General features: G+C 73.4%; 90 protein-coding genes, 2 tRNA genes and 3 pseudogenes (2 of these 95 cut by a window edge). 52 read left to right on the plus strand and 43 right to left on the minus strand.

What is annotated here, in order from left to right:
• The 3 genes in view from IF83_RS0106950 to IF83_RS0106960 are tightly spaced (at most 15 nt apart) and all read left to right on the plus strand, a layout consistent with a single transcriptional unit that may run on beyond the window.
• Positions 1-701: the 3' portion of an ABC transporter substrate-binding protein gene (locus tag IF83_RS0106950; protein ID WP_078843236.1), read on the plus strand. The gene continues 676 nt to the left of window position 1, outside the view; 701 of the gene's 1,377 nt are visible here — the last part of the coding sequence; its start codon lies off the left edge, out of view; its stop codon occupies positions 699-701.
• 15 nt (positions 702-716) lie between these two features.
• Positions 717-2,111, plus strand: a complete 1,395-nt coding sequence (locus tag IF83_RS0106955) for an ABC transporter permease (RefSeq protein WP_078843237.1) — start codon at positions 717-719, stop codon at positions 2,109-2,111.
• Positions 2,108-3,088, plus strand: coding sequence for a carbohydrate ABC transporter permease (locus IF83_RS0106960; RefSeq protein ID WP_078843238.1), 981 nt, complete (start codon positions 2,108-2,110; stop codon positions 3,086-3,088). The genes IF83_RS0106955 and IF83_RS0106960 overlap by 4 nt, the downstream gene beginning before the upstream one ends.
• Before the next feature lie 96 nt (positions 3,089-3,184).
• Here IF83_RS0106960 and IF83_RS0106965 read toward each other — a convergent pair whose 3' ends face one another.
• From IF83_RS0106965 to IF83_RS0106980, 4 genes are all read right to left on the minus strand, one after another.
• Positions 3,185-5,524, minus strand: a complete 2,340-nt coding sequence (locus IF83_RS0106965) for an N-6 DNA methylase (RefSeq protein WP_030543169.1) — start codon at positions 5,522-5,524, stop codon at positions 3,185-3,187.
• Between the two features lie 566 nt (positions 5,525-6,090).
• On the minus strand, positions 6,091-7,404 hold the full coding sequence (locus IF83_RS0106970; RefSeq protein WP_244176917.1) for a glycoside hydrolase family 6 protein: 1,314 nt from the start codon (positions 7,402-7,404) through the stop codon (positions 6,091-6,093).
• A 661-nt stretch (positions 7,405-8,065) separates the two neighbouring features.
• Entirely contained in the window at positions 8,066-8,563 is a 498-nt protein-coding gene (locus tag IF83_RS0106975; RefSeq protein WP_051722520.1) for a DoxX family protein, read from the minus strand.
• Positions 8,560-9,606, minus strand: a complete 1,047-nt coding sequence (locus IF83_RS0106980; RefSeq protein ID WP_030543172.1) for a glycoside hydrolase family 6 protein — start codon at positions 9,604-9,606, stop codon at positions 8,560-8,562. The genes IF83_RS0106975 and IF83_RS0106980 overlap by 4 nt, the downstream gene beginning before the upstream one ends.
• Positions 9,607-11,209: 1,603 nt before the next feature.
• Here IF83_RS0106980 and IF83_RS0106985 point away from each other — a divergent pair.
• The 5 genes from IF83_RS0106985 to IF83_RS0107005 all read left to right on the plus strand — a co-directional run bounded on the left by IF83_RS0106985 (position 11,210) and on the right by IF83_RS0107005 (position 17,198).
• Entirely contained in the window at positions 11,210-13,822 is a 2,613-nt protein-coding gene (locus tag IF83_RS0106985; RefSeq protein ID WP_244176892.1) for a glycoside hydrolase family 48 protein, read from the plus strand.
• Positions 13,823-14,098: 276 nt separating this feature from the next.
• The gene (locus IF83_RS0106990; protein ID WP_244176893.1) at positions 14,099-14,986 is read left to right on the plus strand and encodes a hydrolase; all 888 of its coding nucleotides are present in this window, start codon (positions 14,099-14,101) and stop codon (positions 14,984-14,986) included.
• Positions 14,987-15,427: 441 nt separating this feature from the next.
• A complete protein-coding gene (locus tag IF83_RS0106995; protein WP_244176895.1) occupies positions 15,428-16,471 on the plus strand; it encodes a LacI family DNA-binding transcriptional regulator in 1,044 nt (347 codons plus the stop codon).
• 285 nt (positions 16,472-16,756) lie between these two features.
• Positions 16,757-17,026 (plus strand): WhiB family transcriptional regulator, encoded by a 270-nt coding sequence (locus IF83_RS0107000; RefSeq protein ID WP_107046719.1) that lies wholly within the window; start codon positions 16,757-16,759, stop codon positions 17,024-17,026.
• A 98-nt stretch (positions 17,027-17,124) separates the two neighbouring features.
• Positions 17,125-17,198, plus strand: a tRNA-Met gene (locus tag IF83_RS0107005).
• Between the two features lie 198 nt (positions 17,199-17,396).
• On the opposite strand, the gene IF83_RS0107010 is transcribed toward IF83_RS0107005, so the two are convergent.
• Both IF83_RS0107010 and IF83_RS34575 read right to left on the minus strand, forming a co-directional pair.
• On the minus strand, positions 17,397-18,368 hold the full coding sequence (locus IF83_RS0107010) for an acyl-ACP desaturase (protein WP_030543177.1): 972 nt from the start codon (positions 18,366-18,368) through the stop codon (positions 17,397-17,399).
• Between the two features lie 207 nt (positions 18,369-18,575).
• Positions 18,576-20,309 carry a transcriptional regulator gene (locus IF83_RS34575; protein WP_051722522.1) on the minus strand — a complete coding sequence of 578 codons (1,734 nt, stop codon included), beginning with the start codon at positions 20,307-20,309 and terminating at the stop codon, positions 18,576-18,578.
• A 284-nt stretch (positions 20,310-20,593) separates the two neighbouring features.
• Between IF83_RS34575 and IF83_RS0107020 the strand changes: the two genes are divergently transcribed.
• On the plus strand, positions 20,594-21,289 hold the full coding sequence (locus IF83_RS0107020) for a hypothetical protein (RefSeq protein ID WP_244176897.1): 696 nt from the start codon (positions 20,594-20,596) through the stop codon (positions 21,287-21,289).
• Positions 21,290-21,565: 276 nt separating this feature from the next.
• Here IF83_RS0107020 and IF83_RS0107025 read toward each other — a convergent pair whose 3' ends face one another.
• Positions 21,566-23,182 (minus strand): ABC-F family ATP-binding cassette domain-containing protein, encoded by a 1,617-nt coding sequence (locus tag IF83_RS0107025; protein WP_030543180.1) that lies wholly within the window; start codon positions 23,180-23,182, stop codon positions 21,566-21,568.
• A 424-nt stretch (positions 23,183-23,606) separates the two neighbouring features.
• Here IF83_RS0107025 and IF83_RS34580 point away from each other — a divergent pair, with 424 nt between their 5' ends.
• The gene (locus tag IF83_RS34580; RefSeq protein WP_051722523.1) at positions 23,607-24,368 is read left to right on the plus strand and encodes a GOLPH3/VPS74 family protein; all 762 of its coding nucleotides are present in this window, start codon (positions 23,607-23,609) and stop codon (positions 24,366-24,368) included.
• A gap of 66 nt (positions 24,369-24,434) precedes the next feature.
• On the opposite strand, the gene IF83_RS0107035 is transcribed toward IF83_RS34580, so the two are convergent.
• On the minus strand, positions 24,435-24,878 hold the full coding sequence (locus tag IF83_RS0107035; protein WP_244176899.1) for an SsgA family sporulation/cell division regulator: 444 nt from the start codon (positions 24,876-24,878) through the stop codon (positions 24,435-24,437).
• A gap of 187 nt (positions 24,879-25,065) precedes the next feature.
• Here IF83_RS0107035 and IF83_RS0107040 point away from each other — a divergent pair, with 187 nt between their 5' ends.
• On the plus strand, positions 25,066-26,160 hold the full coding sequence (locus tag IF83_RS0107040; protein ID WP_078843242.1) for an iron-containing redox enzyme family protein: 1,095 nt from the start codon (positions 25,066-25,068) through the stop codon (positions 26,158-26,160).
• A 260-nt stretch (positions 26,161-26,420) separates the two neighbouring features.
• Here the strand turns inward: IF83_RS0107040 and IF83_RS0107045 are convergent, their stop codons facing one another.
• The 3 genes from IF83_RS0107045 to IF83_RS0107055 all read right to left on the minus strand — a co-directional run bounded on the left by IF83_RS0107045 (position 26,421) and on the right by IF83_RS0107055 (position 28,935).
• Positions 26,421-26,630, minus strand: a complete 210-nt coding sequence (locus IF83_RS0107045; protein ID WP_051722544.1) for a CDGSH iron-sulfur domain-containing protein — start codon at positions 26,628-26,630, stop codon at positions 26,421-26,423.
• A 100-nt stretch (positions 26,631-26,730) separates the two neighbouring features.
• The gene (locus IF83_RS0107050; protein WP_078843260.1) at positions 26,731-27,375 is read right to left on the minus strand and encodes a HemK2/MTQ2 family protein methyltransferase; all 645 of its coding nucleotides are present in this window, start codon (positions 27,373-27,375) and stop codon (positions 26,731-26,733) included.
• 36 nt (positions 27,376-27,411) lie between these two features.
• Positions 27,412-28,935 (minus strand): FAD-dependent oxidoreductase, encoded by a 1,524-nt coding sequence (locus tag IF83_RS0107055; RefSeq protein ID WP_030543186.1) that lies wholly within the window; start codon positions 28,933-28,935, stop codon positions 27,412-27,414.
• A 187-nt stretch (positions 28,936-29,122) separates the two neighbouring features.
• On the opposite strand from IF83_RS0107055, the gene IF83_RS0107060 reads away from it, so the two are divergent.
• The 7 genes from IF83_RS0107060 (at position 29,123) to IF83_RS0107090 (ending at position 37,130) form a co-directional block, all read left to right on the plus strand.
• A complete protein-coding gene (locus IF83_RS0107060) occupies positions 29,123-29,320 on the plus strand; it encodes a hypothetical protein (protein WP_030543187.1) in 198 nt (65 codons plus the stop codon).
• 215 nt (positions 29,321-29,535) lie between these two features.
• Positions 29,536-30,243: an endonuclease V gene (locus tag IF83_RS0107065; protein WP_030543188.1), complete on the plus strand. Its 708-nt coding sequence runs from the start codon at positions 29,536-29,538 to the stop codon at positions 30,241-30,243.
• Positions 30,244-30,492: 249 nt separating this feature from the next.
• On the plus strand, positions 30,493-30,792 hold the full coding sequence (locus IF83_RS0107070; protein WP_030543189.1) for a YciI family protein: 300 nt from the start codon (positions 30,493-30,495) through the stop codon (positions 30,790-30,792).
• 267 nt (positions 30,793-31,059) lie between these two features.
• Positions 31,060-32,232 (plus strand): CaiB/BaiF CoA transferase family protein, encoded by a 1,173-nt coding sequence (locus IF83_RS0107075; protein ID WP_078843243.1) that lies wholly within the window; start codon positions 31,060-31,062, stop codon positions 32,230-32,232.
• A 91-nt stretch (positions 32,233-32,323) separates the two neighbouring features.
• Complete coding sequence (locus IF83_RS0107080; protein WP_030543191.1) at positions 32,324-33,466, plus strand: acyl-CoA dehydrogenase family protein; 1,143 nt, start codon at positions 32,324-32,326, stop codon at positions 33,464-33,466.
• A 197-nt stretch (positions 33,467-33,663) separates the two neighbouring features.
• Positions 33,664-34,878 carry an acetyl-CoA C-acetyltransferase gene (locus IF83_RS0107085; protein ID WP_030543192.1) on the plus strand — a complete coding sequence of 405 codons (1,215 nt, stop codon included), beginning with the start codon at positions 33,664-33,666 and terminating at the stop codon, positions 34,876-34,878.
• Positions 34,879-34,949: 71 nt separating this feature from the next.
• On the plus strand, positions 34,950-37,130 hold the full coding sequence (locus tag IF83_RS0107090; RefSeq protein ID WP_030543193.1) for a 3-hydroxyacyl-CoA dehydrogenase NAD-binding domain-containing protein: 2,181 nt from the start codon (positions 34,950-34,952) through the stop codon (positions 37,128-37,130).
• Positions 37,131-37,245: 115 nt separating this feature from the next.
• Here IF83_RS0107090 and IF83_RS0107095 read toward each other — a convergent pair whose 3' ends face one another.
• The 3 genes from IF83_RS0107095 to IF83_RS0107105 form a co-directional block, all read right to left on the minus strand.
• A complete protein-coding gene (locus tag IF83_RS0107095; protein WP_051722525.1) occupies positions 37,246-38,733 on the minus strand; it encodes an ABC transporter substrate-binding protein in 1,488 nt (495 codons plus the stop codon).
• A gap of 124 nt (positions 38,734-38,857) precedes the next feature.
• On the minus strand, positions 38,858-40,867 hold the full coding sequence (locus IF83_RS0107100) for a hypothetical protein (protein ID WP_030543195.1): 2,010 nt from the start codon (positions 40,865-40,867) through the stop codon (positions 38,858-38,860).
• Between the two features lie 198 nt (positions 40,868-41,065).
• Positions 41,066-41,794: a MerR family transcriptional regulator gene (locus IF83_RS0107105; protein WP_030543196.1), complete on the minus strand. Its 729-nt coding sequence runs from the start codon at positions 41,792-41,794 to the stop codon at positions 41,066-41,068.
• 346 nt (positions 41,795-42,140) lie between these two features.
• On the opposite strand from IF83_RS0107105, the gene IF83_RS0107110 reads away from it, so the two are divergent.
• Both IF83_RS0107110 and IF83_RS0107115 read left to right on the plus strand, forming a co-directional pair.
• A complete protein-coding gene (locus IF83_RS0107110; protein ID WP_051722545.1) occupies positions 42,141-43,898 on the plus strand; it encodes a BCCT family transporter in 1,758 nt (585 codons plus the stop codon).
• 173 nt (positions 43,899-44,071) lie between these two features.
• Complete coding sequence (locus IF83_RS0107115) at positions 44,072-45,784, plus strand: ABC-F family ATP-binding cassette domain-containing protein (RefSeq protein ID WP_030543198.1); 1,713 nt, start codon at positions 44,072-44,074, stop codon at positions 45,782-45,784.
• On the opposite strand, the gene IF83_RS0107120 is transcribed toward IF83_RS0107115, so the two are convergent.
• The 5 genes from IF83_RS0107120 to IF83_RS0107140 all read right to left on the minus strand — a co-directional run bounded on the left by IF83_RS0107120 (position 45,771) and on the right by IF83_RS0107140 (position 51,778).
• Positions 45,771-46,742: an EamA family transporter gene (locus IF83_RS0107120; protein ID WP_051722526.1), complete on the minus strand. Its 972-nt coding sequence runs from the start codon at positions 46,740-46,742 to the stop codon at positions 45,771-45,773. The two genes, IF83_RS0107115 and IF83_RS0107120, sit on opposite strands and share 14 nt — an antisense overlap.
• A gap of 408 nt (positions 46,743-47,150) precedes the next feature.
• Positions 47,151-49,562: a Tex family protein gene (locus tag IF83_RS0107125; protein ID WP_030543200.1), complete on the minus strand. Its 2,412-nt coding sequence runs from the start codon at positions 49,560-49,562 to the stop codon at positions 47,151-47,153.
• 111 nt (positions 49,563-49,673) lie between these two features.
• The gene (locus tag IF83_RS35250; protein WP_019710773.1) at positions 49,674-49,799 is read right to left on the minus strand and encodes an LPFR motif small protein; all 126 of its coding nucleotides are present in this window, start codon (positions 49,797-49,799) and stop codon (positions 49,674-49,676) included.
• Between the two features lie 137 nt (positions 49,800-49,936).
• The gene (locus IF83_RS0107135; RefSeq protein WP_030543201.1) at positions 49,937-50,806 is read right to left on the minus strand and encodes an SCO6745 family protein; all 870 of its coding nucleotides are present in this window, start codon (positions 50,804-50,806) and stop codon (positions 49,937-49,939) included.
• 129 nt (positions 50,807-50,935) lie between these two features.
• On the minus strand, positions 50,936-51,778 hold the full coding sequence (locus IF83_RS0107140) for an enoyl-CoA hydratase/isomerase family protein (RefSeq protein WP_078843245.1): 843 nt from the start codon (positions 51,776-51,778) through the stop codon (positions 50,936-50,938).
• A 1,290-nt stretch (positions 51,779-53,068) separates the two neighbouring features.
• Here IF83_RS0107140 and IF83_RS34585 point away from each other — a divergent pair.
• Positions 53,069-53,425, plus strand: a complete 357-nt coding sequence (locus tag IF83_RS34585; protein WP_347877093.1) for an ATP-binding protein — start codon at positions 53,069-53,071, stop codon at positions 53,423-53,425.
• A gap of 74 nt (positions 53,426-53,499) precedes the next feature.
• Here IF83_RS34585 and idi read toward each other — a convergent pair whose 3' ends face one another.
• Positions 53,500-54,126 (minus strand): isopentenyl-diphosphate Delta-isomerase, encoded by a 627-nt coding sequence (idi, locus tag IF83_RS0107150; RefSeq protein WP_030543204.1) that lies wholly within the window; start codon positions 54,124-54,126, stop codon positions 53,500-53,502.
• Positions 54,127-54,495: 369 nt separating this feature from the next.
• Positions 54,496-55,440 carry a cation diffusion facilitator family transporter gene (locus tag IF83_RS0107155; protein ID WP_030543205.1) on the minus strand — a complete coding sequence of 315 codons (945 nt, stop codon included), beginning with the start codon at positions 55,438-55,440 and terminating at the stop codon, positions 54,496-54,498.
• 413 nt (positions 55,441-55,853) lie between these two features.
• On the opposite strand from IF83_RS0107155, the gene IF83_RS0107160 reads away from it, so the two are divergent.
• The 14 genes from IF83_RS0107160 (at position 55,854) to hpnH (ending at position 72,510) form a co-directional block, all read left to right on the plus strand.
• The gene (locus IF83_RS0107160) at positions 55,854-57,746 is read left to right on the plus strand and encodes a DUF5941 domain-containing protein (RefSeq protein ID WP_037678987.1); all 1,893 of its coding nucleotides are present in this window, start codon (positions 55,854-55,856) and stop codon (positions 57,744-57,746) included.
• Positions 57,743-58,495 (plus strand): phosphocholine cytidylyltransferase family protein, encoded by a 753-nt coding sequence (locus IF83_RS0107165; RefSeq protein ID WP_030543207.1) that lies wholly within the window; start codon positions 57,743-57,745, stop codon positions 58,493-58,495. The genes IF83_RS0107160 and IF83_RS0107165 overlap by 4 nt, the downstream gene beginning before the upstream one ends.
• Positions 58,483-59,544, plus strand: a complete 1,062-nt coding sequence (locus IF83_RS0107170) for an iron-containing alcohol dehydrogenase family protein (RefSeq protein ID WP_030543208.1) — start codon at positions 58,483-58,485, stop codon at positions 59,542-59,544. Before IF83_RS0107165 ends, IF83_RS0107170 begins: the two co-directional genes overlap by 13 nt.
• Positions 59,522-60,301 carry a CDP-alcohol phosphatidyltransferase family protein gene (locus tag IF83_RS0107175; RefSeq protein WP_051722547.1) on the plus strand — a complete coding sequence of 260 codons (780 nt, stop codon included), beginning with the start codon at positions 59,522-59,524 and terminating at the stop codon, positions 60,299-60,301. Before IF83_RS0107170 ends, IF83_RS0107175 begins: the two co-directional genes overlap by 23 nt.
• Positions 60,302-60,312: 11 nt before the next feature.
• On the plus strand, positions 60,313-61,194 hold the full coding sequence (locus IF83_RS0107180) for a glycosyltransferase family 2 protein (protein ID WP_030543210.1): 882 nt from the start codon (positions 60,313-60,315) through the stop codon (positions 61,192-61,194).
• A gap of 108 nt (positions 61,195-61,302) precedes the next feature.
• The gene (locus IF83_RS0107185; protein WP_030543211.1) at positions 61,303-62,241 is read left to right on the plus strand and encodes an ABC transporter permease; all 939 of its coding nucleotides are present in this window, start codon (positions 61,303-61,305) and stop codon (positions 62,239-62,241) included.
• Positions 62,234-63,037, plus strand: coding sequence for an ABC transporter ATP-binding protein (locus IF83_RS0107190; protein ID WP_030543212.1), 804 nt, complete (start codon positions 62,234-62,236; stop codon positions 63,035-63,037). Before IF83_RS0107185 ends, IF83_RS0107190 begins: the two co-directional genes overlap by 8 nt.
• A 500-nt stretch (positions 63,038-63,537) precedes the next feature.
• A complete protein-coding gene (hpnC, locus tag IF83_RS0107195) occupies positions 63,538-64,434 on the plus strand; it encodes a squalene synthase HpnC (RefSeq protein WP_030543213.1) in 897 nt (298 codons plus the stop codon).
• Between the two features lie 8 nt (positions 64,435-64,442).
• Entirely contained in the window at positions 64,443-65,432 is a 990-nt protein-coding gene (gene hpnD / locus IF83_RS0107200) for a presqualene diphosphate synthase HpnD (protein WP_030543214.1), read from the plus strand.
• The gene (hpnE, locus tag IF83_RS0107205) at positions 65,432-66,940 is read left to right on the plus strand and encodes a hydroxysqualene dehydroxylase HpnE (RefSeq protein WP_078843246.1); all 1,509 of its coding nucleotides are present in this window, start codon (positions 65,432-65,434) and stop codon (positions 66,938-66,940) included. The genes hpnD and hpnE overlap by 1 nt, the downstream gene beginning before the upstream one ends.
• A gap of 301 nt (positions 66,941-67,241) precedes the next feature.
• Positions 67,242-68,300 carry a polyprenyl synthetase family protein gene (locus IF83_RS0107210; RefSeq protein WP_030543216.1) on the plus strand — a complete coding sequence of 353 codons (1,059 nt, stop codon included), beginning with the start codon at positions 67,242-67,244 and terminating at the stop codon, positions 68,298-68,300.
• 177 nt (positions 68,301-68,477) lie between these two features.
• Complete coding sequence (gene shc, locus IF83_RS0107215; protein ID WP_244176901.1) at positions 68,478-70,826, plus strand: squalene--hopene cyclase; 2,349 nt, start codon at positions 68,478-68,480, stop codon at positions 70,824-70,826.
• Positions 70,826-71,482: a phosphorylase family protein gene (locus IF83_RS0107220; RefSeq protein WP_030543218.1), complete on the plus strand. Its 657-nt coding sequence runs from the start codon at positions 70,826-70,828 to the stop codon at positions 71,480-71,482. Before shc ends, IF83_RS0107220 begins: the two co-directional genes overlap by 1 nt.
• 5 nt (positions 71,483-71,487) lie before the next feature.
• On the plus strand, positions 71,488-72,510 hold the full coding sequence (hpnH, locus tag IF83_RS0107225; RefSeq protein WP_030543219.1) for an adenosyl-hopene transferase HpnH: 1,023 nt from the start codon (positions 71,488-71,490) through the stop codon (positions 72,508-72,510).
• Positions 72,511-72,608: 98 nt separating this feature from the next.
• Here hpnH and IF83_RS0107230 read toward each other — a convergent pair whose 3' ends face one another.
• Both IF83_RS0107230 and IF83_RS0107235 read right to left on the minus strand, forming a co-directional pair.
• Entirely contained in the window at positions 72,609-73,442 is an 834-nt protein-coding gene (locus tag IF83_RS0107230) for a tyrosine-protein phosphatase (protein WP_078843248.1), read from the minus strand.
• A 379-nt stretch (positions 73,443-73,821) separates the two neighbouring features.
• Entirely contained in the window at positions 73,822-74,280 is a 459-nt protein-coding gene (locus tag IF83_RS0107235; RefSeq protein WP_030543221.1) for an ATP-binding protein, read from the minus strand.
• 137 nt (positions 74,281-74,417) lie between these two features.
• Here IF83_RS0107235 and IF83_RS0107240 point away from each other — a divergent pair, with 137 nt between their 5' ends.
• The 7 genes from IF83_RS0107240 (at position 74,418) to IF83_RS35255 (ending at position 85,147) form a co-directional block, all read left to right on the plus strand.
• Positions 74,418-75,284, plus strand: coding sequence for a helix-turn-helix domain-containing protein (locus IF83_RS0107240; protein ID WP_030543222.1), 867 nt, complete (start codon positions 74,418-74,420; stop codon positions 75,282-75,284).
• A 3-nt stretch (positions 75,285-75,287) separates the two neighbouring features.
• Positions 75,288-75,533 (plus strand): DUF397 domain-containing protein, encoded by a 246-nt coding sequence (locus IF83_RS0107245; RefSeq protein WP_030543223.1) that lies wholly within the window; start codon positions 75,288-75,290, stop codon positions 75,531-75,533.
• A gap of 116 nt (positions 75,534-75,649) precedes the next feature.
• Positions 75,650-76,501 (plus strand): SAM-dependent methyltransferase, encoded by an 852-nt coding sequence (locus IF83_RS0107250; RefSeq protein ID WP_030543224.1) that lies wholly within the window; start codon positions 75,650-75,652, stop codon positions 76,499-76,501.
• A 208-nt stretch (positions 76,502-76,709) separates the two neighbouring features.
• The gene (locus tag IF83_RS29945) at positions 76,710-77,957 is read left to right on the plus strand and encodes an MBL fold metallo-hydrolase (protein WP_394297302.1); all 1,248 of its coding nucleotides are present in this window, start codon (positions 76,710-76,712) and stop codon (positions 77,955-77,957) included.
• Between the two features lie 559 nt (positions 77,958-78,516).
• Positions 78,517-79,836, plus strand: coding sequence for a COG1361 family protein (locus IF83_RS0107260; protein WP_244176903.1), 1,320 nt, complete (start codon positions 78,517-78,519; stop codon positions 79,834-79,836).
• 486 nt (positions 79,837-80,322) lie between these two features.
• Entirely contained in the window at positions 80,323-80,634 is a 312-nt protein-coding gene (locus IF83_RS0107265; protein WP_030543226.1) for a trypco2 family protein, read from the plus strand.
• 61 nt (positions 80,635-80,695) lie between these two features.
• The gene (locus IF83_RS35255) at positions 80,696-85,147 is read left to right on the plus strand and encodes a trypsin-like peptidase domain-containing protein (RefSeq protein ID WP_030543227.1); all 4,452 of its coding nucleotides are present in this window, start codon (positions 80,696-80,698) and stop codon (positions 85,145-85,147) included.
• A 58-nt stretch (positions 85,148-85,205) separates the two neighbouring features.
• Here the strand turns inward: IF83_RS35255 and IF83_RS0107275 are convergent, their stop codons facing one another.
• Positions 85,206-85,958: a nucleoside/nucleotide kinase family protein gene (locus IF83_RS0107275; protein ID WP_030543228.1), complete on the minus strand. Its 753-nt coding sequence runs from the start codon at positions 85,956-85,958 to the stop codon at positions 85,206-85,208.
• 530 nt (positions 85,959-86,488) lie between these two features.
• Positions 86,489-87,745 (minus strand): annotated as a pseudogene (locus IF83_RS0107280) (amidohydrolase family protein); the annotation flags it as partial.
• Between the two features lie 977 nt (positions 87,746-88,722).
• Between IF83_RS0107280 and IF83_RS0107285 the strand changes: the two are divergent.
• Entirely contained in the window at positions 88,723-89,088 is a 366-nt protein-coding gene (locus IF83_RS0107285; RefSeq protein WP_030543230.1) for an MmcQ/YjbR family DNA-binding protein, read from the plus strand.
• Positions 89,089-89,487: 399 nt separating this feature from the next.
• Here the strand turns inward: IF83_RS0107285 and IF83_RS0107290 are convergent, their stop codons facing one another.
• Positions 89,488-89,778: a YiaA/YiaB family inner membrane protein gene (locus IF83_RS0107290; protein WP_030543231.1), complete on the minus strand. Its 291-nt coding sequence runs from the start codon at positions 89,776-89,778 to the stop codon at positions 89,488-89,490.
• A gap of 192 nt (positions 89,779-89,970) precedes the next feature.
• Here IF83_RS0107290 and IF83_RS0107295 point away from each other — a divergent pair.
• Positions 89,971-90,044: transfer RNA gene (locus tag IF83_RS0107295), tRNA-Pro, on the plus strand.
• Positions 90,045-90,167: 123 nt separating this feature from the next.
• Here IF83_RS0107295 and IF83_RS0107300 read toward each other — a convergent pair.
• The 11 genes and pseudogenes from IF83_RS0107300 to IF83_RS31760 form a co-directional block, all read right to left on the minus strand.
• The gene (locus tag IF83_RS0107300; RefSeq protein ID WP_051722528.1) at positions 90,168-91,193 is read right to left on the minus strand and encodes a tyrosine-type recombinase/integrase; all 1,026 of its coding nucleotides are present in this window, start codon (positions 91,191-91,193) and stop codon (positions 90,168-90,170) included.
• 3 nt (positions 91,194-91,196) lie between these two features.
• Positions 91,197-91,508: pseudogene (locus IF83_RS35545) on the minus strand (hypothetical protein); the annotation flags it as partial.
• Between the two features lie 472 nt (positions 91,509-91,980).
• Entirely contained in the window at positions 91,981-92,124 is a 144-nt protein-coding gene (locus IF83_RS33640) for a hypothetical protein (protein WP_158711008.1), read from the minus strand.
• A gap of 171 nt (positions 92,125-92,295) precedes the next feature.
• A complete protein-coding gene (locus tag IF83_RS0107310; RefSeq protein WP_030543233.1) occupies positions 92,296-92,826 on the minus strand; it encodes a hypothetical protein in 531 nt (176 codons plus the stop codon).
• Between the two features lie 36 nt (positions 92,827-92,862).
• The gene (locus tag IF83_RS0107315; RefSeq protein ID WP_244176905.1) at positions 92,863-93,399 is read right to left on the minus strand and encodes a hypothetical protein; all 537 of its coding nucleotides are present in this window, start codon (positions 93,397-93,399) and stop codon (positions 92,863-92,865) included.
• 524 nt (positions 93,400-93,923) lie between these two features.
• The gene (locus IF83_RS34600; RefSeq protein WP_244176907.1) at positions 93,924-94,616 is read right to left on the minus strand and encodes a hypothetical protein; all 693 of its coding nucleotides are present in this window, start codon (positions 94,614-94,616) and stop codon (positions 93,924-93,926) included.
• Positions 94,617-95,093: 477 nt separating this feature from the next.
• The gene (locus IF83_RS0107330) at positions 95,094-95,735 is read right to left on the minus strand and encodes a hypothetical protein (protein WP_244176909.1); all 642 of its coding nucleotides are present in this window, start codon (positions 95,733-95,735) and stop codon (positions 95,094-95,096) included.
• 9 nt (positions 95,736-95,744) lie between these two features.
• Positions 95,745-98,084, minus strand: coding sequence for a hypothetical protein (locus tag IF83_RS0107335; RefSeq protein ID WP_030543236.1), 2,340 nt, complete (start codon positions 98,082-98,084; stop codon positions 95,745-95,747).
• Entirely contained in the window at positions 98,081-98,467 is a 387-nt protein-coding gene (locus IF83_RS0107340; RefSeq protein ID WP_030543237.1) for a DUF6507 family protein, read from the minus strand. The genes IF83_RS0107335 and IF83_RS0107340 overlap by 4 nt, the downstream gene beginning before the upstream one ends.
• 76 nt (positions 98,468-98,543) lie before the next feature.
• Positions 98,544-99,968 (minus strand): DUF6177 family protein, encoded by a 1,425-nt coding sequence (locus IF83_RS0107345; RefSeq protein WP_030543238.1) that lies wholly within the window; start codon positions 99,966-99,968, stop codon positions 98,544-98,546.
• Positions 99,969-100,562: 594 nt separating this feature from the next.
• Positions 100,563-101,225 carry a DUF6308 family protein gene (locus tag IF83_RS31760; protein WP_347877094.1) on the minus strand — a complete coding sequence of 221 codons (663 nt, stop codon included), beginning with the start codon at positions 101,223-101,225 and terminating at the stop codon, positions 100,563-100,565.
• Positions 101,226-101,918: 693 nt separating this feature from the next.
• Between IF83_RS31760 and IF83_RS0107360 the strand changes: the two genes are divergently transcribed.
• The 5 genes from IF83_RS0107360 to IF83_RS0107380 all read left to right on the plus strand — a co-directional run bounded on the left by IF83_RS0107360 (position 101,919) and on the right by IF83_RS0107380 (position 104,704).
• The gene (locus IF83_RS0107360; RefSeq protein ID WP_030543241.1) at positions 101,919-102,251 is read left to right on the plus strand and encodes a colicin immunity domain-containing protein; all 333 of its coding nucleotides are present in this window, start codon (positions 101,919-101,921) and stop codon (positions 102,249-102,251) included.
• Positions 102,248-102,610 (plus strand): hypothetical protein, encoded by a 363-nt coding sequence (locus IF83_RS0107365; RefSeq protein ID WP_030543242.1) that lies wholly within the window; start codon positions 102,248-102,250, stop codon positions 102,608-102,610. The genes IF83_RS0107360 and IF83_RS0107365 overlap by 4 nt, the downstream gene beginning before the upstream one ends.
• Positions 102,611-102,730: 120 nt before the next feature.
• Positions 102,731-102,949, plus strand: a complete 219-nt coding sequence (locus IF83_RS0107370; RefSeq protein ID WP_030543243.1) for a hypothetical protein — start codon at positions 102,731-102,733, stop codon at positions 102,947-102,949.
• Positions 102,950-103,295: 346 nt separating this feature from the next.
• Positions 103,296-103,832 carry a hypothetical protein gene (locus IF83_RS29955; protein WP_244176911.1) on the plus strand — a complete coding sequence of 179 codons (537 nt, stop codon included), beginning with the start codon at positions 103,296-103,298 and terminating at the stop codon, positions 103,830-103,832.
• A 401-nt stretch (positions 103,833-104,233) separates the two neighbouring features.
• Positions 104,234-104,704: a hypothetical protein gene (locus tag IF83_RS0107380; protein WP_244176913.1), complete on the plus strand. Its 471-nt coding sequence runs from the start codon at positions 104,234-104,236 to the stop codon at positions 104,702-104,704.
• A gap of 69 nt (positions 104,705-104,773) precedes the next feature.
• On the opposite strand, the pseudogene IF83_RS35710 reads toward IF83_RS0107380, so the two are convergent.
• Both IF83_RS35710 and IF83_RS0107385 read right to left on the minus strand, forming a co-directional pair.
• Positions 104,774-105,022 (minus strand): annotated as a pseudogene (locus IF83_RS35710) (NucA/NucB deoxyribonuclease domain-containing protein); the annotation flags it as partial.
• Between the two features lie 27 nt (positions 105,023-105,049).
• Positions 105,050-105,796, minus strand: a complete 747-nt coding sequence (locus tag IF83_RS0107385) for a FadR/GntR family transcriptional regulator (protein ID WP_030543245.1) — start codon at positions 105,794-105,796, stop codon at positions 105,050-105,052.
• Between the two features lie 168 nt (positions 105,797-105,964).
• Between IF83_RS0107385 and IF83_RS0107390 the strand changes: the two genes are divergently transcribed.
• Positions 105,965-107,701, plus strand: coding sequence for an IlvD/Edd family dehydratase (locus IF83_RS0107390; RefSeq protein WP_030543246.1), 1,737 nt, complete (start codon positions 105,965-105,967; stop codon positions 107,699-107,701).
• 86 nt (positions 107,702-107,787) lie between these two features.
• The gene (locus IF83_RS0107395; protein WP_030543247.1) at positions 107,788-108,975 is read left to right on the plus strand and encodes a fumarylacetoacetate hydrolase family protein; all 1,188 of its coding nucleotides are present in this window, start codon (positions 107,788-107,790) and stop codon (positions 108,973-108,975) included.
• An 89-nt stretch (positions 108,976-109,064) separates the two neighbouring features.
• Here the strand turns inward: IF83_RS0107395 and IF83_RS0107400 are convergent, their stop codons facing one another.
• The 4 genes from IF83_RS0107400 to IF83_RS0107415 all read right to left on the minus strand — a co-directional run bounded on the left by IF83_RS0107400 (position 109,065) and on the right by IF83_RS0107415 (position 114,682).
• A complete protein-coding gene (locus tag IF83_RS0107400) occupies positions 109,065-111,464 on the minus strand; it encodes a beta-xylosidase/alpha-l-arabinosidase (protein WP_030543248.1) in 2,400 nt (799 codons plus the stop codon).
• A gap of 107 nt (positions 111,465-111,571) precedes the next feature.
• Positions 111,572-112,459, minus strand: a complete 888-nt coding sequence (locus IF83_RS0107405) for a carbohydrate ABC transporter permease (RefSeq protein ID WP_394297305.1) — start codon at positions 112,457-112,459, stop codon at positions 111,572-111,574.
• Positions 112,460-112,469: 10 nt separating this feature from the next.
• On the minus strand, positions 112,470-113,372 hold the full coding sequence (locus IF83_RS0107410) for a carbohydrate ABC transporter permease (protein ID WP_030543250.1): 903 nt from the start codon (positions 113,370-113,372) through the stop codon (positions 112,470-112,472).
• On the minus strand, positions 113,369-114,682 hold the full coding sequence (locus IF83_RS0107415) for an extracellular solute-binding protein (protein ID WP_030543251.1): 1,314 nt from the start codon (positions 114,680-114,682) through the stop codon (positions 113,369-113,371). Before IF83_RS0107415 ends, IF83_RS0107410 begins: the two co-directional genes overlap by 4 nt.
• A gap of 576 nt (positions 114,683-115,258) precedes the next feature.
• On the opposite strand from IF83_RS0107415, the gene IF83_RS0107420 reads away from it, so the two are divergent.
• Positions 115,259-115,343 carry the beginning of a LacI family DNA-binding transcriptional regulator gene (locus tag IF83_RS0107420; RefSeq protein ID WP_030543252.1) on the plus strand. Its footprint extends 929 nt past the window's final position, so 85 of the gene's 1,014 nt are visible here — the first part of the coding sequence; the start codon lies at positions 115,259-115,261; its stop codon lies off the right edge, out of view.

The raw sequence follows: 115,343 nt of genomic DNA on the forward strand, positions 1-115,343 counted from the left end.
ACGTCTACCTCTCCCAGGCCGGGCCGGAGAACTACGACAAGCTCGCCGCCCACGAGATCCCCTGGACCCACCCCAGCGTCGTCAAGGCCCTGACCACGCTCGGCGAACTGTTCGCCGACAAGAACCTCGTCGCCGGCGGCAGCGCGGGCGCCCTGCGCACCGACTTTCCCGAGTCCGTCGAGCAGGTCTTCGGCAACGACCCCGAGGCGGCCATGGTCTACGAGGGCGACTTCGTCGGCGGCATCGTCGCCGGCGACCACAAGAAGAAGGTCGGCGAGGACGCGAAGTTCTTCCCCTTCCCCGCCATCGGTGACGGCAAGCCGCCGGTCGTCGGCGGCGGGGACGCGGCCGCCGTGCTCAAGGCCGGCAAGAACCCGGAGGCCGCCCAGCGGCTCGTGGAGTTCCTCGCCACCCCCGAGGCCGCGGAGATCTGGGCGGCGGAGGGCGGCTTCGTCTCCCCCAACGAGTCCCTGAAGCCCGAGAAGTACCGGGACGAGACGACCCGTCAGATCGCCGTCTCCCTCGTCGAGGCCGGTGACGCGGTGCGCTTCGACATGTCCGACCAGGCCCCGGCAGCCTTCGGCGGCACCGCCGGCGTCGGCGAGTGGAAGCTGCTCCAGGACTTCCTGCGCGACCCCTCCGACCCGAAGGCGACGGCGGCGAAGCTCGAAGCCGCCGCGGCCAAGGCCTACAAGGACTGAGGACTGAGACTTCCCATGTCGGTCACCTCCCCGCCGGGCGCCGCGGCGCCCGGCACCACCGAAGGCGCGGCGCCGCCCCGCACGACGGACGGCGCCGTGCCCACCGGGCGCCGGCGCGCCACCCGGCGCAGGCGGCTCACCGCCCTCCTCTTCCTGCTGCCGGCGCTGCTCCTGCTGGGCGCGCTCGTCGCCTACCCGATCCTCTTCACCGTCGGCCGGAGCCTCTTCGACGCCTCCGGCACCCGCTTCGTCGGCGCGGACAACTACGCGGAGATGTTCCGCGACCCGGCCACCCTCACGGCCATCCGCAACAGCACGGTCTGGGTCGTGGTCGCCCCGGCGCTGCTGACGGGCCTCGGCCTCGTCCTTGCCGTGCTGACCGAGAAGATCCGCTGGGCCACCGCCTTCAAGCTGCTGATGTTCATGCCGATGGCGATCTCCTTCCTCGCCGCGGGCATCATCTTCCGCGTCGTCTACGAGCAGGACCCGCAGCGCGGCGTGCTCAACGCGGTGGCCGTCGGCGTGCACGACGTCTTCGACGAGAGCACCGGCTACCCCACCGCCCGGGCCCGCGACGGCGAGGTCCTGAAGAAGCGGCCCGACGGCTCGTACCGCTCCGCGGAGACGGTGTCGCCCGGCGGCGTGCTGAACCTGCCCCTCGTCGGCGTCCCGCCCAAGGACTTCCCGAAGGAGGCGAAGCCGGCCGGGAAGGCCGCCGCGGCCCCGGCGGCCGGGGACGAACTGCGCGGCGTGGTGTGGATCGACTTCACCCCGGGCGGGGGCGGCGAACCGGACCGCGTGGACCCGGCCGAACGCGGACTGCCGGGGATGACGGTCGAGGCCGTCCGGGACGGCGAGGTGGCGGGCACGGCCACCACGGCCGCCGACGGCTCGTACCGCTTCACCGGCCTCGCACCCGGCGGCTACGAACTCCGGCTGCCCGCCGAGAACTTCGCCGAACCGTACGGAGGCGTCGCCTGGCTCGGGCCCGCGCTGATCACCCCGGCGATCATCGGCGCCTATCTGTGGATCTGGACCGGATTCGCCATGGTGCTGATCGCCGCCGGACTGTCCGCGATGCCCCGCGACGTCCTGGAGGCCGCCCGGATGGACGGCGCGGGGGAGTGGCAGATCTTCCGCAGGATCACCGTGCCCCTGCTCGCCCCGGTCCTGGCGGTGGTCTTCGTGACCCTGGTGATCAACGTGATGAAGGTCTTCGACCTCGTCTACGTCATCGCGCCGGGCCCCGTGCAGCAGGAGGCGAGCGTGCTGGCCATGCAGATGTGGCTGGTGTCCTTCGGCGGCGGCAACGACCAGGGGCTCGGCAGCGCGCTGGGCGTGCTGCTGCTGCTCACCGTCACCCCGGCCATGATCTTCAACATCCGACGCTTCCGCAGGAGCCAGCCATGACCGCCCAGGGAACCGTCACCCCCGGCTCCGGAACCGCCCCCCGGGCCGGCGCCCGCTCCGGCGCGCCCTCCGGCCCGCGGCCCGGCACCCGCGCCGCCGGCCCGGCCGGGGCCGCCGGCCCGCCGCGGCCCGGCCTCGCCTCCCGGCTCGCCGGACGGACCCGCGGCGGCCTGGTGCAACTCCTCCTGGCCGTCGTCGGACTGCTGTGGCTGACCCCCGTCGCCGGGCTGCTCGTCGCCTCACTCCGCCCCGAGGAGGACAACACCTCCAGCGGATGGTGGACCGCCTTCGCCGACCCCGGCCGGCTCTCCCTCGACGGCTACACCGCCCTGCTGCGGGACTCGGGCATCGTGGACGCCTTCTGGAACACGGTGCTGATCTCCGTGCCCGCGACCGTCACGGTCATCGTCGTGGCCGCGCTCGCCGGATACGCCTTCGCCTGGCTGGAGTTCCCCGGCCGCGACTGGATCTTCCTGGTCGTCGTGGCCATGCTGGTCGTCCCCGTCCAGGTGGGCCTGCTGCCGGTGGCCAAGATGTTCGGAGCCCTCGGGCTCTTCGGCACCATCCCGGGCGTCATCCTCTTCCACGTCGCCTACGGGCTCCCGTTCGCGGTCTTCCTGCTGCGCAACTACTTCGCGGAGATCCCCCAGGAGATGCTGGAGGCCGCCCGGATGGACGGCGGCGGCGAATGGCGGATCTTCACCCGGCTCGTGCTCCCCCTGGGGCGGCCGGCGATCGCCTCCCTGGGCATCTTCCAGTTCCTGTGGGTGTGGAACGACATGCTGGTGGCGCTGATCTTCGCCGACAGCTCGTCCCAGCCGCTGACGGTGGCCCTGCAGTCACAGATGCGGCAGTTCGGCAGCAACATCGGGGTGCTCGCGCCCGGCGCGTTCCTGTCCCTGATCGTCCCGGTGGCCATCTTCTTCGCCTTCCAACGGCACTTCGTCCAGGGCGTCATGGCCGGCTCGGTGAAGTGACGACGGCCCGCACGGGCCCGGCGGCGCTGCCCTGCCGGGCCCGTACACCGCCCCGCCGCACGCGAGCGCGCCCGGGGCCGCGGGGCCGCGCCCGGATCAGCCCCCGTCGCCCGGGGGCTGCGCTGTGAGGCGGCCCGCGGCGAGGCCGTCGCTCAGGCTGCGGGTCAGTTCCGTGCCCAGGCCGCGGGCCTCGCGGAGCAGGCCCTCGAAGGAGGCGAGGCGACGGAAGATCTCGCCGTAGCGCCGCTGTTCCGCCAGCGGCAGGCGCGGGATCTGCAGGCGGCGCACGTCGATCCGCGAGGTGGCGGAGGCATGGGTGCCCGCCTGCCGGGCGTTGGCCGGGGCGCGCAGGCAGCCCGCGAGGAACCACGGGTCGATGACCGCCGGGTCGGCCCGGAGGGCGTGGATCTGCGGGCCGAGGACCGTGGGCCCCCCGTCGTCCACCCAGGCGTTGAAGACCCGGGAGGAGCCGATGACGACGACGTCGGTCGGCTCGGTGACCGTCAGGGTGCCCGTCTCGCGTCCCTTGGCCGCGTCCGCGTGGGAGACGCGGCCGGTCGGCGCGCCGCCGAGCAGGAGGCTCTGCACGGTCAGATACGGGACGGAGCCGTCGACGGCCGCGGACGCGGCGTCCCGGACCGTCCCGTCCGCCGGTGACTGCCCGGCGTGGACGGTCAGCGCGCCGGCCCGGGCCAGTTCGCCGACCGTGGTCGGCCCCTGGCTGCCCGGTGTGTCGTCCGCCTCCCGGGCGAGGGTGAGCGGGGACAGCCCGGCTGCCGTGGCGCGGAGTTCGTCCAGGAGACCGCCGAAGCGCGACCAGCACTCGCCGAATCCCGGGCCCGCGACCGGGGCCGCGACCGGGACGTGCCGGGCCGGGGTCAGATCCACCTGCTCGTCGAGGAGTTCGATGACCGGGACGACCTTGGTGCCCGGCAGGTTTTCGGCGCCGTCGGCGGGCTCGCGGTCCGCGTCCGGGGTGCAGTGGGCGCGTACGGCCGAGAGCACCGTGTCGCTCAGCACCGTCCAGTCGAGGGCGGCCTTGCCCGCGGGGCCGGCCGTCGTACCCGCCGTCGCTCCGGCGGCCGGGCCGGCGGAGCCGGGACCGGCGGGCACGGGACCGGCGGGGACGGGAGCGGCGGCCGTCCGGCCGGGCTGGGTCTGCGCGGCGTCGACGAAGAGGAGGTCCGTGCCGGCCGCCGCGGGGGCCGCCGGGGAGCGGAGTACCCACAGATGCAGCGCCACGCCGTGCGGAGGCGCCGCCCCGGGCGGCAGAGCGATCACGGCCCGCAGCGCCCCGGCGCGCAGCAGCGCCGCGCGGATGCGGCGGCCCGCCCGGCGGGAGGCGACGGCCGGCGGCAGCAGCAGCACGGCCGTGCCACCCGGCCGCAGGCAGGCCAACGCGTGCTGCACCCAAGCCAGTTCGGGTTCCGTCCGCGGCGGATGGCCGTAGACCCAGCGGGGGTCGGTGGCGAGCTCGGCATGGCCCCAGTCGCGTTCGTTGAACGGCGGGTTGCACAGCACCACGTCCGCGTCGCCGCGGAACGCGGGGCCGTCCTCGCGCAGCGAGTCGGCGAGCCGCAGGTCGGTGGTGCGCGCCTGCTCGGGGGCGGCGGCCCGTTTCCCGCCGCGCCGGGCCCCGGCCGGACGGTCCGGCCGCGGTTCCGGCACGGTGGTGAGGGCCAGCCGGGCGGCGGCCAGATCGACGAGGACGGGGTCGCTGTCCTGTCCGGACAGCCGGAGTTCACCGTCCGCGCCCCACCGGAGGACGGCGGCGGTCAGCAGCCCGCCGACGCCGCAGGCGGGATCCAGCACGGTCCAGGGCCCGCCGCCGCTCCGCTCGCCCTCCGGCCCGCCGCCGACCAGCTCGGCCAGCTCCGTCATCAGCGCGGCCAGCGGCTCGGGGGTGGTGGTGATCTGCCGTACGTGGGTGCCGAGCCAGCGGCCGAGCAGAAAGCCGAACGTCTCGGCCGCGCCGTCCTCTCCGGCCAGTCGCACGGCCTGCTCCACGGCCTGCTCCTGCGCCTCCGACAGCTCGGCCTCCACGGGCAGGTGGACGGGCGCGGGGGGCGCGGCCGGGGCTCCGGGGGCGCTCCGCGGACGACGCTTCGAGGAGGGTCCGGCGGCCTGCTCCGCGCGGCCCGCCCGGGCGCCGACGGCGGCGATCGCCAGACCCATCAGCTCCCGGTCGCCCAGCGCCTCGAAGCGCGGCCAGAGCCGCTCGCGGCCGCCCTCGTCCGCACCGAGCTTGCCCTGGGCGCGCAGCCACTCCTCGACCTGCGAGAGCGAGAACTGGGGGCTGGTGTCGGTGCCGCCGACCGGGCGGGGGAAACTGCTGTGCCGGCGGCGCCAGTTGCTCACCGCGGCGCGGCCGACGCCCGCGATCCTCGCGATCTCCGCCAGGGTCACCGAGACATGGGGTTCCGGGCTGTCGGGCATGGCCTCTCCGGCGGGGTGGAGGATCGGCGGCCCCGGGCGCGGGACCAGGAGTGGGGCATGGCGGGCTGCCACCTGCCGCTCACCGTATACCGAAAGCATAACGCTGTGCTAGCGGCATCCTTGACTCAGTTCACGTTTGCCCCTCTTTATCCTTGGCCAATGGTCTCTGGCGGTAACGGGCGGGGGCCGAGGGGCGCGGGGGCCGCGATGCCTCCGGGCCGTTCCGGGGGAACGAGCCCTCCGCCGGAGGCGGGGGCCCGCGCCGGCGGAGTCCGGTCCGCGGAAGGGTACGCGCGGCGTGCCCCCTTCCACTCACCGGCTCACCGGACCGCGTGCCGGGAGGAACCGGTCGTTCGCTCGGGGCCGCGGCCGGCGGCCGGTTGACGGGGGCGGCGCCCCGGGCCGGCGGCGGAGGGGGCCGCGCGCGAAGAGGGGCCGGTGAACACGAAGAGGGGCCCGGTGCGGCCGTGTCGGCCGTACCGGGCCCCTCGGGGCGTTCGTTCGAACCGGGCGGTCACCGCCGGGCGGTCACCGGGCTCCCGTGCTCAGCTCACGCGCGACCGCGGTCAGTTGACCGGCGGGTAGGCGTTCTCGATGAGCTCCTCGAACTGGGCCTGGAACCAGTGACCGGAGACCGGCGCGTCCGGGAGGGCGCCGGACATGTTGTTCTGGTTGCGCGCGTTCCCCTCGTACGTGGGGTCGCACATCCGGTCGAAGCCCTTGCCCTCGTCGTTGTCGGCCTCCTGGCTGGAGCCGTCCGACTCGCCCGGGGGCTTGATCCACGCGTAGGCGTCGATGCCCTGGGCGGGAGAGGCGGTGGGACGCTCGCCGAGGCCGGCGCCGGCCTGGTTGCACCAGTTGCCGAGGTGGATACGGCGGTCGATGCGGCTGGAGTCGACGTACTCGTCGGCGGTGCCGTTCTTGTCACCGGGGCCGCTGGGCCGGTCGGCGCCGCCCCAGCCGTTGCGGGAGGTGTCGATGATGACACCGACGTCGCTGTTGAAACCGGCGGAGACGGCTTCCTCGCGGAACGCCTGCGCGTAGGACTGCTCGTCCACGTAGCGGTTCCAGTCGACCCACTTGGAGCCCTCGCGGATCGACTTCCCGCCGACGGTGTCGTCGATCGAGAAGTACGGCTCCTCGGTGGCGCCGTAGTTGGCCGTGTTGGCGGCGAAGCCAGCGACGTCGTCGACGGTGGCGCCCTCGGAGGTGGCCGCCTCGTGCAGCAGCTCGGCGGTGGGCCCGAAGTTGTCGTCCCAGCCGATCCAGCCGTGGTGGCCGATGTCGATGTAGTTGTAGACGTTCTCGATGTCGCCGAGGGTGGCCAGGGCGTAGCCGACGCCCTTGACGTAGTTGCCGTTCGCCAGCATCTCGTCACAGTTCTCGGTGGCCGTCTCACGGCTGCCGACGTTGGTGATGAGGTTGGGCAGCGAGTCGATCTCGACGACGTTGATGATCCGGAGGTCGGCGTACTTGGGGTCCGACAGGATCTCCGCGATCGGGTCGATGAACTCGTTCTTGTACTTGTCGATCTCCTCCGGGCCGAGTTCGCCCTGGGAGGCCAGCGCCGCGCAGTCCCGGCCGGGCAGGTTGTACGTGACCATCTGCAGGGCGTCGGCGCCCTGCTCCAGGGCCGCGTCGAGGTGGTCGCGCAGGCCCATGGTGTTCTCACCCGCGGAGCCCGAGTCGATCGCCTTGATGCGGTCCAGCCATACGGCGGTCGGCTCGTCGGCGATGGCCTCGCCGCCGCTCTCCGCCGCCTGCCGGGACCAGTCTTCGTTCACGTACAGCTTGGCGCCCTCGTAGGGGTTGTCCACGCGCGCCGCGGCCGCCGAGGAGGATGCCTCGTCACCGTTCGCCGTGTTCCCCGCGGCGATCATGAAACCGGAGGCGAGCGCCATGGCGCTCACTGCCGTAACGGCGCGACGGAAGCGCGTATTTCGCATTCCGCCTGGGGAATCGGTTGTCATCTGAGCTCCTATTCGGTGTCATCCCGCAGCGCGTTGGACCGACGCGGGACGGTGGGGGAATGGGAAGCGTCCGTGGCTCAGTGGGAGCGCTCCCATGGAGAGGAAGCTACCAGTGCCGGAAGAACCTGAGAAGTCCTTTGACACAAGGAATTTCAATGACGGTCGCACAAACGAAACATCACCCCGCCACCCTGTCGGGAGTGGGGTGAGAACCGGTCGGCCGGTGCCGGGTCCGACGGGCTTTCCGGTATCGCGCACAGTGTCGTGCGGCGGAGCGCGGCCGGCCGGTGGGCACCGAGGGAGCTCCGGGTGGATCGGACGGCATGGCGTCCGATCCACCCGGAGAACCCGGTGAACGCGGCTCGTGCCCCGTATTGGCTGGTGGGCGCCTCAACGTGCGGGCTCAAACCGTTCCCCTGTGTGTCCGCCGCCGGACGGATGGGACGTCAACCCGACGCGTTCGCTCCTTCCGTAATGCGTGACCGCTGGGCGGCGCATTGCGGTGGGGATTGGCAGGCTTTCCGTGCGACGGGAATCATGATGGTCCGCCCCGTGTGACGGTGCGCGGAATTCACACCGCGAGCACGTTCCTTTCGCCGCTCTCCCGCCCCGCGTTGTCCGAGGAACGGAAAAGCGAATCCAGGGCCATCCTTCCGGGGCCGAGCACGGCGATCAGCAGGAAGGCCCAGCAGAACATCGCGGCGGCCTCACCGCCGTTCTGCAGCGGGAACAGCGCCTCGCCCTGGTGGCTGACGAAGTAGGCGTACGCCATGGAGCCGGAGCAGATGGTGGCGGCTGTGCGCGTCCACGCGCCCAGCACGACCAGGCCGCCGCCGACGAGCTGGATGGCCGCGGCCCACCAGCTCGGCCAGGCCCCGAGCTCGGGCACCACGCCGCCGTGCGGGCCGCCGAGCACGTTGAAGAGGGTGGCGGCGCCGTGGCAGGCGAAGAGGAAGCCGACGACGATGCGGAAGAGGCCCAGCACGTGTCCGCTGCTGCGGTCCAGCGCGCCGGCCAGTCCCCCTCCACCCGTCGCCAGGGGCGAGACGCGGACTCGGGATTCACTCATCGTGCACCGTCCTCGGAAGCGGTCCTGGAAGAACTGGGAGAACTGGGAGAAGCGGAAGCAGAAGTGGCGGACGCGGCGGGGGCCGCGTTGGCCATGTCGTAGGCGAGCTGCGGCACGAACTGCCCGGCCGCGGCGGCGCAGCCGTCGGCCTCGCCGGGGAGCTTCACCCACAGATAGGCGTCGATCCGGTCCTGGCCGGTGTCGGCGGTGGTGGGGGTGCCGATCGCGCGGCCGGGCGGGTCGCACCACTCGCCCCGCGCGTCGGGGCCGTTGCCGTTGCGGCTGGTGTCGATCACGGCGGCCAGGCCGTCCGAGCCGATGGAGCTGAGAATCGCCTGGCTGTAGGCGACCTCGTCGGCCGTGTGGTTGTAGTTCGACACATTGCTGGAGATGCCGTCGGCGCTGTTCGCGATGTCCGAGGCGGCCAGCCGGGAGGCCATCTCCTCCGGGGAGTGCCAGCGGGAGTGTCCGGCGTCGAAATAGACCTTGGCCTCGGCGGAGCCGGCCTTGAGCGCCTTGCCCGCGTAGGCCATCGACTCCCGGGTGGCCTGCTGCTGCGAGGCGTTCTGGCAGTTGGACATCAGGGCCAGCACATCGGGCTCGATGATGATCGCGGCTGGGCGCCCGTTCAGGCCGGCCGCGATCTCGTCGACCCACTGCCGGTACGCGGAGTGGTTGTCGGCGCCACCGCCGCTCGCCCCGCCGCAGTCACGGTTGGGCATGTTGTAGACGACCATGATCGGAATCTGTCCGGCGCTCTGGGCGTCGCCGACGAAGGCGTCGACCTCGGCACGGACCTCGCCGGTGTTGGTCTGGGTGAACCAGCGCCCCTGCGCCACGGAGGCGATCCGGTCCCGGATCACTGCGGCCCGCGAGTCGCCCGGGTTCGCGGCGACCCACTTGGCGGACTGGGTCTCGGGGTCCACGTAGTACGTGCTGTCGGCCGCCGGCCCGGCCGGGGCGGCGCCGGCCGGGGCGGGTATCAGGAAAGCGGCGACGGCCAGAGCGACCGCACCGGTCGCCGCACAAGAGGTTTTGCTCATGGGTGAAGCTCCATGGGGGGTGGGGGTGGAAAACGGTCCCGGCCCGGCGTGAGAAGGGTTGGAAGCGCTTCCAGGAGCTGATCCGGGAGTGCTTCCGGGGCGTCACGGGCGGGACGTGGGCTGCGGGAGCCGGCGTGGGTTGAGTCCTCCCGGGGGGTGCGGGGTCCGGAGCGCGGCGGGCCGGCGGGTCCGGCACCTCTCCGGTGGGCGGGGGCGGCGCCGGGCGCCGGACACGGGCCGTAAGCGAGGGAGGCGCCCCGCACCGGAGCGGGGCCGGCCCGTGGAGGGGGCAGGGGTCGGGGCGGTGCCGGAGGCGCCGCCGGGGCGAGGGGGCGCGGGCGGCATCGCCCCGTCGGGCGGTTGCGGCCGTGCGCGTGGCCGCGGGGAGGGGGTGGACGGCGCGGGCGGCGCGGCACCCGCCGGGACGGTGACCGGCGTCCGGCCGCGAAGGGCCGGGGTGCGCGCCGCCCGGCCGCCCGATCCGGCACGGGCCGGGCGGGGGTCGGCCGTGCCGGAGCTCGGGTCGGACGGTTCCCGCCGCACGGGTGTTCCCGGGTGCGGCCGGAGCGGCCGGAACAGCGGTTTCCCGTACCGGCACCGGCCCACCCCGGCCGCCGCGCCGGCGGTCCGGGCCGGCGCGGCAGCAGCCGTCAGCGCGACGCGGGACGAGGGCCGCCGTCTCGGCGGTCCGTCTCCCGTCCGCTGTCGGGTGGGGTTCATCTGCAAGCCTCCGTGCTCGCGGAGCGGGCGGTACGGGTGGGGGTGGCGCTTGCGGGTGGTGCGGCGGTGCGATGGGGATGCGGCGGGGGTGGCGCTTGCGGGTGGTACGGCGGGCGGTGGGGGCGGTGCGGGGGAGGCGCGGTGGCACGGCGGCCGGTGTGCGGAGGGCCGGACGGGTGCCGGGTCAGGGCGTCGCTCCCGTCCGCCCCGGGCCGTCGCGCCGGGGCGGTCACCGGGCTCCGACCGGTGGAGTACCCGGTGGCCGGCCGGTGATCGGCTCCCGTCGGCCTCGGACCTGGGAGCGCTCTTAGAGTGAGCGCGGGTGGTGACCCTGTCAATAGGAGCTGCGCGAACCACTTCGCAACACGCAGGTCAGGCCCGTGAGTTGACGGGTTCGCTGCCCCGGAGGCGATTTATCCGCCGCCGTGTCAACAAAAGCGCTGGTGAAGGGACTGGTGCGGAACACACCCGGTGACTTTGTCCAACTGGACTGGCGAGTAAGGGTTTTCAGCGCCCGGCGCGACCGCTACAGTCCCGGCACTGGAAGCGGTTTCAGTACACCGTGCCGAGAGCTGATCACCCCCACCACCCGAGCGGCTCCCGGGAAGCCGTTGTCGACGGCACGGTACGGAAACCGCGGACCCGAGCCGCGTACCCCCCCACCATCCGGCCCCGCCCGCGCCGTCCTGACCCCACGGCGCCGGGGCCGTTCCGCCCCCACGATCACCGGCCCCGTGAGTGGCCGCACCGCACAGCCCACTCACGGGGCCGGATCCACGTGTGACGGCACGCCCCGACCGGGCGTGCCCGCGCACGCCTCACAGCACCCCTCCATGCCCCACATATGGCCCCACACCATGTGACAGAGAGGAACCAGCAGGCAATGAGATCACACCTACGGCGCAGGCTACGGCCCGGCCCGGTCACGGGAGGACTCGCCCTCGCCGCTCTCGTCGCGGGGGTGGTGCCGGGGACGACCTTCGCCTCCGAGTCCGCCGGATCCGCCGAGGCCAAGGCCATCGGCGTCGCTCTCACCTCCTCCGAGGCGGGCGCGGACAACTACGCGCTGGCCCCCGAGGGCGTGCCGCTGAAGGCGAAGACCACCGGGGACGTCGCCAAGGTCGAGTTCTACGCGGACAGCAAGCTGCTGGCCACCGACACCGAGGCCCCGTTCGAGGGCGAGTGGAAGAACGCCCCCGAGGGCCAGTACTCCATCACCGCCAAGGCGTACGGCAAGGACGGCAAGCCGGCCGGCTCGCACCCGTCCCTGGTGAACGTCCTGGAGAAGCCGGCCGTGATCGCCTCTCCCGTCGCCCGGCAGGTGAAGCAGGGCGGGGAGACGACCGTCGGCCTCAAGCTGTCCGCCAAGCCGTCCTCGGACGTGCGCGTGACACTGGAGCGCGCCTCCGGCGCCAAGGACATCAGCGCGGCGAAGTCGGAGCTGACGTTCACCCCGGAGAACTGGGACCGCGTCCAGCAGGTGCACGTGAACTCCGCGGACACCACCGGTGACCTGGCCAAGGCCGTCTTCAAGGCGACCGCGGCGGGCCACGAGGCCGGCTCCGTGCCGGTCCAGGAGATCTCGCCGCAGGCCTCGGAGTACCAGCAGGACTTCCTGGATCTGTACAACAAGATCAACGACCCGTCGAGCGGCTACTACCGCACCTTCGACGGTCTGAAGGTGCCGTACCACGCCATCGAGACGCTGATCGTCGAGGCACCGGACCACGGCCACGAGACCACCTCCGAGGCGTTCAGCTACTACCTGTGGCTGGAGTCCGAGTACGGCCGGGTCACCGAGGACTGGGGACCGTTCAACGACGCCTGGGCGTCGCTGGAGGAGTTCGCCATCCCGGGCACCGACGACCAGCCGACCAACGGCGCCTACGACGCGAGCAAGCCGGCCACCTACGCGCCCGAGCACCCGAGCCCGACCGAGTACCCGGCGAAGCTCGACTCCGGCGTCTCCGTCGGCAAGGACCCGATCGCGGCCGAGCTCAAGTCGGCCTACGGGTCCGACGAGGTCTACGGCATGCACTGGCTGCTCGACGTGGACAACACCTACGGCTTCGGCTTCTGCGGCGACGGCGAGACGGCGCCCGCGTTCATCAACACCTTCCAGCGCGGCTCGCAGGAGTCCGTCTGGGAGACGGTGACGCAGCCGTCCTGCGACACCTTCGCGCACGGCGGTGAGAACGGGTTCCTCGACCTGTTCACCGACGACGCGGAGTACGCCAAGCAGTGGAAGTACACCAACGCCCCGGACGCCGACGCGCGCGCGGTGCAGGTGGCCTACCAGGCCAAGAAGTACGCCGAGGAGCAGGGCAAGGCCGGCGAGGTCTCCGACGTGGTGGCCAAGGCCGTCAAGATGGGCGACTACCTGCGCTACGCCATGTTCGACAAGTACTTCAAGAAGATCGGCGACTGCACCAGCCCGTCCTGCCCCGCGGGGACCGGCAAGGACAGCGCGCACTACCTGATGTCCTGGTACTACGCCTGGGGCGGTGCCAACTCGGACGCCCAGTACCCGTGGGCCTGGCGCATCGGTGACGGCGCGGCCCACCAGGGCTACCAGAACCCGATGGCCGCCTACGCCCTGGCCGAGGACCCGGACATGAAGCCCAAGTCCTCCTCGGGCCAGGCCGACTGGGCCAAGAGCCTGGACCGGCAGCTGGAGTTCCTGCAGTGGCTGCAGTCCGCCGAGGGCGGCATCGCGGGCGGTGCCACCAACAGCTGGGAAGGCCAGTACGCCAGCCCGCCGTCGGGTATGCCGACCTTCTACGGCATGTACTACGACTACCAGCCCGTCTGGCACGACCCGCCGTCCAACCGGTGGTTCGGCTTCCAGGTCTGGGGTCTGCAGCGGACCGCCGAGCTGTACGCCGAGACCAAGGACGAGCGCGCCGGGAAGATCATGGACAAGTGGGTCGACTGGGCCCTGGAGAACTCCACGATCGACGGCTCCGGCGACTACCAGATCCCGTCCGACCTGGAGTGGACCGGCAAGCCCGACACCTGGGACGCCTCCAACCCGGGTGACAACAGCGGCCTGCACGTCGAGGTCCTGAACCACACCAACGACGTGGGCGTCGCCGCCTCCTTCGCCAAGACCCTGCTCTACTACGCCGCCGGCTCCGGCGACGCGGAGGCCAGGGAGGCCGGCGAGGGCCTGCTCGAGGGCATGCTGACGCACAAGGACGACCTGGGCATCGCGATCCCCGAGGTCCGCAAGGACTACAACCGGTTCGAGGTCACCTCCGGCGAGGACAAGCTCTACATCCCCAACGGCTGGACGGGCACCATGCCCAACGGTGACGAGATCAACTCGGACTCCACCTTCCTGTCGATCCGCTCCTTCTACGAGAGCGACCCCGACTTCCCGAAGGTGCAGCAGTACCTGAACGGCGGCGACGCGCCGGAGTTCACGTACCACCGCTACTGGGCCCAGACGGAGATCGCCACGGCGTTCGCCGCGCACGACGCCCTGTTCGGATGATCCGGACGCGGCGGGCCGGGCCACGGTCCGGCCCGCCGCGGCCACCCGGCCGGGCCCCCCGGGGCCCGGCCCCCCACACCACACGGGCGCGTCGACGCCGGCGGCAATGCGTTCCTCCCGCGCGCCGCGGCGTCCAGCGGATCCGCGCGCGCCCGCCCCGCGGTGGATGAATCACCGCCCGTCGCGGTGGGGGCCTGGGGAGGCCCCCACCGCGACGCTGATCTGTCCGCGATCCGTCCGCCGTCACCTCACCTTCACCGAGGAGGGTCGGGACCCATGTCCTCACCTGCGACCGCACACTCGTCCTCGTCAGCCGGCCTGCCGGCCTCCCCCCTTCCGCCGCCCGCGCCCCTGCCCGCGGGCACCGCCCGCCGCCGGCAGATCCTGGCCGCCTCGGCGGCCGTCCTGGCACTCACCGCCGCCGGCGCCACGGGCAGCGCCTCCGCCGCGGGCCCCTCCGCCGACCACCGGACCGCCGCGGCCTGCGACGCCTCCGGTTTCTGCGAGGACTTCGAGACGCAGACCGGCACGGCGCCGTCCGGCCGCTGGACCGCCGGCGCCGCCAACTGCACCGGCAACGGCACCGCGACGGTGGACTCCGGCACCGCGCACACCGGCGCCAAGTCGCTCCGCATCGACGGCAAGGCCGGCTACTGCAACCACGTCTTCGTCTCGACCCCGCTGGACGAGGTGGCGGGGAGCTCCTCGCTGCACGTCCGCTTCTGGGTGAGGCACACCACCGCGCTGCCCGCCGCCCATGTGACGTTCGCGGCCATGAAGGACGCGAACGACAACGGCAAGGATCTGCGGATGGGCGGCCAGAACGGCGCCCTGCAGTGGAACCGCGAGTCCGACGACGCGACCCTGCCGGAGCAGAGCCCGGTCGGGGTGTCCAAGAGCCTGCCGCTGCCCGTGAACGAATGGACGTGCGTCGAGTTCGGCATCGAGGGCTCCACCCTGGAGACCAAGGTCAACGGCTCGGTCGTCGAGGGCCTCGTCATCGACGGCACGCCCACCCACGACATCGACCGGCAGTGGCTGAACAAGCCGGGCTGGCGGCCCTCCCTCACCGACCTGCGGCTCGGCTGGGAGAGCTACGGCAACGGCGACGACACGCTCTGGTACGACGACATCGCGGTCGGCACAGCGCCGATCGGCTGCTGACCCGTGGCCCGCGGACGGACTCCCGGACGGCACCGTCCGCCGCGCCCCCGGACCACGCGCCCCGCGCGCGGTCCGGGCGGCCGCCGGGCCGGCGGGGGCCTCCCTTCCCCGGAAGTCCCCTCCCTGGCGGTCCTTCGGTTCCGTGGGTAGTCTGAAAGCGCTTCCAGTGCGCTGCCGGCGAGGCGTCGCCCGGCGGTCACCGGAATCGGACGGCGTCAGTGGGGGTGGGGGAGTGTCCAGCACGCAGCAGCGGACCGGCACGGCCGGCTGCGGCCGGCAGCGGGTGCGCGCCGGCTCCGGACGTTCCGCCCCAGCGCCGCGGCGAAGCCGCCGAACCCCGTACGGCGCGGCCCCCGCGGGCCGCGCGGCGGGAGCCGCCCCAGCAGCCGCCCACAGCGCGCGGCGCGGGCGGCGGGAGACACTGCCACACGCGGAGAGCCGGTGACTGAATCAGCGGGGGCGCAGCCTCTGGGACGACCGGGCCCGAGCGCGAGCCCCACACTCGAACAGGTCGCGAGGGCCGCCGGGGTCTCCCGTGCGACGGCCTCACGGGCGATCAACGGCCTGCCCTACGTCAGCGAGAAGGCCCGGGAGCAAGTGGCCCACGCGGTCGAGGTTCTGGGCTACCGCGCCAACCAGGTCGCCCGGTCGCTGGCGACCAGGAGAACGGGCTCCATCGCCCTGGTGATGTCCGAGCCCGGCAACTTCGTGCTCAGCGACCCCTTCTTCGCCCGGGTCCTGCGCGGCATCTACAGCGGCCTCTCCGGCAGCCAGCTCCAGCTGGTGCTGCTGATGACCAACGAGCAGGACGAGGACGGCTTCGCCCGCTACCTCTGCGGCGGCCACGTCGACGGCGCGCTCGTCGTCAGCCTGCACGGCGAGGACCCGCTGCCCAGCCTGCTGGTCGAGGCGGGCCTGCCCGTGGTCCTCGGCGGCCGCCCGCTGGTCCGGGTCGACGCCCCCTACGTCGACGTGGACAACTTCAACGGCGCCTGCCTGGCGGCCCGTCACCTCATCGACACCGGACGGACCAGGGTGGCCACCATCGCCGGCCCGGCCGACATGGCCGTCGGCATGGACCGGCTCAGCGGCTGGCGCCGCGGCATGGCCGGCACGGGCTTCGCCACCGACGCGGTCGCGCACGGTGACTTCACGGTCGAGGGCGGGGCGGCCGCCATGCGGCGGCTCCTGGAGTCCCATCCGGACCTCGACGCGGTCTTCGCGGCCTCCGACCTGATGGCCGTCGGAGCCCTGCAGGCGCTGCAGTCCGCGGGGCGGCGCGTTCCGGAGGACGTCGCGGTCGTCGGCTTCGACAACCTCGACATCGCGGCCACCACCTCACCGCCGCTGACCACCGTCCGGCAGCCGATCGAGGAATTCGGCCGCACCATGACCTGGCGGCTGCTCGCCCAGCTGTCCGGCGAGGCCGGTCTGCCGCCGTCGATCCTGCTGCAGACGGAGCTGGTGCGCCGGGACTCGGCCTGAGCCCCGCACCCGGCCGGGCCCCGGGCCGGCGGGATTCCGGGACCGGCTGGTCCCCGCATCCGGCCGCTCCGTCCCCGCCGGGCCCTGGGGCCCCGCCGGGCACCGGGCGGACGCGCCGCGCCGCGCCGGCGCACCGGCGCGGAACTCCGCGGCCGGAGCGGTAACCTCCCCCGCGGACCCACGAGTTGGGCACTCGGCACGGGCGGCGCGCGGCATACGCCCCGGGCGCGGCGCGTTGACCGCTCGTTCAGCGATCGTTGATGCGCCGGATGCAGCATGACCGTCATGTTGATCGATTTCATCGGGCCGGCGGAGCACGCTTCCGGCTGGCGGGAGCGCGCGCTGTGCGCGCAGACCGGGCCCGACTTCTTCTTTCCGGTCCCCGGCGGCTCCACCCGGGAGGCCAAGCAGGTCTGCCGGGCGTGTGAGGAACGGGTGGAGTGCCTGGAGTACGCCCTGGAGAACGACGAGCGGTTCGGCGTCTGGGGAGGACTCTCCGAGAAGGAACGGCGCCGGTTGCGCAAGTCCCGCAGAAGCGGGGGCGGTACGTCCTGACGACCGTGGTCCGCACCGACGGCGGGAGACCGGGCCGGTGCGGACCGCGTAACCGATTTTGCGCAGGGGCCGGTACCGCGTAGAGTCGGGTTCAACGACGCGGGGTGGAGCAGCTCGGTAGCTCGCTGGGCTCATAACCCAGAGGTCGCAGGTTCAAATCCTGTCCCCGCTACGAAACGCCGGGTCCGGTGCGTCCAGCGCGCCGGGCCCGGTTTGTTGTGCTTGCCGATTGCCGATTGCCGATTGCCGATTGCCGATTGCCGATTGCCGATTGCCGGTTGCCGGTTGCCGGTCGGTGACGGGGGCGGCCGCGGGGCCACCGCTGCCGGACCGCGGGGCCCGGCAGCGGCCGCCGCCGTCAGGAGGCCCGTCAGGAGGCCCGGCGGGCGGCGCGGCGGGCGAGCAGGGCCTCGCGCCGCTCGTCGAACTTCGTGGCCTGCGCGTCGAGACCGCCCATGTACATCCCCAGCTCCTCCTGGGCCTTGAGCCCCTCGGGGCCGAGCCCGGAGATCTCCAGCACCTTCAGGAAGCGCAGCACCGGCTGGAGCACGTCGTCGTGGTGGATGCGGAGGTTGTAGATGCCGCCGATGGCCATCTGCGCGGCGGCCCGCTCGAACCCGGGCATCCCGTGGCCCGGCATCCGGAAGTTGACGACGACGTCGCGAACGGCAGCCATGGTCTGGTCCGGGGCCAGCTCGAACGCCTTGCCGAGCAGGTTGCGGTAGAAGACCATGTGCAGGTTCTCGTCGGTGGCGATCCGGGTGAGCATGCGGTCGCAGACCGGGTCGCCGGAGTGGTGGCCGGTGTTGCGGTGCGAGATCCGGGTGGCGAGCTCCTGGAAGGCGACGTACGCCACGGAGTGCAGCATGCTGTGCCGGTTGTCGGACTCGAACCCCTCCGACATGTGCGCCATGCGGAACTCCTCCAGCTGCACCGGGTCCACGGCCCGGGAGGTCAGCAGGTAGTCGCGCATCACGATGCCGTGCCGGCCCTCCTCGGCGGTCCAGCGGTGCACCCAGGTGCCCCAGGCGCCGTCGCGGCCGAAGAGGGTGGCGATCTCGTGGTGGTAGCTGGGGAGGTTGTCCTCGGTCAGCAGATTGACGACCAGGGCGATCCGGCCGATGTCGCTGACCTTGGACTGCTCCGGGGCCCAGGCCTCGCCGCCCAGCGGGCCGTCGAAGTTGCGGCCGTCGCTCCACGGCACGTACTCGTGCGGCATCCAGTCCTTGGCCACCTTGAGGTGCCGGTTGAGCTCGTCCTCGACGACCTCCTCCAGCGCGTACAGCAGCTTGGCGTCGCTCCACCCCTCGGAACCGGCGAGGGGGGCGGGGGTCTGGGTCACTGCGAACTCCTGGAGACGTGCGGACACCTACGGCTCCGTAGGTTACGAAACCGTAGGTTAAGCACTGGGGGAGCCCGGGGCCAGAGGGGTGGGGCCAATCGCGCGGTACATCCTGGAATGTCTGCCCGGAGCGGACCCTTTTCCGCCGGTCCGGGGCTCCGGCGAGCCCGGCGGCTGCTCCCTCCCCCGGTTCGGCCCGCGCCCGGCTCAGCCGTGATCGGCGAGCCGCCAGCCGCGCGGGTCGAGCCAGTAGCCGTACAGGGGGCGGCCCTCGATGCCACTCGTACGGAACGGGTCGCCGCCGTCATTGATCCGGACCGTGCCCTCGCGGCCCCCGCTCGTCCAGTCGAGTTCCAGATACCACCGGCAGTCGCAGCCCCCCGTGCGGGCGGTGACGCGGAGCACCAGCGGATCCTTCGGTGACACCGTGAACGGCAGCCGCACGGCGGGCAGTTCACGCCCGGAATCGCCGTCGAAGCCGTCGGTGGGGCGGGCCAGGGGCCGTTCGGCGTCCAGGTTCACGGAGAAGGCGGCGGGGGTGAGGGAGCCGCCGCAGCCGTTGTCCATCGCGTAGACCGGCCAGGCGAGCGGTGCGGCCCGGCCCACCACCCGGACCCGCAGGGCCCTGAGCACCACGACGGCGTCCGCGCTCGTGCCCTGCACGGTCGTCTCGACATCGGTGCGGCCCCCGTGCACGGCGCCCAGCCGGCCGGCCCACGCCGCCGCGTCCTGTTCGACCGGCGGCGCGGGCACCCCGGACGGCGGACGGTCGAGGAGATAGCGGTGGTCGCAGCCGTTCGCCCAGACGTGGGAGCGCGTGGCGACGGTCAGGGGAACGGCGCCGCCGCCCGGGCCGTGGCCGGTGTCCCGCCCGCCGTCGGCCCGGCCGCCGTCACGGCCGCTCCCGGGGCCGCCGTCACCGCCGCCGGGCCCGGGGGCGGCGGAGGGGCCCGGGGAGGCGGACCCGCGGCGGCCGGGTTTCCCCCGAGGACCGGTGGACGCGGACGGCACGGCGGTGTCCGGCGGCGCCCCGGTCCGGACGCCCGGCTCCCAGGAGAATCCCGGCGCGACGGCCTCCGCGCTCCTGCCCCCTCCGCGGGCGCCCTCTCCGGCGGTCACCACGAGCGCTGTCACGGCGAGCGCGGTGACGCAGGCGGCGGCCAGGGCGGCCGCGGTACGCCGCCGGACGAGCGCACGGAACGGCGACGGACCCCGCGGCGGCGCGGCGCCGGCGACGCGGCCACTGCCGTGTGACCGGGCTCCGCGGACCGGGCCGGGACCGCTTCCCCCGGCGGGGCGGGGCGAGCGGGCGAGCGGCGTGTCATCGGCCGGCGCTTCGCCGGTGCCGGTGCCGGTGCCGGCACGGGTGCCGGGGCCGGAGGCCGGGCCGGGTTCGGGGGCCGGGCCGGTGTCCGCGTTCGGGCCGGTGCCGGGGGCCCGGTCGCTCCCGCAGGCCGGGCGGGCGCCGGGGACGCCGGCGTCGGAGGCCGGGCCGGTGTCCGTGGCGGCGCCGTCATCGGCGGGGGCATCGCCCGGCCCGGGGGCGCCGCCGGTCGTGCCGGCCGTGGAGCGCCCGTGCGCGGGAGCGGGAGCGGGAGCGGGGGCGCCCCGCCCCGCCGCGGAGACGGGCCGGGCCTCGGAGCGCTCGCGGCCGCCGGACCCGGGAGCCGCACCGGCGGCCCGGGCCGCCGTCCGTTCCGCGTCGGCGCGGAGCCACAGGCGGTGCAGCCGGACCAGCTCTTCCGGGGTCGCCTCGCAGAGCCGGGCGAGACGTTCGGCCGGGGCGTAGTCCGGTGGCACCGCCTCGCCGCTGCAGTAGCGGTGCAGCGACGAGGCGCTGAGGTGCAGCCGGGCCGCCAGCGCGCCGTAGCTGCGCCCCGAACGGTCCTTCAAGCGGCGCAGATACGCCGCGAATTCCTCGGTCCCGCCGGTCCCGGTCATCGCTCTCCCCGTCCCCCGTCCCGGGAGCGGCGCCCCGCCGGCCGCGGGGCGCGTCCCGGGCAACTCCCGTTCCCCCAGGCCAGAGTACGCGCAGCCGTCCCGCTGTCCCGTCCCGCCGGACAACCATTGCGGCCGGTGGTCCGTGGCGCACAGGCTTCTGCCGTACCGCCGGGGCAGGTCCGGTGGCCGGCCGGTGGCCGGCCGCGGGCAGTGGGGGAGCCGAGCGGCCGGACGCCCCGGCGGTATCTCGTCGAACAGCACCACGACTCCGAACGGGGAGCGCCATGCGTCTTCGTATCCACCCGATGAAGCCGAACCCGGCCACGGCGGGGGAGAGGACGGCCCGGGCCGTCGCCGCCACCGCGCTGGCGGCCGCCGCCGGTACCGCCCTGGCCCTCGCGCCGGCCGCGCAGGCGGCACCGCTTCCCGCGACTGCCGCGACGGCGTCCGCCCCGCGGGCCACCGCGCCCGCCTTCCTCGCGGCGGACGAACTCCCGCCGCACCGGTGGTCGGAGTGGACGGCCCATCCGGTGGCCCGGGGGCTGCCCGATCCGGAGCCGTTCTGCGCCGAGGGCGTGCTGCCGGAGGCGGGCGCCGCGCACCGGCTGTTCACCACCGAGTTCGACACCGGCGCCACCCAGGTCGTCGTCCGGACGAGGAGCACGGGTGCCGCCAAGAAGCTCGCCGCGGCCCTGGAGAAGGCCGTCCGGGGCTGTGCCGACCGGGTCGAGCGGGAGCACCCCGAGGCGACGGCGGTGTGGCGGGACTACGGCTCGCTCGACGCCGAAGAGGGCGCACACGTGCTCGGTGTGGGCACGTCGTTCCCCGAGTCCTCGCGGGATGCGCACCTCTTCGGAATCGGCCGTGACGGTCGGACGGTGACGCTGGTGGCCTGGGGCGAGATGGGCACGCTCGACGGAGCCCCGGTGACGGCCTTCCGGGAGACCACGGCGACGGCCGTGCACAAGCTGTACCGCTGAACCACCGCACCGCCGGAGGCGGTTCACGACGGGCGGGTCGGCCGGTGGCCACCGGCCGACCCGCCGGGGGCGCGGCGCACCGGGGCCCGACGGGGGAGCCCCCGGTGCGCCGCCGCGCCGCGGTGCCGGCGGCTCCACCGTGACGGCCTACCGCAGCGCTGCCCTGCCACGGTGCCGCCGTGCCCCGGCCCGCCGGGCCCCGCCGGAACGCCGCCGTGCCCGGACGCCGCCGTGCCGCAGCGCTGCCCCGCCGCCCGCGGGCACCGCGGCCGCCGCTCACACGTCCTCCGGGGCCACCTCCCGCAGTTCGCCGTCCAGCCGGAGCCAGCGGGTGATGCCCAGGCCGCGCAGGAACGGCAGGTCGTGGCCGGCCACGATCAGCGCGCCCTCGTAACTCTCCAGGGCAGCGGTGAGCTGGGCGACTCCGGACAGGTCGAGGTTGTTGGTCGGCTCGTCCAGCATCAGGAGCTGCGGCGCCGGCTCGGCCAGCATCAGCGCGGCCAGCGTCGCGCGGAACCGCTCGCCGCCGGAGAGCGTGCCCGCCGGCTGGTCGGCACGGGCGCCGCGGAAGAGGAAGCGGGCGAGCCGGGCCCGGATCCGGTTGTCCGTGGCCGAGGGGGCGTAACGGGCCACGTTCTCCGCGATGCTCAGCCGGTCGTCGAGCAAATCCAGCCGCTGCGGCAGGAACCTCGACGGCACCTCGGTCCGCACCTCGCCGGCCAGCGGCTCCAGTTCGCCCGCGAGGGTCCGCAGCAGGGTGGACTTGCCCGCGCCGTTCCGTCCCGTCAGGGCGATGCGCTCGGGACCGCGCACGGTGAACTCCGGCACCCGCGCGCCGTACCGCAGCTCCACCTCCCGCAGGGACAGCACGGTGCGGCCCGGCGGGACCGCGGTGTGCGGCAGGTCGACGCGGATCTCGGCGTCGTCCCGCACGGCGTCCGCGGCCTCGTCCAGCCGTTCGCGCGCGTCCTCCAGGCGTGCGGTGTGCATGCCGCGGTGCTTGGCGGCGGAGACCTGCTGCGCGCGCTTGCGGGCGTTCATCACGATCCGGGGCTCGCGCTTGTTCTCGTACATCTTCCGGCCGTAGCGCACCCGGCGGTCCAGCTTCTCCCGGGCCTCGGCCAACTCCCGCTTCTGCCGCCGCACATCGGCCTCCGCGGCGCGCACGGACCGCCGGGCGGCCTCCTGTTCGGTGGCCAGCGCCTCCTGGTAGGCGGAGAAGCCGCCGCCGTACCAGTGGACCCCGCCCTCGCGCAGATCGCCGATCCGGTCGACCAGCTCCAGCAGTTCGCGGTCGTGGCTGACGACGATCAGCACGCCCCGCCAGGAGTCCACCGCCTCGTACAGCCGGCGGCGGGCGCGCAGATCGAGGTTGTTGGTCGGTTCGTCGAGCAGCAGGACGCCGGGCCGGCGCAGCAGCAGCGCGGCCAGCCGCAGCAGCACCGACTCACCGCCGGAGAGTTCGCCGACGGTGCGGTCGAGACCGATGTGGCCGAGGCCGAGCTGGTCCAGGGTGGCCAGGGCCCGCTCCTCGATGTCCCAGTCGTCGCCGACGGCGGTGAAGTGCTCCTCGCTCGGGTCGCCGGCCTCGATGGCGCGCAGCGCGGCCCGGGGGACGGCGATGCCGAGCGCCTCGTCGGCGCGCAGCGCGGTGTCCAGGGTGAGGTTCTGCGGCAGGTAGCCGGTCTCGCCGGCGACCCGCAGCGTGCCGCCGGACGGCGTCAGGTCACCGGCGATCAGGCGGAGCAGGGTGGACTTGCCGGAGCCGTTCAGCCCGACGATGCCGGTGCGGCCCGGTCCCACGGCCAGATCGAGGCCGTCCAGGACGACGGTGCCGTCCGGCCAGGTGAAGGAGAGGTCGGAGCAGCTGACGGAGAGAGCGGACGGTGCCATACGGGGCCTCCTGAGTCGCCGGGGAACACGGGGTACGGGCAGCGGAGGAGACACCGGGAATGCCGCGGCGGAAGAGGGGCACCAGAGAACAACCAGAGAAGAAGCCCCGGTCGGGACGGACGGCTCGGTGCCGAGGTCGCACAACGGCCCACGCCGGACCGGCCTTCCGGCCGGGGCGTGGCACACGGTGTCCCATGACCTCAGACGAGCAACGCCTTCTCCATCCACCGACAACAGGGCCGGGAAACACGGTACGGAGCGGGGCGGGCGGCGGCAACGGAATAACCGCCCGTGCGGCCGGAGCCGGTGCGGCCCGGGTGGGCCGGGCCGCGCGCACCCGCCCGGGAGCCGGCCGTCGCCGGCCGTCCGCGGCGCTCGTCACCGTCACCGGCCGCACCGGCCGCCCGATCCGCAGGAGGCCCTCGTGACCCCGGTGACCCACGGTTCCCGTTCTCCCCGCTCGCTCGCCGCCCGGCTCTGCCTGCTGGCCCACGACCCGGGCACCGGCCGCCCCGGCAGCGGCGGCCCGGAGGACGGCCCGGACGGCGTGGACCGGGCGGACCGGCCGGCGCCGCTGGTGCGGGCCGGGGCCCTGACCGAACTCGCCCGGCGCGGCCTGCTGACCGACGACGGGGGCGTCGTCACACCGGACCTCGACGCCCGGACGGGCGATCCGGCGCTCGACGACCTGCTGGAGCTGATCACCGAGTCGCCGCCGCACGGCTGGCGCGACTGGGTGACCCGGCACGCCGGGACCACCCTTGACGCCGTGCAGGCCGGGCTCGCGGACGAGGGCGCCCTGCGCGTGGTGTCCAGACGGTGGCTGGGTCTGCTGCCTCCCAGGGACTACGCCCTGGTGGACCGGGACGCCGCGCGGGCGCTGCGGGCCCGGGCGCGGCAGGTGCTGCGCGGCCGGGAGCCGGCGGCGCGGGTGGCGCCGGAGGACGCGGCGCTGGCCGTCCTGGCCGCGACGGCCGGCCTGACGGGTGTGGCGCCCGCGCGGGACCGGAGCGCCCCGGAGCGGCGGATCGCCGAACTGACGCGACGCGCGGGCCAGTGCGGTCCGGCCGGAGGGCCGGCTGCGGTGACGCCCGTGCGGGCGGTCGCGGAGGTGCGGGCCGGGCTCGCGGCGGCCGTCGCCGACCTGACGGAGGAAGCGGCGGTGGCGTCCGCCGCCGGCGGCTGACCGGGCGACGGGCCGGCCGCTCCGGTGGCGCGCCGTTCCGCCGGGGCCGCTCCCGGGGCGGCGCGGTCAGGCTTCGCGCAGCAGGGCCGCCAGGTCGCCGTCGAGATCGAGGTGGAGCTCTTCGTGGCCGAACGGCACCAGGGCGTACGTCTGCTCCAGGAAGTGCCGCACGTCCGCGCTGTCCATCCGGACCAGCGCCGTCCCGGCGGCCGCGTGGAACTCCAGCACCGTCACCAGCGGCCCGAACGGCCGTACGTGCACATCGCCGTCCCCGACCGGCTCCAGCAACCCGGCGGCCAGCAGATCCCGGGAGAACACCCAGGTCACGTCCGCACCGCCGAGTGAGGCGCGCGGCGGGAAACAGGCACGGACGGCGAGCGGATCGTCGCGCCGGTAGCGCAGCGCCGCGGGAACGTCCATCACCTGCCCGTCGGACGTGATGAGGCCGGCCTGCACGGCTCGGTCGATGACAGGGGACAACTCCTGCCTCCTGAGAGGTGTTCGGAACATGGCTGACACCCTCTATGACGATCCGGCGGCCCTCTCAGTGTGCGGATCGGCCACGTGACCTCCGTCACTCCGCGGTACCGCACCCTCCGCACAGGCATGACCGGGGCGGCGGAGGGCACCCGAGTGACCCGGATGTGTCCACGGGGCCGGAGTGGCTCGGGGACGAGGAAAGAGGAGGCCCGGAGCCATGGCGACCGGAGCGACGACGACCGCTGCCACCACCGGCGGCCCCGGCGCCGGGAGCGCCGGGGCGGCCGGGAGCGCGGTGGACGGACCGGCGCTGCCCGCGCCGCGCGGCGACCTGTCGGCGGCCGTCATCGCCCTGCTCACGGAGGGCTCCCGGCACCTGCCCGGCGGGCCGGCCGTCAGCGCGGCCGACCCGTACGGCGACGATCTCCAGCTCGCCCTCTACCTGGCCTACGAACTGCACTACCGGGGCTTCGCCGGGGCCGGCGACCAGTGGGAGTGGGACCCCGACCTGCTGCGTTTCCGCCGGGCGCTGGAGGAGCGCTTCCTGACCGCCCTGCGCGCGGACACCCCCCGTCCCGGAAGCGCCGCCGAGGCCCTGGACGCCCTGTTGGTCGAACCCGTGGACGGGGACGGCGTCAGCCACCGCCTCCAGGACTCCGGGGAGCTCTGGCAGCTCCGGGAGTACGCCGCGCAGCGCTCGCTCTACCACCTCAAGGAGGCCGACCCGCACGCCTGGGTCATCCCGCGTCTGGAAGGCCGGGCGAAGGCGGCCATGGTCGCCGTCGAGTTCGACGAGTTCGGCGGAGGGCGCGCCGACCGCGTGCACGCCCGGCTCTTCGCCGAGCTGATGACCGACCTCGGCCTCGACCCGGCCTACGGCCGCTATCTGGACGTCACCCCCGCGCCGATGCTCGCCGTGGTCAACCAGATGTCGCTCTTCGGCCTCCACCGGGCGCTGCGCGGGGCGCTGGTGGGGCACTTCGCCGCCGTCGAGATCACCTCCTCGCCCGGTTCGCGCCGGCTGGCCAAGGCGCTCGAACGGGCGGGCGGGGGACCGGCCGCTGTGCACTTCTACGCGGAGCACGTCGAGGCGGACGCGGTGCACGAGCAGATCGTGCGCCGGGACGTCGTGGGCGGCCTGCTGGAGGCGGAGCCCGGTCTGGACGCGGACGTGGCCTTCGGGGCCGCGTCGACGGAGTTCCTGGAGGACCGGCTCGGCAGCCATCTGCTGGCGGCCTGGGACGAGGGCCGCACCTCCCTGCGCGAGCCGCTCCCGGCGCGGCCCGTGCCTCCCGTGCCTTCGCACGCCTGAGCGTCCGGCCGCGCGGCGTCCGGCCGCGCACCCGGCGCGCGCCCTGGTGCGGCCGGACGGCGAGGGACCTGCTGCGCGCGCGAACTCCCTGCGCGGAGCGCGTCCGTGCGCGAAGAAGCCCCTGTGTGCGTGCTGTGCGGGCCGCCCGTACCGACCGGCGACCGGCGAACGGCCCGGCGCCCCGGGGGAGTCCGGGGCGCCGGGCCGTTCGCTCGCTTGTCGCGCGGGAGGGCTGTCCGGCGGATGTCCGGCAGGAGGCTTCAGCCGCCGCCCGCGCCGGAGCCGCCGTGGTCGTCACCGTGGTTGTCACCATGGTCCTCCGGGGTGCTCCGGACCCGGCGGCGGTGGCTCGTGTCGCACCAGGGGAAGCGGCGGCTGCGGCGGCAGGTGCACAGCGCCACGGTGAACCGGTCCGAGCGCTCCGTGCTGCCGTCCTCCAGCACCACCTCCACCGGGCCCTCGATCAGCATCGGGCCGCCCCGCACCAGGCTCACCCGGCGCGCCTCGCGCGCGGCGGGAACCTCCGCGGCGACGGCTCCGTCCCGCTCGGAAACCCGGTCCGGAACCCGCTCAGAGGGCGGCTTCACCGCGGATCACCACCAGTTCCTCCTTGTTCTCGCCGGGCGGCAGCAGGCCCCGGTCGCGCAGCCAGTCGGCCCGCTCCCGCAGCCGGGGCCCGAACGGGACGTACCGGCGCTCGGCCACCTGGGCGTCGAGACCGGCCCGCACCAGTGCGTCCAGCGTGGGCGTGACGCCGCTGAGCGCCGACTGGACGAGGAGCAGGACGCCGCCGGGGCGCAGCCGCCCCGGTGCCTCCGCGCAGATCCGGTCGAGCAGCGCCCGTCCGTCGAGCCCCGCCTCCCAGGCCCGTGCCGGACCGCGGCTCGGCAGACGCGGATGCGGTGACGGTACGTACGGCGGGTTGCTGAGGATGACGTCGAACCGTTCCCCTCCGACGGCCGACAGCAGGTCGCCCCGGACCGCCCGGACCCGCACGCCCGCCAGCCGGGCGTTGAGGCGGCAGGTGAGCACCGCCCGCACCGAGGTGTCGACGGCGGTCACCCGGGCCCCGCGCCGGGCCGCCGCCACGGCGAGGGCTCCGGTGCCGGTGCACAGGTCGAGCACCCGTGCGCCCGGGGCGAAGGCTTCTTCGCGGAGAGCGGCGGAGAGGAAGGACGTATCGTCCTGCGGCGCGTAAACCCCTGGGGGCTTCAGAAACAACACGGTCCCCGGGTACCCCAGCCGTCACCGCTAAACGTCGCGGGGAGCCAGCGGCCGGGTGGCCGGACCCTGGATGACCTGGCCGTCCACCCCGAACCGGGAGCCGTGGCAGGGGCACTCCCAGGCCCGCTCGCCGGCGTTGAAGGCCACCAGGCAGCCCATGTGGGTGCAGCGGGCGGACACCGCGTGCACGGAGCCCTCCTCGTCCCGGTAGACGGCGCAGCTGCGGCCGCCGCTCCGGACGACGGCGCCCGCGCCGGGCGGGATGTCGTCCACCGCGTCGGTGTGCGCGGTCCTCAGCCGGTCCCCGATGAAGTGCCGGCCCACGGTGGCCTGGTGCCGGAGGAGACCGGCGCCCTCCCGGACGGTGCTCAGCAGCCGCCGCGGGTCGTACAGCCCCGCCCACTCCGGGGTCTCGCCGCGGATGAGCGCCGACAGCAGCCGGCCCGACATCACACCGCTGCTCATGCCCCAGCCGCCGAATCCGGTGGCGACGTAGGTGTGCCGGGCGCCCGGGTGCAGCGGGCCGACCATGGGCACGGTGTCGGTGGGGTCGTTGTCCTGCGCGGCCCAGCGGTATGAGATCTCCGTGCCCGGGAAGTGCCGGGCCGTCCAGTCCGCCAGCCGCCGGAAGCCCTCGTCCGCGTCGGCCGTGCCCGGCAGGAAGCTCTCGCCGGTGACGACGAGCAGCCGCTGTCCGTCCGGTCCGGGCGCGGTCCGCACCGAGCGCTTGTTCTCCTCCTGGGTGATGTACATGCCCGCGGGATCGAGGCCCGCGGGAAGCGGGCCGGCGACCACCAGTTCGCGGTGCGGCGAGAGCTTGGCGAAGCCCAGGGAGCGGTCGAAGACCGGGTAGTGCGTGGCGACCACGACGTCGCGTGCCGTCACGGTCGCGCCGCCCTCCGTCGTCACCCGGCAGGGTGTGCCCTCGTGCAGTCCGGTGACCCGGGACCGCTCGAAGATCCGTCCGCCCCGGGCCCGCAGGTCCTCCGCCAGCGCGAGGAGGTACTTGCGCGGGTGGAACTGCGCCTGGTCCTCGACCCGCACGGCACCGGCGACGGGGAAGGGCAGGCCCGTGCCGGTGACGTAGGAGGCGGGGAGCCCGGCCTCGGCGGCGGCCCGCGCCTCGGCCTCCAGCGCCGCGGCGGACGCGGGGTCCCGGACGTAGGTGTACGCCGGCAGCCGCTCCAGATCGCAGTCGATGCCCAGTCCGGCCGCCGTCGCGGCGACGTGCTCCACCGCGTCCTGTTGCGAACGCGCGTACAGCCGGGCGCCGTCGGCGCCGCGCGTCGTGCGCAGGCGGTCGTAGACCAGGGTGTGCAGGGCGGAGACCTTGGCCGTCGTGTATCCGGTGACACCGGCGGCGATGCGGTCCGCCTCCAGAACGACGACACCGAGGCCCGCGCGGGCCAGTTCCCACGCCGTGCACAGTCCGGCGATGCCGCCGCCGACCACGGCGACGTCGGTCTCCAGGTCCGTGTCCAGGGAGGGATGGGAGGTCCGCGGGGTGGTGTCGATCCAGTACGACTCGTGCGTGCCCGGAAGATCTGTCATGGAGCAGCGGGTGCCCCGGACGGCCGCGTTCTGCACCTGCCGGGAGGCTCCCGGGGGCCCCGGGGGACGCCGTCGCCCGGGGCGCGGGGGCAACGGGCGGATGCCCGCGCGGCAGGTGACGCTGAGTACCGCGGCTGAGTACTCGCACTCATGTGTGGTGTCAGTGGCAGGGGACAGGATGTGAGGCATGGAGAAGATCGCGAACACCCGGGTCCAGCAGTTCCAGCCGCAGTACCGTGCGCAGGGCGGTGACGCCCTGCCGTACGCCGGCGGGCAGGCCGTCGCGGGCGCCATGAAGGCGGCCCTGGCGCTCGGCGGCGCCGCCGCGGTGCTCTGGGTGATCTTCATGGTGTACACCCTCACCTTGTGGACCCTGGGCGGCTGACCGGCCCGACCGGCTGAGCGGTGCGCTCCCAGCCGCACGCCCCCGTTCGTCCCCCCGGCCGTCCCCGCGGCGGCCCCGCGGTGGCAGGATGCGGGACACCGGACGGCGGAACGGCCCCGCGGCGGACGCCGCGGCCCGTGCGGCCGGCCCGGAACCACAGCCGCTGAGCGGAAACCCCCGGCCCCGCGCCGGGGAGCGAGGGGGAGGACGGGCCCATGCGAGCGCGACGGACAGCCGGGAACTGGCCCGCCACGGAAGCCGAGGCGGTGGCCGAGCAGAACCGGCTGCGGGAGCTGGCCGACACGGCCGGCCCGGGTCCGGCGCCGGGCGAGGCCCGGACGATCGCGGGCGTGGACGTCGCCTACGACGAGGCGACCGGCCGGCTCGCGGCGGCGGCCGTCGTCCTGGACGCCGAGACGCTGGAGCCCGTCGCGGAGGCGACCGCCACCGGCCGCGCCGCGTTCCCGTACATCCCCGGCCTGCTGGCCTTCCGTGAACTCCCGCCCGTCCTCGACGCCTTGGCGCGGCTTCCCGAACCGCCCGCCCTGGTCGTCTGCGACGGCTACGGCCTGGCGCATCCCCGGCGGCTGGGTCTCGCCGCACACCTCGGCGTGCTCACCGGCATCCCGTCCTTCGGCGTCGCCAAGACCCCGTTCGGCTTCGCCTTCGAACCGCCCGGCCCCGAGCGCGGAGCCGCTTCGCCGCTGCTCGACGGCGCGGAGGAGGTGGGGCGCGCGCTGCGCACCCGGGAGGGCGTCAAGCCGGTCTTCGTCTCCGTGGGCCACGGCATCAGCCTGGAGCACGCCGTCGCCCACACCCTCCGGCTCACCCCGCGCTACCGGCTGCCGGAGACCACCCGGCGGGCCGACTCCCTCTGCCGCCGCACCCTCACCGCCGCCCTCGCGGACATCACCCGGGCCTGAACGGCCGGCCCCCGCCCTGGCCCCGGCGCCGCATCCCGCGCAGTCTCCGCCGCCCCGCGCTCCGCTGCTCCGGCCCGCGTCTCCGCCGTACCCGCGCAGCCCGGCTTCCCGCACCGGCCGTTGCGTCCCGTCCGCCCGCACCGCCGGACCACCGGACCACCGGTCCGCCGCAGGGCCGCCGTCGGACCCCCGCCGGCCACCTGCCCGGGGCGCGCCGGCCTCCCGCGGCGGCGTGCGTAGGGTGAGCCCATGTTCGTACTCGAATTGACCTACTGTGCGCCCGCCGAGCAGATCGAGGCCCTCCGCGAGGCCCATATGGCCTGGGTGGACGAGCAGTTCCAGGCCGGGGAGTTCATCGCCTCCGGCCCCAAGAAGCCGCGCGACGGCGGGGTGATCCTCGCCGCGGGCGCCGACCGCGACCGGGTGGAGGCCATCGCGGCCAGCGACCCCTTCGCGCAGGAGGGGGTCTGCGAATACCGGATCACCGAGTTCACGGCGAGCCGCACGGTGCCCTCCCTGCGGGAGTACCGCCAGTCCGCGCGGAGCTGACCCGCGCGGCCGGAACTCCGGTGAACCCGGGCACCGGCCCCTGTCCCGGCGACGCGGCGGCCTTCCAGGCCGCCGCGTCTCACGTTTTCGGGTGTCCGGGGTCACGAGGGCTTGTGCGAACAGGAACACGTTCTTAGCATCGGTGGTGTTACAGCGATGGTGTCATGCCGGGCCGCGCGGCGGTCACCGCACCACCACTGGTGGCACACCAGTGCGGCGTCACCGCGGCATCACCGCGGCACACAAGGTTTGGGGTCTGAGGTCTCGATGGCAGTCACCGGGAGCGGTCCGCTGGCGGGAGTGCGCGTGGTGGAGCTGGCGGGCATCGGCCCGGGCCCGTTCGCCGCCATGCTCCTGGCCGACCTCGGCGCCGACGTCGTCCGCGTCGACCGCCCCGGCGGTGCCGGGATCGGCATCGATCCGGCGTGCGACCTCACCAACCGCAACAAGCGCTCGGTCCTGCTCGACCTCAAGACGGCGGCCGGACGGGCGGCCGTGCTCGACCTCGCCGCCCGCGCGGACATCCTGCTGGAGGGCAACCGGCCCGGCGTCACCGAGCGCCTCGGTGTCGGACCGGAGGACTGCCTGGCCCGCAACCCCCGTCTGGTGTACGGCCGGATGACCGGCTGGGGCCAGGAGGGGCCGCTCGCCCCGCGCGCCGGGCACGACATCGGCTACGTCGCCGTCACCGGCGCCCTCGGCATGATCGGCCCGGCCGGCGGGCCGCCCGCCGTGCCCGCCAACCTCCTCGGCGACTACGCGGGCGGCTCCCTCTATCTCGTCGTCGGCGTCCTCGCCGCGCTCCAGCACGCCCGGACCACCGGCACCGGACAGGTCGTCGACGCGGCCATCACCGACGGCACCGCCCACCTCACCACGATGATCCACGCCATGCTGGCCGCCGGCGCCTGGCAGGACCGCCGGGGCGCCAACCTGCTCGACGGCGGCGCCCCCTTCTACGGCGTCTACGAGACCGCCGACGGCGGCTGGATGGCCGTCGGCGCCCTGGAGGAGCGCTTCTACGAGGAGTTCACCCGCCTCCTCGGCCTCGGTGAGGAGACGCCCGGCCGCGCCGACCCGGGCGACTGGCAGGCGCTGCGCGCCGCCGTGGCCGACCGCTTCAGGACCCGCACCCGCGCGGAGTGGACCGCCGTCTTCGCCGGCTCCGACGCCTGCGTCGCCCCCGTACTGTCCCTGCGCGAGGCCGCGGACCACCCGCACCTCGCCGCCCGCGGCACCTTCACCGACCACGGCGGCATCACCCAGCCCGCCCCCGCGCCGCGGTTCTCCGCGACCCCGGGCGCCGTCCGCACCCCGCCCGCGCTGCCCGGCGCCGACACCGCCGAGGTGGCCGCGGACTGGGACGTCCCTGGCCTCACCGCCGCGGCCCCGCCCGCCGACCCCGGGGCCCCGGGCCCCTCCGCCGCCCCCGCCGGCTGATGGCGCCCCGCGCCGCGTCGCCGCCCGTGCCCGTGCCACCGCCCGTGCCACCGCCCGTCCCGCTCCCACCACCCCGCCCAGGAGGCGCGAGTTGCAGCGCACCGTCTTCACCGCCGAGCACGAGGCGTTCCGCGAGACCGTCCGCACCTTCCTGCGCAAGGAGGTGGAACCGCACCACGAGCGCTGGGAGCGGGAGGGCGTCGTGGACCGCTCCGCCTGGCTCGCGGCCGGCCGGCAGGGACTGCTCGGCCTCGCCGTGCCCGAGGGCTACGGGGGCGGGGGGACCGCGGACTTCCGCTACAGCGCCGTCCTCACCGAGGAGTTCGCCCGGGCCGGTGCCTCCGGCCTGGCGATCGGCCTGCACAACGACATCATCGGCCCGTACCTCACCAGCCTCGGCACCGAGGAGCAGAAGCGGCGCTGGCTGCCCGGCTTCTGCGGCGGCGAGATCATCACGGCCATCGCCATGACGGAGCCCGGCGCCGGCTCCGACCTCCAGGGCATCCGCACCACCGCCACCGACGCGGGCGACCACTGGGTGCTGAACGGCTCCAAGACGTTCATCTCCAACGGCATCCTCGCCGACCTCGTGATCGTGGTGGCCCGCACCACGCCCGAGGGCGGCGCCAAGGGCCTCAGCCTGCTCGTCGTCGAACGCGGCATGGAGGGCTTCGAGCGCGGCCGCAACCTCGACAAGATCGGCCAGAAGGCGCAGGACACCGCCGAACTGTTCTTCCGCGACGTCCGCGTCCCCAAGGAGAACCTCCTCGGCGAGGAGAACGGCGCCTTCCTCCATCTGATGACCCATCTCGCCCAGGAGCGGATGAGCATCGCCGTCGCCGCCATCGCCGGCGCCGAGGAACTCCTGGAGATCACCAAGGCCTACGTCACGGAGCGGGAGGCCTTCGGCCGTCCGCTGGCGAAGCTCCAGCACATCCGGTTCGAGATCGCCGAGATGGCCACCGAGTGCGCCGTCACCCGCGCCTTCCTCGACCGCTGCATCGAGGAGCACGCGGCCGGGCAGCTCGACGCCGTGCACGCCTCGATGGCCAAGTGGTGGGCCACCGAACTGCAGAAGCGGGTCACCGACCGCTGCCTCCAGCTCCACGGCGGCTACGGGTACATGACCGAGTACCGGGTCGCCAAGGCCTTCACCGACGGCCGCATCCAGACCATCTACGGCGGCACCACCGAGATCATGAAGGAGATCATCGGCCGGTCGCTCCTCGGCTGAGGGCGGTCCGTGCGGCAGCATCCGCACGGACGCCACCGCCGGACGGGCCCGCACGGCGACGGAACAGCACGCACGGCACAACGCTCCCGCACCACCGGGACGACCCGCACCAACGACACCAGCGGGCGACCCGCACGACCCCCTCCCCGCCCGCCCCGGGCGGCACGGCATCGACCAGCACGGAAAGGCTGCCGACCTTGAGCACCGAAGCGTACGTCTACGAGGCGATCCGCACCCCGCGCGGCCGCGGCAAGGCCAATGGCGCCCTGCACGGCACCAAGCCCATCGACCTGGTCGTGGGCCTCATCCACGAGCTGCGCCACCGGCTCCCCGGGCTGGACCCGGCGGCGATCGACGACATCGTGCTCGGTGTCGTCAGTCCCATCGGCGACCAGGGCTCCGACATCGCCAAGATCGCGGCCATCGCCGCCGGACTCCCGGACACCGTGGCCGGCGTGCAGGAGAACCGCTTCTGCGCCTCCGGTCTGGAGGCCGTCAACCAGGCCGCCGCCCGGGTGCGTTCCGGCTGGGAGGACCTGATCCTGGCCGGCGGCGTCGAGTCGATGTCCCGGGTCCGCATGGGCTCCGACGGCGGCGCCTGGGCCATGGACCCGATGACGGCCTACGAGACCGGCTTCGTCCCGCAGGGCATCGGCGCCGACCTGATCGCCACCGTTGAGGGCTTCACCCGCCACGACGTCGACTCCTACGCCGCCCTCTCCCAGGAGCGCGCCGCCGAGGCCTGGAAGGACGGCCGCTTCCAGCGCTCCGTCGTCCCCGTCCGCGACCGCAGCGGCCTGACCGTCCTCGACCACGACGAGCACATGCGCCCCGGCACCACCGCCGAGTCCCTGGCCTCCCTCAAGCCGTCCTTCGCGGGCATCGGCGAGATGGGCGGCTTCGACGCCGTGGCGCTGCAGAAGTACCACTGGATCGAGAAGATCGACCACGTCCACCACGCGGGCAACTCCTCCGGCATGGTGGACGGCTCGGCGCTCGTCGCCATCGGCAGCGAGGAGGTCGGACGCCGCCACGGCCTCACCCCGCGCGCCCGGATCGTCTCCGCCGCCGTCTCCGGCGCCGACCCGACGATCATGCTGACCGGACCGGCGCCCGCCGCCCGCAAGGCGCTCGCCAAGGCCGGGCTGACCATCGGCGACATCGACCTGGTCGAGATCAACGAGGCCTTCGCGGCGGTCGTCCTCCGCTTCGTCCGGGACATGGACCTGGACATCGAGAAGGTCAACGTCAACGGCGGCGCCATCGCCATGGGCCACCCGCTGGGCGCCACCGGCGCCATGATCCTCGGCACCCTCGTCGACGAACTGGAGCGCCGCGGGCAGCGGTACGGGCTCGCCACCCTCTGCGTCGGCGGCGGCATGGGCATCGCCACCGTCGTCGAACGCCTCTGAGCTCCCCCGGGCGCCCCGGAGCGCCCCGGAACCGGCCCTTCCCGACCCCCTCCACGGAGACTGCGAACACCATGAGCGAGCCCACCACCATCCGCTGGGAACAGGACGGCGACGGTGTCGTCACCCTCGTCCTGGACGACCCCCGGCAGTCCGCCAACACCATGAACGCCGCCTTCCGCGACTCCCTCACGGCCGTCGCCGACCGCCTGGAGGCCGAGCGCGACTCCGTCCGCGGCGTCATCTTCACCTCCGCCAAGAAGACCTTCTTCGCCGGCGGCGACCTCCGCGACCTCAGCCGGATCACCCCCGATCTGGCCCAGCAGGCGTTCGACTCCGGCATGCGCATCAAGCGCGACCTGCGCCGCATCGAGACCCTGGGCAAGCCCGTCGTCGCGGCCCTGAACGGCGCCGCGCTCGGCGGCGGCCTGGAGATCGCCCTCGCCTGCCACCACCGCGTCGCGCTCGACAACCCCAAGGCCAAGTTCGGGCTGCCCGAGGTGACCCTCGGCCTGCTGCCCGGCGGCGGCGGTGTCGTCCGCACCGTGCGGCTGCTCGGCATCACCGACGCCCTGCTGAAGGTGCTGCTGGAGGGCCGCCAGTACAACCCGGCGCGGGCCCTGGAGGCCGGCCTCGTCCACGAGGTGGCCGGCAGCGAGGAGGACATGCTCGCGCGGGCCCGCGCCTTCATCGACGCCCACCCCGAGTCGCAGCAGCCCTGGGACGTCAAGGGCTACCGCATCCCCGGCGGCACCCCGTCCACGCCGAAGTTCGCCGCCAACCTGCCCGCCTTCCCGGCCAATCTGCGCAAGCAGCTGAACGGCGCGCCCTACCCGGCGCCGCGCAACATCATGGCCGCCGCCGTCGAGGGCGCCCAGGTGGACTTCGAGACCGCCCAGGTCATCGAGGCCCGCTACTTCACCGAGCTGGCCACCGGCCAGACCGCGAAGAACATGATCCAGGCGTTCTTCTTCGACCTCCAGGCCGTCAACTCCGGGGCCAGCCGCCCGGACGCCGCCGAGCCGCGCACCGTCCGCCGGGCCGCCGTGCTCGGCGCCGGGATGATGGGCGCCGGCATCGCCTACTCCTGCGCCCGCGCCGGCATCGAGGTCGTCCTCAAGGACGTCTCGCTGGAGGCCGCCGAGCGCGGCAAGGCGTACTCCGCCAAGCTGCTGGAGAAGGCCGTCGCCCGCGGCCGCACCACCGAGGCCGAGAAGGACGCGCTGCTGGCCCGGATCACCCCGGCCGCCGACCCGGCGGCGCTGGCCGGCTGCGACGCCGTCATCGAGGCGGTGTTCGAGAACCCGGAGCTCAAGCACCGGGTCTTCCAGGAGATCCAGGACGTCGTGGAGCCCGACGCGCTGCTCTGCTCCAACACCTCCACCCTCCCCATCTCGCTGCTCGCCGAAGGCGTGAAGCGGCCGGAGGACTTCGTCGGCCTGCACTTCTTCTCGCCCGTCGACAAGATGCCGCTGGTCGAGATCATCAAGGGCGAGCGCACCGGCGACGAGGCCCTGGCCCGCGCCTTCGACCTCGTCCGGCAGATCCGCAAGACCCCGATCGTGGTCAACGACTCCCGCGGCTTCTTCACCTCCCGGGTCATCGGCCACTTCATCAACGAGGGCGTCGCGATGGTCGGCGAGGGCATCGACCCGGCCTCCGTCGAGCAGGCCGCGGGCCAGGCCGGCTACCCGGCCCGGGTGCTCTCCCTGATGGACGAGCTGACCCTCACCCTGCCCCGCAAGATCCGGGAGGAGACCCGGCGGGCCGTGGAGGAGGCGGGCGGCAGCTGGGAAACCCACCCGGCGGACGCCGTGATCGACCGCATGGTCGACGAGTTCGGCCGCACCGGCCGCAGCGGCGGAGCCGGCTTCTATGACTACGAGGACGGCAAGCGGGCGGGCCTCTGGCCGGGCCTGCGCGAGCACTTCACCCGGCCGGACGCGGAGATCCCCTTCGCGGACATGAAGGAGCGGATGCTCTTCTCCGAGGCCCTGGACACCGTCCGCTGCCTGGAGGAGGGCGTGCTCACCTCGGTGGCCGACGCCAACATCGGCTCCATCATGGGCATCGGCTTCCCCGCCTGGACCGGCGGCGTCCTCCAGTACATCAACGGCTACGAGGGCGGGCTCCCCGGCTTCGTCGCCCGCGCGCGGGAGCTGCGGGAGACGTACGGCGAGCGCTTCGCGCCGCCCGCGCTGCTGCTGGATAAGGCGGAGAAGGGCGAGACCTTCACCGACGGCCCGCGCGGCTGAGCCGGCGCGCGGTGGGACCGCGCCGGTCCCGGGCAGGGGAGCGGCGTGCGGACGGGCCCGGTGGATTCCTCCACCGGGCCCGGCCCGTGGGGCGGCGGGCGCGCCGTCCGCGGCCTCAGCGGTCGTCGCCGCGGATCACGTCGTCCAGGGCGAAGTGCCCGTTCGGACCCAGCTTCAGGACGGGGACGGCCCGGTCGATCGGGTCGCCGTTGTTGCGGAAGGAGAGGAAGCCGCTGGCCCCCTCCACCCCCTGGTCCCGTCCGCGCAGCTGCCGGAACCTGCGCGCCACCGCCCTCCCGCTGAGCTCGCTGCCGTCGAGGGAGGTCATCCGGACCGCGGTGATCGCGGTCAGCACCGCGTCATGGGCCATCATCGCCTGGGCGTCGTCGCGCCGTTCGGAGGGGAACAGCCCGCTCATCAAGCCGCCCTCCTGGAAGAACGCGGCGGACGGCCGCGACACCGCGGTCCTGTCCCCCTCCCACATGTCCGGGTGGGCCAGGCCGGTGTAGTACACGACGACGCCCTTCTCGGCGGCCTCACGGAGCTGGTCGGTGGTGAGGTTGGTGGTGTCGTCGCCGGTCATCACCGTGAAGTCCCGCTGCTGGCACTTGCGGTTGGCGAGCTTGTTGATGAACGACATGAGGTGCTTGCCCCGGCCCGCGAAGTAGACGACGTCGGGCTCCTCGCCGCACAGGTTCTGGACGATCCAGCGCAGCTCGCCCTCCCAGCTGTCGGGCTGCGAGGCGTCGTATCCGGAGTTCTCCTCGGGAAGGGTGTGCTTCTTGTCGGGGAACACCTCGCGGAACTCCTCGGCGAGCGTCCGCGCGTAGAGGTTGCCCGCCGCCTCGTCCTGGACGATGACGGCGTCCTCGTACCCCCGCTTCTTCAGGAACGCGGAGGCGGCCCGCGCCTCGTCCCGGTTGGTCGGCGCGACCCGGACGAGACCGGGGATGTCGGTGAGGTTGGTGGCGCTCATGGTGCTGGCCACCATGGCGATGCCTTCCTCGGAGAGCCGCTTCATGGCCTTCTTGTTCTCATCGGTGCTGGGCCCGAGGCCCGTCACCGCCAGCAGCCGTTCCTCGCGCCGCTCCGCCCGGCTCAGGGCGATGAGCCGGTCCACGGTGTACTGCCAGTGCTCCGCGCCGCTGCCGGTGTTGGCCACCAGCAGCCGGATCTCGGGGGAGCCGGAGAGGTCGTCCCGGTTGGCCCGGTACTGGGCCAGATACGCCCCCTGAAGCTGGCGCCGGACGGCGTCCCGGGAGTTGCTGTCGTCCTTCTCGACGGTCAGCGAGGTCATGTAGGCGAGGGTGACGTAGTTCTTCTCCTCCTTCATCACCCGCCGGTTCTCGGCACCGATCTTCCGCTGGATGCCCGTCAGATGCCCCGCGAAGGCGAACTTCGGATCCGTCACCCCGTCGGTCACGCCGACGCACTCCTCGTCCGGGCCGTGTTTCTCCACGCCCTCCGCGCCCTCCAGGCACTGGATCTCCCGCTCCTGCCACCAGCCGTACAGCCGCGGAGCCCCGAGCCCCAGGACCAGCGCCGCCACCAGGATGCCGACGGCCCAGTGCACCACCGGGCGGGTCGGCCGCCACATCTCCATGTCCCCACTCCCCGTCGTCCGCGTCGTCCCCGTCGTCCCCGTCGTTACTGTCGTCCCCGTCGTCCTGCCGCGTCCGTGCCCGGGACCGCCCGGCCGGGGGCGGCCCGCCGCCCGCGGGCGGGTCTCACTCGTCGCGCCACTGCCGATAGCGCTCCGCCTCGTCGTACAGCGGGACGATCCCCGAGCCGCGCAGCGCGGCGAGATGGTCGAAGTTGCCGGCGATCACGGCGTTGAGCCGCCGGCCCGGGTCGCTCAGCGGATCGCTCCATATCCACCGGGCCACCACCAGCCGCCGGACCACCGCCTCCAGCGACATGGCCGGGGCGTGGCCGCCCGTGGTGAGCGAATCCAGCAGCCGCAGCGGCGGGACCGTCTTGTCCAGCCGGTTGGGCGCCGAGGTCACCAGGTCCAGGTCGCGGATGAAGTCCTCGCTGCCGCGCTCCGTGAACCGGCGCGCCAGCAGGGCGGCGACCGGGTCCGTCTCACCCAGCGCCAGCCGGTGGTACATCTCCTCCAGCTCCGGGTCCCCGCCGGGCGCCCGCTCCGCCGGGCGCTCGCGCACGGCCCGGAAGTGCGCGGCCAGCCGCGCGTGGCCGTCCCGCCACATCTCCTCGTCGGCCGCCAGCTCCCACAGCAGCAGCCGGCGCAGCCAGGGATGGAGGACGAGCCGGCCGTCCTCGGCCGCGAGCAGCCAGCGCTCCCGCAGCAGCCCCGGCAGCGGCTCGCCGTGGTCGCCGGCGCCCGTCCCGAACACCTGGGCGCAGACGGAGAGATCGCGGGCGGCGGACCAGCGCACGAGCATGGCGCGGCGGTCGCTCCCCGGCTCGTCCGCCAGATCCTCCAGGAGATAGCCCAGCGACGCCTGGGCGAGGGTGGGTGCCCCCGGGTCCGGGCCGGGCACCGGAGGCGCCGGGGGCAGCCCCGGTACCCGGCGCAGGGAGGCGTAGGGATCGTCCTCGGCGGCGGGATGCTCCCGGGCGGCGCGCAGCAGGGTGTTGACGGTGTGCCGGACGGCCCAGGGCAGCCCGCCGGTGAGCCGCTGCACCCCGGGGACGATGTCGGGCCGGCGGGGCGCGCCGGCGCACAGCACCCGGGTGTCGGCGAGCCGCAGCGGCCGCAGCTCCAGGGGGTACCACCAGAAGTCGTCGGAGCTCTCGCCGCCCCGCCCGGCCTCCCAGTGCGCGAGCGAGGCGAGATCGGAGTCCTGCGGCCGCAGCGCCCACTGGACGCCGGTGGCCGGGCCCCACTCGGGCAGCCAGCGGTGCACGCTGGCGAGGGTGACCAGCGGATCGCAGCCGCGCCGCGCGGCCTTGTCCTCGTGCCGCGCCTCCAGCAGCAGTTCCAGGAACCTCCGCCCGGTCTCCGTATGGCAGTTGTCGAGCAGCAGCAGAAAGGCGCGGTGGTTGAGCCAGCCCCTGGCGTGGTCCCGCAGATCGGCCAGGAAGGCGCGGAAGAGGACCCGTTCGACGTCCTGGGGGCCGTTCTCCCGGCCGTCGGAGCGGTGCTGCCAGGAGTTGAGTTCGACCAGCGCGTCCGCCGGGTCCGCGCAGGGCGGGATGCGCCCGTCGCCGTACCAGCCGATGCCGCGGTTGAGGGCCCGCCACGGGAGCTGGCCGGTGCGCGGGGTGACGGAGGACAGGACGGCGGCCGCGGCGTCGGACACGCCGGGCGGGGCGTCCAGGGCCTCCGCCAGGACCTCCGCGAGCTGGCCGAGGAAGCTGCCGTAACGACCCTCGCGGTTGCGGAGTTCGTCGCGGATCAGCCGGGGCAGCCTGCGCCGCGAGTGGGCGCGGAGCAGATCCTCCATCGGCGTGCCGGTCGTCAGCAGGCCGACGATGAAGCGCGGGAAGCTCGGCTCCTTGTAGTTCGTCAGCTTCCGTTCCAGCTCCCGGGCCAGACCGCCCAGGACGGTCCGGATGTCGAGCCCGGCCGCCGCGTCGAAGTTGAGATACGCGCAGGGGGTGCGCGGCGCGAACCTCTCCTTGACGTAGGCGTGCAGATCCGTCGCGCCTATCCCGGTCGGCCCCAGCAGGACGGTCACCGGCCGGTCCGCGCCGGGAGGCAGGGCCAGGCAGTCGCGGATGAGTTCCCGTACCGGTTCGCGGCCGCGCAGACCGCCCGGCAGTTCAGGCATGGCGTCCCCCGTGTGTCGGCGCGTGTCCCACGGCTCTACCCGCGTCGTGCGGACGCCAGTCTTTCCCGTCCGCCCCAGCCGCCGGCCGGGAAACGGAAAGGTCGTAACGGAACGGATATGAACCGTGCGACTGCGTGATGGCCCCGGACATCCGTACGGGAGCGCGCCTCACCCCCCAGGGGGCCGGCGCCGCGCGCCTCACTCCTCCGGGAAGGAGTCCCGCAGTTCCTCCCGCATGGACCGCTGGAAGGCCGTGACCAGGGCCTGCACCACCAGCGGCTGCATGTGCGCCGACAGCACGCGCACCGTCTCCACCTGCTCCGGGTCCTCCTCCCGCTCGCGGTAGGGCTCCCAGACCTCGTCCCGGAAGAGCCGGCTCAGCTCCCGCGCCGCCTCCCGGGTGTGCTCCAGGACGACGGAGCGGGCCGCGAGGACCGTCTCCAGGCCGATCGGCACGTCGAGCAGCCGGACGCCCAGGTGCAGCATCGGGGGGTCCACCCGGAAGACGTCCGGGTCCTCCGTCCGCACCGCCACGTTCATCGCGGCGAGCCGGTCGATGTCGTCCTCCTCCAGCGGCCGGCCCGCGCGCCGCTCCAGCTGCTCGCGGGTGGCCTCCTCCGCCGGGTCCGGGGCCCAGGACGCGACCAGCGCCCGGTGGATGGCCAGATCCTCGGCGCTGAGGTCGTCCGGGAGCCGGCGCAGATAGCGTTCGATGGCGGCCAGTGTCATGCCCTGGTGCCGGAGCTCCTCGATCAGCGCCAGCCGGGAGAGATGCTCCTGGCCGTAGCGCCCCACCCGGCGCGGGCCGATCTCCGGGGGCGGCAGCAGTCCGCGGGTGCTGTAGAAGCGGATGGTGCGCACGGTCACCCCCGCGCGGGCGGCCAGCTCGTCGACCGTCAGGCCGTGGGCGGTCAGCTCCTGGGGCATCGGCGGCGTCTCGCTCTCTCGTCCTCGGGGACAGGACGTGCAACAGTATTGCTGTCTCACCGCCGGTGTGAAACCTCCCGGAGCGGGTGATCGGCATGGGGCCGCCCGGCCGCTCCGCGCGTGCACCGGGCTCTACACGGAGGGCAGCAAGGAGTCAAGTCACCGCCGGGACGAATGCGACGGATGATGAGCGGGTATCGGACACCGGTGTTCGCTCGGTAGGAAGTCGAAGAAGGGTGCAGAGGTGTCGGAGAGAGAACAGCGGCCGAAGGAGGGCGGCGGGTCCTCCGCCGCCCCCGACCACAACGAGGGCGGCGGGGGAGCCCACACCGCTCCCGTCCACGAGGTGGTGGCCCTGCTTCCGGGCAGCCCTCACCTCAGCCGCCCCCCGCGGACCGACCGCGTCGTCTTCGGCGTCAGCGCCGTGCTCGCGCTCGCGTTCGTCCTCTGGGGCTCGCTCGCGACCGAGACGCTGAAGAGCGTCTCCGGCTCGATGCTCGAGGGGCTGATGCACAACGCCGGCTGGGCGTTCGTCCTGGCGGCCTCCGGCTTCGTCGTCTTCGCCCTGTGGCTGGCCGTCAGCCGCTACGGCCGGATCCCGCTGGGCGCCGAGGACGAGAAGCCCGAGTTCCGCACCGTCTCCTGGGTCGCGATGATGTTCAGCGCGGGCATGGGCATCGGCCTGATGTTCTACGGGGTGAACGAGCCCCTGGCCCACTTCACCGACCCGCCGCCCGGCACCGACCCCGCCGACTCGGCCGCCGCGATGCGCACCGCGATGTCCACCACCCTCTTCCACTGGACGCTCCACCCCTGGGCGATCTACGCCGTCGTCGGCCTGGCCATCGCCTACAGCACCTTCCGGCGCGGCCGCCGGCAGCTGATCAGCTCCGTCTTCAAGCCGCTGATCGGTTCCCGGTACGCGAACGGCTGGGGCGGCCGGGTCATCGACATCCTCGCCATTTTCGCCACCCTCTTCGGATCCGCCACCTCCCTGGGCCTCGGCGCGCTGCAGATCGGCAGCGGCTTCACCGAGCTCGGCTGGATGGGGCAGGTGGGCACCGGCCTGCTCGTCGCGATCATCGCCGTGCTGAGCGTGGCCTTCATCGCCTCCGCCGTGTCGGGCGTGGCCAAGGGCATCCAGTGGCTGTCCAACATCAACATGGTGCTGGCCGTGGTGCTCGCCCTGTTCGTGTTCGTCGGCGGCCCGACCGTTCTGATCCTCGACCTGCTGCCCACCTCTCTCGGCGGCTACCTCCGCGACCTGCCGCAGCTCGCGGGGCGGACGGAGGCCGCCAGTGGTGAGGACGTCGCCGGCTGGCTGTCCTCCTGGACGGTCTTCTACTGGGCCTGGTGGATCTCCTGGACGCCGTTCGTGGGCATGTTCATCGCCCGCATCAGCCGGGGCCGCACCATCCGGCAGTTCATCGGCGGGGTGATCCTCGTCCCCAGCGGCGTCAGCCTGGTCTGGTTCGCCGTCTTCGGCGGCACGGCCATGCGGTTCGAGGAGCTCGGGCGGCTCGGGGACGAGAAGACCCCGGAGGGCCAGCTCTTCGGCGTGCTGCGGGAGTTCCCCCTGGCGACGGCGGCCGCCGTGCTCGTCATGGTGCTGGTCGGCATCTTCTTCGTCTCCGGCGCGGACGCGGCCTCCGTCGTGATGGGCACCCTCTCGCAGGGCGGCTCCATCGAACCGCACCGGACGGTCGTCATCTTCTGGGGAGTGGTCACCGGGGCGGTCGCCGCCGTGATGCTGCTCGTGGGCGGCGGGGGAGGCGACGCGCTCTCCGGCCTCCAGCAGATCACCATCCTCGCCGCCGCACCCTTCACCCTCGTCATGATCGGGCTGTGCGCGGCCCTGCTGCGCGATCTGCGCCGGGACCCGCTGATCGTGCGCGGGGAACGGGCCGAGGCCGCCATCGAGACGGCCGTGATCGCCGGCCACGAGCAGTACGCCGGCGACTTCGCCCTCCACATCGGACCGGGCGACGGGGAGAACGGCTCGGACGACGACGGGGCCGGTACGGCCGGCACGGCGGACACGGCGGGCGGGGGCACCCCGCACCGCCCCGGCGGCTCCCCGGAGAAACCCGCGAACGGGACCTGACGCCGCCGGGCCGGGCGCCCCGGGCCGGGCGCCCGGCCGCGGCCGCGGCCGCGGCCCGGGCCCGGGCGCGCCGAGGCTCGGGAGCCGGGCGGGAGGCCGCCGCACCCGGTCACGAAGCCGCGGGACGGCAGCCGGCGGTCCGGCCCGCGCCGCCCCCTAGAATCGGCCTCCTCATGAACGCCACCCTCGTCGCCAAGAATCTCGCCGCTGGCCACGGCGAACGCTCCCTGTTCTCCGGTCTGGACCTGGTCGTCGCCCCCGGTGACGTGATCGGCCTCGTCGGCGTCAACGGCGCGGGCAAGTCCACCCTGCTCCGGCTGCTCGCCGGGCTCGACACCGCCGAGGACGGGCAGGTGCGGCTCAGCCCGCCCACCGCGACCGTCGGCCATCTCCCGCAGGAGCCCGAGCGCCGGCCCGGCGAGTCGGTGCGGGACTTCCTCGCCCGCCGGACCGGGGTGAGCGCCGCCCAGGCCGCGCTGGACGCCGCCACCGAGGCCCTCGTCGAGGAGAAGCCCGGCGCCGACGACGCCTACGCGACGGCCTTCGACCGCTGGCTCTCCCTCGGCGCGGCCGACCTGGACGAGCGCGCCGGGGAGGTCACGGCCTCCCTCGGTCTCGACACCGGCCTCGACCGGCCCATGACCACCCTCTCCGGGGGCCAGGCCGCCCGTGCCGGTCTCGCCTCCCTGCTCCTCAGCCGGTACGACGTCTTCCTGCTCGACGAGCCCACCAACGATCTCGACCTGGACGGACTGCAGCGGCTGGAGACGTTCGTCCGCGGGCTCCGGGCCGGCACCGTCCTCGTCAGCCACGACCGCGAATTCCTCACCCGCACCGTCACCAAGGTCCTCGAACTCGACCTGGCGCAGCAGCGGGTGAACCTCTTCGGCGGCGGCTACACCGCTTATCTGGAGGAACGGGAGACCGCCCGCCGCCGGGCCCGCGAGGCGTACGAGGAGTACGCCGACACCCGCGCCGGCCTGGAGGCCCGGGCCCGCACCCAGCGTTCCTGGATGGAGAAGGGCGTCAAGAACGCGCGGCGCAAGATGAGCGACAACGACAAGATCGGCCGCAACGCCCGCACCGAGACGACCGAGAAGCAGGCCGCCAAGGCGCGGCAGACCGAACGGCTCATCGAGCGCCTGGAGACGGTGGAGGAGCCGCGCAAGGAGTGGGAGCTGCGGATGGAGATCGCCGCCGCGCCCCGCTCCGGCGCCGTCGTCGCGACCCTGCGCGCCGCCGAGGTGCGGCGCGGTGACTTCCGCTTCGGCCCGGTCGATCTGCAGATCGACTGGGCGGACCGGGTCGCCATCACCGGCGCCAACGGCTCCGGCAAGACCACGCTGCTCGCCGCCCTCCTCGGCCGCCTCCCGCTCGACTCCGGGCAGGCCGCGCTCGGGCCGGGCGTCGTCGTCGGCGAGGTGGACCAGGCGCGAGGACGGCTCTTCGGCACGGATTCCCCGGACGGCGCGGGCGGCGCGAACGGCGCGGGAGCCGTGAACGGCGCGGGAGCCGCGGGCACGGGCGCCGCCCCGCTGCTGGAGACGTTCCGCGCCGCCACCCCCGAACTGGACCCGGCCGAGGCCCGGACGCTGCTCGCCAAGTTCGGCCTCGGCGCCGCCCACGTCCTGCGGCCCGCCGCCACCCTCTCGCCCGGGGAGCGCACCCGCGCGGCCCTCGCCCTCCTCCAGGGCAAGGGCGTCAACCTGCTGGTCCTGGACGAGCCGACGAACCACCTCGACCTGCCCGCCATCGAGCAGCTCGAATCGGCCCTGGCCTCGTACAACGGCACGCTGCTGCTCGTCACCCACGACCGCCGGATGCTCGACGCGGTGCACGTCACCCGGCGGATCGAGGTCGCCGGGGGACGGGTCACGGAGCGCTGACGGGCGGGGTGCGCGGGGCGCCGGCGGGCCGGGTGCGCGGGGCCGGGGGAGTGAGCACCGCGCCGATGCTGGCGGCCACCACCAGCCCGATGGCCAGGCCGGTGACCAGCGACAGGGCCTGATCGAGGACGAGGAACCCGGCCACGGCCGCCACCGCGGGCTCCACGCTCATCAGCACGGCGAACGTCGCGGCGGGCAGCCTCCGCAGCGACGCCAGCTCCAGGCTGTACGGCAGCACGGATGACAGCAGGGCCACGGCCGCGCCCAGCCCCAGCGTCACCGGGTCCAGCAGCGTCCGGCCGGCACTCGCCACGCCCAGCGGCAGACTCAGCGCGGCGGCCACCACCAGGGCCAGCGCCAGCCCGTCGCTGCCGGCGAAGCGGCGGCCGGTGCGGGCGGACAGCAGGATGTAGAGGACCCACAGCGCGCCCGCGCCCAGGGCGTACGCGACGCCGGCGGCGTTCAGCTCGTCGAAGCCGCCGCGCCCCAGCAGCAGGACGCCGCCGAGTGCCAGGACCGCCCAGAGCCAGCTCACCGCGCGCCGGGACGCCACCACGGACAGCACCAGCGGGCCCAGCACCTCCAGGGTCACGGCCGCGCCCAGCGGAATCCGCTCGATCGCCTGGTAGAACAGCGTGTTCATCCCGCCGAGGGCAAGCCCGAACGCGGCCACCAGACCCCAGTCGGCCCGGCTGTGCCCGCGCAGCCGCGGCCGGCACATCACCATCAGCACCACGGCCCCGAACAGCAGCCGCAGCGTCACGACCCCCAGCGCGCCCGCGCGCGGGAACAGCAGGGCCGCCACGGCCGCGCCGAACTGCAGCGACAGGGCGCTGCCCAGGACGAGCCCCGACGCCCGCGCTCTCCCGCCGGGCCGCCGCCCGGACGGGCCACGGCCGGCGCCGGTGGCCGCGGCGGGCCCGGGGGAGGTGTCGTGAACTGCGAGGTCGTCGGGCATGAGCCCCACGCTAAACGGCCGCCGCCGTCTTCCGGAAACCGGATTCCGGGCCGGCACCCCGGTCCACCGGAGCGTTCGCCGTCCGGGACGGGAGGGCCGCCGGGCGAAGGCGGCGCAGGCGTCTCACGGGCGGCGGACCGCTGGGCGCACCGGATGGCCGGCGCGCGGTTCACAGCGCCGCTACCCGCGCCGCACCCCCGCGACCCGGAGGACCCGCGCGTCGAACCGCCCCCGGCCCCGGCTCAGCCGCCCCTGGGCGGCGCGGGCCCGGCGAGCCGGCAGGTGGTCGGTGCGCGGGCCGGGTTACGGCGCGCGGCGCACCGGCCGTTTCCAGGACCCGCACGACGTGCGGCCGACGGACCGCGGCCCCGGCGTAACCGCCACGCCGGGGCCGGCCGCCCCCGGCCGCTACGAGCGGCCGCCGCCCTCGGGTTTCAGCAGGCCCGCCCGGCGCAAGGCGTCGGCCATCGCGCCGTTCGCCGGGGCCGCGTCGCGGCCGCCGCCGGCCCGGTTCCCGCCCCGGCCCGCGCCCCCGCCCCGGCCGCCCTGGCCGCCCTGCCCCGGCCGGCCCTGCCGGGGCTGGGGCGCACGCCCGGTCCGCCGCTCACCGCCGCCCCCGGCCGGGGCCGCCGCACCGGGGGCCGGCACCTCGTCCTCCAGCCGCAGGGTGAGCGAGATCCGCTTCCGCGGGACGTCCACGTCCAGCACCTTCACCCGGACGATGTCGCCCGGCTTCACCACGTCCCGCGGGTCCTTGACGAAGGTCTTCGACATCGCGGAGACGTGCACCAGGCCGTCCTGGTGCACCCCGATGTCCACGAACGCCCCGAACGCGGCGACGTTGGTGACGACGCCCTCCAGCAGCATCCCCGGCCGCAGGTCGCCGATCTTCTCGACGCCCTCCTTGAACGCGGCGGTGCGGAACGCCGGCCGCGGGTCGCGCCCCGGTTTCTCCAGCTCCTTGAGGATGTCCGTGACGGTCGGCAGTCCGAAGGAGTCGTCGACGAACTCCTCCGGCCGGAGCCTGCGCAGCACGGCCGTGTTGCCGATCAGGCCCCGCACGTCGCTGCCCGCCGACCGCACGATCCGGCGCACCACCGGATAGGCCTCCGGGTGCACGCTGGACGCGTCCAGCGGGTCGTTTCCGCCCTGGATCCGCAGGAAGCCCGCGCACTGCTCGTAGGCCTTCGGCCCCAGCCGGGCCACGTCCTTGAGCTCCTTGCGGGTCTTGAAGGGGCCGTGGGCGTCGCGGTGGGCGACGATGTTCTCGGCGAGCCCGGCGCCGATGCCGGAGACCCGGCCGAGCAGCGGCGCGGAGGCGGTGTTGACGTCCACCCCGACGCCGTTGACGCAGTCCTCCACGACCGCGTCGAGCGAGCGGGAGAGCTTCACCTCGGAGAGGTCGTGCTGGTACTGGCCGACGCCGATCGACTTGGGGTCGATCTTCACCAGCTCCGCCAGCGGGTCCTGCAGCCGGCGGGCGATGGACACCGCGCCGCGCAGCGAGACGTCCAGCTCCGGCAGCTCCTGCGAGGCGAAGGCGGAGGCCGAGTACACGGAGGCGCCGGCCTCGGAGACCATCACCTTGGTGAGCTTCAGCTCCGGCTCGCGCGCGATGAGATCGGCCGCCAGCCTGTCCGTCTCCCGGGAGGCCGTGCCGTTGCCGATGGCGATCAGCTCGACGCGGTGCTCGCGGGCCAGCCGGGCCAGGGTGGCGAGGGAGGCGTCCCACTTCTGCTGCGGGACGTGCGGGTAGATCGTCTCCGTGGCGGCAACCTTGCCCGTCGCGTCCACCACGGCCACCTTCACGCCGGTACGGAAACCGGGGTCGAGACCCATCGTGGCGCGGGAGCCGGCCGGGGCCGCCAGCAGGAGATCGCGCAGGTTCGCCGCGAAGACCCGCACGGCCTCGTCCTCCGCCGCCTGCCGCAGCCGCAGCCGCAGGTCGATGCCGAGGTGGACGAGGACGCGGGTGCGCCAGGCCCAGCGCACGGTGTCGGCCAGCCAGCGGTCCGCCGGGCGGCCGCGGTCGGCGATCCCGAACCGCCGGGCGATCGCCGCCTCGTAGGCCGTCGGCGCCCCGGCGGTCTCCGGCTCCTCCGGTTCCAGGGCGATATCGAGGACGTCCTCCTTCTCGCCCCGGAACATGGCGAGGACCCGGTGCGAGGGCAGCTCGGTGAACCCCTGGGAGAAGTCGAAGTAGTCGGCGAACTTGGCGCCCGCCTCCTCCTTGCCCTCCCGGACCTTCGCCGTCAGCCGGCCCCGGGTCCACATCCGTTCGCGCAGCTCGCCGATGAGGTCGGCGTCCTCGCCGAAGCGCTCGGTGAGGATCGACCGGGCGCCGTCCAGCGCCGCCGCGGCGTCCGCGACGCCCTTCTCCGGATCGACGAAGGCCGCCGCCGCGGCCCGCGGCTCGATCGAGGGGTCGGCCAGCAGGCCGTCGGCCAGCGGCTCGAGTCCGGCCTCCCTGGCGATCTGCGCCTTGGTGCGCCGCTTGGGCTTGAAGGGGAGGTAGATGTCCTCCAGCCGGGCCTTGGAGTCCGCGGCCAGAATGCTCGCCTCCAGGGCGGCGTCGAGCTTGCCCTGGCTCCGCACCGACTCCAGGACGGCGGTGCGCCGCTCCTCCAGCTCGCGCAGATAGCGCAGCCGCTCCTCGACGGCGCGCAGCTGCGCGTCGTCGAGCATCTCGGTCGCTTCCTTGCGGTAGCGCGCGATGAACGGCACGGTCGAGCCGCCGTCGAGCAACTCGACGGCCGCTCTGACCTGCCGTTCCCGTACGCCGAGCTCCTCGGCGATCCTGCCCTCAATCGACGTCGTCACGATCCCGTTCCGCCTTGTCGTCGTGCTGGAGCCTGCATTGTGGCAGGCGGCACGGACAGCCGGGCCGGTGACTCGTCGGGCGGGCGCGGACGAGCGGCGCGGCGGGCCGCGTCAGACCCGGCGGGTGGAGCGGGAAGCGCCGCCGAACAGCTTGCTGAGGACGCGGAAGGGCAGGGTGACGACGGTGGCCAGGGCGCCGCCGACGGCCCGGAGTGCGTCTGCGATGGCACGGAACACGTGATCCTCCTCTGGTCGGGCGTGCTCTGACGGCTGCGTCCGCTTCGGGGACGTCTGCCCGGATCATCCGGATCCGTGCTGCCGTACACCGCGTCTGACCGGACCGGACCGGTCCAAACACCCTCCGGGCCGATCGCTCAGCTCTTGCCGAAGAGGTCCGGCGGGTAGGCGCCGGCCATGACCGCCTTGTTCCGCCATTCGGTCGCCAGTGCGGTGAGCCGCTCGACGCCGGCCGCGCCCAGGTGCTCGTACGGGGCCCGGTCCAGCCGGTCCGTCTCGTCCTCCAGGGTCTTGCGCAGCTCGGCGCCGGCGTCGGTCAACTCCCCGGCGGCGTCGAGCAGTTTGCGGTCCCGCAGCCGGTCCTGGGCCGCGGACCAGTCCGCCTCCGTCCAGCCGCGCGTCCGCAGGGCCCAGACGGGCCTCATGCCCCGCCCGCTGGCCGTGTGGCTCACCAGGGCCTCCAGCGGGTCCAGTTCGGCGTCGACGAGCAGCGCGATGTGCCCGTCGCCCCGGTGCTCGCGCAGCAGGGTGGCCGCGTGCCAGAAGGCGAGGTGCGGCTCCTCCGGCACGGGGAGGTCGGCGTGCGCCGCGTACAGCGGGCGCCCGGACCGCCCGCAGGCCTCCGTGGCGCGCAGCGCCAGGTCGGCGCCCTCGGCCATCTCCGGCGAGGCGATGACGTCCTCGCCCAGCAGCCGGCGGAGGGTCACGTCGACGGCGCGCAGCCGGGCGTCGAGCACGGCCGCGGGAGAGGCGGTCTCCCAAACGGCGGGGACGTGCCGGGCGACCAGTTCATGGCTGAAGTTGTAGAAGGTGGCGGTGACGGTGCCCGCCCCCACGGCGCCCATCGGGGCGGAACGGCCCGCGAAGTACGCCCCGCGGGGATGGGTGAGGCCGAGAGCCTCCAGCTCCCGGCCGAGGTCCGGGGAGAAGTAGAGGGCCGAGTGCAGCGGATTGACCGCGTTGTGGCAGTGCCGTCCGGCGCGCGGCGGCAGGGTGGTCGTCGTCATGCCCGGCAGGTTACGCGCCGGTAATGACACCGGGGAAGGGCGGCCGTCCACGCTGCCCGGCCGGTCGGGGCCGCCTGCCCCGACGGTCCTCCGGCCGGACCGGGCCCGGCCGCGCGGCGGCCGCGGCGTTCAGCCCGGCCAGGTGAAGCGCGGCGCGCGGCGCTCCAGGAAGGCGGTGACGCCTTCGGCGGTGTCGCGGCTGCCGCGTGCCTGCTCCGCCCAGTGGGCTACACGGTCCGGGCCGGCCGGACCGTTCGCGAACTCCTTGGCGGCCGCCTGGGTCAGCAGCGACCGGGAGGCGAGGGTCCGGGCGAACTCGGCGACCCGCTCGTCCAGTTGCTCCGGCGGCAGCAGTTCGTCCACGAGACCGGTGCGCAAGGCGCGGTCCGCGTCGATCAGCTCGGCGGAGAACAGCAGGAACTTGGCCGTGGCCGGGCCGACCAGGGCGGCGAGGCGGCGGGTGGCCGTCGCCGGGTAGACGATGCCGAGCTTGGCGGGGGTGACGCCGAAGGAGGACCCCTCGGCGGCGAAGCGCAGATCGCAGGCTGCGGCGAGCTGGCAGCCGCCGCCCACGCAGTAGCCGCGGACGGCGGCCAGGGTGGGCTTGGGGAAGGCGGCCAGCGCCTCCTCGGCGGTCACCGCCAGGCTCTGCGGCCCGCCGCCGGCGGGCTCCCCGCTCTCCTCGCCGGAGCCGCTGCTCAGCTCGGTGATGTCGGCGCCCGCGCAGAAGGTGCCGCCCGAGCCGGTGAGCACCAGGACCCGCACGGAGGTGTCGGCCGCGAGCCGTTCCAGCAGCACGGGCAGCTCACGCCACATGGCGGCGCTCATGGCGTTGCGCTTCGCGGGGTGGTGGATGGTGACGGTCGCGACGCCGCCGCGGACGTCGCACAGCAGGGTGCCGGCGGGGGCCGCGGGGCCGGCGTCCGCGGTGGGGCCGGCGGAGGGGGAACCGGCGGAGGGGGAGAGCGCCATGCGCGGATGCTATCCGGGCTCTCGGGGGCCGGGGGCGGGGAGGTGGCCGGTCAGCGCGCGGGACGGCGCGCGGGACGGCGGAGGCCGCGCGCGACGCTCCCCGTCCCCCGCTCCGCGCCGCCCGGAACCACCGGCGGCCTTCCCGGCCACGGCGGGAGGGCCCCGCCCCGCCGGGGCGCCCGGGACACGGCGCTCGGGGGCGGGGGCGGGCGCACGGGCGCGCAAGTACCGCGCGCCGGTACGGAGGTGCGGAGGCGCGGGCGGGCGGCGGCGCGGGTGCGGAGGCGCGGGGAGCGGGTCCGGTCGCCGGGACCGGTCGCGGCGGACGGGAACGCTCAGAAGCTGTCGATCGGCGCACACTTCCGGGCAGCCGACCGGAGTGGACCGTTCCGTTGCCAGCATGCAGTCCGGGAGCGGAAGCAGCCCCGGCGCGGGTGTGCCCGGCTGCCCCGGCGGGGGAGCGGGGCACGGCGGGGGCGGTGGGGAAGCTCCGCACGAACCGGAGGGGGCGGCCAGATGGAGACCTGGGAGGACGGAGCACCGGACCGGGCACGGGCCGCCGGCGGGCGTCAGGCCGCGGACACGCCGCCTCCCTCGTCACCGCCGGCGCCGCAACAGCCGCCCGAACCGGGCCGGTTGCCCGAGCCGCAGCACCGGCAGGCTCCCGAACCCTCTCCCGTTCAGCGACCCGGAGCACCCTACGAGCCGCCCGCCGGTCATCCGCGGCCCCGGCCCGGGCCGCCGTCCGGAGGGCCGGAGCACCAGCGGGCCCGGGAGGCGCCCGCCGACCCGCGGCCCGTGTCGTCTCCCGTCGGTCCTGCCGGCCCCGCCGCCCGGCTCTCCGGTCCGTGGCGCGAGCCGGGAGGCGGACCGGGGGAGGACTGGACACCGGAGGACGGGCACGCGCCGGACGGCGGGCCCGCCCCCGGCGAGGGCGGAGGCCCGCCGGCTCGGCAACCCGATGCCCCGTCGCCCCAGGCCGGCCCGCCGTCCGCGGACCGGCCCCGCCGGGACCCGTGGGCGGGACAGCCGGGCGGAGAGCCGCCGGACCGGCGGGAACCGCGAGCGCCAGGGGCACCGCGTGAGCCACGGCAGGCACGGCAGGGGCCGCGCGCCTCGGACGAGGGGCGGCAGCTCCCGGTGCCGCCGGAGCCGGGAGCGCCGCGAGACCCCCGGGCGCCGTCGCGGCGGGCTCCGGAGGAGCCCCCGTACGCGGGGGCCTGGCGGTTCACCGCACCGTGCGTCGACTCCGCGGCGCCCCGGGCCCGGCGCGCGGTCCGCGATCTGCTGGTGCGCCGCGCGGTGCCGGTACGCGGTGAACTGATGGACACCGTGCTGCTGATCGTCACCGAGCTGGTGGCCAACGCCGCGCGGCACGCCGCCCTGCTCACCCGGGAGATCGGAATCGAGGTCTCCGCCGGTGCCGGGTGGGTCGGAGTGGCCGTCGAGGACGGTCATCCCTACCGGCCGGCGGCTCTGGAATCCGGACGGCTCGACACCGGCGGGCGCGGGCTGCTGCTCGTCACGTCCCTCACCCGGGAGGCGGGCGGCGCCTGGGACGTCGAGCGGACGGCGAGCGGCGGCAAGACGGTCTGGGTCAGGCTGCCGCTCGGCGGCGGTCCCGGCGGTCCCGGCGGTCCCGCCTGACGCCCCGCCCGCCGTCCGACGGGTCCGGCGGACTGCTGCCTCCCGGGCGGTCCCGGGGGTTCGCGAACCCGGTCCTACCAGCCGGCCGACGGGCCGGTCAGCTCCCGCACGGCCGGGCGCACGGTGTCGAGGACGGTGGGGAACCAGGCCGAGAACGTCCGTTCCCGGTGCAGCCGTTCCAGTTCGGCGGCGGTGACGAAGGCCGTCTCGCCGATCTCCTCCGGGTCGGGACGGAGCTCGTCCCGGACGAGGCCCACGAAGAGGTGGTTGAACTCCTGCTCGACCAGGCCCGAGGCCGGGTCCGGGTGGTTGTAGCGGACCGTGCCCGCCGCGCACAGCAGCGACGGGGAGACCCCCAGTTCCTCAGCCGTGCGCCGGGCGGCGGCGGCGAACGGTGACTCGCCGGGATACGGGTGGCCGCAGCAGGTGTTCGACCACACGCCGGGGGAGTGGTACTTCCCCAGGGCCCGCCGCTGGATGAGCATCCGCCCGGCGGAGTCGAAGAGGAAGACCGAGAAGGCCCGGTGCAGCCGGCCCGGCGGCAGATGCGCGGAGAGCTTCTCCGCGGTCCCGGTGGTCACGCCGTTCTCGTCGACCAGTTCGAGCATGATCGGTTCAGCGGTGCCCCCCGGCACCGGTCCCGCTTCCCCGGCGGGAAGCGGGGAGCGGGTGTCCGCCGTCGTGGCTGGTGTGGTCGGCATGGCCATCCTTCGGTTCGGCTACGACGAACCAGTCTGCCGTACGGACCGGGTGACCCGCTTCGCCGGATATCCGGAGGTACACCCGAATGGTGCCCAAAAGGGTCGCTTGCCGGATGTGGACGGGGGCGTCCTCCCTGTACCGGCGCCCGTCCGGGACCGCTCCCACCCCTCCGGCGCGGCCCGCCGGCACCGGCCGGGGGCGTTCCGCGGACCGGGCCGGTGTGCCCCGAGCGGACGGACCGGGACGGGGCGGGGCGGGCGGAGCCGCGTATCCCCCGGAGCCCACGGTGTTACGCCGGAACCGGCGCCGTCTCCGCGTCACAGGACCGGCCGCGCCGGCCGCCGGGCCGGGACCGGCGGCGGCTGCCCTCAGTGGCACAGGCCCGGTTCGTGCTCCGCGTGCCCGCCCGGCTCCAGCTGGAAGGTGCAGTGCTCCACGTCGAAGTGCCGGTCCAGACACCCCTGCAGCTCGTGCAGCAGCTTCTCGTAGCCCAGCACGTCCAGGACCTCCGGGCTGACCACCACATGCGCCGACAGCACGGGCAGCCCCGAAGTGATCGTCCACACATGCAGGTCGTGCACGTCCTCCACGCCCGGCTGGGACAGTATGTGCTCCCGCACCGAGGCCATGTCCACATGGCGCGGCGCCGCTTCCAGCAGCACGTCCAGGGCCTCCCGCAGCAGTTTCCACGCCCGCGGCACCACCATGAGGCCGATCACGAGCGAGGCCACCGCGTCCGCGCGCTGCCACCCCGTGGCCGTGATCACCAGTGCCGAGACGATCACGGCGACGGAACCCAGCGTGTCCGCGAGCACCTCCAGGTAGGCCCCGCGCACATTGAGGCTCTCCCGCTGGCCGCGCATCAGCACCAGCAGCGCGATGACGTTCGCCACCAGGCCGATCCCGCCGAACACGACGGCGAGCCCGCTCTCCACCTCGGTGGGCCGGAAGAGCCGCCCCACGCCCTCGTACAGCACGAAGCCGCCGACCCCGAACAGCAGCAGGCAGTTGGCGAGCGCGGCGAGGATCTCGGCGCGCGCATAACCGAAGGTGCGCTGCTCGCTCGGCGGGCGGCCCGCGAAGCGGATGGCCAGCAGGGCCATGGCGAGCCCGACGACATCCGTGGCCATGTGCCCGGCGTCGGCCAGCAGGGCCAGGGAGCCGGTGAGCAGCCCGCCCGCCAGCTGGGCGAAGAGCACCGTCAGGGTCAGCCCGAGAGCGATCCGCAGCCGGCCCCGGTGCGCCGCGGCGGCGGTGCCGCCGCGGGCCGGTGAGGCGCCATGGGCGTGCCCGTGGCTGTGTCCTGCCCTCATGGAATCCCCTCCGTCCCCGCGCGGCCGGTCCGCTCCGGCCGCACCGCCAGGCCAGTGAACTACGGGCCGGGGGTATCCGCAAACACGGCACTGAACACCGTTGTCATCCCCTCTGACCTGTGCCTTCGCCCCTCGGTACGCGTCGCCGGGGGATCGTGGGCCACCGGCGTCCCCGGCCCTGCGGAAGAGCCCGGGGCGGGGGCGGAGCGCGGCCGTCCGGCGGCTCCGTATGATCATGATCTCCGGCGCCGCCTGCCCCGCTCCGGCCTTGGGTAAACGGCCGATGAACGGCGGCTTCCGGGGATCGGATAGCCTCTGCCGACGTGCCACCAACGGTGCGCAGCCGGGTGGGTCCTGCCCGCGGCCCCGTGTGCCGCGCCTCGGTCATGCCAGTTGCCAAGGAGTGAGTTCGTCTGTCGACCGCCATCCTCACCGGTTCGCCGGTCGCCGGGGAGCAACTGCGCAGTGACCTCCGCGCGCTGGGCTTCACCGTGGTCGCGGCGGCGGACGACGACGATCCGGCCGCCCACGTCGGCGCCGTCCCCGCCGGGGAGCGCGTCGCCCTGGTGGACACCCGTCTCGTCGCCCACCGGCACGCGCTGCGGCTGGCGCTGACCGACCCGCGCTTCCCCGCCGCCGCGATCCCCGGCGCCGTCACGGCGCAGCCCGCGGCCCGCGCGGCGCTGCTGCGCGCCCTCGCCGCACCGGCCGGACCCGGCGCCCCCGGGGCAGACCCGGCCCTCCGGGCGGACGGAACCCCGCACCCCGGTAGCGCCGGCGCCCCCGGAACCGGGGCCGCCCCCGCGACCCGGACCGCGGCCGGATCCGTCCCGGACGCGGCCGCCGCCGCCCTCCTCGCCGCCGGGGAGCCGGTCCACCGGCCCGAACTCGGCGTGCTGACCGCCACCGTGCCCGCCGGCCCCGCCGACCGCGAGCGGGCCCTCGCCGCCGTCGCGGAGACCGACGACGAGAAGGTGCGGCTGCGCACCGCCGTGAAGGCCCGCGACGGCTTCTTCACCACCTTCTTCGTCAGCCCCTACTCCCGCTACATCGCCCGCTGGTGCGCCCGCCGCGGCCTCACGCCGAACCAGGTCACCACCGCCTCGCTGGTCACGGCGCTGATCGCGGCCGGCTGCGCCGCGACCGGCACCCGCCCCGGCTTCGCCGCCGCGGGCCTGCTGCTCCTCTTCTCCTTCGTCCTCGACTGCACCGACGGCCAGCTCGCCCGCTACTCGCTGCAGTACTCCACGCTCGGCGCCTGGCTGGACGCCACCTTCGACCGGGCCAAGGAGTACGCCTTCTACGCGGGCCTGGCACTCGGCGCCGCCCGCGGTGGGGACGACGTCTGGGCCCTCGCCCTGGCCGCGATGATCCTGCAGACCGTGCGGCACGTCGTCGACTTCTCCTTCAACGAGGCCGACCACGACGCCCCCGGCAACACCAGCCCCGCCGCCACGCTCTCCGGCAGACTCGACAGCGTCGGCTGGACCGTCTGGGCCCGCCGCATGATCGTGCTGCCCATCGGTGAGCGCTGGGCGATGATCGCCGTGTTGACGGCGCTCACCACCCCCCGCACCGTCTTCTACGCCCTGCTGATCGGCTGCGCCCTCGCCGCCTGCTACACCACCGCCGGCCGGCTGCTGCGCTCCCTCGCCCGGCGGGGTCCCCGCACCGACCGCGCCGGGCGGGCGCTGGCCGACCTCGCCGACTCCGGCCCGCTCGCCGAGGCCGCCGCCCGCGCGCTGCGGGCCCCGGCCCGCAAGCTGCCCGCCCTCCTCGGGGCTCCCGCCGCGGCCCTGCTCGCCGTGGCGCTGATCCTGCTCACGGCCGCGCTCGCCCCGTTCGGCGGCCCCTGGCCGGTCGTCGCGGCGCTCGGCTACGCGGCCCTGTCCGGCCTCGCCGTCGCCCGCCCGCTCACCGGCCCGCTCGACTGGCTCGTCCCCCCGCTCTTCCGCGCGGCCGAGTACGGCACCATCCTGGTACTGGCGGCCCGCGCGGAGACGGACGGGGCCCTGCCGGCGGCTTTCGGGCTGGTGGCGGCCGCGGCCTATCATCATTACGACACGGTGTACCGCATCCGCGGCGGCACCGGCGCCCCGCCGGCCTGGCTGGTCCGGGCGGTCGGGGGACAGGAAGGACGGGTCCTCGCGGTCACGGCCGCCGCCCTCCTCCCCGCCACAGGTTTCACCATCGCGCTGACCGCCCTGGCCGCGGTCATCGCGCTCGCGGTGCTCATCGAGAGCGTCCGCTTCTGGGTCTCCTCCGGAGCACCCGCCGTACACGACGAATCAGGAGAACCCGCATGATCGGCCTCGTGCTGGCAGCCGGCGCCGGACGGCGTCTGCGCCCCTACACCGACACCCTGCCCAAGGCTCTGGTGCCGGTGGGCCCCGCGGACAACCCCGAGGCCACCACCGTCCTCGACATCGCCCTGGGCAACTTCGCCGAGGTCGGCCTGACCGAGGTGGCCATCGTCGTCGGCTACCGCAAGGAGGCCGTGTACGAGCGCCGGGAGGCCCTGGAGAAGAAGTACGGCCTGAAGATCACCCTGATCGACAACGACAAGGCCGAGGAGTGGAACAACGCCTACTCCCTCTGGTGCGCCCGTGACGTCCTCACCCGGGGCGTGATCCTCGCCAACGGCGACACCGTGCACCCCGTCTCCGTCGAGAAGACCCTGCTCGCCGCCCGCGGCCAGGGGCAGAAGATCATCCTCGCCCTCGACACGGTGAAGTCCCTCGCCGACGAGGAGATGAAGGTCATCACGGACCCCGGGAAGGGCGTCCAGCGGATCACCAAGCTCATGGAGCCCTCCGAGGCCACCGGCGAGTACATCGGCGTCACCCTGATCGAGGCCGAGGCCGCCGCCGAGCTGGCCGACGCGCTCAAGACCACCTTCGAAAAGGACCCCGACCTCTACTACGAGGACGGCTACCAGGAGCTGGTCAACCGCGGCTTCACCATCGACGTCGCCCCGATCGGCGATGTCCAGTGGGTCGAGATCGACAACCACGACGACCTCGCCCGCGGACGGGAGATCGCGTGCCGGTACTGACCCGTCTCATTCCGTCCCCCGTCGTCGTCGACATCAGCGCCGGCGCCCTGGACGACCTGGCGGGCATCCTCGTCGACCAGCGGATCTCCGCCTCCGGCAAGCTGGCCATCGCGATCAGCGGCGGCTCCGGCGCGGCGCTGCGCGAGCGGTTCGCGCCGGCGCTGCCCGGGGCGGCCTGGTTCGAGGTCGGCGGCGGCACCCTCGACGAGGCGATCAAGCTGGCCGACGCCATGAAGTCCGGCCACTACGACGCGGTCGTCGGCATGGGCGGCGGCAAGATCATCGACTGTGCGAAGTTCGCCGCGGCGCGGATCGGCCTCCCGCTGGTCGCCGTCGCGACGAACCTCTCGCACGACGGTCTCTGCTCGCCGGTCGCCACCCTCGACAACGACGCGGGCCGCGGCTCGTACGGGGTGCCGAACCCCATCGCGATCGTCATCGACCTCGATGTGATCCGCGAGGCGCCGATCCGCTTCGTCCGCTCCGGCGTCGGCGACGTCATCTCCAACATCTCCGCCGTCGCCGACTGGGAGCTGTCCCACCGGGAGACCGGTGAGCAGATCGACGGCCTGGCCGCCGCCATGGCCCGGCAGTCCGGCGAGGCGGTGCTGCGCCACCCCGGCGGCTGCGGGGACGACGACTTCCTCACCGTGCTCGCCGAGGGCCTGGTCATGACCGGCATCTCCATGTCGGTCGCCGGCGACAGCCGCCCGGCCTCCGGCGCCTGCCACGAGATCAACCACGCCCTCGACCTGCTCTACCCCAAGCGCGCCGCCGCCCACGGCGAGCAGTGCGGGCTCGGTGCCGCCTTCGCGATGCATCTGCGCGGCGCCCACGAGCAGGCCGCGCACATGGTCGAGGTGCTGCGGCGGCACGGCCTGCCGGTGCTCCCCGGCGAGATCGGCTTCACCGACGAGGAATTCGCCAAGGCCGTGGAGTTCGCCCCGCAGACCCGCCCCGGGCGCTACACGATCCTGGAGCACCTGAACCTCTCCACCGACCAGATCAGGGACGCTTACGCCGACTATGCCAAAGCCATCAGTAGCTGAACTCCGCCCGGTCGTTCACCCCCCGGGGGTGAAGGACCGGCGGAGCGGCGAGCACTGGGCCGGCCGGCTCTACATGCGCGAACTCTCGCTGCGTGTGGACCGGCACCTGGTGAACACGCGGGTCACGCCCAACCAGCTGACCTACGTGATGACCGTCTTCGGCGTCCTCGCCGCCCCGGCCCTGCTGGTGCCGGGGATCACCGGGGCCGTGCTCGGTGTGCTGGCGGTCCAGCTCTACCTGCTGCTGGACTGTGTCGACGGCGAGGTCGCCCGCTGGAAGAAGCAGTTCTCCCTCGGCGGGGTCTACCTCGACCGGGTCGGCGCCTATCTGTGCGACGCCGCGGTCCTCGTGGGCTTCGGGCTGCGCGCCGCCGACCTGTGGGGGGAGGGGCGCATCGACTGGCTGTGGGCGTTCCTCGGCACCCTCGCGGCCCTCGGCGCCGTCCTGATCAAGGCGGAGACGGACCTCGTCGGCGTCGCCCGCCACCAGGGCGGGCTGCCGCCCGTCAAGGAGGCGGCGTCCGAGCCGCGCTCCTCCGGCATGGCGATGGCCCGCAGGGCGGCCGCGGCGCTGAAGTTCCACCGGCTCGTCCTCGGCGTCGAGGCGTCCCTGCTGATCCTGCTGCTGGCGGTCCTCGACGCGGTCCGGGACGACCTGTTCTTCTCCCGGCTCGGGGTGGCCGTCCTGGCGGGTATCGCGCTGCTGCAGACGCTGCTCCACCTCGTGTCCGTCCTGGCCTCCAGCAGGCTGAAGTGAGCGCCCCCGCGATGAGGCTCGGGGCGGTGGTCCTCACCATGGGCAACCGCCCCGAGGAGCTGCGCGCGCTGCTCGACTCGGTCGCCAAGCAGGACGGCGACCCGATCGAGGTCGTGGTCGTGGGCAATGGCTCACCGCTGCCCGAGCTGATGGTGCCCGACCTGACGGTCAGGACCATCGAGCTGCCGGAGAACGTCGGCATCCCCGCCGGGCGCAACGTCGGCATCGAGGCCTTCGGGCCCGGCGGCCGCGACGTCGACGTCCTGCTCTTCCTCGACGACGACGGCCTGCTGCCGAACACCGACACCGCCGAGCTCTGCCGGGAGGCCTTCGCCGCCGACCCCGAGCTGGGCATCGTCAGCTTCCGCATCGCCGACCCCGACACCGGGGTCACCCAGCGCCGCCACGTCCCCCGGCTGCGCGCCTCCGACCCGATGCGCTCCTCCCGGGTCACCACCTTCCTCGGCGGCGCCAACGCCGTCCGCACCGCCGTCCTCCAGCAGGTCGGCGGACTGCCGGACGACTTCTTCTACGCCCACGAGGAGACCGACCTCGCCTGGCGGGCCCTGGACGCGGGCTGGATGATCGACTACCGCTCCGACCTGGTGCTCTTCCACCCCACCACGGCCCCCAGCCGGCACGCGGTCTACCACCGCATGGTGGCCCGCAACCGGGTCTGGCTGGCCCGCCGCAACCTCCCGCTCCCGCTGGTGCCGCTGTACCTGGGGGTGTGGCTGCTGCTCACGCTGGTGCGCCGCCCGTCCGGCCCCGCCCTGCGCGCCTGGTTCGGGGGCTTCGCCGAGGGCTGGCGCTCGCCCTGCGGACCGCGCCGTCCCATGAAGTGGCGTACGGTATGGCGCCTGACCCGACTGGGCCGGCCTCCCATCATCTGACAAGCTCTACCCCTGAGAGCATCGGACGTGTGTCGGAACGGGCTCAGACCGGCCCGGTTCGGCTGCGTTCCCTATGGCTGCGTTACATGAGGACGAAAGTTTCCACTTGTGAGTGAGACGACATCGCACAAAGGTGCGGTCGCGGTGAGCGCCCCGCCATCCCCCGACGACGGCCTGTCCCCGGCCGAGCTCGCCGCGAAGTACGGACTGACGGTGAGCGGGGCCCGGCCCTCTCTCGTGCAATACGTCCGGCAGCTGTGGGGGCGGCGCCACTTCATCCTCGCCTTCTCGCAGGCCAAGCTGACCGCCCAGTACAGCCAGGCGAAGCTGGGGCAGGCCTGGCAGGTGGCGACACCGCTGCTGAACGCGGCGGTGTACTTCCTGATCTTCGGGCTGCTGCTGGGCGCGCGGGGAGGCATGGAGCACGATGTCTATGTTCCCTTCCTCGTGACCGGGGTCTTCGTCTTCACCTTCACCCAGAGCTCGGTGATGGCCGGGGTACGGTCGATCTCCGGGAACCTGGGACTGGTCCGTGCGCTGCACTTCCCCCGCGCCTCGCTCCCCATCTCTTTCTCGCTCCAGCAGCTCCAGCAACTGCTGTTCTCGATGATCGTCCTGGTGCTGGTGCTGGCCGCCTTCGGGCACTTTCCGCGGATGTCATGGCTGCTGGTGCTCCCGGCCCTGGTGCTGCAGTTCGTCTTCAACTCCGGGCTGGCCATGGTCATGGCCAGGCTGGGCGCCAAGACCCCGGACCTCGCCCAGCTGATGCCCTTCGTCACCCGGACGTGGATGTACGCGTCCGGCGTGATGTTCCCGCTGGACTACATGCTCTCCAAGGCCCACGCCCCGGGCTGGCTCGCCGAGGTCATGCTCGCCAACCCCGCCGCCGTCTACATGGACCTGATGCGGTTCGCCCTGATTGACGGGTACGGCAACGACTACCTGCCCGACCACGTCTGGGCCCTCGCCCTCGGCTGGGCGCTGGTCGCCGGCATCGGCGGGTTCATCTACTTCTGGAAGGCTGAGGAGCGTTACGGCCGTGGCTGAGCAGCAGAGCGAGACCCACGCCGGCGGCGCCCCCGCGGCGCGGGTCCCCACCGTCATCGCCGACGACCTCCACATCGTCTACCGGGTCAACGGCGGCCCGCGCGGCAAGGGCAGCGCCACCGCCGCCCTCAACCGGCTGATCCGCCGCAAGGCGCCGGCCGGGATGCGCGAGGTGCACGCCGTCAAGGGCGTCTCCTTCACCGCCTACCGCGGCGAGGCCATCGGCCTGATCGGCTCCAACGGCTCCGGCAAGTCCACCCTGCTGAAGGCCGTGGCCGGGCTGCTCCCCGCCGAGCGCGGCAAGGTCTACACCGACGGCCAGCCGTCCCTGCTGGGCGTCAACGCGGCCCTGATGAACGACCTCACCGGCGAGCGGAACGTCATACTCGGCGGCCTGGCGATGGGCATGTCCCGCGAGCAGATCCGCGAGTGCTACCAGGACATCGTCGACTTCTCCGGGATCAACGAGAAGGGTGACTTCATCACCCTGCCGATGCGCACCTACTCCTCCGGCATGGCGGCCCGGCTGCGCTTCTCCATCGCGGCGGCCAAGGACCACGACGTCCTCATGATCGACGAGGCCCTGGCCACCGGCGACCGGAAGTTCCAGAAGCGCTCCGAGGCCCGCATCCGCGAGCTGCGCAAGGAGGCCGGCACGGTCTTCCTGGTCAGCCACAACAACAAGTCCATCCGCGACACCTGCGAGCGGGTGCTGTGGCTGGAGAGCGGCAAGCTCCGCATGGACGGGCCGACCGACGAAGTGATCAAGGCGTACGAGAAGGAGTCCGGGAAGTAGCCCGGCCTCCGCGCCCGTACGCGAAAGCGGCCCGGACACGGCACCGGGCCCGCACACCACGGGGCCCCGCCGGACGGTTCACCGTCCGGCGGGGCCCGCTCCCTGTCGGCCCGCCCGCACCCTGCTCCGGCGTACGGGACACGGCCCGGACCCGGCCCCGGCCCCAGGAACGGGCTGCCCCGAGCGGGAAACGGGGAAGACGCCCGGCGCCACCCGCCCCGGAGCACCGGCCGGCAGCACGTACCGCAGAGGCTGGACGGCGCCGATTCAGGGGCAAGTCCTCCAGAACGCCGCCGTGTCGGCGTGCCCCGTGCCCCGTGGCGCCGGGCGCGGGTCCCGCGAACGGCGTGTCCGAAATCGTATGTTCTGGGGGGAGCGTGTAGAACAGGGGATGTGACGGCCATGGCTACGGGAACCCCTCAGCTCCGGGACGCCGCCGTCCCGCGGCGCACCCCGCCCCCGTCCCGCTGCGCCGCACGCCGGTCACCGGGCGGGACCCGGTGACCGCCGGCACGGACCCGCACTCCGGTGCCGTGCTCGACAAGGCCGCGCGCGAGAACTTCCCCGTCGCCCCGTTCTTCCTGCCGCGCCCCTGGCGCGCCGACCTCATGGCCGTCTACGGCTACGCGCGCCTGGTCGACGACATCGGCGACGGCGACCTCGCCCCCGGCGGCACCGACGCCGCCCTGCTCGGCGCCGCACCCGGGGACGCCGGCGACCGGCTCGCCCTGCTCGACGCCGTCGAGACCGATCTCCGCCGCGTCTTCACGCCCGGCGGCAGCCCGCGCCACCCCCTGCTGCGCGCGCTCGCCCCCACCGTGCGGCGCCACCGGCTCGCCCCCGGGCCGTTCCTCGACCTCATCGCGGCCAACCGCCGCGACCAGCACGTTCACCGCTGCGCCCGCTACGAGGACCTGCTCGCCTACTGCGAGCTCTCCGCCAACCCTGTCGGCCGGCTCGTCCTCGCCGTCACCGGCACCACCAGCCCCGAGCGCGTCCGCCGCTCCGACGCCGTCTGCACCGCCCTGCAGATCACCGAGCACCTCCAGGACGTCGCCGAGGACCTCGCCCGCGGCCGCGTCTACCTCCCCGCCGAGGACATGGAGCGCTTCGGCGTGCGGGAGGACGATCTGCGCCGCCCCGCCGCGAACGCCCGGGTGCGCGCCCTCGTCCGCCACGAGGCCGACCGCGCCCGTGCCCTGCTGGACGAGGGCGCCCCGCTCGTGGGCAGCGTCTCCGGGCGGCTCAAGCTGCTGCTCGCCGGCTTCGTCGCGGGCGGCAGGGCGGCGCTGGCCGCCATCGCGGCCGCCGGCCACGACGTGCTGCCCGGACCGCCCAGGCCCACCCGAACCGCCCTCCTGCGCGCGGTGGCCGCCACACTGCGAAGAGAGGGGTGAGCCGGACCATGACCCCGTCCGCGCCCGCGTCCGCGCCCGCGTCCGTCCCGGCGCCGGTGCTCGCCGCGTACCGCTACTGCGAGACCGTCACCGGGCACCAGGCCCGCAACTTCGCCTACGGCATCCGCCTGCTGCCCCCCGGGAAACGGCAGGCCATGTCGGCGCTGTACGCCTTCTCCCGCCGCGTCGACGACATCGGCGACGGCGACCTCCCGCCGGCCGCCAAGCTCGCCCGCCTCGACGCGACCCGCGCCCTTCTCGCGCGGGTGCGCGACGGCGGCGTCCGCACCGACGACACCGACCCGGTGGCCGTCGCCCTCGCCGACGCCGCCGGGCGCTTCCCGATCCCCCTGGCCGCGCTCGACGAACTCATCGACGGCGTCCTGATGGACGTGCGCGGCGAGACCTACGACACCTGGGACGACCTCCGGACGTACTGCCGCCGGGTCGCCGGCACGATCGGCCGGCTGTCCCTCGGCGTATTCGGGGTCACGGACCCCCACGGCAACAGCGCGCGCGAGGCCGAACGCGCCCCCGAGTACGCCGACACCCTCGGCCTCGCCCTCCAACTCACCAACATCCTCCGGGACGTCCGTGAGGACGCCGCGCAGGGCCGCCTCTACCTCCCCGCCGACGACCTCGCCAAGTTCGGCTGCACCGCGGGCTTCCACACCCCCGTGCCCCCGCCCGGCGCCGACTTCACCGGCCTGGTCCACTACCAGGCGCGGCGCGCCCGCGCCCTGTTCGCCGAGGGCTTCCGGCTGCTGCCGCTCCTCGACCGGCGCAGCGGCGCCTGCGTCGCCGCCATGGCCGGCATCTACCGGCGGCTGCTCGACCGCATCGCCCGCGACCCCGAGGCCGTCCTGCACGGCCGGGTCTCCCTGCCCGCCCCCGAGAAGGCGTACGTCGCCGTGCGCGGCCTCTCCGGCCTGGACGCCCGGCACATCACCCGCCGCACCGGCCGCCACCGGGCACACGGCGCCGGAGGGCGCGGCTGATGCGCCCGCCGGTCCCGGAACCCTCCCCGCCCCGGCCCGGCCCGGCCGCGCCCACCGCCGGCCCCGGCCCGTCCGGGGCCGCCGGGCGCACCGCCGTGGTCGTCGGCGGCGGCATCGCCGGCACGGCCGCCGCCCTGGCGCTCGCCGACGCCGGTGTCCGCGTCACCCTCACCGAGGCACGGCCGCGCCTCGGCGGGCTCGCCTTCTCCTTCCACCGCGCCTCCCCGGCCGGGGACCTCACCGCCGACAACGGCCAGCACGTCCACCTGCGCTGCTGCACCGCCTACCGCGCGCTCCTCGACCGCATCGGGGCCGGGGGACTGGCGCCCGTGCAGCACCGCCTCGACGTGCCCGTCCTGGACGCCGCCCGGAACCGCGCCGGACGGCTGCGCCGCTCCGCGCTGCCCGTACCGCTGCACCTCGCGGGCTCCCTCGCCCGCTATCCGCACCTCTCCCTCGCCGAGCGCGCCGCCGCCGCCCGCGCCGCGCTCGCCCTGCGCCGCCTCGACCCGGCCGACCCGGCGCTCGACGGCACCGACTTCGGCGGCTGGCTCCGCCGGCGGGGCCAGTCCCCGCGCGCCGTCGAGGCGCTGTGGGACCTCATCGGCGTCGCCACCCTCAACGCCCCCGCCGACCGGGCGTCCCTGGCACTGGCCGCCATGGTCTTCCGGATCGGGCTGCTCTCCGCCCCTGGCGCGGCGGACATCGGCTGGTCGCGCGTACCGCTCGGAGACCTCCACGACACCCGCACCCGCCGGGCCCTGGCGGACGCCGGAGTCCGCGTCCTGCTCCGCACCCGCGCCCGCGCGCTCCACCGCCCGGACGCCGGGTCCGGCGGCTGGCGGGTCGCCGTCACCGGCGCCCTGGCCGGACCGGAGACCCTGACCGCCGACACCGTCGTCCTCGCCGTGCCGCAGGACGAGGCGCACCGGCTGCTGCCCGACGGCGCCCTCGACGACCCGGGGCGGCTGCTGGAGATCGGGACCGCGCCGATCCTCAATCTCCATGTCGTCTACGATCGCAGGGTGCTGCGCCGCCCCTTCCTCGCCGCGCTGGGCAGCCCCGTCCAATGGGTCTTCGACCGGACGGAGCCCTCCGGGCTCACCGGCGGCGCCCAGTACCTCGCCCTGTCGCAGTCGGCCGCCGGAGACATCATCGACCTGCCCGTCGCGGAGCTCCGCCGCCGCTTCCTGCCCGAGCTGGAGCGGCTGCTGCCCGCTGCCCGGAACGCCCGGGTCGCCGACTTCTTCGTCACCCGCGAACGCGCCGCGACCTTCGACCCCGCCCCCGGCACCGGACGGCTCCGCCCGCCCGCCCGCACCCGCGCCCCCGGGCTCCACCTCGCGGGGGCATGGACGGCCACCGGATGGCCCGCCACGATGGAGGGCGCGGCCCGCAGCGGCGCCACCGCCGCCGCCGCGGCCCTGCGCCACCTCCGCACCGTCCGGACTCACCCGGACCCGCCCCCGGGCCCCGGGCGGCCGGCCCCCCGGCAGGAGGCCGCCTGATGCCGCCACCACGCCACGGTACGGAGCGCCGAGGATGCCCGGCACCCCGTCCCGCGCCCCGGAGCCCGGGACCGTCCGGAGCGGCCGGCACCGCGGCCGGCACCGCCCCAACCGCCCCGTCCCCCGGGAGCATCCCGCGGGGACGTACCCAGGAAGGCAGGGCCGTATGACCAGCACGTCCCAGGCCGCGACCGCCCGGCCCGCGCATCGCGCGCCCGCCCCGGAGCCGCGGTCGCAGGAGACAGCGCAGGCCACCGCGCGGCCCGGCACCCCCGGCCGCGGAAGAACCGAAGGAGAGACAGTGAATACGGCGCAACCCGCCATCGACACCGCGGACGTCGCCGCGCTGCTGCTGCGCGGACGGACGCTCGCCACGCCGGTGCTGCGGGCAGCCGTGGCCCGGCTCGCACCGCCCATGGACACCGTCGCCGCCTACCACTTCGGCTGGATCGACGCCGAGGGCAGACCCGCCGACGGCGACGGCGGCAAGGCGGTGCGCCCGGCGCTCGCGCTGCTGTCCGCCGAGGCCGCGGGGGCCTCCGCGGAGTCCGGCATCCCCGGCGCCGTCGCCGTGGAGCTGGTGCACAACTTCTCCCTGCTCCACGACGACCTCATGGACGGCGACGAGCAGCGCCGCCACCGCGACACCGTCTGGAAGGTGCACGGCCCCGCCCTCGCCGTCCTCGTCGGCGACGCCCTCTTCGCCCTGGCGGGCGAGATCCTGCTGGAGATGGGCACGCCCGAGGCCGCCCGCGCCGCGCGGCGGCTGACCACGGCCACCCGCAAGCTCATCGACGGCCAGGCCCAGGACATCTCCTACGAGCACCGGGAGCGGGTCACCGTCGAGGAGTGCCTGCGCATGGAGGGGAACAAGACGGGCGCCCTGCTCGCCTGCGCCACCTCCATCGGCGCCGTCCTCGGCGGCGCCGACGACCATCTCGCCGACAGCCTGGAGTCCTACGGCTACCACCTCGGCCTCGCCTTCCAGGCGGTCGACGACCTGCTCGGCATCTGGGGCGACCCGGAGTCGACCGGCAAGCAGACCTGGAGCGACCTGCGGCAGCGGAAGAAGTCCCTGCCGGTCGTCGCGGCCCTCGCCGCCGGCGGAGCCGCCTCCGACCGGCTCGCCGCGATCCTCGCCGTCGACGCCAAGAGCGACCGCACCGAGGACTTCGACGAGACCGAGTTCGCCGAGCGCGCCGCGCTCATCGAGGAGGCCGGCGGCCGCACCTGGACCTCTCAGGAGGCCCAGCGGCAGCACGCCGCCGCGATCGGCGCGCTGGACCGGGTCGACCTGGATCCGCGGGTCCGCGAACAGTTCGTCGCTCTCGCGGACTTCGTGGTCGTGCGGCGCAAATGACGGGGCGCGCACCGGGCGGGACGACCGCGGCACCGGCCGGTGCCGCGGCCGCACGCGGAGAGAACCGCCGGCACATACAGGCGTAGCCACCGGCCGCCGCCGCACGCCCTCCCGGGCGGCGCGCGGCGGCCGGTGCACCCCGGCACAGCAGAGCGTCCACTGCACGAAGGGGAAGCCATGACAGCGACGACCGACGGCGGTTCGGGGCCCCGGCCCCCCGCCATCCCGGCCGGCGGACCGCCCGGCCCGCTCCCGGCCCCGCCCGCCGCCCCCGAAGCGGAAACCGCCCGCCCGGGCGCCGCGTCGCCCGTTGCCGCGCCCGCAGGCGCGGCCGGTCCCGGTGCCGCGCCTGCCACCACCGCGCCTGCCACCACCGCGCCTGCCACCACCGCGCCTGCCACCACCGCGCCTGCCACCACCGCGCCCGCCGGCGCCGCGTCGCCCGGCACGGTGCCCGTCAGCAGCGCAGCACCCAACAGCGCAGGACCCAGCAGCGCAGGACCCGGCACCGCGTCGTGCGGCACCGCGCCACCCGGCGCCGTATCCGCCGGATCCCGGCTCCGGGCCGCCGGGCCGGGTCTGCCCGCCCCCGGGCCCCGTGACGACACCCCCGCCGCCGCCGAGCGCGCCGCCGCGCGCGCGGTGCGGAACCTCCTCGGCCGGCAGCACGACGAGGGCTGGTGGAAGGGCGACCTGGAGACCAACGTCACCATGGACGCCGAGGACCTGCTGCTCCGCCAGTTCCTCGGCACCGGCGACCGGCGGACCACCGAGGCCGCCGCCCGCTTCATCCGCTCCTGCCAGCGCCCCGACGGCACCTGGGCCACCTTCCACGGCGGCCCCGGGGACCTCTCCGCCACCGTCGAGGCCTACGTCGCCCTCCGGCTCGCCGGCGACGCCCCCGCGGACGCCCACATGGCCGCCGCCTCCGCATGGGTGCGCGAGCACGGCGGCATCGCCGCCACCCGCGTCTTCACCCGGATCTGGCTCGCCCTCTTCGGCTGGTGGCCCTGGGAACGGCTGCCCGAACTGCCGCCCGAGATGATCTACCTGCCGAAGTGGTTCCCGCTCAACATCTACGACTTCGGCTGCTGGGCCCGGCAGACCATCGTGCCGCTCGCCGTCGTGTCCGCCCTGCGCCCGGTGCGCCCGGCCCCCTTCCCCCTCGGCGAACTCCACCCGGACCCGGACGCGGCCCAGCGGCACGCCGAACCCCGGGCCACCGGCTGGGACCGCGTCTTCCAGCGCCTCGACCGGGCCCTGCATACCTACCGCCGGGTGGCGCCGCCCCCGCTGCGGCGCGCGGCGCTGCGGGCCTGCGCCCGCTGGATCGTCGAACGCCAGGAGAACGACGGCTGCTGGGGCGGCATCCAGCCGCCGGCCGTCTACTCCGTCATCGCCCTCCACCTGCTCGGCTACGACCTCGACCACCCCGTGCTCCGCGCCGGGCTCGACTCGCTCGACCGGTTCGCCGTCTGGCACGACGTGCCCGGCCCCGGCGGCGGACCCAGCCGCATGGTCGAGGCCTGCCAGTCGCCGGTCTGGGACACCTGCCTCGCCACCATCGCCCTCACCGACGCCGGACTGCCGCCGGACCACCCCGCCCTCGTGCAGGCCGCCGACTGGATGCTCGGCGAACAGGTGCTGCGCCCCGGCGACTGGTCGGTCCGCCGTCCCGGACTGGCCCCGGGCGGCTGGGCGTTCGAGTTCCACAACGACAACTACCCGGACACCGACGACACCGCCGAGGTCGTCCTCGCCCTCCGCCGCACCGCCCACCCCGACCCCGAGCGGGTCGACCGGGCCGTCCGCCGGGCCGTCCGCTGGACCCTCGGCATGCAGTCCGCGGGCGGCGCGTGGGGCGCGTTCGACGCCGACAACACCAGCGCCTTCCCCAACCGGCTGCCGTTCTGCGACTTCGGCGAGGTCATCGACCCGCCGTCCGCCGACGTCACGGCGCACGTCGTGGAGATGCTCGCCGCCGAGGGCCTGGCCGGGGACCCGCGCGTCCGGCGCGCCGTGGACTGGCTGCTGGCCGAACAGGAGCCCAGCGGGGCCTGGTTCGGCCGCTGGGGCGTCAACCACCTCTACGGCACCGGCTCCGCCGTCCCCGCCCTCGTCGCCGCCGGCGTCCCCGCGGACCACCCCGCGATCCGCCGCGCCGTCGACTGGCTCCGAAGCGTCCAGAACGAGGACGGCGGCTGGGGCGAGGACCTGCGCTCCTACCCGGACCCCGAGTGGATCGCCCGCGGCGCGTCCACCCCCTCCCAGACCGGCTGGGCCCTGCTCGCCCTGCTCGCCGCCGGGGAGGAGGACGGGAAGGCCGTCGAACGCGGCGTCGGCTGGCTCGCCCGCACCCAGCGCGAGGACGGCTCCTGGGACGAACCCCAGTTCACCGGCACGGGCTTCCCCTGGGACTTCTCCATCAACTACCACCTCTACCGGCAGGTGTTCCCGCTCACCGCCCTCGGCCGCTACCTGACCGCCGTGGGCCGGCCGCCCCGGACCGGCCCGCGGGACGCCTGATGGCCCGGGACGGCGGACCCGGGGCGCTGCTCATCGCCTGCGCGCTCGGCATCGAACGGCTCGCCCTGCGCGGCGGCGACCGGAGCGGAGCGCCCGCCGCCGTGACCGTCCTGCGCACCGGCATGGGACCCCGGTCCGCCGAGCGCGCCGTGCTCCGCGGCCTGGGCCGCGCGGACCCGTACGCGGTCGGCACCGCCGTCCTCGCCACCGGTTTCTGCGGGGCTCTCGCCCCGGGGATGCGCCCCGGCGACCTGGTCGTCGCCGCCGAGACCCGCGACGGGGACGTCCGCGTCCCCTGCACGGGCACGGCCGCGCTGGCCACCGCGCTGGCCCGGCTCGCCCGCGCCCGTCCCGGCACCACCGTCCACACCGGACCCCTGGCCGGCACCGACCACCTCGTACGGGGCGCCGAGCGCGCCCGGCTGCACGCGAGCGGAGCCATCGCCGCCGACATGGAGTCCGCCGCCGTCCTCCGCACCGCCCTGGCCGCGGGAGCGCGCCCCGTTGCCGCCGTACGGGTGGTCGTGGACACCCCGGAGCGCGAACTGGCCCGGGGCGGCACGGTCCTCCGTGGAATATCGGCCTTCCGCGTCCTGCGGACCGTCCTGCCGGCTTTCTACGAATGGCACCGTTCCCTGCCGCTCCCCAGGAGGTGAGCCAGATGGCCATGCCGCTCCGCCAGACCATCCGGGTCGGAACCTATCTCTTCGCCCAGAAGCTCCGCCGCCGGGAGAAGTTCCCGCTGATCGTCGAGCTGGAACCGCTCTTCGCCTGCAACCTCAAGTGCGAGGGCTGCGGGAAGATCCAGCATCCGGCCGGCGTGCTCCGGCAGCGGATGCCCGTCGCCCAGGCCGTCGGCGCGGTCCTGGAGTCCGGCGCGCCCATGGTGTCCATCGCGGGCGGCGAACCGCTGATGCACCCGCAGATCGACGAGATCGTGCGGCAGCTCACCGCGCGCAGGAAGTACGTCTTCCTCTGCACCAACGCCGTGCTGCTGCGCAAGCACCTCGACAAGTTCGAACCCTCGCGCTACTTCGCCTTCGCGGTGCACATCGACGGCCTGCGCGAGCGGCACGACGCCTCCGTCGCGAAGGAGGGCGTGTTCGACGAGGCCGTGGAGGCGATCAAGGAGGCCAAGCGGCGCGGCTTCCGGGTCACCACCAACTCGACCTTCTTCAACACCGACACCCCGCAGACCGTCGTCGAGGTCCTCGACTACCTCAATGACGAGCTGCGGGTGGACGAGATGATGATCTCTCCCGCCTATGCCTACGAGAAGGCGCCCGACCAGGAGCACTTCCTCGGCGTCGCCCAGACCCGCGAGCTGTTCGCCAAGGCCTTCGCGGGCGGCAACCGGCGCCGGTGGCGGCTCAACCACAGCCCGCTCTTCCTCGACTTCCTGGAGGGCCGGGCGGACTTCCGCTGCACGGCCTGGGCCATCCCCAACTACTCCCTGTTCGGCTGGCAGCGGCCCTGCTACCTGATGAGCGACGGCTACGTCCCCACCTACCGGGAGCTGGTCGAGGAGACCGACTGGGAGGCCTACGGGCGGGGCCGCGACCCGCGCTGCGCCAACTGCATGGCGCACTGCGGCTACGAGCCGACCGCCGTCCTGGCCACCCTGGGCTCGCTGCGGCAGTCGCTGCGCGCGCTGCGCGAGACGGCGGGCGGGAACCGGGGCTGAGGACGGGGCGGGGCCGAGGACGGGGCGGCCCGGCGGCCGGGCCCCCAGGGGTGCGGGGGCTGGGCCGCCGGCCCGGCCCGTCCGGCCGTTCCGGCCGGTCAGCCGTCGAGCATCCGGGCGCGCAGCCGTTCGCGCCGCTCCGGCCCGAAGCCCAGTCCCTGGGTGAGGTAGGCGTCGACCGTGCCCCACTCCTCCTCGATCGTCGTGAAGGCGGCGGCCAGGTACTCGCGCCGGGCGTCGAAGAGCGGGCTGAGCAGGTCCTCGACCTCCGGGGTCAGGGCGGCGGGGGAGTTGTCCGAGCGGCGGAACCGGTAGCGGCGGTGCGGGGCGGCGCTCGCCAGGTAGTCCTCCTCGATCGCGTCCCGCTCCACCCCCAGCGCGAGCAGGGTGACCGCGATGGACAGCCCCGCCCGGTCCTTGCCCGCCGCGCAGTGCATCAGCGCGGGCACGCTGTCCTCGGCGAGCGCGTGCAGCACCCGGCTGTGCTCGGTGGTACGGGTCTTGACGATGACGCGGTAGGTGCTCGACATCCGCAGGGCGGCCTTGCCGTCGCCCAGCGCGGCGCGGAGCTGGGTGAGGTCGCCGTCCCGCACCATCCGCCAGAACTCCGCGCCGTCGGCCGGGTCGGTCAGCGGGATGTTCACATGGCGCACGCCGTCCAGTTCGATGTCATGGCCGTCGAGGGCCACATCGGCGTCGTTGCGGAAGTCGAAGACCGTGTGCAGGCCGAGGGAGGAGAGGAACGCGGCGTCCTCGGGGGTGGCCTTCGCCAGGTGCCCGCTGCGGTAGAGCACCCCGCGCCGGACGGTCCGCCCGTCGCCGGTCGGCAGGCCGCCCACGTCGCGGAAGTTCCGCACACCCGAGAGCCGGGGCTCGGCCAGGCCGGTCTGCCCGGTCTGCCCGGTCTGGGGAACCTGAGGCGTCTGCGTCACGGGCGTCGCTCCTCGGTGTCGGCCGCCGGCCCTCGCGCCGGCGAGGCGGTCCTGCTGATGCTGGAGACCCTACGATATGGATTACCCGGGCAACCGGTTCACCCATGCGGACCGCTCTCCGCCGGACCGCGCACCACCTGGTCTTTTCCGGTCCGCGCCGGCCCCGGTGTGGGACGCGTCACGAGACGGGGCCGGAAGCCGGACGGGAAGCGGAGGGCCGACCGCCGATTGCCGGCCGCCGGGCGGTGGACGGTGGGCGACGTGCGCCGGGCCCGGGCCGGGGCTCGGGAGGAACGCTCCGGCGGGGCGGCGCTCGGTGGCACCGGGGACCTCCGGGGCGCGGGGCCCGGAACACGCGCGGTGTACGGGGCCCGGCGGCTCAGCGGCCGGTTCTCCCGCAGCGCAGGCAGGCCCAGACCACCTGGCCGCGCCCGGCCTCGTCCGGCCGGACTCCCCACTCCTCCGCGAGGGCGCCGACCAGCATCAGCCCGCGCCCGCCCTCCTCGTCGATCCCGGAGAACCGGGCGCGCGGCGCGGTCTCCGCGCACCCCTCGTCGGTGACCTCCACGCGCAGCTGCCGCCCGGTGAGCCGGACCTCGCAGGCCACCTTGGCGCTGTCGGTGTGCCGCACGGCGTTGGTGAACAGCTCCGACACCACCAGCTCGGCGTCCGCCCGGCAGCGCTCGTCGACGCCCCACTCGGACAGCAGCGTGAGGACGCGCCGCCGGGCCTCGCAGACCGAGGCGCTCATCGCCGGCAGATGGAACACATCCTGCAGATGCCGGGCGACGACGCCGCCGCAGCGGCTCAGCCTGAGCGCGTCATGGGAAGGAGCCACGCTGCAACTATGCGGTGTGTCACTCACGCATGGCAAGGATCAGTCTGTAATTCACAAAAAGCAGACGACAGCCTGGCCCGTGCAACTGACGCCGTGACAGACTGCGCGCGGGTCAAGGTTGTTGGAGGGGATGTGCGGTGAAGGATGCGCGGCCGGGAGGTGCGCCGACCGTCCTGAGACTGGTGCTCGGCAAGCGCCTGCAGGACCTACGGGAGAGAGCCGGACTGTCGTACGCGGAGGCGGGCCGCGCCCTCGACGTCACTCACGCCACGATCCGCCGGATGGAGAAGGCCGAAGTCGGGCTGAAAATCCCGTATGTGGAGAAACTCCTCCGGGTCTACGGCATCACCGAGCAGGCGGAGATCGACGCCTTCGTCTCGCTGGCCCGGGAGGCCAACCAGCCGGGCTGGTGGCACCGCTTCCGCGATGTGCTCCCCGAGTGGTTCAGCGCCTTCGTCGCCCTGGAGGGCGAGGCCAGCGTCATCCGCGCCTACGAGCCGCACTACGTACCCGGGCTGCTCCAGACCGAGGCCTACGCGCGCGCCGTCCTCCGCGCCGGGATGCCCCACGCCCCGGCCGCGGAGGTGGAGCGCCTCGCCGCGCTGCGCGCCGAGCGGCAGTCCCTGCTGACCAGGGACGACCCGCCACTGCTCTGGGTTGTCATGGACGAGACGGTCCTGCGCCGTCCGATCGGCGGCCCGGAGGTGATGCGCGAGCAGATCGACCGGCTCATCGAGGCCACCGAGATGCCGCGGGTCAGGCTCCAGCTCATGCCCTTCTCCGCCGGCCCGCACCCGGCCATGTACGGTCCCTTTCACATCTTCCGGTTTCCGCTTCCGGAACTGCCGGACGTCGTCTATTCCGAGAGCCTCGTCGGGGCCGTCTACGTCGACCAGCGGGACGACGTCTCGGCGTTCCTGGAGGCCCTCGACCGGATGTGCGCGCAAGCCGCGCCCGCACACACCACCCGGACGGTGCTGGGTGGGATTCGCAAGGAGATCTGAACCATGGGTCGCGAGAAACGTATCTACAACGGGATGCCCTCCACGGAGCTCGGCACGGAGGGCTGGCACAAGCCGTGGAGCGGGGGAAACGGGGGCAGTTGTGTGGAAGCCATGAAGCTGGGTGACGGGAGGGTGGCGCTGCGGCAGTCCACCGATCCGGAGGGCCCGGCGCTGATATACACCCATCACGAGATCGCGACCTTCATCCGTGGCGCGAAGGACGGCGAGGCGGACTTCCTCCTCGCCTGACCTCGCCCGACGGAGCCGGCCCGCCCCGACCGAGCCGGCCGGCTCTCCGCACGGACACGGGGGACACACACGGGGGACGCGGGGCGACTCCCCGCGGACAGGGGGAAGAGACGGAAATGGAGACCGGTGTGACCGACCAGGGTTTCCCTGCCGAACGTATCGACACCAGCAGACCGCATCCGGCACGGATGTACGACTACTACCTCGGGGGATGGGACAACTACGAGGTCGACCGCGCGGCCGCGGAGGAAGTGATGAAGCTCGCCCCGGACACGCGGGCGACCGCGCGGGCGAACCGGGCCTTCATGGAGCGGGCGGTGCGGACCGCCGTCGGGGCGGGGGTCCGGCAGATCATCGACATCGGCACGGGCATCCCCACCTCGCCCAACACCCATGAGATAGCGCGGGAGATCGCCCCCGGTACCAGGGTGGCGTTCGTCGACAACGACGTGATCGTGGGGGCCCACGCGGAGGCCAAGCTGACCAACGAGGGCAACGCCGCCTTCGTCCACGCCGACGTCCGGGAACCGCGGTCCATCCTGGACCACCCGACCGTCCGCCGGCTCATCGACTTCGACCAGCCGGTGGCCCTGATGCTGGTCGCCGTCCTGCACTTCATCGACGACGCCTCGGACCCGGAGGGCATTCTCGCCACGCTCGGCGGGGAGCTGCCGAGCGGCAGCCACCTCATCCTCAGCCACGTCACCGCCGACTTCCACGGGGAGGAGCGGCGGCGGACGGAGGGCGAGGACGTCCGGAAGGTCTACGACCGGAGCACGGCCCACCTCACGCTGCGCGACCACGCGGGCATCCTGCCGTTCTTCAAGGGCTTCGACCTGCTCGACCCGGGACTGGTCCAGGCCACGGCCTGGCGGCCCGAGGAGGGGACCGGGCGGGCGGGGAAGGCCGCGGGGAACGAGGACGGGCGTACCGTCGCCTGCTACGCCGGCGTGGGCCGCAAGCCCTGACCGGCCCGGCGGATTGAGCGGAACCGGGCCCGGCGGGCAGTGAGCCGGGCCCGGTTCTCGCGCGGCGGGCACCCTGACGGCCGCCCTGCCGTTCTCCTGTCGAGCACAGCGCCGGCCGCGCCGGCCGCCGTACCGCCACCGGGGCGCCGGGGCGCCCGGGGCCGACGGGCCGCGGCGCACCATTGAGCAACGTCCCGACGGAGGTCCCGTGCCCGAACGCGTATCCAGCTCAGCACCCGGCTCAGCACCCGGCCCCGCGCCCCGGCCGGCCCGTCTGCGGCGTCCCGTTCCCGGTCCGCTGCGCTCGCTCGCCGCCCGGCTGCGGCCCGCCGCCTTCGGCGCGGACCCGGCCGGCGAGCGGCTCGAACGCATCCGCAGATCGCCGCAGTGGGCGGACGGCCAGTTCCGCAACCCGGTGCCGACCCGCATGATGCTGCCCGGCTCCGGCCGGGCGCTGCTGCGCGCCCAGTTCGACCGGGAGGCGCGCAGACGGCGCGCGCCCGCCGCCGCCATACCCGTGCACCGGCACGCCCCGGGAACCGGGAGCGCCCGGCCCGCGACCCCGCCGTCCGGCCTCCGGCTGACCTGGATGGGGCACTCCAGTGTGCTGGCGGAGATCGACGGCCACCGGGTGCTGTTCGACCCGGTCTGGAGCGAGCGCTGCTCGCCCTTCGCCTTCGCCGGGCCGCGCCGGCTGCATCCGGTGCCCCTGCCGCTGGAGGACCTGGCGCCGGTCGACGCGGTCGTCATCTCGCACGACCACTACGACCACCTGGACATGGCCGCCGTCCGCGCGCTCGCCGCCACCGGCACCCGGTTCGCCGTACCGCTGGGCGTCGGGGCGGACCTCGAACACTGGGGCGTCGACCCGGCGCGCATCGACGAACTGGACTGGCACGAGTCGGCGCGCGTCGGGGAGCTGACGCTCACGGCCACGCCCGCCCGGCACTTCTGCGGCCGGGGCCTCGTCCGCGGGATGCGGACCCTGTGGGCCTCCTGGGTCGTGACGGGGCCGGAGCACCGGATATTCCACAGCGGGGACACCGGCTACTACCACGGCTTCGCCGAGACGGGCGCCGCGTACGGTCCGTTCGACGCCACGATGATCCAGATCGGCGCGTACTCCGAGCACTGGCCGGAGATCCACATGACCCCGGAGGAGGGGGTGCGGACGCATCTCGACCTGTCCGGCGGAACCCCGGCCGGGGTCCTGCTGCCCATCCACTGGGGCACCTTCAACCTCGCGCCGCACGCGTGGGCGGAGCCGGGGGAGTGGATGAGGGATGCGGCCGAGGAGGCGGGCCAGGCGGTGGCGTTTCCCCGGCCGGGTGAGCCGTTCGAGCCGGCGGGGAAGCTGCCGGTGGAGGCGTGGTGGCGGGAGGTGTCCGATCCGGTCGAGCACCCGTGGCGCCGTCCCGGGCGCGTGGGAGGTGTGGCCGGGAGGAAAGGGGGGTGATCTCGACCTCGCGGGTGAGCGGTGACGTCGGCCGGGGATGAGCCCGCGGAGAGGGTCCGGATGCTGCAGCGTCTCCCGGCTGAAGATCGCGGCGGTGTGGTTCCGGGCCCGGACCGTTGCCTCGCTTCCGCGGTCAGGACCGAACCGAGCCTCTTCAACCTCGGTTTGGGTCCGCTCCGCCCAGTGGAGTACGAACGCCTCCCACGCCAGGAGCCCGGAACCAAGCAGCTCGCATCAATCCAACTCGGGAAAGTCCGCCGGTTCCGTGCATTTCGGGGGAATTCGTTCGTGGCGTCCATCGGCTCCGGAGTGGTCCAGCGGCACCGGAGCACCAACGGTACGGAGCTTCGCCGGGCGCGCACCACGAGGCGGGCCGCAAGGTCCTGAGCGGCCTTCAACAGGCCGAAAAGCGGAGCGCGGTGGACTCCCCGTCATGTGATGATCTCTCCGATGCGCCAGGGGGATGCACGGCGCATCTGTCGCCTTACCGCACCCTTGGGGGGTAGCTATGAGCTCGTTATCCGCTGGACGCCCGGCCCGCCTCAGATCCGGTGCCGCCGTGGCGGTAGCGGCCGGTCTGCTGACGGCCGGCCTCGCCGCGCCCGCGTTCGCCGCCGACGACCCGCCGCAGACCGACCAGCTGTGGATCAGCACGCCGTACGAGCAGACGCTGCCGACCGGTACCGACGGCGGTGAGCCGCAGTCCCGTACCCTCGGCGTCGGCCTCCACCACGACAACGACAACTTCACGGTGACCGACGGCAGACTCACCATCGACGTCTCCGGCCTGGCCGGGGTCGCCGAGGTGAGCTGGCCCGACAACTGCACGCCGAGCGGCGCCGGCGCGGTGTGCGACATTCCCGTGGTGCCCGCGATCGGGGGTGACTACGAGGACCAGGTGTTCCTGACGGTGCGTGCGGCCGACGGCGCCGAAGTCGGCGCGCAGGGCAGGATCACCTACGAGGCGACGGCCACCGGCGGCCCCGACGGGACGCTCACCGCGCCGCACGAGAGCTTCGACACCACGCTCACCGTCGGCGCAGGGCCGGATCTCGCCATTGACCCCGTTGCCGAGATCGAGGACGGTCTGCCCGGCGACGAGCGGACGATCCCGTTCAAGGTCACCAACAACGGCAACGAGAGCGCGAACGGGTTCACCGTCAAGCTGTACGCCTCGTACGGCCTGACGGATCTGACCCGGTACGACGCCTGCACCTACACCACGACGGACGGCGACGACTACGCACCGTCGAACAAGGCGGTCTGCACGTTCGATCAGGTGCTGGCACCGGGCGACTCCTTCGAGCTGCCCGAGCCGCTGACGGTGCGACTCGCCCCGCACGCACTGAACGAGCGGCTCGACATCGACGTCGAGCCGGGCGATGGCGCCCAGGACATCGACTCCCGGAACGACTACACGGTGCTCCAGATCGGTGCGGAGAACACCGCGGACTTCTCCGTGACCGGTGACGCCGTCTCCGGCGCGGCGGGCGAGACGGCCACGGTCGAGCTCGCGTTCCAGAACAACGGACCGGCCTGGTTCGGCAACCTCGGCTCCGGCGACCCCGTCGCCGAGGTCCGGCTGGTCGTGCCCGAGGGCACCAAGGTCACCGGCGTGCCGTCCGGCTGCTACCCGCGCACCCTCGACGGCGGCTACTACCCGAAGCGGACGGGCGCCCCGCGCTACGACTGCGGCCTGCGGTACTGGGTGCTGGAGGACACCCGGCGCACGTTCGCCTTCTCCGTGCGTGTCGACACCGTGGTGCCCGGCGCGACCGGTGCCGTGAGCATCCACCCCCCGTTCGGCGAGTTCGGTGAGCACCCCTTCGACTTCGACCCGGATCTCACGAACAACACGGCGCTCCTGACCGTCAATTGACCGGCTTGCGGGTTCGGAGCGGCCGGGCCGGCCGCTCCGAACCCGCGCTGCACAGGAGTCCAGGCCGGTGTCGGTCGGCCTGGAGGTGCCGGCCGCCACGTCCTGACTGCACACCTTCCAGTTCCGGTCGGACGCCTGCATGTGTTCCCGGCCCAGTGCGTCGTGCGAAGCGAGCCCGTGGAAACCGGCTTCCTGCGCCTTGTCCTGTGCCGACCGCAGTCCCATGCCCACGAGATCGGGGACGGTCGTCTTCTTGGGCGCGTCCGCAGTCGGCTTGTCGTCGCCGGCTCTCTTCGCGGCTTCGCCGCGCGGGGAGAGCGGGCCGCGGAGGGTGGCCGCGCGGCGGTCCCCGGTGGCGCGGGACAGGCCGCCGGCGACGCGCCGGGGGCGGTGGGCCGTCCCTGCTCCTCCGGGCGTGTGCGGGGCGGACAGTAGGATGCGAGGCCGTGCGGGGGCGCCCCGCACGCGCGGCGGGGGAGGGGACGCGTGATCGAACTGTCCGAGATGATCCGGGAGTTGCGGCGCGAGCTGACGGCCGCCATGGCGGACGGCGAGGGGCACTCACTGCGGTTCGAGGCCGGGCCGGTCGAGGTCGAGGCGGCCGTCGAGGTGGGCCGGGAGGCGGGCGGCAGCGGCAAGGTCCGCTTCTGGGTCGTCGAGGCCGGCGCCGAGGGGAAGCTGAGCCGGGCCGCCACCCAGCGGATCACCGTCACCCTGCAGCCCGTACGGACCGATGGGGACGGCCGTCCCGCCGGGCCCGCCCTGATCGCGGGCGACGAGGCCGAGGGCGAACGCTGACGGCAGCGGAAGCGGGACGACGGCGAGCCGGGCGACGGGGAGAGGGACGGGGACGGAGCCAGTGGACACCGAGCCGTCGCACGCCACCCGCGTCGCCGAGATCATCGCGACACGGCCGGGCGGCGGCACCCGGCGCGGATCGGGCCTCCTGGTCCGGCCCGGCCGGGTGCTCACCGCCGCCCATGTGGTCGCGGACGCGGCGCGGGTGCGCGTACGGTTCGACGCCGACCGGCCGGGCGAACGGACGCTCGACGCCGAGGTGACGTGGTGCCACGACGGCGTCGACGCCGCCGTGCTGTCGGTGGACCCCGGCGCGGCGGCGGGCGGCGAACAGGCCCCGTGGCTCCCGCCGTTCGGCCGGATCGGTGAGCGGGACGCGGTCCTGCGCTGCGGCGCGGTCGGCTTCCCGCTGTTCAAGCTCCGCCGGGACGCGGACGGTTCCTCCTACCGCGACACCGCGCACGCCGTGGCCACCTGCGCCGTGCTGTCCAACCGGCGCGAGGGCACGCTCGACCTGAGCACCGATCCGCCCGCCGGGCCCGCGCCGTCCGCCGACCCGGCGGGCCCGGCCCCCTCGCCCTGGTCCGGCATGTCCGGTGCCGTGGTCCTCAGCCGCGGCCACATCATCGGCGTCATCGCCGAACACCACCGCACCGACGGGCCGGGCCGGCTTGCCGCGAGCCGCGTGGACCGCTGGGCGGAACGCCTCACGGACGCCGAACTGCGCGTCCTGGAGGCGTGCCTGGACACCCGGCTCGACCCCGCCGGCCTGCCCGACGTACTCCCCCCGGCGGAGTCCGCCCTGGCCGAGTCCGTCTACCGGGCGCAGCTCCGGGACATCGCCCCGGAGCGACTGGAGGGCAGGGAGGAGGAGCTGGCGGAGCTCGTCGCCTTCTGCGGCGGCGGGGAGCCGTACCGCTGGCTCCAGGCGCCGCCGTGGGCGGGCAAGACGGCGCTCGCCGCCTGGTTCGCGCTGCACCCGCCGCGCGGCGTCGTACCCGTCTGGTTCTTCATCACGGCCCGGTTCGCGGGCCAGTCGGACAGCGGAGCCTTCACCGAGGCCCTCGTCCACCAGCTCGCCGCCATCGCCGGCCGCGCCCCCTCCGCGCACGCCCTGCCGATGGCCCGGGACGGCGAACGGCGGCTGCTCCTGGAGGAGGCCGCACGGCGGGTGGCGCGGGACGGCGGCACGCTGCTGCTCGTCGTCGACGGCCTCGACGAGGACCAGGCCGCCCGCCCCGGCGGCACCGGCCCGAGCATCGCCTCGCTGCTGCCGCCGCGGCTCCCGCCCCAGGTGCGCGTGCTGGTCACCAGCCGCCCCAACCCCGGCCTGCCGCACGACGTGTCCGGCGGGCACCCGCTGCGGGACCCGGCCGTCGTCACCCCGCTCCGGACCGCCGAGGCCGCGCGCCACACCGCCGACGAGGCGCGCTGGGACCTCTCCCACGCTCTCTACGGTGAGGACGAGCTCGGCCGGGAGCTCGTCGGCCTGTTCACCGCCGCCCGCGCCAGCCTCACCCCGCGCGACCTCCACGAGCTCACCGGGCGGCCCTACCTGCACCTGCGGAAGTGGCTGGGCAGCGCCTTCGGCCGGCTGCTGCGGGTACGGGACTACGCCGACGCGCTCAACTCCGGCGGCAGCGCCGACCGGGCCGCGCCCCGGGACGACCCCGACGCCACCCGCGGCCACCTCTTCGCCCACGAGACCCTCTACACGGCGGCCCTCGGCGAACTGGGCGGCGACATCGAGCGGTACCGGGAACGCCTGCACCGCTGGGCCGCCGGATACGCGGAGCGCGGCTGGCCCCGCGACACCCCGCCCTACCTCCTGCGCCCGTACGGCCGGCTGGTCACCGGCCTCGGGGACGCCGTGCGGGCCGCGCGGCTGGCCGCCGAGGTCCGCCGCCACGACCGGCTCCGGGAGGCCACCGGCAGCGACGCCGCCGCGCTCGCCGAGATCGACGCCGCGATCCGGCTGCTGCGCGACACGGCCCCGGACGACCTGGCACACCTGGCGCCCCTGGCGGCGGCCCGGGATCTGCTGTCGCACCGCAACCGGGCGTTGCCCCCCGAACTGCCGCCCGCGGTCGCCGAGTCGGGGGACCCGGTGCGCGCGGAAGGGCTGGCGCGCAGCGTGTACGACCGGTTCGAGCGGGCGATGGCCCTGGTGGGCGTCGCCCGGGTCCTCGCACGCCGCGGCGACCGGGAGCGGGCCGTCGGACTGGTGCGGGAGGCGGAGGACCTGGCGGTTCACCTCCCGGTGGACGGCTCGCCGCCGGACGGTGACCTCAGCCCTCTGCACCGCGGTGCGGCCGTGGTCCTCGCCGCGTGCGGACGGGCGGACGAGGCGCTGGCCCTGGTGGAACGCCTCAAGGACGTCGACCGGGAGCCCGTCTATGGCGACGGGCCCGGGGGCCCGGGCGAGGCACCCGCGATCGTGGCCGTCATCGAGACCGTGGAGATGTCCGTCGAGGCGGCCGAGGCGCTGGCCGAGGTGGCGGCAGTGCTGCGGGCGCACGACGAGCCGACGGCCGCCCGGCTCCTGGACGAGGCGGAGGCCGCCGTGGACGGCAGGGGCTCGCCGGTGGACCGGATACGCATCCTGGCCGCGGTGGCCCGGGCGTGCGCCGGCCACGACGAGGGGCGGAGAAGCCGGCTGCACGACCGCGTCGAGGCCGAGGCGGAGGCCGCATTGCGGTCGGCCTGGCCGCCGGCCGCCGTGCTTCCGGCGGTGGCGGAACTCAGGGACGCCCGGCCGGAGCGGGCGGCCCGGCTGGCGCGAAACGTGGCGCGACGGGTCGGCTCGTACGAGCCGGAGCCCGAGCCCGATCCCTTCACCGCGTCCGTCGACAGGAGCACCTGGACCGACGCGGTGGTGGCGCTGGCCCTCGGCGGGCTGCCCGAGGAGGCGGCCGGTTTCGCCGCCCGCTTCCCGGCCGAGGGCTCCTCCTGGGCGGCGTGGCGTGCGAGTGAGGCGATCGCGAGCGCCTGGGTGCGCCGGGGAAGGGCCGACCTGGCACTGAGCCTCTTGGGCGACGAGGACGGTGACGGAGGCGCTGACGTCGCGGGGATGGGGCGGCGGGACGCCGACAGGCTGCGCCTGGCGCTGGTCCGGACCCTCGCGGAGGAAGGCCACCCGGACGAAGCGGTGCGCTGCGCGGACGGGCTCACCAGGCCCCGGGACGTCGCCGCGGCGCTGAGCGCGGTCGCCGGGCCCTTTTTCGGCACGGACCGCCGGCGCGCGACGGAACTGCTCGACGCGGCGGCCGAGGCGCTGTACGGGCCGGCCGCCGGTACCGGCCTGGACGACGCGGTGCTCGTCCGGCTCGCCGAGGCACTCGCGGCCCTGGGCGAGGACGAGCGGGCCGGACGCTCGGCCCGGGCGATGAGAGAACCGGCCCTGCGCTGGTGGGCCCTGGCCGAGACCGCGGTGCGGGGCGCCACCGACGGCCCCGCGGCCCTCAGGTCGCTGAAGGACGCGCTGGAGTCCGCGGGGAAGACCTCCGGCACCGGGGACGGCCCCCCGGCAGGCCATGCGCGGATCGCCGTGGCGGTGGCACTGGCGCGGCTCGGAGCCGGCGCGGAGGCGAGCGAGCTGGCCGAGGCCCTCACCGGCGACCAGCGGGCCGCGTATGCCGCGCTGCTCTCCGCGGTCCTGTGGGACCACGACCGCGCGGCCGCCGACTCCCTGGCCGCGTCGGTGGAGAGCCGTTACGCGGAGCAGCGGCCCCCGGAGGACGGCGATCCGGACCACGCGGTCCGCACGCTGCCGTTCCTGCTGGCGGCGCTCGGAACCCGCTCACCGTCCCGGGCGCGGCGCATGGCGGGCCACCTGGAACGGGCCGTCGAAGCCGCGTCACCGGCCGAACTGCACTACAACACATTGGAGTTGCAGGCGGTGCTGCCTCTGCTGCCGGAGGGGCGGCGGGGGGAATTCCGCGAACTGTTCGGCCCCCCGGACCCACGCAGCGAGCTCTGGCCGGATCCCGACGACCACGGCTCCGCAGCACTGCTGCGGGCGGCCGAGGGCGACTTCACGGGCGCGGAGGAACTGGCCCGGGAGCTCTTCGACGCGTGGGAGCGCGGCGCAACTCTGACCGAACTCGCGGCGCTGCTGATGGGATCGGCCGGACCGGTCCTCGCGATCCCGGGCGACCACGCGCCGGCCGGGCAGGCGGCGTGGATCGCGCGCCGTTCGATCAGCGCGGCCGGTCTGCCCGCCGGGGGTCGTACGCCCGAACGCACCGCCCGCGCAAAGCGGTTGCTGGGCGAGGTGCTGGCGGGGGAGGGCTGGTACCACGCGCTGCCGCCGCTCGCCGAACTGGAACCGGACGCGGTGCGCGGAGTGGCGGACCTGGTCTTCGCCCGCTCCGGCCCGGGGGACCCGTCCGACGGGCCCGGCGGGGGGTCCGGTGCGGAGCGCGCTCCCGAGCCGCCCGGAGCCGTGGCATCGGCGGGAGCGCGAGCGGGGGGCAGCGGGTCCGCGGAGCGTGCTGACGACGGCACCTCATAGTCCCGCTTCCGCGCCGCCTGACGGACCCGTGGCCAAAGGGCGCGGGGGCCGCTCCCGCTCAGAGCCGCAGGACCGCCGGGTCCCTCAGCACACGCGGATCGGTGAAGTCCGTGTTGTCGATGACCACGTCCGTCCCGGGGAGGGGATCGGCCTCCCGGAGGTAGAGCCGGTGCGCCGCCAGATAGCGGTCGCGGTGGATCGATTCGGCGTCCGTGCCGGCCCAGTCCTGGTCGCGCTCGGCGCCCCGGCGGACGGAGACCTCCGGGTCCACGTGGAGCCAGATCCGGAAGTCCCAGTAGGCGTTGATCTCCGGGCGGAAGGCGAAGACACCGTCCACGATCAGCACCGTGTCGGAAGTGAGCGGCGTGGACTGGCCGGAGTGGTCCCGCTGGCTGAGCGGGTCGATGGAGCAGAGCACGGCGGAGGTCTCGTCCGGCCTGCGGCAGCGGCCGAGCAGCAGCCGTTCGACCGCCTCGTAGTCGTACGCGTTGCGGTAGTAGCCCTCGCCGGACTCCCGGTCGTACAGGTGCCGGTCGTGCCACGGCTTCTTGAAGTCGTCGAGCGTCGCGCGGAGGACGGGGCGCCCGGCGGCGGCGACGCGCTGGGCCAGTTCGTGCCCGAAACTGGTCTTGCCGGCGGCGGTGAAGCCGTCGATTCCCACGAGAAGGCGCCCGGCGCCCAGTCCCGCGACGCGCCGCGCGAGGAGCGCGATCAGGGCGTTCCGCTGCGGCGATGCGGTGGGTGGGGCCGGTTGGCGCCACGTCGAGACCGAGTGCCGCACGTCCGCGTGTCCCGGGGGTCGCAGTTCCATGAGGTGAATCTATCGAGTGAATGGGCAAGTTGTGTTGACGGGGTGAAGATCGTCGCTGAACGGTCGAAGCGGGCGGCGGCTCGTGGCCCCCGCACGGGGCGCACCGGCGAGGCCGCACCCCACGCGTCACGCCGCGCGCCCCGCCGCGCCCTCGCCCGGCGCCGGGTGCGCCCTCGCCCGGCGGCCTGCCGCGCCCTCAACCGAAGGCGCCGCGGCCTCAATCGGAGCCGGGGCGGGCACAACCGGAGCCGGCGCGGGCACAACCGGAGCCGGCGCGGCCTCAGCCGGAGGCGCCGGCGCGGCCTCACCCAGCGGCCGACGCGCCCCGCAATCCGAGCCCGGCGCGGCCTCAACCGGCGGCCGGGGCATGCCCGCCCGGCACCGTGCTCCGCGGCGGCCGCGCCACCGCTGCCGTCGAGTCCCGCCGTGCCCGCTCTCCGGCCGTGCCCCGCGCCGGCAGCGTCACCGCTGCCGCCGGGTCCCGCTCTCCGGCCGTGCCGCTCTCCCGCCCCGGCTCCCCGGCCGCCGCGTCACCACTCCGGGCCGGCGTCACAGCAGCCGTCCCGGCGCATCTGCCGCCCGACCGGGCTCCAGTCGGTCGTCGCCGTCCCGGCGGCCGTTCCGCTCCGTTCCGCGGCGGACGGCCGATCCGCTTCGCCGGACACCGCGAACCTCTCCACCAAATCCGCCTGTTCGTACGGCACCCCGCCCCGCACCACCGACACCGTCCGCACCAGCGTGTCGAAGTCCGTGAACGGATCACCGTCGACGCCGGTCATGTCCGCCGGCTTGCCCGGCTCCAGCGTGCCCAGATCGCGCTCCGCGCCGAACACCCGCGCGGGCAGCGCGGTCGCCGTCCGCAGCGTCCGCGCCGCCGACAGCCCGCTGCGGCGCAGGGCGCGCGGCGCCAGATGCAGATGGAGGCCCACCGGCATCAGCGGGGCGTCCGTGCCGAGGGCGACCAGCCCGCCCGCCGACAGGACCCGCCGGTACGCCTCCATCTCCCGTTCCACCGCGGTCAGTTGCGCGGGGGACGGCGGATGGCCCTGCTCCGTCACGACAGCCACGTCCCACGGCGGCATCAGCGCCGTCACCCGCGGATCGCGCGCCAGCCCCGGGTCGGCGCCGAGCAGCCACAGGGCGCTGAACGGCGTCGCGATCAGATGGAAGTCCCCGCCCGCCGAGTAGATCTCGGTCACGTCGGCGTACGCGTGCCCATTCGCCGTCGTCGCGCGTCCGTACTCCAGCCGCTGCGTGGCCTGCAGATGGGTCGTCATGTCCTGGCCGAGCTGGATGCCCGGGGTCAGCAGATGGCTGCCGCTGCGCACCCCCAGCCGGTCGTGCGCGAAGCGCGCGGCCTCCTCCATCACCCAGCCCGGCGCTCGCGCATATGTCTTCACGAAGTCCCAGTCGAGGGCGGCGGCCCGCTCCAGCGAACGGCGCAGACCGGCGCGCGTCCGGTGGGCGCGGCCCATGCTGTACGCGACGCGGGGCCCGTCCAGCAGTTCGCCCGTCGTCAGCAGCCGCGGTGCGGCCGGCGCCCCCGCGTTGACGGCCTTGCGCAGCCGCGCCTGCTCGTGGGCGAAGCCGCCGAGGGAGACCGCGGTGGTGATGCCGTAGGCGAGCTGGGTGACCGTCTGGCGGCCGCCGTAGGTGCTCTGCCAGGGCCGCGGTCGTCCCATGGGCCGTCGGTGAGCTGCCGCAAGCCGGAACTGTCGGGCCGCAGCAGCCACAGGTGGAAGCCGCCGCCCCGGTACGCGCACACGGCGAGCAGCTCGCCGTCCGGCGAGAACACGGGGCGGGTGGGCTCCAGGTCGGGCGGGGTGAGGGCGGTGGCGGAGCCGGCGTCCCGTCCTGCGGGGCCTGCTCCGGCGCCGCGCCCGCTTCCGTCACCGTCGTCTCCCGCCCCGCCCTTGCCGACGGGTACGGACCACAGGACGTTCTGCACCTCGGCGACCATTGCTTGCCGCCGGGGGAGAGGGTCGCGGCGCCGTTGGTGGCGGCGGTGAGGGACAGCGGCACGCGCCGGGCGGACGGGGACGCCGACGGGGATGCGGCGACGGCCGGAGCGGCGGGCACGGCGGGCGTGACGCCGGCGACGGCCGCGCCTGCCGCCGCGGTACCGGCGGCGGCCCGGAGGAAGCGCCGGCGGGAAAGCGGTGAGCGCTCCTCGCCGGCCGCGGAAGGCGGACCACCGGGCGCGCCGGACGCGCAGGGGATGCCGGAAACAGCCGGGACATCGGAAACAGCGGGGAGGTCGGTACCCGAGGCGGAGCCGGAGCCGGTGCCAGTGCCGGGATGGGCGCCTGTGGGGGCGCCGGTGCTGTCGGCTCGGGCGGAGGATGCGATGGTGTCCAACGGGCCTCCCGGGTAAGGCCCGGACGGGATCCGGGCGGAGGAGCGGCAAGGCAGGGCCGAAGACGCCTGCGGCACCTCCGTATCCCGCGGATGAGGGACGAGCGCCTCACCACTCTTCCCCGCCCCGGACGAGCTGACGCGCACCGTGCGCACCGTGAGCCACAGCAGGACGGACCGGCCCGTGGCGGAAACCGGCTCGCGTCACCGCCCCGGTCCGAGCCGTGGTGGAAGGCACTCGGGCAACGGCGGCCCCGGCGCGAGACGAGCCCGTCAGCGCGCCCATCAGCGGCGGGACGACGACCGTGGCACCGGCTGCGCAGGTCGGTGTCAGTGGTCCCGCATACGTTTGGTGACGCCCGGAACACAGCACTGCCTCAGGCCCGAACGAACCGATGGGAGCGCCGTCATGACCACCACCGCCGAGGATGTCCGCCGTATCGCCCTCTCCCTCCCGGAGACGGCGGAAAAGCTGGCGTGGGGCATGCCCACGTTCAGGGTGCGCAACAAGATCTTCGCGTCCCTCGCGGACGACGACGCCTCGGTGGGCGTGAAGTGCCCGGTCGAGGACCGGGCGGAGCTGATCGCCTCCGAACCGGAGAAGTTCTTCGTCCGGGAGGGCCACGACGACCACTACGCCTGGCTGCGGGTCCGTCTCGCCGCGCTGGACGACGAGGAGGAACTGCGCGCGATCCTCCTGGACTCCTGGCGCCAGGCAGCCCCACGCGCCCTCGCCGAGGCCCATCCGGACCTCCGGGATGAGCGCGCGGGCTGACCATCGCCGCATCGCCGCATCGCCGCATCGCCGCATCGCGGCGTTGGCGCGTTGGCGCCCCACCGCGCCATCGCCGCGTGCCGCGACCGTCCGCACCGGGTAGCGCACCATGCCCCGGCCGGACGGGACCCCCTCACCGGATCGAATCGACCCGTCCCTCACCGGACCGGACCCTCTGCCCCGCCCTTCCGCAGGCTCTACAACGGAAGGGCGGGGCAGAGGGTCCGGTGCCTGCGCGATGGAGCGCCGCGGCCCAGACCGGACGGCCGGGGCGCTCGAAGTCACTCAGCGGGCCGCCCAGCGGCGCATCACGGAGAGCAACGGCGGCAACGGTCCGGTGCGGTGCAGTGACGGAAGGTACTCGTCCGCCCGTGCCGGTGTCCGGCCTTCCCGCCGCCCTCAGAGATTCTTCACCTCGAAGGGATCGTGTTCGGCGAGCAACTTGTCCAGCCGAGCCTTGTCGACGCGGCTGGAGACCTCGGTGACCTCCTGCCGGTCCCGTACGCACTTGGCGAGCGTGAAGCTGGAGGTCACCACGAAGACGAGCCCGAGGGCGAGAAAGCCCCGCTCCCAGGGGCCGAGCGGCAGCTTGGCGATGCCGAAGGACATCGCCACCAGGGAGATCGCGAACGAGATCGCGGCCTGCACGAAGAACGCCGTGGTCGTGGGCCGCTCGATGGGAGTGCTCATGCCAGAAGAGTCCCCGCTCCCGGTCCCGGGCACATGAGTAGCCGTACTCATCCCGGTGTCCCGGCCCCCCGCCCCGCCCTCCCCGGCCGCTCACTCCCTGCCACCGGAATGGGGTGGGCAAGCACCCCGCGCGGTGCGGTATTGTTTCTCCTGCGCGGTCGGCGAGGGGGAAACCCCAGGCCGCACGGGCACCGGGACGTGGCGCAGCTTGGTAGCGCACTTGACTGGGGGTCAAGGGGTCGCAGGTTCAAATCCTGTCGTCCCGACAGTGTGACCAGCGGGCCTGCCGAATACGGCAGGCCCGCTGGTCCACGTTCGGGTGACGGTGATGCCCAGGTGATGCCACCGCCCAGGTCGGCCGGTCACCCGTCAGCGTTCGGCACCGCGGCTCACGCGGCCCCGACCGCTCTGGCCGACGCGTGATCGCGGTCGGCGCGCTCCAGTGCGCGGCTCAGGGCGCGCACCGCGTCCCGGGCGGCGTGGGGCAGCAGGTGGCCGTAGAGGTTGACCGTGGTGGACAGCGTCGAGTGCCGCAGTGTCTTGGAGACCACCGCCAGCGGTACACCGGAGCTGATCATGATCGTGGCGGCTGTGTGCCGCAGGTCGTGCACCCCGATCCTGGGCAGACCGATTTCCGCGGCCCGGCGGCGCAGGGTCACCAGCACCTGCTGGGGACGCAGCGGTGAGCCGTCGGGCCGGCAGAACACCAGCCCCTCCAGCGGGGCCTGCGGCCCCAGCGCCGCGCGGGCGGTCTCGGCCCGGCGGCCCAGTGCCTGTGCCACCCGCGGAGACAGGCTGACCCAGTTCCGGCTGGCGCGGGTCTTGGGATGGCCGAGGAAGAGGTGGTTGTTGTCCACGGCGGTCAGGTTCCAGCGCACCAGCAGCACCTTCTCCTGAAGGTGGACCTCGGGCCAGTGCAGGCCCAGAAGCTCTCCGCGCCGCATGCCGGTGCCCAGCAGCACCTCGAAGGCATCTGCCCACACATCCGCGTACGCGGTGCGGTTGTGCCGCAGGAACGCCGCTGCCTGTGCCGGGCTCCAGCACAGCCGCTCCGGGGCGGTGGGCCTGCCGAGCACGGCGTGACGGGCGGGGTTGTCGGGGATCAACCGCTGCCGCGCTGCTGCGGACAGGGCGCTGGAGAGCGTCGCCCCGGCCCGGTAAACGGCCGTCCGCCCCCGTCCGGAGGCCAGTTGACTTCGGTTCCAGGCGGTGATGTGCCGGGCACGCAGGTCGAGCAGCCGCAGGTCGCCGAGAGCCGGGACCAGATCCCGGTGGACGTGGTCGCGGTAGCGGGCAAAGGTCGTCGGGCGCAAGTCTTCCCGCTTGGAGGCCAGCCACTGCAGCAAATAGCCCGCCACCGTCAGCTCCTCCTCCCATTCCAGCCCGCGGCGCTCCGCCTCCAGCGCACGGCGCATGGCAGCCTCGGCCTCCGCGCGGGTCGCGAAGCCGCTACGGCACCGCCTGCGGCGGCGGCCACCCGGTTCCGGCAGGGATACCGCGAACGCCCACGAGCCGTGCTTGGTCCCCGCACGCAGCCGCGGGCAGCGAGCCCCCCACTGCCTGCCGTCCGCGTCACGGCACCCACAGCGCCGGTACACCCGGCCGCCCGCAGACCGATACGCCACCGGACTCACCTCCACGGTCGAGGACGGTTTCTCCCACCATGGCGGCAGCCGCCCTCCCGCGGCAGAGAGCGGATGACGGCGCGTGCAGCGCGAACACCGCGCCATCACCCGGCCCTGCCCACTGGCACCACCAGGGCCAACCCCTTGACAGACGTGAAGGGATGCGCCGCTGCCCACTGCTCGATGTGTCCGGGTGCGGCAGCCTGACAGCAGGGGCTTACGCACACTGCTACTGCCGCGCGCCAGGTTCCTCGTCTCTCAGCGGGCTGATCGACAGGCGTCTCCTCGGGGACATCATCGGGCCACGAAAACGCTGGTCAGACCGTTGGGGCCAGGGTCGTGGCCGCGCCGCCGCCGACCTCGGGCTCGTTTGGCGGTCAGGGCTGGTGCATCACGACGCGGACGGAAAGGGCTTGCCGCGACGGGCGTGGCGATGGCAGTCTCCCGGGCATGATCAAGAGAATCGAGTCCTCCGTCCGCCGGTGAGCGCGACACCCGGGACCAGCTTCCCGGATCCAGGACCATGCTGTTCGAGCACGCCCTCCGGCTGCCCCAACTGACGTCCGAAGCCCCGCTGTCACATGATGGCGAGCCGTACCCTGACGAGGAGCGCCGCCGCCGCGGGCCGCGACCAGAAGAGCCACGTGCTCGTGAGCAGCCTGTGGAACTCGCGCGTGAGCTTGCGGCAGGCGGCTTCCTCGCCCGGCCGTGAGGTGCGCATTCAGTTGGTCCGGAGCGGCCGATCGAACGGTGGTTCGGGCGAACGCACTGCTGCGTGGTGATCAGCGGAGGCCTTTTGGCGGATACGCAGCCGGATATCCGGCGTCAGCCATGGGTGCGACCGCGCCCGGCCGGTTGCCGGCGCCGCCGTCCCTGGCACGAGTGAGCAGCTTTATAGGTCCTCGCCATCGACGGGTTCGGGCTCGCGGGTGTACCAGAGATCGAGCACGTACTGCTCCTGGACCGGGCATTCCCTCCACGCTTGCCGGACGCGATCGCGGTCCCAGTTCTCGGTGAAACGGCGGTGCATGCACGTGGTGTGGTAGTCGCCGGTGGCCTGGCGGCCGGTCCACCAGGCATGGCCTTCGTATACGCCCGGGCGGGGCAAGGTCATCTCACCGGCCGGTCCGAGGGTGAACTGGCTTATGACCACGATGCCGGTCTCCGATTCTAGGGACACGGGGACGCACCCTTCGACATCCTCGGGGAGGGAGTGGGGTGCGTCCCAGACCCGGAGGGTGACGCGAACGTGAATGTCGTCCTGCGGGCTGTGGAGGTACAGGTGGTAGCCGTTACCGGCCACCACCTGGCTCCGTGACGCGGCCAGGGACTCATCATCTCCGAGATAGGCGTCCGCGTCGTAGATCTCGACGATGCGGCGGTCGGGGCGGGCTGTGGTGCTGTACTCGGTGAGGAGCGCCATGGCAGGTAATTCCTCGGCAGGTCAGGGGGTTGGTCTTCACGGGGAAGGAGTCGCCATCGCGTATGCGGTTGGCTCCGGGCCGGCCGGAGAGGAGGCTGGAGGCGTCGGGGCGGCCGGGCCGGGCACACGGTGCCTGTGCAGGTCGTTCAATGACGTGCCCTTCTTCTTGGTCCGGCGTTGGGTGACGGTGAGGAGCACGGCGTGGGCCAGGCAGAGGAGTGCCAGGGCGGGGAGTGCGACCAGGGTGGGGTTCACCCAGGCGGGGATCAGGTCGTATTCCGCGTTGCACTTGTTGTGCAGCGGGAACCACTGGGTGTACTCCTCGAAGTTCGTCCTGCGGTATGTCCGGTCGTAGGCCTGGCCGGCTTTACTGCAGGCCTCCTCCGGGTCCAGTGACGTGATGGGGAGGAGGGAGCCGATGAGGTAGGTGACACCGGCTCCCATCAGGAGGAGCACCGCACTCCAGGTGAGCCATGCGGGGTTGCGCCGCCACGTGCCCAGGAGCAGCGGACGGCTCCAGAACCACCCTGCGGTCGTGAGGGCGCAGCAGATGAGGACAGGGATGACGGACATGGGTCAATACTGCTGGTCCTTCGTGTCCGGCCGGGACGCCGCCCGCTGCGCGGTTTCTTGCGGTAGACGGCCAGGTTCTTCTTGTACTGGGCCGCCAGGCTGTCCTCCAGACCGATGAGGGCAAGCCGGCGGTCGGTGAACCCCTGGCAGAAGAGGGTGTGCTTCTCCTTGTTGCCCGGGAGGAGGATGCAGGCCGTCGGCAGGGCGGGCCGGGGCCTGGCCCGCGACGGCCCTGACGGTCGCGGGCAGCCGCTCGGCCCTGCTGCGGCTGATACGTGCCCTGCCCGACCCGGTTCCCCCCATCCCCGCGGGTCCTGGGTGCCGACGAGTTTGCCCTGCGAAGGGACACGTCCATGCCACGCTCCTGGCCGACGTCGAGCCCCGCAGACCCGTCGCTCTCCTCCCCGACCGCGCGGTCTCCACGGTCTCTGACTGGCTCACCACCCGCTCCGGCATTGAGATCATCTGCCGTGACACTTTGGCCGGGGAGAAGCCGTCCGCCAGTGGATGTCGTCGGCTCCGGCTCAGCCTCCTCTCGCGAGTTCACGCAAGTAGGTGAGGTCGAGCCTGTTGGGTTGGTTGTTCGCCGGCAGGCCGGTCAGTTCGGCAAGGGCCTGAGAGGGGGCCAGACCGCGTTCGTAGGCGGAGTTCAGGCGGTCCAGCCACATCAGTCCGGCCTGGCGTCCCTCCTCGTCGGCGGCGTCTCGGGGCTCGAAGCTCGCTGCGTTGGCCGCGTCGGAGGCCCAGAGGTATCCCAGTACGCCGTGTTCGCCGTGGACGGGGACGTACTGCACCTCGCCGTCCGCCGTGCGCCGGTACCCGGGTTGGAAGGTGGGCGTATGGCGGAAGATCTCGGTGCGGGCGGAGATTTCGAAGCCGGCCCAGACGTCCCAGGGGGTGCTGTCGGTGCGGAGTCGGTTGGCGACGCCGGTCTCGGTCGGTTCGCCGAAATACGTCGGATCCTCGGGTTCGATCTCGGAGTCCAGGGCCTCCGACAGGTCCCGCAACGCGGCGGCCAGACGGGGCGCGTTCGTGGCATGGACGGCGGGCTGCGCTCGACCTTTGAGGTCATGGGGCATCCAGGCGTCGGAGAATGTCTCCAGGCTGACGCCGGTGTAGTTGAGGAACGCAGAGACCCGCAGGGAGAACAGGCCCTCCACCACGGTGTCGTCGCCGTTGACAATGACGAGACCAGATCCCTTGATGTGGGCAGACACGCTGCCGACCTCTCCTGGACTCCGCGTAGTTTCGACTTGGCCGGCCAGATGTTTCGCCACGTCCGAGGGGAGTGACATCACATCGAGCATGAATCCGCCGTCGAAGAGCTCGCTTTTCGGTTTCCCTGCTTCCTTGACGGACACGGACGGGTGTGGAGTCCCCACTGCGAGTCGGTGTTCCGCCAAGACCGCGTACGCACGCAGGAGGTCGCCAAGGCATGCAACGACCTTGTCCCCGGCTTGGTCGAACCGCCCCCAAGTCCAGCGGGCAACAGGAGAGGTGGCGATCACAGTGTTCCCTCCGGCACGAACTTGCCGCCTGGCGGGTGGGAACGACGCCCCGAACCTACCGACACTTTCGTCTCCCCGACCTGCAGCATGATCTGCTGGCGACTCCTCAGAAAGCTCACGTGATCGCGTTACAAGCTCTCAGCGTCGCGTCCGAAGTGAGACGGAGCCGCTTGATTGACCGACCCTTTACAGGCGGTCTGTGAGATCGGGCCCTCGTCCATCGATGACATCGGGCATTTCGATGCTGTGGCCTTCAGCGCGTCCGAAGTAGGTTGCGTCGCCCGTCGTCGCTGTTGTCCCGAGAATTTCCTCGAGTTCTCGAAGAGCCGCAGCGAGCCTGGGCGCATTGCGCTTGTGGATTTCCGGGTGTGGATAACCCCTGAAGTCGAAGTAGCCCCAGATGTCATGGTAGACCGCCACGTCGGCCGTGAGTTGGTATTCATCCGGGTCGACGCTCAGCACGACGAGGTCTTGTTCGTGTCGTTCCTCTCCCTCCGCGTCGAACCAGGTACCCCGTCCGGACACGGTGAGGTTTCCAACCTGGGCGTTCGGGTGTCCCGAAGGTCGGCTCCGTTCAATTCGCTGAGCGAGGTCGGAGGGGTCGATCCGCCCCCTCACGGGGAGTGTTGTCTTGATGCCGATCCCGCCGACGCCGTAGACAAACCAGAGCCATTCAATCTGGCTCGGCTCCAAGAGGCCGTGCTTCCGCAGTGACTCTGACATGCGCGCCGCTGTGCTCAGCGCGGAGGCCAGGCCGGGCGGCGCGAAGTGGTCCAATTCCCATTCCCAGGAGGCGCATTCCTCGGGTGCGCGCATCAAGAAGGGCATGTGGGTTCCTTACGGGTAGACTTGGCCGTTGGCAGGAATGGTGACGGAGCCGTCGTCGAAGCGCAGCTCGAAAGTCGCCCCGGTCCTCTTCGCGAGATGCTCCACGTTCCTGACGGTGGCTTCCGTGAGAGCAGCCCTGGTGTCGTGGACGTCCAGAATGGCAACCTTGGGCCCTGCAATCTCTCCGGCCAGTCCCTTCTTTGCGATCTTTTTGGCCGCGGAACTGATGCCGGGCTCGTGCTCCACGTCCTTGAGTTGGCACCCATACTTGATGTCGTCCCCTGACCTGATCAGGACATCGAGATCCAGTCCTTGCCCTGGCGCCTTGTACTCGAAGGCCAGGTCCTCGACTCCGCGTTTCTGGAGATCCGCGGCAAACTCCATGGCCTGATGCACAGCGGGGAGCATGCCCTTCTGCTTGCACTGGCTGAGCAGGCCTTCACGCCCATAATAGCCGGGCAGGGCATCGAAGTTCCCTCGAGCAATGTGCTCGGCGATGCCTGCCCCGTACTCACTCTTGCGCAGCTGTGTGAGGAGACGTTCCTGGTCATGCGGCTGCATTTTGGCACGCTTGAGTGCGTCGGTGACCGCAGCTTCTTGAGCAGGGTTCATGGGAGCGGTCGGACTGTGAGAGGTGCGGTGCCCCTCGCTGACCCGGTCCGACCAGTCGGAGGGGTCGTGGCTACCACCACCCGGTCCGCCACGGGAGCCTCCGTCACCAGGGCTGTCGTGGGCACCACCGCCCGGCCCTTCGGGTCCGGTCGCGCCGGGGTCGGCAGTGTGGCTGCCGGTTGGCGGCCCGTGATGCCCGCCCGTGCTGTGTCCTTCGCCGTGTCCGGCTGTGCCGGTGCCGTCACCGTGCCGACTGGTGGATGGAGTGTCATGACCACCTCTATCCGTCCCACCGCTGTGCCCGCCGGTGACAGGCTCGTGGTGGGCGGAAGGGCTCTCGCCGGTGTGCGCGCGGGCGCCGGGTGGCTCGTGGCCGGCGCCCACTGACACCTTTTCGCGTTCCGGCGCTTTCTCGTGTGCGGGGCGGTCCTCGGGCACGGATTGCCGCGGGTGGTCGCTTTCCTTTCTGGCGTCCTGGATGTCGTGAACGATTTCGCCGGTCTTGGCGTGGCGGAAATTTCCGTGGTCATCGAGGACCATCGGGGGGTGGCCGTCGCGGTCCGGCATGCGTACGCCGCCGCCTGGCGTGTGGGCCAGGTCGTCCGCTGCGTCGAGGGTGCGGTCCAGGTGAGGTGCGTCGCCCCAGTGGGGGAGGCGTTTGACGGCCGCCAGTACCTCTGAGGCTTTGGGGAGTGCGGCGCGGGCGGCCCTGGTGCCTTCGGCGATCGATTCGGCGACCTTTGCGGCCTTCGTGCCCTCCGCCAGGTGCGTGCCCTTGGCGAAGTTCCCCAGCTTGCCGGCCAGACCGAAGGGGGTGATGTTGTACAGGACTTGACCGCCTGCCCGCACGGGATCCTTTTTCCACTCGTCCCACGCCACGAAGCCTTTGAAGGCATCTCGCAAGGCTTTCTTCTGCTCGTTGTCGCCGTTGCCGCCGCCGATGGTCTTGGACATCGCCCAGTCGTACGGCCAGATCGTGTACTGGCCGAGGCCGCCGAAGGTGTTCCACAGCTGCCCCCAGGCGTGGGAGGCTTCGTCGCCGCCGTGCCAGCCGACGAGTGCGGCAAGGCCCTGGATGTCACCGCCGAGGCCGTCGACGAAAATCCCCTTGGCCGCGCTGGCGCCCCAGTGGTCGAGTTCCCAGACGCGGTGGGTCTCCTGCTCCGGAGTGCCCCAGGGCAGCTCTTTCGCCTTGTCCAGGTCGCCGGCCCGGTATCCGTACATGCCGCGTTTGCCGGAGCCGTCGTCGACGGTGTAGTGCGTGGAGCCGGGGAAGCGGTCGCCGATGCTGTTGGCCGCGCGGCGTTCAGCTGCCTGGAACGCCGCGACCGCGACGTTCACCGCGTGCAGCAGGTCGGCATGCTCGGCTATTTTCTCTTCGTCGTCCTTCCAGTGCTCATCGCCTTTGACGCTCTCGACGAAGGCTGCGGCCCGGGCCTTGAGCCGCTTCAGCTTGTTCCTGATGGGGCGTACTTCGTCGGCGTAGTCCGACAGGGCTGTGGCGATCTTCTCCAAGTCGTCCGCGAAGGCGTCGGACATGTCCCGGACCGGCGTGGTGGTGTCGAAGAGCTGGTGGGCCTCGGGGGCGTGGTAGACACCGGACAGGCCCTGGAACTTGGAGTGCACATCGGCGCCGGTGGTGCGGAACTCCCCGGCCTGCTTCTTCAGCGCGGAGGCGTCCTTCTCCAACTGCTCCAGGTCGCCCTTGAACTGGGGAATGGCATGGGGGTCGATCATTTGGCGCCCTTCTTCCCCGAACTGTCAACGTCGATGTGGGGCGCTTTGAGGGCCTTGTTCTGGGCGTTGGCCGCCATGTCCAGATCCCCCTTGCTGTATGCCTTCGTGGCGTCCACCGCTCCTTGCAGCGATTTGCCCGCGCGGGCCACGATGAAGGCGATGTCGCTCTGTTGGGCCGTGAAGTACTGCCCGAGCGTCATGCCCACCAGGCCGACCTCGGGCGTCTCGCCCTCGCCGCCGAAGTCCAGCGCGCCGGCCGCTGTCATCGCGCTTTCCAGGTGCGACCTGATGGACTTCAGTTCGCCCTCGAAATGCCCGGCGATGCGTCCGGCTTCCCCGACGATGCGGCCCACGCCTGCGGAATCGATGTCCCACTTCGTCATGATCCCCCGATCTCAAGCCGGAGCACGGGTCGAACGCGCTCCGCTCACTGATGTCTGCGGTGGAAGGTCCTTTGCGCTACGCGTCCTGGTTGCGCAGGTGTGCCAGGAGAGAACGCAACGTTTCCCAGTTCGACGGGGAGTCGACTCCTCCCAGGGAGAAATACCTGCCCGGTCGGTGCCGCGCCCCGATCGCCCGCGGCGGCTCAGGAAGAGGCACTACGTCTCTCCGGGCATCGGCCGCCCGTTGGGCTTCCTCCGCGCCGAGCGCGAGGGCGAGCGGGATGGGCGGTGTCTCGAAACTCGCCGGGGCATTCACATCCCGCCGCCCGGTCCGCACATGGAACAGGGCCGAACGCAGACGGTGGTGGGAGGCCAGGTCGTCCGCGAGGCTCGCGAGCCTGCCATAGGGCGGGGATTCGCCTCTGCCGTAGCCGATTCCCAGGGTGATGTCTTCTTCCACGCCGTCCGGGGTGCGCAGGATGTGCACGGCGGCGACGGCCGGCCGCTCGGGCGCCCCGGTCACCACCAGTCGGGTCGGACGAGGGGCGCGCTCCCGCGCGAAATCGGTCAGGTTGCGCCGGGACCAGGGCAGGCCGGCCGGCTCGGCCGTGCCCCAGGCAGCCGGGGCGGCGCCGGTCAGGTGCTGCCAGGCAGTCTCCAGCGCGCCGCCGAGCAGCAGGTGTTCATCGGCCCGGTGGCAGGTGCGGAGGGACAGCAGCAACTGACGCTCTTCCGGGTTCGGTACCGGGGCGAAGGCCGCCGCCGTGTCGGCACCGCCCATCCCGCGCGAGGCGGCGGGGAGGGGAGAGAAGGAGTCCTGTTGCCAGCGCAGCACCGCTCCGGTGAGACCGTCGTAGTAGCTCCCGTCCTCTTCCCGCACCACCCACCGACCGTGGGCCTGTGTGAGGGCGAGGCGAGCGGGGAGCGTCAGCAGCGTATGCGGTGGGGTCACGACCTGTATCTCACGGTCCTCCGCCGCAGCGGAAAGCAGGGCGTTCCCGAGCCAGGAGGACAGCGCGAGCACCGGGCGGTCCTGAAAAAGGACGGCGGCCGCATCGGTCAGGACATCCACCGCAGGTTGCTCTGGGTGCGGCGGGGGAGGAGCCTGAACGCCGATGGCGTCGACGACGCCAATCCCCTCCTCCGCAGCCGACGCCGGCCACAGCACGCCGCCCAGCACGGCGACCAGACGCCCCGCCGCGACCGCGGCAAGTCGCTGCGCTTGCTCCGTGGCGACCCTCGCACGAACCTCGGTCCACCACACCGACTCGCCCAGCCGATCCACGTGCACACCGAGAAGACGCTGTGCTTCGTGCGGCACGGCCAGCAGCATCGGGGACTCGATGGAGACCAGCGGATGCCCCTGGTCATCGGCCAGCTGCACCACAGCCCCCTCGCCCAAAGTCCGCAACCGCAGGTCCGGCCCGCCCGAAAGCAGAGCGGCCGCAAGAGCCCGCGGGTCCGGCAGCTGCCTGGTCAGGGCAATGACGTCCTTGGTCATGACGCGGCGCTGCGACTTCCGGACGGCTCGGACAAAGAGGCGCGGCAGCCTACGCGGCTGCGGTGCTCGCGCACCAGCCGCGGCACCAAGCCGACGGTCGGCTCAACAGGAGGCATACGGACCGTCTTCGGAAGCGGCGACCACATCGGTACCGCTCGCGTCGACTCTCACCTGTCCGCCCCCACAGTCACCGGACCGCACCCCCTGCAGTGTGATGGCCTCCGGAGCGGTCCTGCTCCAGAGGGCCAACTTCACCATAGGGCAGGGCGCTTGGCGACTCGGCACGGTAGGTGGTGACGCGCCGAAGGGGCTCGGTGTGCCCGGCGCTCACAGCTGTCGTGCCGCGGTCGGACCAGTGGCCTGCTGGGGAGATCGTGGATTGGACGGCGTCACTCACGTGCTCGCGACGGCCGAGGCGGCGGGCGGTGCTCCCCCCGGCTGTCCGCGGACGAGGCCGCTGTCGTTGCATGACGAACTTCGGTTCCCATGCAGTGACTTCTCCGTATGGGGCAACGAATCGGCTACAGACAGCCAGTCGACGTCGGTCAGTTGGTGAGACCCGACTCGGTGGAGAAGCCCGAACTGATCTCGCTGTCAGGAGGTTGCGGCAGTCCGACTCTGTCTGCCTTGGTGCATCCAGGCGATGACGTCGCATACGCGCAGGACGCCGATGCCTTCGCCGAGACCCGCCTGGTGACGGAGACGGACCAGTTGGTCGTGGAAGGTGCCGTTGTCCGCTCGCAGGGCCGCTGCCAGAGAGGCCCAGAAGAACTGATCGTTCGTCGGTCGCTGAAAGAACTGCTTGACACGGATGTCGTAGACCGGAATCAGGTGCGGGCGCTTGCGAGCAAGCAGCTTGCCCGCGATGACCGGACCGCTACCGTCGGGCTTGTTCGGGTAGCCCTTGCCGGCCAGACGTTCCCACAGCTCCCAGGCGGGCCCGCCCTCTGCGATGAGGGCATCGCTTCCAGGATCTTCCAGCCGGGCGTCACGAGGGATGAGTGACAGTAGTCGCGCCCAGTGCCCGTCGGGATCGGTGAGCAAGTTGACCGCCCCGTGTGGCTTGAGGGAAACCTCGAGCATCGTCAGGGCCACCAAGTCGTTGGTGTCGAAGCGATCGGCGACGTGCTCGGCGTCACCGCCTCCACCGAGGCTCTCGAAGTAGGCGCCGGAGTAGAACAGGTCGCCGATGGAGCGTCGGCGGGTGAAGAAGTACTCCTTGAGCAGGCGTACGGCGTTCTCTTCGTCCCAGTAAATCTACGGGATCTTCAGTCGGGTCACCGTGAAGCCCCCAAGTGCCGTGCACGTGACGATGTGTGCGTGCACGGTACACCGGCGAATACCTGCGTGACCCGCAGTCTCTGCTTCTTCGTCCGGTGGACGCGGCGAGGCTGCTGCGGTGAGTATCGTGCTCTTGCGCATGCGATTACTCGCCATCGGAAGGGCGCAGGGCGGCATGCGGATCCGTATCGGGTTCTGGATCCCCAGGGGTCCAGCCGGATGCAGGGCCGGACGCGGGGGCGGCCCGAGGTACTTCCGCGTCGCCGGTCGCCGGTGTCGCGCATTGGGCCGAGCTCCGCGCCCACCTCGGCCCAGCAGCCTCGGGGTCTGCACGCGGACGGTCTGCCGTCGGCATCCCGGAACCCCGCGACCAGTCACCGAACGGGCAGGTTCAGGACGACCTGGCGGCCATCGACTGGCACGTCCGACACCATCCGGCCGTGCTGCCCGTGCACCTTCGCAGGCTGCTCCCGCACACTGAACCCGGCACCGAGCCTCTCCGGGGCGGACCGTGACCACCGCCACGTCACTCCATCCGCTACATTCTCAACGATCAGCATCAACAGCTTGGAAGCACCTTTTTCGCACGGGAGTTGACTTCCAGTATTAGATCGTGAGCGCCGGCGATTACTCGGCGTCATAACTGACTGTGGTCCGGGAGCCTGAGCCTTGCAGGCGCACGTCGACGCCACCGACACAATGAAGATCAGGGGGAGCTGGAAGTCTGTGATGCCGGGACTATTGGGCCCCTTTGTGGAGATCGCCCGGCGAGGTGTCGCCGGGCAGCTCGCACTCGAAGGGTTTGAGGCGGAGTTCTTGGCGCTTTTCAAAGAGGCCGATGGGCTCTCGGACGAGGAGTTCGGCATCCTGAACCACCTCTTCTACGTGGTCGAGGATTACGTCCCGGATGCGGCCGATCGGGATCCAGGCGATGCGACAGCTGAGCAACTACTGCACGCGGTGCGGGAGTTTCTGCACCGCATTGAGGGTGGTCGGCCGTGAAGGAGTGGGCGGACGACGAGTACTGTCTCTACGTCAACGGCGGTGAGTGCTCGGATCTCTGGAGTCTGCTCGCGGACTGGTCCGACAGTGAGGACGAGCGGGCGTGGGCGAAGCACATTCCGCGCTTCGCCCGTCTCATCGCCTGCTGGAGCCGGCTCGGGTTCATCAAGGTGTTCCGGTCGGACGAGTGGCCCGCGGACCACACCGGCGAGGAGGTCACCGGGCAGGAGCTGGACGAGCTACTCGCCGATCCCCAGAGCTGGGAGTACACCGAGGAGCCGACCCGCTGGATCTGCGTGGTCTCCGGCGACCGGGACATCCAGGAGCTGGAGGAAGGGATGTGCGAGCAGGAGCGGTGAGCATCGCATCCTGACACCGTGCGCCTCGGCCGGCCTCTGTCGGCCGGGGCCCACGTACGTCCGGGAACCTCAACTGCCGGCCACCCGGACCCGCAGCCCTGCACTTCGGGAGCATGAAGAATGATCCAAGTGGAAACGTTGGGGCGGATCGCCTCGGGCGACGAACAGGGACGCTACGTCTTCGTCCAGGAGCTCCCGGACGACCCTCCGAGCTATCTGGTCCTGACGGCTGCGGACGCGGATTTGAAAGTCGCCGGTGGTGACGAGTGGGTTGAGGATTTCGCCTCTTTGGAGGCCTTCTTCGAGGAAGGTCGTTGGGTGGTCGAGTGGCTGAGTTGAGTGGGGATCACCGCTGGCCAGGCGTGCGGCCCGGCCGCTGCCCTCGATGGTGTAGGCGTGGTCAACGTCCCCATCTGGATGTGCGCACCTGCTGCCAGGGCATGGGCACGACCCGCGAACGCTCCGCACACGCCGAAGAGGTGCTGGCCGCACACCTGCGCCACCTCGGGCAACCGGGAACCTCCCCGGCGGGTACTACATCGCCGTGTGATCCTCCACGAGGACGGTCCCTGCGAACCGCTCACCCCATGCAGATCACCCGTTCGACCGTGGGCGGATGCGGAGCGGGATCAGCGTCTCCGCGACCGCCCCCGGCAGACACGGACCTCAGCAGAGAAGACGGAAGATGACCTTGAAGATCAAGTTCACGCCCGACAGCCGCAGCGACATCGGGTCTGGCTACGAGAAGGCGTGGAAGGCCGGCCGAGTCGACCTGGCAGCTCTCAGCGCGACGGATTTGCGCTATGGATTCTTCGAGTACCCGGTCGACCTCATCGTGGATGGTCACGCGTTCCTGTCGGCCGCTCGGCCTCCGCTGATCGACATCATGTTCACTCTGGGGCGCTCGCTGCAAAGCCTGCGGTCCGCTGGGGCGGCGAAGGTCGATTTCACGGATAACACCTACGTCATCCGGATGCAACTTGTGGGCAGGCAGATAGAGTTCACCTCTACGCCGCGTGGTGTTCCGACGCCGCATCCCAGCTGCTCGTTCGACGAATACGTCTCCGAGGTCCGGTCATCACCGACGGCGTGGAGTACCTCGAACCTCACCATCCTGCACTGGCCCGGAACCCGGCGATGCGTTCACTGCGGGAACTGGCGGACATCTGACCGCAAGGAAGCCCATGCCGATGTCTTGAGACACCCCATTCCGATGTCCTGAGCGAGCACACTGTCGTCCCGGTCAATTATCACAAGTCGGAGGCTCCTTCTGGCGCAGGGCGGCGTTCTCCGCCTCCAGCGGTGTCGGCGGCTCGGTCGGTACCTCCGCCTGGCGGCCTTGGGGCCGGCACGCATCGGCGGCCGGATCCAGTTCCGCAACGTCTTCGGGTTCATCCCCGGATCGGCGGCGACCTGCCGGGTTGTCGATTCGGCCGCGACGGGTACAGCGCGACTCGGGAGCACCAGCGGGCCCTTCTCGGGTAACGCGACTCGTTGCCGACTCCGACGGAACATGGCTCCTTCCTTGCGTTTGCAGTCGGTGGCGGCGCCGCCGTCGAGCGGCGTTTCCCCCGAGTTGCGAGGTGTTTGATGGGTAGGTTGCTGGATTCATGCGATACGACTGTGTCGGCGAGCTATCGGTTGTTCGGGCTGGTCGACACGACCATGGGGGCTGAAACGTTCGACGATGACGCGGACAGGTCGAAGTGGCTGCTTCCCGGGCCGGGCCTGGTGTATCTGCAGGTGCCCTCGGAGGTGGGCACGACGGTGATACGTCTGGAGTCGTGGACCACGGCACCGGTGCTGCCGCCCGGTCAGTGGGCGGGGCGCGAGGAGGTCGAGGTGGACCTTCCTGAGGGCGAGCTCGGTTTACAGACCGTCGACGGCGGGTTGAGGGAGATTCCGCTGGTGTTGCCGTCACCAGGCACGTACCGGATGCGGTGGCAGTGGGTGTTCAACCCGGAGACTGGTCCTTTCACCTCTCCTCTGCAGGGTTGTTCCGACGTGTTGGCCACGCCTGTCGGTCATGAAGCCGCTCTGGGTGGGGAGGACCAGTTCTGTCTGGTTCAGATCTGGCGGACTGCCACTGCCTGAGCCGTGTCGAAGGGACCGCAGGGCCGCCCCCGAATGGGGACAGCCCTGTCTTGGTCTATCGTTTTCTTCCCGATTGATGTAGCGGACGGAGAAGTCGTCCTTGAACTCGTCGCCTTCGTACTGGTAGCGGGCAGCGCCTTCGGTGGACGAGCGGAACGGGTATTCGTCGCAGTCCTTGCCCTCCGCCGGGGCGCCGGGTGTGTTCTCGTTGCAGTCGAGTTTGCGGACCGCCTCGTTCTGGTCGTAGCGCTGTTTGGAGGTCGCTCCTGCGGACTCGGCGATGCGGTGCAGCGGGTGCAGCGGGCTTTCGCCGGGCAGGTTTTTCCCTTTCGCGGCCGTGGGAGGTCACACGGGGTCGTCCGGCAGGCCGGGGGAACGGGCGATCTCCTCCTCGGCGGCTTCGATGATGGCCAGGACGGCGGCCGCCGCGGCCGCGGGATCGCGGGCCTCGACAGCCCGCACGACGGCGCGGTGGCGCGGCAGCGAGGCCTCCACCGCGCCGGGGGTCCGGGTGCTGACGAGGAAGCTGTGCTCCAGCGCGATGCCGACGGCGCGCCCCAGCGAGCCGAGGAGACGGTTGCCGCCGGCGTCCAGCAGGGCCCGGTGGAAGGCGATGTCGGCCTCGACGTAGCCGCCGAGGCCGGGGTCCGCCGCCGCGGCCTCCATGGCGGCCAGCGAGTCGTACAGGGCTCGTACGCGCTCGGGTCCGGCCCGTTCGGCGGCGAGGCGCGCCGCCCCGGGCTCGACGATCCGGCGCAGCTCACTCGTGTCGCGCAGCAGGGCCGTGGCGTTCCCGGTCTGCCGCCAGCGCAGCACGTCACGGTCCAGGTGGTTCCACTGCTCCGGGGGCAGCACGCGCGTGCCGGTGCGCGGACGCACGCGCAGCATCCCCTTGGCCACCAGCGCCTTGACCGCCTCCCGCACCACTCCCCGGCTGACACCGACCTCGGCCGCGAGCACGTCCTCCACCGGCAGCGGATCTCCCGGCCCCCACACGCCACCGGCGATGCGCCGCCCGAGTTCGTCGACCACGCGCTGGTGCATGGTCGGGAAGTGCTGCTCCACGATCTCTGCCCGCCCTCTGGACGCCATTCATCGAATCATTCAATGATTGCGGTACAGGGTACGGCCCGCGGGCCCGCACCCGGCAACGCCCCATCGCGCAACGCCCCATCGCGCAACGCCCCATCGCGCAACGCCCCATCGCGCAGCGGACCGCCATCACCGCCACCACGTACGCCGGAGCCACGGGAGTGCCACATGACCGACGGTCAGCAGACGAGCCGCCGCAGCCAGGCGTGGTTCGGCGCACAGGGCCGCAGCGGGATGCTGTACCGCTCCTGGATGCGCAACCAGGGGTTCGGGCACGAGGTGTTCGACGGGCGCCCCGTCATCGGCATCGCCACCAGCGCCTCCGAACTCGCCCCGTGCAACGCCCATCTGACCCGCGTCGCCGAAGCCGTCAAGCGCGGTGTGTGGCAGGCGGGCGGCTTTCCCCTCCAGTTTCCCACCATGGCCACCGGCGAGACCCTGATGCGCCCCACCGCCATGCTGTACCGCAACCTCATGGCCATGGAGGTCGAGGAGCTGATCCGGGCCAATCCGCTCGACGGCGTCGTGCTGCTGTCCGGCTGCGACAAGACGACCCCCGCCATGCTCATGGGCGCCGCCAGCGTCGACCTGCCCGCCGTCATGGTCACCGGCGGGCCGATGCTCAACGGCAAGTACCGCGGCCAGGACGTGGGATCCGGCACCCACGTGTGGAAGTTCGAGGAGGACCTGAAGACCGGGCGGATGACCGAGGAGGAGTGCTTCTTCGCGGAAGGGTGCATGGCCCGTTCAGCCGGCCACTGCATGACCATGGGGACCGCCTCCACGATGGCCTGCATGGCCGAGGCGCTCGGCATGCAGCTGCCGGGCTCGGCGGCCTGGCCCGCGGTCGACTCCCGGCGGATGGAGACAGCGCAGGCGGCGGGGCAGCGCATCGTGCGGATGGTGGAGGAGGAGCTGCGCCCCTCGCGGATCCTCACCCGGGAGGCGTTCGAGAACGCCATCCGGGTCAACGCGGCCATCGGCGGCTCCACGAACGCCATCATCCATCTCACCGCCATCGCCGGCCGCGTCGGCGTCGAGCTGGGCCTGCGGGACTTCGACGAGCTGGTCCGGGCGGTGCCGACCCTGGTCAACCTGATGCCCAGCGGCGGGTATCTCATGGAGGACTTCTGCTACGCGGGCGGCCTGCCCGCCGTCATCGCCGAACTGCTCGGCGGCGAGCTGCTGCACGGCGAGCAGATCACGGTCACCGGGCGCACCCTCGCCGAGAACGCCGAGACCGCCGAGCGCGTCGGCTCCGAGGTCATCACCCCCCTCGACGCCCCCTTCCAGCCGGCCGGCACCGGTATCGCCGTCCTCCGCGGCAACCTGTGCCCCGACGGCGCCGTGATCAAGCAGTCCGCGGCGTCCCCGCACCTGCTCACCCACCGCGGCCCGGCGCGCGTCTTCGACTCCCCCGAGGCCTACCACGCCGTGGCCGACGACCCGGACCTCGACGTCGACGAGAACACCGTCATCGTCATCCGCAACGCCGGCCCCAAGGGCTACCCCGGGATGCCCGAGGTGTCCAACGTCCCGCTCCCCGCCAAGCTGCTGAAGGCCGGCGTCACGGACATGGTGCGCGTCTGCGACGGCCGCATGAGCGGCACCGGATACGGGACGGTGGTCCTGCACGTGGCGCCCGAGGCCGCCGTCGGCGGACCACTCGCCCTGGTGCGCGACGGGGACCCCGTCGTCCTCGACGTCCCGGACCGCACCCTGCGCCTGGACGTGGACGACGCCGAGCTCACCCGGCGCCGGGAGGCCTGGCGGGCACCCGCCGGGCGGTACGCCGGCGGCTACGCCTGGCTCTACACCCAGCACGTGGAACAGGCCGACCAGGGCGCCGACTTCGGCTTCCTGCGCGGAAGCCGGGGACACGAGGTCCCCCGCGACTCCCACTGACCCCGCCCCGGGGCACCGCGCCCACGTTCGCGTCACCTCGCGCCCTCTCGCGTCAGCTCGCGCCCCTTCGAAGCCAGGAGAGCATCGTGGAATCGGCAGCAGCGCGCCCCCGCCGGGCGCTCACCCCCGGCTCCGTCCTGCCGGAGGACGCCGGCCGGGCCGCCCTCGTCGCGCGCGTCCACGACCCGGAGTGTGACGGCCCGTGCGTCGCCGCGGTCCGCGGTGAGCACGTCGTCGACCTGACCGCCCTCGCACCCACCGTCTCCGGCCTCATGGAGCGCGAGGACGCGGCGGCGGTCGTCCGCGAGGCCGGCGGCGGGCAGGTCTGGCCCCTGGACGAACTGCTGGAGGCACCGCCCGGCCGCCGTGACGTCCCGCGTCTGCTCGCCCCCGTCGACCTGCAGGTGATCAAGGCCGCGGGGGTCACCTTCGCCCGGAGTCTGCTGGAACGCGTCATCGAGGAGCGCACGGGCGGCGATCCGGCGCAGGCCGAGCGGGTGCGGGCCCGCGTCGGGCAGGTGGTGGGCGGCGCGCTCGACGGCATCCGCCCCGGGTCGCCGGAGGCGGACCGGGCCAAGGAACTGCTCCTCGCCGAAGGGCTGTGGTCGCAGTACCTGGAGGTAGGGATCGGGCCGGACCCGGAGGTGTTCACCAAGGCCCCGGTGCTGTCCGCGGTCGGCACCGGCGCCGACATCGGCGTGCTCTCCGCCTCGGTGTGGAACAACCCCGAGCCCGAGGCCGTGCTCGTCGTGGACTCGCGCGGCCGGGTACGCGGCGCGACGCTCGGCAACGACGTCAACCTCCGCGACATCGAGGGACGCAGCGCCCTGCTGCTGTCCCGCGCGAAGGACAACAACGCCTCCTGCGCGATCGGCCCGTTCATCCGCCTCTTCGACGAGGACTTCGGCCTCGACGCCGTACGCGGGCTCGACATCGACCTGCGGATCGACGGCCCGGACGGCTACGTCCTGCACGGCAGCAGCTCCCTGCGCGAGATCAGCCGCGACGTCCTGGACCTCGTGGCCGCCACGCACGGTCCGCACCACCAGTACCCGGACGGCTTCGTGCTGTTCACCGGCACGCTCTTCGCCCCCACCGAGGACCGGAAGACGCCCGGCGCGGGCTTCACCCACGAGTACGGCGACCTCGTGCGGATCTCCAGCCCGCGCCTCGGCGCCCTGGTCAACACCGTCGTCCCCAGCGAACAGGCCGCGCCGTGGACGTTCGGCGTCGGAGCGCTGATGCGCAACCTCGCCCGGCGCGGGCTGCTGTGAGACGAGCGGCCCGGAGACCACCGGGGGCCCGGCCCCGCGGGCCCGTGGGCGGCGCCGCCGCTACTCCGGCGGCGCCGCACACTTCCGGTTCATGCCCGGGCGGCCGGCTCCTGCCCGATCGCGGCGTGCAGGCGCCGGGTGTGGTCCACCTGGCGCTCGGCTCCCGTCAGCGTGACCCCGGCCGTCAGCCGCGGCTCCGCGCTGGAGGCGGCCAGGCGCAGTTCCAGCTCGCCCGGTTCGACGACGCGCCGGCCGTCGCGCCCGGTGAAGGAGGCGACGTCGGCGGGGACCGTGGCCCACAGGCGCCGGGCCTCGCCCGGCTCCAGCGCGACCCGGGTGTAGCCGACGAGGCGCTGCACCGGCTGGACGACGGAGGCCACCGGGTCGTGCAGATAGAGCTGGACGACCTCGGTCCCGGACCGCTCGCCGGTGTTGCGGACGGTGAAGGAGAGGGTGAACTCGCCGTCCGTCGGGGCCTCCTGGGCGTCCACGGTCAGATCGGCCCAGTCGAACCGCGTGTAGGACAGGCCGTGACCGAAGGCGAACGCGGGGGTCGGGTCGAGGCTGGACACCTCGCTGGCGTGGGCGAGCCGCGCCCCGAGGTAGGTGGCCGGCTGGGAGCCCGGCCCGCGCGCCACGCTCACCGGGAGACGCCCCGAGGGATTGACCCGGCCGCTGAGCACCCCGGCGATCGCGTGCGTCCCCTCCTCGCCCGGGAAGAAGGACTGCACGATCGCGGCGGACTCCGTCACGGCGCGGCCGAGGGCGTACGGCCGTCCCGCGAGCAACACGGTGACCACGGGAGTCTCCAGGTCGAGCAGGGTGTCGAGCAGGTGCTGCTGCGCGCCGGGCAGCTCCAGCGTCTCGACGTCGCAGCCCTCGCCGCTGGTGCCCCGCCCGAAGAGACCGGCGCGGTCGCCGAGCACCACCAGAGCGAGGTCGGCCTCGCCTGCCACCCGGGCGGCCTCCTCGATGCCGGACAGATCCCCGTCGTCGATCCCGGTGCCGCGGGCGACCGTGATCTCGGCGTCCGGGAACTCGGCGGCGAGCGTGTCGCGCAGCGTGGGCAGCTCGATGCCGAGCGGGGTCCCGGGGTGCCGGACGCCGATGTGCTGGGGGAAGGAGTAGCAGCCCAGCACGGCGGTGGGTTCGTCGGCGTTGGGGCCGAGCAGGGCGATGCGGCGCGGCCCGGCGAGCGGCAGGGTGCCGTCGTTGCTCAGCAGCACGACGGCTTCCTCGGCGAGTGTGCGGGCCAGCGCGCGGTTCTCCGGGCCGTCGAGGTCGATCCGGCCGCGCAGGGCGTCCGGATCGTCCGGGGTGCCCGGATCGTCCGGGCCGGCCCCGCCGAGCGCGGCCGGCAGGGGGTCCCAGTCCGGGTCGAGCAGGCCCAGCTCCGCCTTCTGGGTCAGGACCCGGCGCAGGGCGCGGTCGACCAGCGCCTCCGGTACCCGGCCGTCGGCCACGGCCTCGGCCAGGGGCGCGCCGTAGGTCTTGACGTTGGGCAGCTCGACGTCGATGCCCGCGCGCAGCGCCGAGCCGGCGGCGCCGGCCCAGTCGCCCGCGACGCCGTGCAGGGTCTTCAGGAAGGCGACGGCGAAGTAGTCGGCGACGACGGTGCCCTCGAAGCCCCAGGTGTCGCGGAGCAGCCCGGTGAGCAGATCCTCGTCGGCCGCGGAGGGTATCCCGTCGGTGTCGGTGTAGGCGTTCATCACCGACCGGGCGCCGCCCTCGCGGATCGCCATCTCGAAGGGCGGCAGCAGCACGTCGGCGCGCTCCCGCGGGCCCACGGAGGAGGGGGCGAGGTTGCGGCCGGCGCGGGAGGCCGAGTAGCCGGCGAAATGCTTGAGGGTGGCGACGATTCCCGCGGACTGAAGGCCCCGCACATAGGCCGTCCCGATGGTGCCGACGAGGTACGGGTCCTCGCCGATGGTCTCCTCGACCCGGCCCCAGCGGGCGTCGCGCACCACGTCCAGGACGGGCGCGAGCCCCTGGTGGACGCCGACGGCGCGCATGTCGCGGCCGATGGCGGCGGCCATGCGCCGCACCGTGTCCGGGTCGAAGGTGGCGCCCCAGGACAGCGGGACGGGGTAGGCCGTCGCCCGCCAGGCGGCGAAGCCGGCCAGGCACTCGTCGTGCGCGAGAGCGGGGATGCCGAACCGGTTCGTGGCGGCGATGCGGGCCTGGGTGCGGGCCAGTGAGAGCGCGCCCAGGGCCGGGTCGACCGGGACGGTACCGAAGGGGCGGGTCAACTGGCCCAGCCCGGCGGGCAGGAGCGCGTCGAGATCGACGGGTTCCTCCATGTCGTGCTGATGGGGGGCCACCTCACCGCCCTGATCGGAGGCGCCCACCCACACTCCGTACAGCTGGGCGGTCTTCTCCTCAAGGGTCATCGCGCCGATCAGGGCGTCGACCCGCGCGGTGACGGGGACGGCGGGGTCGTTCCAGAGGGGGGTGCCGGGGGCGGTATCCGAGGCCACGCTGGCGTTCACTTTCCTCCTACGCCCCTCGGGCCCCGGTGCGGGGAGCGACGGGCGAACGGTTCGACGAGCAGGTCGGGGCGGGGTGCGGCGTCTCCAGGCGGCGGCGTCGCCGCCGGTCAGCGGCTGAATCCGGCGGTCAGGCCGCTGAGCAGCTGGCGGCGGCCGAACGCGTACAGGACCAGGACGGGCAGGGTGGTGAGGACGACGGCGGCGAGCACGGCGGGGACGTTGACCCCGTACTGGCCCTGGAAGGTCCACAGCGCCAGCGGCAGGGTCCGCAGGTCCGGGCTCTGCGTGAGGACCAGCGGCAGCAGGAATCCGTTCCAGATGGTCAGCGCGTTGAAGATGGTCACGGTGAGGATGGCCGGCCGGGTCAGCGGTGCCGCCAGCCGCCACAGCGTCGCCCACTCGGTGGCGCCGTCGACCCGCATCGAGTCGAAGAGCTCCTTGGGCACGTCGCGGATGAAATTGGCGAGCACCAGCACGGACAGCGGAATGGCGAAGGCGATCGACGGGAGGATCAGCGCCGGCAGGCTGTCGTACAGGTTCAGCCTGATGATGATCAGGTAGACCGGGATCACCGTCGCCTGCAGCGGGATGGCCAGGCCCATGAGGAACAGCCCGTTCATCGCCCGCAGGAACCGCATGCGCCGGCCACGCACGATCGCGTAGGCGGCCATGAAGGAGAACGCGACCGCCGGTACCACGGCGCCGGCGGTGACCACGACGCTGTTCACGAAGTACCGGAGGAAGTCGGACTCGATGACCAGCCGGTAGTTGTCCAGGGTGGGGCTGCCCGTGGGCACCAGCGGGTTGCTCGCGTAGTAGTTGCTCCGGGCCTTGAGGCTGGTGATGAGGGTCCAGTACAGGGGTACGGCGACGACGGCGAGCCAGAGCCATCCGGCCAGCCCGCCGGCCCAGTTGCGCCGGCGGGCGGGCTGCGGGGAACGGTGCCGCCGCTCGCGGTGCGCGGCCTTCCGCGGTCGTCGCGGCTTGGTCAGCATGGTGCTCACGTCAGGCTCCCTCGAGTTGGCTCGCGCCGGCGTCCCGGCCCCCGAGCCGGCGCAGCAGCAGGGCGAGGGCCAGGCCCACCAGGACCAGGACGACCGCGATGGCGCTGGCCGGTCCCATCAGGCCGGCCTGGAAGCCCCGCTTGTACATGTCCAGGGCGAGGACCCGGGTGGCGTCGCCGGGGCCGCCCGCGGTCAGGACGTAGATGAGGTCGAAGAAGGTCAGCGACCCGACCACCATCAGCGTGGACGAGGTGATGATGGTGTACTTCAGCTGGGGCAGCGTGATGCCGAAGAACTGCCGGATCCGTCCGGCCCCGTCCAGCTGCGCCGCCTCGTACAGGGACTTCGGGATCTGCTGGACACCACCCTGGTAGATCAAGGTGTGGAACGGGATGAACTGCCAGGAGACGACGAAGACGACGACCCCGAAGGCGAGCCCGGGGCGCCCCAGCCAGTCCTGGCTGAGCAGCGGGATCCCCAGCCCGGCGCCGAGCCCGAAGTTGGGGTCCAGCAGGGCCTTGTACGCGATCGCGATGGCCGCGGAGCTGAGCATCAGGGGGACGAAGTACACCACGCCCAGCACCGCACGGTAGCGCTGCCGGCCCGCCAGGAAGGCGCCGAGCAGGATGCTCAGCGGCGTCTGGACGGCCCAGGACAGGGCCATCACCGCGAACGTCACCCAGAGGGCGTGCGGGAGTCCGGGGTCGGTGAGCACCGCGCGCCAACTGGTCAGCCCCGACGGGCGGATGGTGCCGATCCCGTCCCACGTGGTGAAGCTCAGCGCGAAGACACCGACGAGCGGAATCACGGCGAAGCCGACGAAGACCACCAGCGCCGGCGTCGCCAGCCACGGCAGGATGCTGCGCGGTTCGCGACGTGGCGGGTGGCCGGTGAGCGCGCTCATTTCCCGATGACCGCGTTGAGGTTGCGGGCGAACTGCTCGGGGGAGATGGACAGCTGGAACAACTTGACGATGTTGTCCAGCAGGGTCTCGGCGGCCGCCGGGCTGAGCGCCTGGTCCCAGGACTGGACGAACACCTCGGCCTTGCTGGCGATGTCGTAGGTGAACCGCAGGAAGTCGGCGCTCTCGGAGGCGGCCAGCAGCTTCTCCGTGCCCAGCCGGATCGGGACCGACCCGTTGTCGATCCACTGCTTCACCTCGGCCTCCTGGAGGACGCCGGTGGCGAAGAAGTCCTTGGCGATCTTCTTCTGCTCCGCGCTCGCCTTCGAGGAGATGGACAGGTACTGGGCGGGGTTGCCGACCGTGTTACTCGGATCGCCCTTGCCGCCCTCGACGGGCGGGAAGGTCATGTGGCCCAGCCCGCCGCCGGAGACGAAGTCCCCGCCGTCGGTCCGCTGGATGCCGTACGACCAGGCGCCGTGCAGCATCATCGCGGCCTTGCCGGTGTACAGCAGTGCCTGGTCGGCGTTGGAGTCCGCGGTGATCGAGGAGAAGCCCTTGATGAACCCACCGGCCTCGACCAGCTCCTGCGCCTTGGTCAGCGCCTTGATGGCGTCGGGGTGGGACCAGGCGTCCTTCTCGCCCTCGATGACGGCCTGGAAGACCTCGGAGCCGCCGATGCGGTCGAACAGGAACTCCAGCCACATCATGTTTGTCCACCGGGACTGACCACCGAGGGAGAACGGTGCTATGCCCTTCGCGTTGAACTTGGGCACCAGCGCCATGATGTCGTCCCAGGACTCCGGCGGTTCCACGCCGACCTGGTCGAAGACCTTCTTGTTGTAGTAGAGGATGATCGGCTGCACGGCCTCGCACGGCATCGCGTAGATCTTGCCGTCGACCGTCGCCGCGCCGAACGAGGACGGGAACAGTCCCTCCTTGACGTCGGAGTGCTCCTCGAAGAACGAGGTGAGGTCCTCGACCTGGCCCGCCTCCGCGTAGGTGCGCAGGGTCCCGCCGCCCCAGCCCCAGATGATGGTGGGCGCCTGCCCGGAACCGATGGCGGTCTTGATCTTCGTCTTGTACGCGTCGTTCTGGAAGGTGGTGTCCTTGATCTGCCCGTCGGGGTGGGCCTTGTTGAACGCGTCCACCGCGCCGGCTCTGGCCGTTTCCTGCGGCTTGCCGTTCAGGTACCAGTACGTGGCCCCGCCACCGCTCCGGCCGGGCCCGGACGAGCCGCCGCAGGCCGTCAGCGCCGCGGAGACCGGCACGCCGGCGGCCAGGGCGAGGAGGGTACGTCGGGAGAGCGCCATGTCTTTTCTCCGTACTCGAGAGCCGCCGGCTTCTCGTGAGTCATGGTGAAAGGTTTTCGAAACATCCTTCTCTGAGCTCTGTCCGTGCAAATTAGGTTTCGGGTCGAGCGACTGTCAAGGCACGTGTGGGCACACGTTGTTGGGCGGCAGGTCGCTGCGTAACATCAGGTTGAGGAGGATCTCGGGGGTCTTGGTGCGGTCCGAAACTGTTTCGAAAGGAACCGCGTCGGGGAGTGTCGTGGCCGGCCGGTCCACCGGCCTCGGTGCAGGTCCGCCGCCGTTCGGGCTGCCGGGCCGGACCGCCCGGCAGCCGGCCCGGCGCGCCCGGGTGCCGCCCCTGGAGCCGGGCGCGGGCGCACGTGGCCGGGACGGCGTGCCGCACGGTGATCGGGTCGCTTTCCGCCCGCGATCGCCCGCAGCTCACGCGGATCGGGGGAGGCGTTGAGGCGAAGGGCCGGCCGGCGCCTCCCCGGACGAGCGCGGCGCCGGATTGCCGTACGGTTGACCGGCTCCACCTGCGCCGCCGTCCCGACCGGCGGCTCACCACACCGGTGGACGTACAGCTGAGAGGAACCGATGCGAGCGAACGGCAGGCGCACCACGCTGGCGGACATCGCCCAGGCGGCCGGGGTCTCCGTCGCGACTGTGTCCAAGGTGGTCA

This window comes from Streptomyces albus subsp. albus (genome assembly GCF_000719865.1).
Taxonomy (GTDB): Bacteria; Actinomycetota; Actinomycetes; order Streptomycetales; family Streptomycetaceae; genus Streptomyces; species Streptomyces albus_E.

Bases quoted from the DNA above. Each gene is read 5' to 3' on its own strand.
- IF83_RS0106955 (WP_078843237.1), top strand. From the start codon at position 717: ATGTCGGTCACCTCCCCGCCGGGCGCCGCGGCGCCCGGCACCACCGAA.
- IF83_RS0106960 (WP_078843238.1), top strand. From the start codon at position 2,108: ATGACCGCCCAGGGAACCGTCACCCCCGGCTCCGGAACCGCCCCCCGG.
- IF83_RS0106965 (WP_030543169.1), bottom strand. From the start codon at position 5,524: ATGCCCGACAGCCCGGAACCCCATGTCTCGGTGACCCTGGCGGAGATC.
- IF83_RS0106970 (WP_244176917.1), bottom strand. From the start codon at position 7,404: ATGATCGCCGCGGGGAACACGGCGAACGGTGACGAGGCATCCTCCTCG.
- IF83_RS0106975 (WP_051722520.1), bottom strand. From the start codon at position 8,563: ATGAGTGAATCCCGAGTCCGCGTCTCGCCCCTGGCGACGGGTGGAGGG.
- IF83_RS0106980 (WP_030543172.1), bottom strand. From the start codon at position 9,606: ATGAGCAAAACCTCTTGTGCGGCGACCGGTGCGGTCGCTCTGGCCGTC.
- IF83_RS0106985 (WP_244176892.1), top strand. From the start codon at position 11,210: ATGAGATCACACCTACGGCGCAGGCTACGGCCCGGCCCGGTCACGGGA.
- IF83_RS0106990 (WP_244176893.1), top strand. From the start codon at position 14,099: ATGTCCTCACCTGCGACCGCACACTCGTCCTCGTCAGCCGGCCTGCCG.
- IF83_RS0107000 (WP_107046719.1), top strand. From the start codon at position 16,757: ATGTTGATCGATTTCATCGGGCCGGCGGAGCACGCTTCCGGCTGGCGG.
- IF83_RS34575 (WP_051722522.1), bottom strand. From the start codon at position 20,309: ATGACCGGGACCGGCGGGACCGAGGAATTCGCGGCGTATCTGCGCCGC.
- IF83_RS0107020 (WP_244176897.1), top strand. From the start codon at position 20,594: ATGCGTCTTCGTATCCACCCGATGAAGCCGAACCCGGCCACGGCGGGG.
- IF83_RS0107025 (WP_030543180.1), bottom strand. From the start codon at position 23,182: ATGGCACCGTCCGCTCTCTCCGTCAGCTGCTCCGACCTCTCCTTCACC.
- IF83_RS0107035 (WP_244176899.1), bottom strand. From the start codon at position 24,878: ATGTTCCGAACACCTCTCAGGAGGCAGGAGTTGTCCCCTGTCATCGAC.
- IF83_RS0107040 (WP_078843242.1), top strand. From the start codon at position 25,066: ATGGCGACCGGAGCGACGACGACCGCTGCCACCACCGGCGGCCCCGGC.
- IF83_RS0107045 (WP_051722544.1), bottom strand. From the start codon at position 26,630: ATGCTGATCGAGGGCCCGGTGGAGGTGGTGCTGGAGGACGGCAGCACG.
- IF83_RS0107055 (WP_030543186.1), bottom strand. From the start codon at position 28,935: ATGACAGATCTTCCGGGCACGCACGAGTCGTACTGGATCGACACCACC.
- IF83_RS0107060 (WP_030543187.1), top strand. From the start codon at position 29,123: ATGGAGAAGATCGCGAACACCCGGGTCCAGCAGTTCCAGCCGCAGTAC.
- IF83_RS0107065 (WP_030543188.1), top strand. From the start codon at position 29,536: ATGCGAGCGCGACGGACAGCCGGGAACTGGCCCGCCACGGAAGCCGAG.
- IF83_RS0107070 (WP_030543189.1), top strand. From the start codon at position 30,493: ATGTTCGTACTCGAATTGACCTACTGTGCGCCCGCCGAGCAGATCGAG.
- IF83_RS0107075 (WP_078843243.1), top strand. From the start codon at position 31,060: ATGGCAGTCACCGGGAGCGGTCCGCTGGCGGGAGTGCGCGTGGTGGAG.
- IF83_RS0107090 (WP_030543193.1), top strand. From the start codon at position 34,950: ATGAGCGAGCCCACCACCATCCGCTGGGAACAGGACGGCGACGGTGTC.
- IF83_RS0107095 (WP_051722525.1), bottom strand. From the start codon at position 38,733: ATGGAGATGTGGCGGCCGACCCGCCCGGTGGTGCACTGGGCCGTCGGC.
- IF83_RS0107100 (WP_030543195.1), bottom strand. From the start codon at position 40,867: ATGCCTGAACTGCCGGGCGGTCTGCGCGGCCGCGAACCGGTACGGGAA.
- IF83_RS0107105 (WP_030543196.1), bottom strand. From the start codon at position 41,794: ATGCCCCAGGAGCTGACCGCCCACGGCCTGACGGTCGACGAGCTGGCC.
- IF83_RS0107115 (WP_030543198.1), top strand. From the start codon at position 44,072: ATGAACGCCACCCTCGTCGCCAAGAATCTCGCCGCTGGCCACGGCGAA.
- IF83_RS0107120 (WP_051722526.1), bottom strand. From the start codon at position 46,742: ATGCCCGACGACCTCGCAGTTCACGACACCTCCCCCGGGCCCGCCGCG.
- IF83_RS0107135 (WP_030543201.1), bottom strand. From the start codon at position 50,806: ATGACGACGACCACCCTGCCGCCGCGCGCCGGACGGCACTGCCACAAC.
- IF83_RS0107140 (WP_078843245.1), bottom strand. From the start codon at position 51,778: ATGGCGCTCTCCCCCTCCGCCGGTTCCCCCTCCGCCGGCCCCACCGCG.
- idi (WP_030543204.1), bottom strand. From the start codon at position 54,126: ATGCCGACCACACCAGCCACGACGGCGGACACCCGCTCCCCGCTTCCC.
- IF83_RS0107155 (WP_030543205.1), bottom strand. From the start codon at position 55,440: ATGAGGGCAGGACACAGCCACGGGCACGCCCATGGCGCCTCACCGGCC.
- IF83_RS0107165 (WP_030543207.1), top strand. From the start codon at position 57,743: ATGATCGGCCTCGTGCTGGCAGCCGGCGCCGGACGGCGTCTGCGCCCC.
- IF83_RS0107175 (WP_051722547.1), top strand. From the start codon at position 59,522: ATGCCAAAGCCATCAGTAGCTGAACTCCGCCCGGTCGTTCACCCCCCG.
- IF83_RS0107180 (WP_030543210.1), top strand. From the start codon at position 60,313: ATGAGGCTCGGGGCGGTGGTCCTCACCATGGGCAACCGCCCCGAGGAG.
- hpnD (WP_030543214.1), top strand. From the start codon at position 64,443: ATGACCCCGTCCGCGCCCGCGTCCGCGCCCGCGTCCGTCCCGGCGCCG.
- hpnE (WP_078843246.1), top strand. From the start codon at position 65,432: ATGCGCCCGCCGGTCCCGGAACCCTCCCCGCCCCGGCCCGGCCCGGCC.
- shc (WP_244176901.1), top strand. From the start codon at position 68,478: ATGACAGCGACGACCGACGGCGGTTCGGGGCCCCGGCCCCCCGCCATC.
- IF83_RS0107220 (WP_030543218.1), top strand. From the start codon at position 70,826: ATGGCCCGGGACGGCGGACCCGGGGCGCTGCTCATCGCCTGCGCGCTC.
- hpnH (WP_030543219.1), top strand. From the start codon at position 71,488: ATGGCCATGCCGCTCCGCCAGACCATCCGGGTCGGAACCTATCTCTTC.
- IF83_RS0107245 (WP_030543223.1), top strand. From the start codon at position 75,288: ATGGGTCGCGAGAAACGTATCTACAACGGGATGCCCTCCACGGAGCTC.
- IF83_RS0107250 (WP_030543224.1), top strand. From the start codon at position 75,650: ATGGAGACCGGTGTGACCGACCAGGGTTTCCCTGCCGAACGTATCGAC.
- IF83_RS0107275 (WP_030543228.1), bottom strand. From the start codon at position 85,958: ATGGAACTGCGACCCCCGGGACACGCGGACGTGCGGCACTCGGTCTCG.
- IF83_RS0107285 (WP_030543230.1), top strand. From the start codon at position 88,723: ATGACCACCACCGCCGAGGATGTCCGCCGTATCGCCCTCTCCCTCCCG.
- IF83_RS0107290 (WP_030543231.1), bottom strand. From the start codon at position 89,778: ATGAGCACTCCCATCGAGCGGCCCACGACCACGGCGTTCTTCGTGCAG.
- IF83_RS0107300 (WP_051722528.1), bottom strand. From the start codon at position 91,193: ATGCGCCGTGCGCTGGAGGCGGAGCGCCGCGGGCTGGAATGGGAGGAG.
- IF83_RS33640 (WP_158711008.1), bottom strand. From the start codon at position 92,124: ATGCGCACCTCACGGCCGGGCGAGGAAGCCGCCTGCCGCAAGCTCACG.
- IF83_RS0107310 (WP_030543233.1), bottom strand. From the start codon at position 92,826: ATGGCGCTCCTCACCGAGTACAGCACCACAGCCCGCCCCGACCGCCGC.
- IF83_RS0107315 (WP_244176905.1), bottom strand. From the start codon at position 93,399: ATGTCCGTCATCCCTGTCCTCATCTGCTGCGCCCTCACGACCGCAGGG.
- IF83_RS0107330 (WP_244176909.1), bottom strand. From the start codon at position 95,735: ATGCCCTTCTTGATGCGCGCACCCGAGGAATGCGCCTCCTGGGAATGG.
- IF83_RS0107335 (WP_030543236.1), bottom strand. From the start codon at position 98,084: ATGATCGACCCCCATGCCATTCCCCAGTTCAAGGGCGACCTGGAGCAG.
- IF83_RS0107340 (WP_030543237.1), bottom strand. From the start codon at position 98,467: ATGACGAAGTGGGACATCGATTCCGCAGGCGTGGGCCGCATCGTCGGG.
- IF83_RS0107345 (WP_030543238.1), bottom strand. From the start codon at position 99,968: ATGACCAAGGACGTCATTGCCCTGACCAGGCAGCTGCCGGACCCGCGG.
- IF83_RS0107370 (WP_030543243.1), top strand. From the start codon at position 102,731: ATGATCCAAGTGGAAACGTTGGGGCGGATCGCCTCGGGCGACGAACAG.
- IF83_RS29955 (WP_244176911.1), top strand. From the start codon at position 103,296: ATGACCTTGAAGATCAAGTTCACGCCCGACAGCCGCAGCGACATCGGG.
- IF83_RS0107385 (WP_030543245.1), bottom strand. From the start codon at position 105,796: ATGGCGTCCAGAGGGCGGGCAGAGATCGTGGAGCAGCACTTCCCGACC.
- IF83_RS0107390 (WP_030543246.1), top strand. From the start codon at position 105,965: ATGACCGACGGTCAGCAGACGAGCCGCCGCAGCCAGGCGTGGTTCGGC.
- IF83_RS0107405 (WP_394297305.1), bottom strand. From the start codon at position 112,459: ATGCTGACCAAGCCGCGACGACCGCGGAAGGCCGCGCACCGCGAGCGG.
- IF83_RS0107410 (WP_030543250.1), bottom strand. From the start codon at position 113,372: ATGAGCGCGCTCACCGGCCACCCGCCACGTCGCGAACCGCGCAGCATC.
- IF83_RS0107415 (WP_030543251.1), bottom strand. From the start codon at position 114,682: ATGGCGCTCTCCCGACGTACCCTCCTCGCCCTGGCCGCCGGCGTGCCG.